Below are 83,703 nucleotides of genomic sequence, written 5' to 3' on the forward strand. Positions count from 1 at the left end.
GACCTCCGAGTTCGTGGCGCTCGTCGTGGGCGACGGCGAGGACCGCCCGTGGCTGGAACGCTTCGTCGAGACGAACGGGCTGGGCGATCGCCTCCGCCTGCTCGGTGAGCGTCCCGCCGACGAGATGCCCGCGATCAATGCGGCGTGCGACGTCTTCTTCCTCCCGTCGCAGTGGGAGGGCATCGCGCTCTCGGTGTACGAGGCGATGGCGACTGGGCTGGCGGTGGTGGGCGCGGTGGTCGGCGGGCAGGCGGAGCTGGTCACGCCGGACACGGGCATCCTGATCGAGAAAGGGACCGAGGAACAGGAAGCCGAGCGGTACGCAGATGCGCTGGAACGGCTGGTGCGCGATCCGGCGGTCCGCGCCCGCATGGGAGCGGCGGCGCGCGAGCGGGTCCGCGAACGCTTCCGGCTCGAGGACGCGGGCGACCGCATGGTCGAACTGTTCGAGTTGGCGCGCCGGCGTCAGGCCGAGTCGCCGCGGCCGGCGCCGGACGCCTCGCTGGCGCGGGAACTCGCCACGCAGGCGGTGGAATCGACGCGGGTGGCGCGGCTCGCCGAATGGCTCTGGCGCGAGCGTGAGCGGATGATCGAGGAAGCGTGCCGCGGGTCCGAGTCGCCCGCCGACGCCGGGCAGGCGGAGGAGCGAGCGATCGTCGAGCTCAAGAGCATCGAGTCGTCTCGCGCTTGGCGGCTGGTGCAGGCGGCGAAGCGGACGCTGCCGTACCGCCTCGTCGCGCGCGCACGGTTCGGCGCGGGATGGAGCGCCGCCGATGACGTCGGCACGCCCTCGGAACGCCTCGCTCGCATCAAGTGGAGCCGGAGCTACCGGATGATCGTGGCGGTCAAGCGATCCGCGCCGTACCGGTGGTACACCGCGATCAAGGCGCGGCGCTCGGGTTCCGGCGCGTCCGGGAGTGCGGGGCGCGCTCCGGCGTGCGAGCACGAGGCGCACGCCGCGCCCGCCGAATCCGGCCGGTGAAGCGAGGCCGATCAGGGCCGGGGTTGCGCGCTGGGCGTACCCGGCTGTGCGTCGTCGTTCCGGCGAGCGCACCGGGCGACGGTCGCCATGCCGTACACGGCGACGATGCCCATCAGTCCCGTATAGACCACGCGGTAGCGCTCGATCGCGCCGAGCATGATGAGCGAGACCGCCAGCACGCCCCCGAGCACGATCATCCCGAGCGAGAAGACGCCGTACTCCCGGGAGAAGAACGCCGCGGCCACGCCGACGAGGAAGAACGCGCCGATGAAGGGGCGGAGCAGTCGCCACCCGGTCGCCCATTCGTCGAAATAGCGAGCGGAGGCGCTCGTCCGCAGGTAGGCGATGTCGCGCTGCATCCTCGGCCCGAGGTCGGTCCCGGCCCAGTTGCGGTTGACGCTCGGGTCAGGGATGTTGGAGGCGCCGTGAGGGTGGCCGCGGAAGGGCGCGGTGAAGGTCTCGACGGTGGTGTTCGTTCGTTCGTGTTCCCACTTGGTCCACAGGCCCAGTTGCGTCGTGAGGGCGATCCACACGGCGCGTCCGCGCGCGTAGGGCCGTCGCGCGAAGGACTCCTCGACGATCTCGCCGTGGAGGGCCTCGCGCCGGTTGAGCCAGGTCTGCCCCTCGGCCTTGGGGAAGACGTCGCCGGAGCGGACCTCGTTGGCGAACGTCCACGGGCTCATTTGCCCGGCGTCGATGCGCTTCCGGACGCGCTCCCAGTCGGCGGCGGAGAACACGCCGGTCTGGTTGGCGTCGATCGCACCCGACATCTGCGCCATCTGGAGCCGTGAGAAGTTGTACGAGAGTGCCATCCCGTAGCGTCCGTGCTCTCGCTTGGCGAGCGACATCCAGGGAGAGAGCGCGGCCAGCGCGACCAGGGCAACGACCAGTCCCTGAGCCGCGTGCACCGGGCGAAGGCGCGGCAGGCGCGCGCCGATGAGCATCGCGGGCACGAGCACCAGCAGCGTCTGAAGGGCGGAGCGGGCGTAGATCGCGGCGGCACAGCACAGGCCGAGCAGCACGGCGCGTCCGAGGCCGGCCAGCGAGCCGCGCACGCCCTCCACGGGGCGGCGCACTTCGCGCACGGCGAGCCAGCCGATGAGCGTCACGAGGAACAACGAGAGCGTCTCGGTCAGCACCCACCGTTCGTACGCGATCGCGTCCGGGTCCAGTCCGACGAGCAGCATCGCCACGACCGGCCATGGCCTCGGCAGCACGGGACGGAGCATGAGACGGCACATCCACGCCGTCCCGACGCCCATCGCCGATTGCGCGATCCCGAGCGGCAGGGAGAAGTCATCGAAGAGCCGGATGAAGGGAGCGAGAAAGACGGAGTATCCCACCATGAAGTGAAAATCGGCGAGCACAAACCGCCCCTCCGTGAGCAGCCTGTGCGCGTTGAAGAGATAGTGGGCGGAGTCCGACCACATCATCATGGGCGTAAACCACAGGACCCAGGCGCGCACCCCGACGATCGCGGCCAGTGCGATCGACTCCGGGAGGAGCAGCCAGTTCGGTGCCAGGCGTGCGAGTCGGCGCGCCGCCTGGACCGCTCCGGCCAAGGCCAGCAGCGCGGCGTAGCACGCCGCGACGCCTGCCACGTGGTCTTGCGCGCGGAGCGCCGGGCTTCCCACGACGCCGGCCGCGCTGACCTCGGGCCGACCAGCGAACCGCAGGCTCTCGATGGCAACCGAATCCGGCAGCGGGGCGAGCGATGCTCGGCGGCTCGGAACGCCGAAGAGCAGCGTGCGTTCCATGGCGCGCTCGACGCGCAGATTCCCGACGCGCGGATCGACCCATCGCAGCGCGTAATAGTCGGTGCGATAGTTGGGCGCATCAAACTCGACGGTCCGTGGGGCATCGCCGCCGTCCGGCTCGAAGGCGACCGCGTCGAGCCACGATCCGTTCACGATCCCGTCGCGTGACCGCCGCCACTCGACGGCGTACTCCGCCCGGGCCTCCGGAGCGGGTTCGCTGCCCGCCGCGACCACCAGAACCTCGAGCGTGACCTCGCGCGCCACGAACCACTCTCGGCCGAGCCACCAGGCCGCGCCGGCGAGCAGCAGCAGCGCTGGCAGCAGGACGCGGAGCCTCCAGCACGAGGCGACGAGCGTCGCCGGGTCGAGCCAGCGCGGTGCGGTGTCCGATCCGGCTGCGGGCGTCGAGCCGTTCGTCGTTGGTGGCTTCGTCGTCGGCACGGGTGCTTCGCGTGATCGGTCCTGGATCGAACAAGCCGGAGGCGTCCAGTATACGAACCGCCATGCCCGGCCCACCGTCCGTCCGCTCTCGCGCTTCGGACTTCCTCCCTCGGCCTCCGCCTAAACTCCCGCCCCAGGGAACCACGCCATGCCGTACACGATCCGCCCCGAGCAGGGCTTCACCGTTGACGCCGAGAGCACCGACTATCTGTCGCGCCACGTGGACACGGGCGACCGCTGGGTGCTGAACTTCGGCCCGCAGCACCCGGCCACGCACACCACGCTGCGCCTGGTGCTCGAACTCGACGGCGAGCGGATCGCGCGGTGCACGCCGCACATCGGCTACCTGCACTCCGGGTTCGAGAAACTCGGCGAGCACCTCGACTACAACCAGTACGTCACCATTGTCAGCCGGATGAACTACCTCTCGCCGGTGGCGAACGACATCTGCTGGCACCACGCGGTCGAGACGCTCTTCGGCATCGACATCACGCCCCGGTGCAAGGTTCTGCGCACCATCATGGCGGAGCTGGGCCGCATCCAGGACCACCTGCTGTGCGTCGGCGCGGCCGCCCTCGATCTCGGCGCGTTCACCGGCTTCCTCTACGCCTTCAACCCCAGGGAGAAGATCTACGACCTGTGCGACTTCATCTCCGGCCAGCGCTTCCACCCCGACTGGACCCGCGTCGGCGGCCTGATGCAGGACCTCCCCGACGAGCGCGTCTTCAAGACCATGGTCAAGGACTTCATCCACAATGACCTGCCGCGCGCCGTGGACGACCTCGTCAAGCTCGTTGAGCGCAACCGCATCTTCATCGATCGTACCCGCGGCATCGGCGTGCTGACGAAGGACCAGGCGATCGCGTGGTCGATCTCCGGTCCGGTCGCCCGCGCCAGCGGCGTGCGCCGCGACCTGCGCAAGGACGCTCCTTACCTCTGCTATGCCGACAACTGGGACGGGCAGGGTGCGCCCGCGGTCAAGTTCAGCGTGCCCATCGCCGAGGAGGGCGACGTTTACGCCCGCTTCCTGGTGCGCGTCGAGGAGATCAAGCAGTCGGTCCGGATCATTGACCAGCTCATCGATGACATCCCCGCCGGCCCTGTCAACACCTTCCCCGACGGCAAGCTCGTCAAGCCGCCGAAGGCGGACGTCTACGGCTCGATCGAGGGCCTGATCCAGCACTTCGAACTCATCATGACCAACCGGGGCTGGGAGCCGCCCGTCGCCGAGGCCTACGGAGCGAACGAGACGGCCAACGGGGAACTGGGGTACTACGTCGTCTCCGACGGCTCGCCCCGCGCATGGCGCGCCGCGACGCGCCCGCCGAGTTTCATCAACTACCAGGTCATGGCGATGCTCACCGAGGGCCACATGCTGGCCGACGTTGTGGCGATCCTCGGCTCGCTGAACATCGTCGCGGCGGAACTGGACAGGTAGTCGAAGGCGCCAGCGGCCAGCCCGCATGCTCGCGATACCGCGTGCAGATTGCGCAAGAGCGAGAGAGCGCGAGCGAGGTTTCACGCCGCTCCATTTGCCACTCCATTTCGAACTCCATTTCCCCTGTCCCACTGGAGGAAACCTGCGGACTCCAAGGGGAAACGCCTTGTTTGCTGGCTCTTCCCGTGACCTCCGCCCTCCTTCGTCGCTGGCCCCTTGACGGCAATCCGGTTGCCGCCACGCAGCCACCAGCAACCACGAAGGAGAGACCCGTGAACGCCGCCCGAACGAATCACTCTCTGCCCCGCGGCCCCCTGGCGATGGCCGCGGCCACTGTGCTGGCTGCCGGCTCGGCGGTCGCCCAGGACTTCAACGGCGATGGCATCGCCGACCTGGCCGTTGTCGCCCCGGGCGAGTCCATCGGCGCGGCCGCCGGTGCAGGAGCGGTCACGATCATCTACGGGGCGGGTCCGGGCGTGGGACTGGGCGCCTTCGCCCCGCTCCCAGCGGTGCAGATCACTCAGGCGACATTCGGCCTTGACCCTGTCGAGACAGGCGACACCTTCGGCCTCTCGATGGCCTGGAGCGACTTCAACGGCGACGGCTTCGACGACCTCGCCATCGGCGCGCCCAACGAGGACGTCGGCGGCGCGGCCGACGCCGGCCTCGTGATCGTCCTCTACGGCTCACCGACCGGGCTTGCCCCGCTCGGCCCGCCCGTTCTCATGCAGGGCCTCGGCGGCATGCCCGACACGCCCGAAGCCGGAGACCTTTTCGGCTGGTCGCTCACCACGGGCGATTTCAACGGCGACGGGTTCGATGACCTCGCCATCGGCGCGCCGGGCGAGAGCATCTCGTTCGCCTCGCAGGGCGTCGTGCACCAGGTCTTCGGCTCGCCCGCCGGCCTCATGCCTGCCGGGCCGGGCATTCCCATGTTCGTCCAGAGTGTGCTCGGCGACCCCGACGAAGCGACCGACATGTTCGGCTACTCGCTCGCCGCGGGCGACTTCGACGGCGACGGCTTCGACGACCTCGTCATCGGCGCGCCCTTCGAGACCTTCGCCGGCAAGGGCGCGTGCGGCATGGTCAACGTCGTGTACGCGATGTCCGGCTTCGGCCTCGATCCGGCCGCACCCACAGCGCCCGAGGTCTGGACGCAGAACTCCCCCGGCGTTCCGCAGGTCGCCAACCCCTTCGACAACTTCGGCCTCACGCTCGCCGCCGGCGACTTCGACGGCAACGGCGCGGACGATCTCGCCATCGGCGTCCCATACGAGAGCATCGGGGCAAAGACCAACTGCGGCGCGGTGAACGTGATCTATGGTGTGCCGATGCCGGGCGTCGGGCTCGATGCATTCGCCGCCGTCGCCGCCGAGATATGGCACCAGAACGTCACGGGCATCCCAGAGGTGAACGACGCGCATGACAATTTCGGCTACGCTCTCGCGGTCGGCGACTTCAACGGCGACGGCTTCGACGACCTCGCCGTTGGCGTGCCGTTCGAGGAGGTCAAGGCCATCAACGATTGCGGATACGTCAACGTCATCTACGGCGCCGGCCCGGGTCTCGGGCTTGAGACCGCGGGGACGGTCGTCGCGCAGGGCTGGCACCAGGACTCGCCCGCCGTGCCCAACTCCAACGAGGCTGCCGACTACTTCGGCTTCGCGCTCGCCGTCGGTGACTTTGACGGCAACGGCGCGGATGACCTCGTCATCGGCGCCCGCGGCGAGGATCTCGGCGTCGTCGGCAACTGCGGCGCGGTCTTCGTGACCTACGGCAACCTCGCCGCCGGCGTCGGCCTCGACGGCACGATGCCCGTCGCCAGCCAGATCTGGCACCAGAACTCCCCCGGCATCCCCGACTCCAACGAAAGCGACGACCTGTTCGGCGGCGGACTCGCCGGCGACTGACGCGCTCGAAACACTCCAGAGCGATCCGGGGCGGGGCTTTGAAGGCCACACCCCGTTGTCACTGCTGGCCGCTCCCGCCCAGTTGGTGGCGCACCAGTTGCCGGTAGGTCTCGCATCGTGCGATCAGCTCGCCGTGCGGCCCCTGGTCCACGATGCGGCCGGCGTCCAGCACGACGATGCGATCGGCGTTGAGCACGGTGCTGAGCCGGTGGGCGACGATGAGGCAGGTTCGCCCGCCGTGGAACTCGGCGATCGCCTCGGCGATGCGTGCCTCGCTTTCGGCGTCGATCATGCTCGTGGCTTCGTCGAGGATGAGGATGGCGGGATCGCGGAGGATGGCCCGGGCGATCGCCAGCCGCTGGCGCTGCCCGCCCGAGAGCGACAGGCCCTGCTCGGCGAGTTCGGTGTCGTAGCCGTTGGGGAGTTGGCGGATGAACTCGTCGGCGCGAGCCTTGCGGGCCGCCTCCTCGACGCGCTCGCGCGTCACGCCCTCCGCCCCGTATGCGATGTTCGCGGCGACCGAGCCGCGGAAGAGGACGACCTCCTGTGTGACGACGCCGATGTGCCTGCGCAGGCTGCGCACTCCCACCTCGCGGATGTCGCGCCCGTCGATGAGCACGCGCCCCGCGTCCGGGTCAAACAGGCGAGGCACCAGCGAGAGCAGCGTGGTCTTGCCCGAGCCGTTCGGCCCGACGAACGCCACCCGCTCGCCGAAGGGGATGCGCAGGTCGATGCCGCGCAGGGCGGGCTCGCCCGCGCCGGGGTAGGTGAACGCCACGCCCTCGAACGCGATCGATTCGCGGTGCCTGGGGAGTCGGGGGAGGCGGCTGTCGTGCCCCGGCTCCGGGTCGGCGTCGAGGAGTTCCGCGAGGCGCTGGGCGGCGGGGGCGGAACTCTGGATGTCGTTCACGAGGCCCGTGAGCGGCTTGAGCGACGCGCCCGCCGCTCCCAGCGCGATCAGGGCGGTGATGAAACGCGAGGGGTCGAGTTGGCCGTCGATGATGGCCTTGGCGGCGACGAGCGCAAGGAAGCCGAGCACGACGATCGACACGACCTCGACGAGCGGGCTGGCGAGAGCGCGGGCGGTGCGCACGCGGAGCATCTCGCGCATGACCTGCTTGTTGATGCGGTGGAAGCGTCCGGCCTCGTAGCGTTCGGTGGTGTGGACCTTCACGACGCGCAGCCCCTGCAACGCCTCGCTCGCCGCGCCGTAGAGGCCGGCCTGCGAGCGGAGCGCCTCGCGCGAGGCCCGGCGGATGCGCTTGCCGAGGCGCCGGATGATCGTGTAGAGCAGCGGCGCGACCGCGACCGAGACCAGGCCGAGCCGCCAGTCCGCGATGAAGGCGGCGGTAAGCCCGGCGATCCCCTTCGTGACCTGGGCGACGGCGCGCGAGAGCAGCGCGGTCAGCCCCGCGCCGAGCGCGGCGGTGTCGTTCACGATGCGGCTCACGATGTCGCTCGCCCCCCCCGCCACCACGCGCTTGAGCGGGAGCCGGATGACGCGGTGGAAGGCGTCGCGGCGAACCTTCGTCACGGTTCGCTGCACGACGGCGAGCGAGAAGTAGGCGTGCAGGAAGTTGGCTGTGCCGCCGAGCAGCGTGAGCACGCCCAGCCCGGAGATGATGACGAGCACGGTCTTGAATCGGTCCTGGGTGAGCGAGGCGATGAAGGCGTCGGACATCCGCAGCGCGTCGGGCATCCACGGCGCTTCGTTCACTCTCGCCGCGAGCGTGCGCAGGGTGTGCCCGTCCTGGAGGATGTTCTGGAGGACGGGGATGATGCCGACGAGGCCCGCGCCCAGTCCGCTCGCCGAGAGCACGGCGAAGAGGAGCGCGAGCGCGACCGTGCCGCGGTAGCGCAGGGATTGTCGGGCGAAGCGCCGGAAGTCGCGCATGAGCGTTGAGTATGGCACCCGCGAGGGTTCCCGGCCAGTCCGGGCGTTGGTCGGGGCCTGCGGGTGTGGATAGGCTGGGCGACCCGTGCGGCGACGGCGCGGGCGGAGGCGACCATGGGCGCGCCGAGCGTCACCTTCGTCATCCCGTGCTTCAACCACGGCGCGTTCGTCGCCGACGCCGTCGCCTCGGCCCTCGCCCAGCACGACGCCGACACGCGCGCCGTCGTCGTCAACGACGGGTCCGACGACGGGACGACCCCCGCCGCGTGCGATGCGCTCCTCGGCCGGTTCGGCGCGGACCGCGTCCGCGTCATTCACCAGCCGAACCGCGGCCTGCCCTCGGCGCGCAACGCGGGCGCGCGCGCGGCAGGCACGGACTATCTCGTCTTTCTCGACGCTGACGACTGGGTGGAGCCGGCATTCGTGCGCACGCTCGCCGCCGCGCTCGTCGCGGAGCGTGCCGCCGGGCGCGACGACGCGAGCCACGCCTATTGCCAGGAGAGGCTGGTCGGGCTGGGCGAGGGCATCTGGCGCGTTCCCGAGTGGGATGCGCTGCTGCTGCTCATCACGAACCTGCACCCGGTGACCTGTCTCGTGCGCCGCGAGCGGTTCGAGGCCGTCGGCGGCTTCGACGAGACCATGGTGGGCGGCTACGAGGACTGGGAACTGTGGGTGCGGATGTCGGTGCGCGGGTGGCGGGGCGTGCGGGTCGCCGAGCCGCTCTTCGTGTGGCGGAGGCACTCGCACTCGACCATGATCTTCGACGCGGTGGCGCGGCACGACGAGTTGTACGCGAAGATCATCCAACGCAACCGCGCGCACTACGAGCGGCACATGGAGGCGATCGCGACGCGGGAGAACTCGATGTTGCGGAGATTCGACTGCAACTGGCTCGACGAGTCAGGGATGCCGATCCCCTTGATGCACCTGCGCGAGGCGTGGGCCGCCCTCGGGCCGGCGCAGGCGGCCGCGGCGGAGGCGCGGGCGCGGGTCGTCGCGCTGGAGGCCGAGGCGGCCTGCCTGCACGCCGAACTGCAACAGGCCAGGGAGAAGGTCGGGCGCTTCGAGTCGATGACGACGGTTCGCTTCAGCCGCGCCATGCACCGTGTCATCGACGCGATGCCGGGGCCGATCGCGGGGGGTGCGCGCTGGATGCTGCGCTCCGTCAGAGGGCTGCTGCCGCGACGCGATGAGCCGCGGTCGTAAGAGTACGGTTCGCGCGGGCGGGGCGCACCGGTACCGCTCCCTCACGGTCGCGCCTCGTCGGAGAGAACCTACACTCGGCCGTGGAACCCGGCCTGACCAGCACGCCGCGCGTCGTGCCGCTCGACCGCCCCGTCGCGGTCGAGGCGCGGGCGTTGCGGCCTCGCACGGTCCGCGTCGCGGCGATCGTGCCGTGCTTCGACCGCCCGGCCGATCTCGCGCTGCTGCTCGACGATCTGGCCCGGTGCGAGACGCGGCACGACGGCGAGGCGGGTGTGCGGGCGATCGACCTGCGCGTGCTGGTGGTGGACAACGCCTCGCGCGAACCGCTGGAGCGCGCGGGAGCGCCGGGCGGCCTCCGCGTCGAGTGGGTGCGCCTCGCGGTGAACACGGGCGGGAGCGGCGGGTACAACGCCGGCATGGCGTCCGCGCTCGGAGCGACGGAGAGCGAACCGCCCGACTATCTCTGGCTGGTGGACAGCGACGCGCGCGTCGAGCCGGGCACGCTGGCCGCGCTGCTCGACGCCATGGAGCGCGACGAGGGCCTCGTCGTCGTCGGCGCCGCCATCGCCGACCCGGACACGGGCGGGGTGTTCGAGGTTGGCGGGCGCGTGTGCCGGCGCACCGGTTCGTTCGCGCCTGCGCTCGGCGCACCGCCCGACGATCCCGCGGCGGTTGTGCCGTGCGATTACGTCGCGTCGTGCTGCGCGTTGGTGCGTGCCTCGGTAGCGCGGGCGGGCCTCATGCCGCGCGTGTTCCTGAACGGCGACGACGTCGAATGGTGCGTGCGGCTCTCCCGCGCGACCGGAGGGCGTGTCGCGGCCGTGCCCGCCGCGCGCGCGATGCACCCGCGCTTCGACCGCTTCCCGCTCGTCCAGCGGTACTACTCGGCCCGCAACGCCTTCGGCCCGCTCGCGGCGCTGGGCCTCGGGCCGGTGGTGCGTCTCAGGCGTGCCCTGCTCGAAACGGCCCGGGCGGTCAACCAGGAGCTCATGGCCCGCCCGGACCTGGCGCGGCTTCACCTGGCGGGCCTGCGCGACGCGGCGCGTGGCCGGACGACGGGGCCGATGCCGACGGGCGTGCCCCCCCCCGAGCTGATGCGACCGTGGAGCGACCTTTCCGGCGCGCTGGCGGATGCGGCGCGCGGCGCGAGCGACCGGCGATGCACGATCTCGCTGCCGGCCGACCTGGGTTCGGAGGCCGCTCGCACGGCGATCCGCGAGACCCGTGCCGCGGGATTCACGCCCATTCGGAGCGGCACGCGCCACCAGCGCACCGAGCGTGTCCGCGCCGGCCTGCGGGCGTTCGCGCGGCGTGCGATCGTCGGCGCGCAGGTCGATCTTGCGATTGTGCCGGCGAAGGGTCGGCCGGCGGACTGGCTCGCGGGGCGGATGCTGCTCGCGGTCTCGCCGGGCGGATTCGTGCTTCGACGCGCGCCGCGCGTGCCGGCGCTCGCGCGTGCCGCGCTCACCGGAGTTCGCGGCGTGGCCCTCTCGTCCCGCATCGCGGCGCGTCCCCCGCGACCCGCGGGCCTGCCACCGCCGGACGCGGTCCGTGCTTTTACGCCGTGGCGTTCGCGCGGGCAGGGCCTCTCGATCTCGGTCGTTGTGCTGAGTTACAACCGGCGTGAGGCGTTGCTGGAGACGCTGGGCCGCCTGCGAGCCGGCCGTACCACGCGCGACGCCGAGATCGTCGTGGCCGACAACGCTTCGACGGACGGCACGCCGGACGCGGTGCGCGAGGTCGCGCCGTGGGTGCGGCTCGTTCAACTGCCGACGAACGAGGCGATCGCCGGCTTCAACCGCGGGGCGGCCGAGGCGCGCGGCGACGCGCTCCTCATCCTCGACGACGACGCGCGGCCCGACGATGACGCCCTCTCGCGGGCCATCGCTCTGCTCGCCGAGCGGCCGGACCTCGCGGCCGTGACCTTCCTGCCCGTCCACCCCGCGACGGGCGCGTGCGAGTGGCCGTTCGCCGAGCGGCTCGAAGGCCCGTGCGACGACTGGCCCGTCATGGGCTGCTGCAATCTGGTGCGCTCGGCGGCGTGGCGCGCCCTCGGCGGCTACGACGAGGCGTTCTACCTCTACCGCAACGACGTGGACCTCGCCATGCGGCTGCTCGCCGCGGGGGGGGGCGTCCACGTCAACCCCGCCTGGAAGTGCGAGCACGACTCGCCCGCAGCCGCGCGCAAGAGCGACGGCTGGTTCCGCACCGCCACGCGCAACTGGGTCTGGCTCGCGAGGCGTCACGGACGCGGCCGGTGGAAGGCGCTCGGTCTCGCTCTCGGCTGGGTCTGGGCGCACCGGCTCGCCGGAGCGCGCCCGCGTTCACACGCCGCCGTGGTGCGGGGAGCGATCGAAGGGCTGTCGCAGAGGCCCGCTGCGCTTCCCGCCTGGCTCGCGCCGGACGGCCGCGCGTGGGAGCGGTTCATCCGCCTGCATCTGTCGTCGCGCCGCCCGAGGCCGTGAGCGGCGCGAGGGCGAAGAGCAGGGAACGCCACTCGGCGTAGAGGTACGGGACGCCGTGCCGATCGTGGATCGTCCGCACTTCGCGCAGCATCCGCTCGCTCAGCGCGTGCTGCCATTCCCGGGCCGTCGGGTCGCAGTAGTACACTCGGCAGCCGAGCGGGCGATGCCGGTGGACCTCGCAGAGCGTCGCGGGTTGGAACGGGCACCCTCCCCTCGCGAGCGCATCGGCGACGGCGCGCTCGCCGGGCACGAGCGCGGGGTCGATGGAGACCATCGTGACCGCCGCCTCCAGCCCCGTGGTGTAGAGACGGTGCCCCCAGGCCTCGAATCGGCAGCACCGCCCGGACGATTCACAGGTCGGCCTGCGACGACCGACCTCGCGGGCGACCGCCGCGTAGACGAGTTCCAGTTCGCCCGAGACCTGCGGGTCGCGTGCGGCGCGGAGCCAGGTCTCGGCGTCGGCGCGGTTCGGCGCGGCGGCGCGGAGCCGGGAGAACGGGTCCGTCGGGGGGGTGCTCATCGCGGGTGTCGCTCGCGGATGACCCGCACCTGCTGCGGCGTGTGCAGGCGTCCGGTGTCGATGCCTGGGCAGGTGCGGCGCGCCCGGATCCAGTCGTCCCGGGTTCGCAGCAGTTCGGGCCAGAACGGCCACGATCGGCACTGGGCGGGGCGGTCCTCGTACACCCCGCAGACGGCTCGACCGGGGACACGCTGGCGGTCGAGAAAGACGCAATCGAACCCGCGCGGGCCTTCACGTTCGACGAGCGATCGCCCGCGCGAGGTCACCTCGGTGTAGCGTTTGATGAACTCCGCGCGCCCGAGGCTCAGCCGCGCCGCCAGAGCGTCGCACTCCGCGTCGCTCACGAGGACGTAGCCCGGGGGGCCTGAGCAGCAGTTGCCGCACATGGTGCAGGCGAATCGGAGGCCGACCTCGCCGGTGTCGGGGTCCGGGTTGTCGAACCACTCGTGGGCCATGCGGTTGGCGCCGTGCCGCTCGCTCACACTCTCCCCAGGTAGCGCATCGCCACGAGGGTCTGGTCGTCGTCGCGTGTGCGTGCCCGGGTGTGCTCGTAGAGGGCGGTGTGGACCGACTCGACGACGCACTCGGGGTGGCCGGAGCATCGTTCGAGAGCGGCGTCGAGGCGTTCGACGCCGAACATCTCGCGGTTCGGGCCGAAGGCCTCGGTGATGCCGTCGGTGTAGAGGATGAGCGTGTCGTCGCGTTCGAGCTGCACGGCGTCCTCCTCGCCGTCGAAGTCCGGCGCGAGGCCCAGCGGCAGACCGCCCCCCCCTTCGAGCGGGGTGACGTGCCCGTTCGGCCCGTGCTTGTGGCGCGGGGGGTTGTGCCCGGCGCGCGCGAAGCGGACCTCGCCGGTCGCCGGGTCCACGGCCGCGAAGAAGGCGGTGACGAAGCTCCCCTCCAGCGAGGCCGAGTGCAGGCGGCGATTGGCGTAGCGCATCACCGCAAGGGGAGAGGAGTCCGGCCCCTCGTAGCCGTGGAGGATGGCGTGCAGCATCGCCATCACGGTGGCGGCGGCAGCGCCGTGTCCGGCGACGTCCGCGATCAGCACCCCGAGGCGGCCGTCGGCGAGTCTGAAGAAGTCGTAGTAGTCGCCACCAGCCTCGTCGGAGGTCAGGTAACTGGTGGCGATGAGCAGCCCCGGCACGCTCGGCACGCGCTTGGGCAGCAGCGACTGCTGTACCCGCGCCACCTCCTCAAGCTGTCGCGTCAGCGCGCCGTTCAGCTCGTCCACCCGCGAGGCGTGCAGCAGCGTCCGCGTCGTCGCGCCGACCATGTTGGTGATCAGCACGTGCTCGGCCAGCCCCGCCTTCGTGAACCCTTCGGGGTCGCGCCGGAACGTGAACGTCCAGTTGAGCGGCTCGCCGTGGTCGAAGACCGGGCTGGCAATGCAGCTGCCCATCTCGGCCAGTTCGTCGCCCAGCACCTCGTCGCCGCGCAGGTCCAGGTGCTGGAACAGCTGCGGCTCGGGGCGTTCCAGCACGCGGCCGACGAATCCGCCGGCGTGGGCGGGGATCGTGTCCCACTCGCGCCACGGGTCGGGCGCGCCGGGCGGCTGCCTCGAAGCGGGGATGATCCGGCGCGTGATCTTGTACTGCCCGCGCGGCAGCCCCCGCACCGACACCGACAGCAGGTAGTCGTAGGGCCGGACCTTCCAGAAATGCCGGGCGAACGCGGCGGGCACGTCGTGCGGGCGGGTCGCGCGGCTGACCTCTCGGAGCAGCTCCGTCAGGATCGGCAGCTCCGCCACCCCGGATACGTCTACGGCGGACATGCCCGAGTCTAGGTCGGTTCGGGCGGTGTTCCCCGGCGGGTCAATCTCGGCAGCGGTCCTCGACGCGGCGGGCACGCTCGGTCAGGTCGGCCAGCGTCGTCACGGTGTCGCTCTCGATCTCGTCGCGACGGTCGGTGTCCGCGACGAGCGGCAGATTGATCGAGACGTTCCAGGCCGCCGCCCGTGCCGCCGACGCCGAAAGCGCCGCCGCGATCGCAAGGTCGCTGCGCAGGTTACGGTTCGAGATCGGTTCGACGGCTTCGAGCAGGCGCAGCACGTTCGAGCACGCGGCCATCGCAGCCCTGGGCGCGGCGATCGCCGCTTCGAGCGCATCGGGCAGGTCCGCCTGCCGCTTCGGATCGCTCTCCGGCAGCCTGAGCAGGGGCGCGAGCGCGCCGTAAGCCTCCGCGTCCTCGTCCGCCAGCCGCAGCAACACGACCCGTGCTGCCTCGAAGCGCCGAGCCGCGTCTTCGAGGCGGTCGCGGTTCGGCTCGGCATCCTTGCGGCCGAGCGTGTACGCCACGACCATGCCCGCGAGCGACGCCGCCACCGCTCCGGTGAGGCACGCCGCCGCCCCGCCGCCGGGCGTCGGCGTCCGCGACGCGAGCGCGTCCAGGAACGCGGCGATGGATTGTGCAGCGATCGGGCCGGGCATGGGAGATGGAGTCTACCAGACGGATCGTTTCACGCCTGCGAGTCCAGCACGAGCGTGACCGGGCCGTCGTTCACGAGGCAGACGTGCATATGCGCGCCGAAGACGCCGGTCGAGACCGGCACGCCGCGTGTGCGCAGAGCGTCCGCGAGGGCCTCGAACGCCGCCGCTGCTTCCGGCGGGCGCATCGCCGCGTCGAAGGATGGTCGGCGGCCTTTGCGGGTGTCGCCGGCGACGGTGAAGTTCGGCACCAGCAGCACGCCCCCTCCGGCCTCGACGACCGAGCGGTTCATCTTGCCGGCGTCGTCCTCGAAGACGCGGAGGTGGGCGATCTTGTCGGCCGTCCAGTCCCGGTCGCGGTCGGTGTCGCCCTCGACGACGGCGGCGAGCACGACCAGCCCCGGCCCGATGGCGGCGTGAGCAATCCCGTCCGCGTCCAGCGACGCCTGCGATACTCTCTGGATGACGCACTTCATCGGTCGTCCTCACCCCGGCGTCGGTCGTGCGTGCAGGGCGGGCATCACTTCGAGATACTCCCGGGCCGGCGGGCAGTCCGCGCGCCCGAAGCCCGCGTACGAGCCGTCGTAGCACACCCCACCCTCATGCAGCATGACGACGCGCGGCGCGAGCCGGCGCAGCAGTTCGCGGTCGTGCGTGATGACGATGGTGGTGCGGCGTGCTCCGTCGGCTCTGGGCGTGTGGTGCAGGTTCCAGATGAGTTCGTGGATGCCGCCGGAGACGACGGGGTCGAGGCCGGTCGTCGGCTCGTCGTAGAAGATGACGATGGGGTCGAGGGCGATGGCGCGTGCGATGGCGACGCGCTTGGCCATCCCGCCGGAGAGGTTGTCGCGGTCCTTGTGCAGGACGTCCTCGACGTCGAGCGCGCAGGCCGCAAGCGCGGTGCGTGCCCGCCGCTCGATCTCGTCCTCGCCCATCGACTCGTGCTCGCGGAGCAGGAGGGCGATGTTCTCGTAGACGCTCCCGGAGAAGAGCGCGTTGCGTTGGAAGACGACGGCCCAGTGCCGGCGCACGGCGTCGAACTCGTCGTCGTCCAGGGTCGCGGGGTCGGCGAGCGGCGCTCCCGGGCGGCTGTGGTCGGCCACCAGCACCCGCCCTTCGGTGGGCGTGAGCAGTCCGATGATGAGGTCCAGGAGGACGGTCTTGCCCGAGCCGCTCGCTCCGACTACGGCCACGATCTCGCCGGACGCGATCTCGACGTTCACGTCGCGCAGCACGACGTGGTCGCCGAACGACTTGCCGAGGGCTTCCGTGCGCACTTCGACGGGCGCGTCGCGTTTGGAGTCCGTTCCGGGCGGCATGGGGGCAGGATACGCCCCGCCGGCGGGGGTGGAGTCCTCCCTTGCGGCCTTCCGCGTCCGTCGCGGTTCGGTCGCCGGGGTTCCGCCCGGTAAGATGCTGGCGTGATCTACCTCGACAACAACGCCACCACCCGTCCCAGCCCCGCCGTGGTCGAGGCCGTCTGCCGCGCCCTGACCGACCTGTGGCCGAACCCGTCGAGCATGCACCGCGCCGGGCAGGCGGCGCGACAGGCGGTTGAGATTGCCCGGCGCGAGGTTGCGTCCCTGATCGGCGCGCGCGCCCGCGAGATCACCTTCACCTCCAGCGGCACGGAGTCGATCGACCTCGCGATCCGCGGCGCGCTCGAAGCGAGCGATCGCCGAACGCTCGTCACCACGCGCGTCGAGCACGGCGCGGTCCGCGAACTGGCCCACGATCTCGAGCAGCGCGGCCTGGCCAGCGTCCGCTGGGCGCCGCTCGACCGCCAAGGCGCGGCCGACCCGGACGCATTGGCCGACCTGCTGGACGACTCGGTCGCGCTCGTCAGCGTGCAGTGGGCGAACAACGAGACCGGCGTGGTCCACCCGGTCGCCCGCATCGGCGCGCTCTGCCGCGAGCGCGGCGTTCTCTTCCACTGCGACGGCACGCAATGGGTCGGGAAGATGCCGACCAACGTCGGCAGCGCGGCCCCACTCCCCCGCACCGATCCCGCTTCCAACGGGCACGTCCGATGTACGAGCGGCAGCGGCGTGCCGGCCGTGGAAGCGACGCCGATCGACGTCCTCACCTTCAGCCCCCATAAGTTCCACGGACCCAAGGGGATCGGCGTCGTCTGGACGCGGCGAGGCGTGCGGCTCAGGCCGCAGATCCACGGCACGCAGGAACTCGGGCGGCGCGGCGGCACGGAGAACGTGCCCGGCATCGTCGGCGCGGGCGTCGCCTGCCGCGAGGCCGCCGAGTGGCTCGCCGACCCCGCCAATCTCGAAACCTGCCGCGCGAGGCGAGACCGCTTCGAGCGGACGGTGGTGCAGCGAATCCCGGGGGCGGTGGTGAACGGCCCGAAGTCGCCCGGCGGCCGCGTCTGGAACACCGCCAGCATCGGCTTCCCCCGCTTGGAAGCCGAGGCTCTGCTGCTGCTTCTGAGCGAGCGGGGCTTGTGCGCCTCGGCCGGGTCGGCGTGCGCGTCCGGATCGCTGGAGGCCTCGCCTGTGCTGATCGCCTCGGGCATCGCGCCCGAGGTCGCGCACGGCACGATCCGCTTCAGCATCTGTCGTCACACCACCGACGAGGAGATCGACCGGGCCGTGGACCTGGTCACCGAGTGCGTCGAGGTGCTGTCGCGGTCGATGGCGGCCTCGGGGCGCGGGGCTTAGGCGGGCTTGGGGCTTGAGACCCGGGGCTTGAAGGGGGAGCAGGCGGCACGCTCCGGCCTCGGGTAGGCTTGGGGCCATGAGCCAGTCCGACTTCAACCGGGGATTCTCCGACTTCGGCCCGGGCGATGAGATGGTCGCTCCCGAACGCACCAGCCTGTTGGCCGTCGGATCGCTCATCGTGTCGATCCTCTCGCTGATCGTCTGCTGCGTGCCCGGCCCGGGCGTGCTGGGGGTGGTGCTGGGCGTCGCCGCGATGCCAGGCATCTCTCGCTCGCAGGGTCGCGTCGGCGGCAAGGGGATGGCGATCACCGGGATCGTCATCGGCCTCATTGCCACGCTCCTCTCGCTGTTCATGTGGTTCGGCGGCGCGATGGCGTGGACGCAGGCCGCGTCGCGCTTCGACGGCGCGTTCAGCACGGACCCGTCGGCGACCCGCGCCATGATGGCCCGCGCCTACACCAACGCCTTCACGGACGAGGATCACGCGCGCTTCCTGGCGGAGGTCGAGTCGGAGTGGGGCGCGTTCAAGGGCACCGACCGCGGCCTCGCGTCCGCGCTGGGCCGCTACTTCGGCGAGGGGCAGTCGCTCCAGGCCATCCAGCACGCCCCCCCCTCGTATCACTCTCGCCTGTGGCCGATGCCCGCCGACTTCGACGGCGGCCGCACCTTCATCATCGCCATCATGGTGCAGGGGCAGAACACGCCGGACGGGTTCCCGGCGTTCGAGAACATCGGCGTCGTCTCGCGCGACGGGTCGCGCATCATCTGGCTCATCGACCCCGTGGTCACGCCCGCGACGCCGGCAACCCCCCCCGCGACGCCTACGACTCCGCCCGCCGACATGCCGGCGGACACGGACGAGGGCGGCGGCTGATCCCGCCGTTCCCCCTTCGGCCTCCCTCCTTCCCCCTCCGGCCTCACCCCCGTATATTTCTTGCGTGCCCGAACCGTCTCCCGAGCCGGTGATCTCCTGCCGCGGCGTCAGCAAGCGCTTCGACGGCCGGACGGTCCTCGAGTCCTTCGACCTGGACGTCTACCCGGGCGAGACGATGGTCATCATGGGCGGCTCCGGCTCGGGCAAGAGCACGTCGCTGCGCCTGATGATCGGCTCCTTCCGCCCCGAGGAGGGGAGCATCTGGATGTTCGGGCGCGACGTCGCCACGCTCGACCCCGAGGAGATGAACGAGGTCCGCAAGAAGTTCGGCATCCTGTTCCAATCCGGCGCGCTCTTCAACTCCATGACGATCGCGGAGAACGTCGCCCTGCCGCTGCGCGAGCACACCGACCTCGACCCGGACATCATCGACATCCAGGTGCAGATCAAGCTCGAACTCGTCGGCCTGCGCGAGCACGCGGACAAGTACCCCGCCCAGATCTCCGGGGGCATGAAGAAGCGGGCCGGCCTCGCCCGCGCCCTCGCCCTCGACCCGCGCATCCTCTTCTACGACGAGCCGAGCGCAGGCCTCGACCCCGTCACCAGCGCGCAGATCGACCAGCTGATCGTCGCCCTCTCGAAGCAACTCGGCGTCACCAGCGTCGTCGTCACGCACGAGATGGATTCGGCGTTCACGATTGCCGACCGGATGGCGATGCTGGACAAGGGGCGGATTCTCCGGGTCGAGCGGCGCGAGTGGTTCGAGCGCCTGCGCGAAGTGCCGCGCGAGCAGGCCCGCGACCTCCCCGAGAACGAACGGCTCATCCGCCAGTTCCTGCGGGGTGACCCGGAGGGACCGATCACCAGCCGGCGCGACGAGACGGCGTTCCAGGCCGCCCTGTTCGGAGACGACCTCTGATCGGCGTTCGCGGAGGAGCCGGCCGGACCCCGTCCCGTTCGAGGTGCGAGACAGGAACGGCGGGAGTGAAGCCAGTTATACTCCGCCTCGTGCGGCCCGCGATCCGGCCGGCACGCGACGGTTCGGACCGGGTGCGGCAGGCGCAGGGGGCGTGTCGGGCATGAGTTCACGCAGCAATCCTCGCAACAACCTGATCGCGGGACTGTTCCTGCTCGGGGGCGTCGCGCTCGCGGTGTTCGCCAGCTTCGTGCTCTCGGACGTCAATATCACGCGGACCGAGACGTACGTGCTGCACTTCGACCTTCACGAGGGGGCGACAGGGCTTGACCGGGATGCGGAGGTCCGGCTGGGCGGCCAGCCGGTCGGTAAGGTGACGAAGATCGACTTTGACAAGGAGGCGGGCTACGCGGTCGAGGTCGTCATCAAGATTCGCAAGGACATCCCCCTCTTCGCCGACGCCGTCGTGCGGCTGGAAGTGCCGCTGCTCGGCTCGGCGAGCGTGGTCAACATCGTGAGCCTCGGCACGCCCGGCGCAGGCCCCGCCGAGGGGCCGATCGACGGTCGGATCGCGCCGCCCGCGCTGCTGGCGCAGGCGGGCTATGGCGACGAGCAGCGCGCGCAACTCCAGAGCATCCTCGAGCGCCTCGACAGGGGCACCGAGAAGATGATGAAGTTCGTGGAGGACGCCGACCCGGACCTGACGAAGAACGTCAGCCGGATCGTCGCCGACGTCCGCGACATGATCCGCGACGCCCGCGAGCGCTGGCCCGAGTGGAGCGCTTCCATCACCACGACCATCGAGCGCAGCAACGAGTTCAGCACCAAACTCCGCGACCTCGCCGACCGTGCCGGCCCCATCCTCGACAAGGGCGAGGCCTTCCTCGACTCCGCCAAAGGCGCGATCGACGAGAACCGCCCGCGCATCGACCGCATCGTCGAGAACGTCGAATCCGTGACGGCGAAGGTCAACGACGAGTGGATCCCCCGCGGCACGCACCTGCTCGACAGGACCGCCGCGGGAGTGAACTGCTTCGTCGAGATTGGCGAGGAGGCGCACGCATTCGTCCGCGCCAATCGTCCCACGATCGACGGCATCCTCGCCGACTCGCGCCTCGCGGCGGACCAGATCAAGCTCGCCACGGTCGAGATCCGCTCGCAGCCGTGGCGCCTGCTGCACCGCCCGAGCACGAAGGAACTCGAAACGCAGCTGCTCTACGACTCGGCCCGCTCCTACGCCGCGGCGGTCAGCGACCTGCGTGCCGCGAGCCAGGCGCTCGACGCGCTGCTCGCCTCGACGCAGGCCCGCCCGACGGTCAGCGCCGCGGAGGCCGAGCAGATCGCCGGCTGGCGGGATCAACTCGTGCGGGCCTTCGCCCGGTACGCCGAGGCCGAGCAGCGGTTGTTCGAGCAGATGATGCAGAGGGCGCCGTGACACGCCGTCGTCGTCGCAGGTTTGCGCTGGCCGCGTGCGTGCTCGCGTTCGGCGCGGTGGTCTGGACGGCGGGTCACCAAGCCGATCGTTCACAGCCGGAAGACGCGAGCGAGATCGCCCGCGCCCTGGACGACCTCGACGCGAGGCTCGACGCCCTCCTCGGCGGGCCGGCGCCGCGCCTCACGCCCGACCCCGGCCTGTACCTCGTCGGCGACGGCGGCAAGCTCGAACGCCTGGGCGAGTCGAGCGTAGCCCCCCCCTCCATCGTCGTTCTCGTGCACGGCCTGGACGATCCCGGCGACATCTGGGCCGACCTCCTCCCCGCGCTGCAGGGCGCGGGCCTGCACGCCGCGGTCTTCGAGTATCCCAACGATCAGGGCGTCGCGCGATCCGCGGACTTCCTGCGAGCGCAACTCCGCCTGCTCGGCTGCGCGGGCGCGGGGCGAGTCGATCTCGTCTGCCATTCGATGGGGGGGCTGATCGCGCTCGACGCCCTCACCCGCGCGCCCGAGCACGAGCCGCTCTCCTTGCCCGAAGTCCGGCGGCTCGTCACGGTCGGCACGCCGATGGGCGGCTCGCCGTGGGCGCGGGTTCGCGCGCTCGCCGAGGTGCGCGAGCACGCCCTGCGCTGGCTCGAAGGCCCCGGCTGGGATCCGCGCTCGCTGCTCGGCTCGCTTCGAGACGGGCTCGGCGAGGCCGGAGCGGACCTCATGCCCGGTTCGCCGTTCCTTGAGTCGCTGCGCGCCCGCGCGCTCCCGGAGGGCGTGCACCTCACGGTCATCGCGGGTCGTCTCACGTCCGAGGAGCGCACCGACACCTCGTGGCTCGCCTCATCATGGCTTGCGCGCCGGCTGCTGGGCGCGGACGAAGCGGAGCGACTTGCAGACGAGGCGCGCCGCGCCGTTGAATCGCTCGGAGACGGTGTCGTGCCGCTCGACTCCGCCCTCGGGCTGGGTGCGCCGGACACCGTGCTGCTCGAAGCCTCGCACCGCGGGCTGGTTCGGCGTCTCCCGGGCGAGCAGCGTGTGCGGGCCGCCCTCGAGGGCGCGGCCCAGCCCGAGCCGCCCGCCATCCCGATCATCCTCGACCGCCTGCGCGACTGACCCGCACGCCGCTACCCCGCGCGCTCGAGCGCCATTGCGATCCCCTGCCCGACACCGATGCACATGGTGCACAGGGCGCGGCGCAGGCCGCTGCGCTCCAGTTGGTGCATCGCCGTCGCGACCAGCCGCGCCCCGCTCATGCCCAGCGGGTGCCCGAGGGCGATCGCCCCCCCCTGCGGGTTGACGCGCGGGTCGTCGTCGGCCAGGCCCAGTGCTCGGGTGCACGCCAGCGCCTGGGCGGCGAACGCCTCGTTGAGTTCGATCAGGTCGAAGTCGTCGAGCCGCAGCCCGAGCCGATCCAGCAGCCGGCGCGTGGCGGGGACCGGCCCGATGCCCATCACGCGCGGCTCGACGCCCGCCGACGCCGCCCCGAGGATGCGCGCCCGCGCCCGCAGGCCGTGGCGCGACGCCGCGTATTCCGACGCCACGAGCAGCGCGGCCGCGCCGTCGTTCACGCCCGAGGCGTTGCCGGCGGTGACGGTCCCGCCCGGGCGCACGATCGGTCTCAGTCTCGCCAGCGCATCGGCCGAGGTGCGGCGGGGGTGCTCGTCCGTCGAGACCTCCGTCGCCTCGCCCTTCGGCCCCGGCACGCGCACCGGCACGATCTCCGCCGCGAGCGAACCGCTCGCCTGCGCGGCGGCGGTTTTCTGCTGACTCCGCAGGGCGAAGGCGTCCTGATCCTCGCGCGAGATGGCGTGCATCTCGGCGAGGCGCTCGGCGGTCTCGGGCATCGAGTCCGTGCCGTACGCCTCGCGCATCCGCGGGTTGACGAACCGCCAGCCGATGGTGGTGTCGTGCAGTTCCGCCTCGCGTGCGAAGGGCGACGCGGCCTTGGCGAGGACGAACGGCGCGCGCGACATGCTCTCGACGCCGCCCGCGATGGCCAGGTCCGCCTCGGCGCACGCGATGGCGCGGGCGCAGGCCGCGACGGCCTCCATGCCCGAGCCGCAGAGCCGGTTCACGGTGACGCCGGGGACGCTCGGGGGCAGGCCGGCGAGCAGAAGCGCCATGCGAGCGACGTTGCGGTTGTCCTCGCCGGCCTGGTTGGTGCATCCGAGCACGACGTCGTCGATCGCCGACCGGTCAAGGCCCGGGTTTCGGCGCAGGATCGCATCGAGGGGGATGGCGGCCAGGTCGTCCGTCCGCACGGTCGAGAGCGCGCCGCCGTAGCGGCCGATGGGCGTGCGGACCGCGTCGCACAGGAGTGCCGCGTGCATCGCTCAGCCTCCCCGCGCCGTCGCGTGCGGCGCGTCCAGGAGTGGAGCGACGGCGCGCAGCGCTGGGCGCAGCGCGTCGCACAGCGCGTCGATCTCGCGTTCGGTCATCGGCGTCGAGAGCGTTCCGGTGCAGGTGCCGATGAGCATGATCCCGTCGCGGAAGAGCGCGTTCACCAGCGCGGCGGCGGCCTCGGCCTCGCGGGCCGACGGGTACGCCGCCCGGTAGTCCATCGGCTGCCCGGGCTTCATGTGGATGCGGAACATCGAGCCGCCGCCGGTGACGCACGCCGACACGCCTGCCTCGGTGATCAGCCCTGCGATGCGCTCGCGGGCCAGGTCGCCGAGCCGGTTGAGACGTCCGACCTCGGCGTGGTCGAAGAGGCGCATCGCAGCCAGCCCGGCGCTCATCGACACGGGATTCGCGGAGAAGGTGCCCGAGTGCGGGAAGCGCACGGGCGTGCGCAGCGGGTCGAGGACTTCCATGACCTCGCGCCTGCCGGCGATCGCGCCGATCGGGAATCCGCCGCCGATGATCTTGCCCAGCGCGGTCAGATCCGGGCGGGTCTCGTAGCGCTCCTGCGCCCCGCCGTAGCCGCACCGGAAGGTGATGACCTCGTCGAACACGAGCAGAGCGCCGTTGGCCCGCGTCCAGCGGCGGAGGGGGTCGACGAACGCCTCTGTCGCCGGGACAAGCCCCACGCGGTGGGGCATCGGGTCCAGCAGCACGCACGCGATCCGCTCCGCGTGCCGGTCCAGCAGCGCGACGGCGCGCGAGGGATCGTTGAACGGCAGCACCACGACCTCCGCGAGCGCGGAGGCGGGCGTGCCCGCGCACACCGGCACGCTCGCCGGGCGGTCGGGGTCGCCCCAGTCCGCCGGCGTGGCGGTCTGGCTCACCTCGGCGTAGTCGTACAGCCCGTGGTACGCCCCCTCGACCTTGGCGATCATCGGCCGACCCGTGAACGCGCGGGCCGCCTTGATGCAGCACATGACCGCCTCGGTCCCCGAGTTCACGAACCGGATCATCTCGAAGGCCTTCGAACGTCCGACCATGTGCTCGGCGAACTCGACCTCGACCTCGGTCGCCAGTGTGAAGGCCGTGCCGCGCCGCACCTGTTCTCCGACCGCGCGCACGATCGCGGGGTGCGCGTGCCCGTGGATGAGCGAGGCCATGTTGTTGGCGAAGTCCAGGCGGCGCACGCCCTCCGCGTCCGTCAGGCGGCATCCTTCGCCGAAGGCCGCGTATGCCGGGTGCGGGCGGCGGAGCACCGCGTTGCGGCTTACCCCCCCCGGCAGCACGCGCACCGCGCGCCGGTACAGCGACTCGCTCCGCGTCGGCTCGGTCATGGGTCCGCCTCCCTTTCCCCGCGTCCGTCGATGAGCGGCGCGCCGGTGCACGCGCGCACGGCCTCGATGCTCACGCCCGGCGCGAGCCTTCGCACGACCAGCCCCCGAGCCGCGACATCCACCACCGCGAGATTCGTGTACACGCGGCTCACGACGCCCACGCCCGTGAGCGGGAGCGTGCACCGCTCGACCAGTTTCGGCTCGCCGCGCCGTGTGGTGTGCTCCATCAGCACGAGGACGCGCCCCACGCCCGCGACGAGGTCCATCGCGCCGCCGACCGCGGGGATGGCGCCCGGCTCGCCGGTGGACCAGTTCGCCAGGTCGCCCGTCGCCGAGACCTGCATCGCGCCGAGGACGCACACGCCGATGTGCCCCCCCCTGATCATGGCGAAACTGTCGGCGTGGTGGAAGTACGCCGCGCCGGGGATCGCCGTCACCGGCTTCTTTCCGGCGTTGATGAGGTCGGCGTCCTCCTCGCCCGGCGCGGGGGCGGGACCGACGCCGAGCAGCCCGTTCTCGGTGTGGATCAGCAGTTCGCGCCCCGGGGGCATGCGCTGCGCCACCAGTTCCGGGATGCCGATCCCGAGGTTCACGCACGTGCCGTCCGGGATGTCCAGGGCGACGAGCGAAGCCATCTGCTCGCGGCTCCAACCGATCTGCGCGCTCACGGGTAGCGCCTCCCCTCGCGCACCAGCACGGACTCGTCCGCGGGTTCCCGCACCTCCACCACGCGCTGCACGAAGACGCCCGGGGTCACCACGACCTCAGGGTCGATCTCGCCCGGCTCGACGACGCGGCGCGCCTGCGCGATCGCCACGCGCGACGCCATGCACATGATGGGGCCGAAGTTCCGCGCGGTCTTTCGGTAGACGAGGTTCCCGTAGCGGTCGGCGCGCTCCGCCTTGACCAGCGCGAAGTCGGCCGTCAGCGCGTGCTCGAGCACGCACTCGCCCCCGGCGAAGGTACGCCGTTCCTTCCCCTCGCCCAGGGGCGTGCCGACGCTCACGGGGGTGTAGAAGGCCGGGATGCCCGCCCCCCCCGCGCGAATGCGCTCGGCGAGCGTCCCCTGGGGCACGAGGTCCAGCGCGACCCGGCCTGCGCGGTACATCGAGGCGAAGACCTCCGAGTCTGCGCTGCGCGGGAAAGAGCAGACGACCCGCTCGACGCGGCCGGCCTCGATCAGGGCGGCCAGGCCGACACGCCCGCACCCGGCGTTGTTGCTGATGACCGTCAGCCCACGGACGCCATGGTCGATCAGCGCGTGGATGAGTTCGACGGGGCTGCCCGCGCTGCCGAAGCCTCCGATCATCACCGCCGCCCCGTCGGGGACGCAGGCGACGGCCTCGGGCACCGAACTGCACCGCTTGTCGATCATCCCAGGACCTTCAGCGGCGTCCGGCGTTCGAGCGTCGCCGCCAGCGCCCGCTCGATCTCGCGCAGCTCCGCCTCGAAGAAGAACTCGCCCCCGTCCAGCGGGACGAGCCGGTCCACCCGCGTTTCCTTCTCGTCGTACACGGCGAGGAATACCCGGTCCATCCAGGCCATGTTGCGGGCCTCGTTGAACTTCAGCGCGAGCGCGCGCCGCCCGCCCACCGTCGCCTCGCCCAGCAGCGAGAGCTTGCCCGCAGAGGTCGTCATCGTGATGTACCGCGAGGGGCGGTTCAGCGAACTGAGCGAGCGGAAGACGAGGTTCGAGATCTTCTCGACGTCCGCGAGTGGGGCGGCGAAGTAGTGGTGCTCGCCCGTCGCGCGGGCGCAGTACATCGAGTGGAACCGCACCAGCAGCGTGCCGAGGACGTTCGCCAAGTCGATCCAGTTGCGTGCGGAGCGTTCGACGTCCGTCGTGCCGTCGGCACGCTTGAACAGGCTGATGTGGTTCATGATCGGGCTTTGGCTGCGCACCACCACGCCGTGTGCCTGGAGCCGCCGGACGGCGGCGATCGTGCTCGGGTTCAGCAACTCGCGGGGCGTGGAGAAGTGCGCCATCCACGACAGCTGCACGCCGTTCGCGTGCATCTCGTCGAACAGGCCGAGGGTCCGCTCGTAGCGGCGCGTCAGCAGCATCTCGGGCTGGTAGGTCAGGGCGCGAGAGGCCAGCCGGACCGTCCGCACGTGCAGCAGCGACGGGTCCTCCATGATGGGCCGGACGTACTGCCGCAGCCGCTCGGCGGGGATGTACCCCGCGTCCCCGCCGGTGATGAGCAGATCGGTCACCTCGGGGTGACGGCGCAGGTACTCGTGCACCTGCGCGATGTCCTCCTGGATGAACATGTCGTCGTCGCGGCGGAGCTGCGCGTGCCGGAAGCAGTAGGTGCAGAAGGCGAAGCACGTCTGCGTGGTCTTGTCGAAGATCAGCTGGCACTGCGGGTACTTGTGCTGGCTCCCCTCGACGATCTCGACGCCGCCGTCGTCGCGCTCGATCCACGGCTTGTTGAGCAGCTGGTGCCCGTCGTGCGGGTTTGTTTCTTCCTTGTACGCCTCCGCCACACGCGACCGCGCCGCCGCGTCCGACGCGGCCTCGTACCGCGCCACCACCTCCGGGCGCATCATCCCCGGCTGCGGGAACATCAGGTGGTACATCGAGTCCGTCTCGTACGCGCCCCAGTTGATCGTGTTCAGCGCGTGGCTCGTCGCCTTGAACCGGTACACCTCGACGAACAGCTCGCGCTCGACCATCGCGCCCAGGCGGATGCCGTGCTCCCCCAGGATGCCCGCGACCTGCCGGAACCCGCGCAGCCCCTCGTACTCGCGCCGGGCAGGAAAGAGGAACGGGGCACGCTCCATCAGGCCGCTGTGCTCGGGGTAGGTCCGGTGCAGCCGGCTCAGCAGCCCCAGCGGCAGCAGCCCCTCCGACTCAACGATCGATCGGGTCTCTTCCGGGTACCCGTACCGGTCGAGCAGCGCCTGAAGGTCGGCCTGGGTCATGGCGGGTGGAACCACCGGGGACATCGCCCCCGGTTCGACGGATGAGGCAGACCCAACCACGGCATGGCTCCAGGAAGGCGACGAATGGCTCAACAACGGTATATTAGGATATATTATTCCTGAAATACACCCCGGCAAGGGACCCCGCCGAGACCGTGCTTCCACACACGCCAGGCTGCTCTCGCCAGCCCCGATAACCGCGCACCCACCCCGCCTCACGACCACGCCCCAGTGTCCGCTGTTCCGATGTATCCTCCCCGCGTGGCCCAGCGACGGCACCACTACGAGACAGCCTTCGAGCGGCTGCTGCGCGATCGGCGCATCCCGTACGTTGCGGTTGACGAGGCCCGTAAGGCACTCCTGCCCGACGGCGCGCCGCTGAGGCCGTCTCGCAGCGGCGGGCCGGAGCGTTCGCTCAAGTCCTTCGACTTCGTCCTCTATGGCGAAGGGTCGAACCTGCTCGCCGAGGTGAAGGGCCGGCGCTATGTCTCGCCGCGCGCTCGTCCCGGCCGGCTCGATTCGTGGGTGAACGCCGAGGACGTGGACTCGCTCCTGACTTGGCAGCGGCTGTTCGGGCCGGAGTTCGCGGCGGCGTTCGTCTTCGTCTACTGGTGCGTCGAGCAGCCGCCGGACGGCCTGTTCGAGGACGTTTTCGATCACCGCGAGCGCTGGTACGCCCTGCGCGTCGTCATGGTCGAGGACTACGCCCGCCTGATGCGAGTTCGCAGCCGCCGGTGGGGCACCGTCCATCTTGACGCGGCGTCATTCGACCGCATCGGCCGCCCGTTCGCGTCCGGGGCGTGGCCGTGGTCGCCACCCGTCGCGCCCGCGCTCGAGCCGCTCGGCGTCGTCGCGTAGGCCCCGGGCTTTACTCGTCCATCCCCCTCCGGTACGATGCCCGCGTGAAGCAGGTCGCCCTGATCGTTGCCCTCGCGGTGTGTCTCCTGGCGGTTTCGGCGGCCCTCGGCCAGCCGAGCGGCCCGCAGCCACCCACGCCCACCAAGGCCGACACGCCGCCCGTGGTGATGAACTACCTGTGCCTGATCGTCATCGTTGCGGCGGCGGTCGGGGCGAACCTGATCCCGAGCAAGCGCGGGCACCAGGACTGACCCCCCTCGTGGGCCTTGGAGGGACGCACCCCATGCGCAGGAACACGCGCGGTACACTCATCGCCGTCAACGCGGGATTGGCCGCCCTGCTCCTGATGCTCACGCTCGCGCCGGACGGGGCGATCGGCCAGCCCGCTCAGCGCGCCCGGGGCGAGTACATCGTCGTCGGGGGCAAGATCCGCGGCGGGCCTTCCAACGCCATCTGGGTCGTCGATTCCGCCAACCAGGAACTCGTCGCCCTCCGCTGGAACGATGCGCGAGGTCAACTCGAAGGCATCGACTATCGCGACCTGAACGCCGACGCCAAGGAGCAGCCGGGACGATGAGCACGAAGATGACAAGGGATCACGGGCTCGAGGGAGCGAGGGGTCAAGGGCTCGGTGTTCCCTCCCTTCGGCCTTCCACCCCCGGCCTCCGGTCTCAAGACCCAGGGCTCGGGACACAGGCCGCCCCCCGTTCCGTCCGCTGGCTGCGGGCGAGCGCGCTGGTGCTGCTGGGCCTCGTGATCGCCACGGCCGCGCCGCTCCTCGGCGGCGAGGCCCGGGCCGACATGGTCGCGCGCAGCGGGTCGTACATCGTGATGACGACCGACGGCGGGAACGAGGAAGTCCTCGTCGTGATCGACGAACGTGCCGAGACCATCTCCGTCTACAAGGTCGTGAACCAGCAGAACGTCCAGCTCTTCCAGCGCGCGGACCTGCGCGAGATCTTCACCGCCGCCCGGGCCAAGCGACACGGCCGCGGCTGACACCCGGCCCCGCGCCGTCGCGGGGCGACGCACCAGAACCGTCCGCGCCCGCCGGGCGCGCGGGCGGGCCGAACCCCACGCCCGGCGACAACTCCCCCTTCGAACGCGACCGGCTCGTCGTGCGCCGGCGCGGCCCGTGCGTCCGCCCGTTCGGCCCGGAGGTGCCATGCCCATCCTGCCCCTGCCACAGTTCGAGGAGGATCTCCGCGCCTGGGAGGAGGACCGGAAGGCGTACGAGCGTCTGAACGCGCCCAAGAGCATTGTCGTCCGCTTCGGCGTGATGAAGCTCATCGGCGAGTACCCCTACGACGGCGACGCCAAACCGGGCTGCGGGAGCAGGCTCGTCGTCCGCACGCACCGCGGAGTCGAACTCGGCGAGATGCTCACCAGCACCTGCCCGAACTCGGGGTGCTCCAAGAGCGTCTCGCGCCAGGACATGCTCGCCTACATCGAGAACTCCGGCGGACGCGACTACCCGTTCTTCGACCAGGGGCGGGTGCTGCGCGTCGCCACCCGCGAGGATCTCGACCGCCAGGCGGCGATCGAGCAGCGAGCCAATGAGCTGCGCGTCGAGGCCAGGGCGGAGGCGGAACGGCTCAACCTCCCGATGAAGATCGTGCAGGTCGAGCCGATCCTCGGCGGGGAGCGGATCACGGTCTACGGCATGTCCGAGGAGCGGGTCGACTTCCGCGAGTTCGTCCACCGCGTCTCCGACCGGTGGCGCACCCGCGTGGACGTGCGGCAGGTCGGGGCGCGCGACGAGGCCCGCCTGGTCGCCGACTACGAACGCTGCGGCCAGTACTGCTGCTGCAAGAACTTCCTGAAGGTGCTCAAGCCCATCTCGATGCGCTCGGCCAAGACGCAGAAGGCCACGCTCGAACCGCTCAAGATATCCGGGCGGTGCGGGCGGCTCATGTGCTGCCTGCGCTACGAGGACGAGACCTACGAGGACCTCAAGAAGCGACTCCCTCACCGCAAGAGCAGGGTTGGCACACCCGAGGGCGACGGCATCGTCATCGACGCGCAGATTCTCACGCAACTCGTGCTCGTGCGCCTCGACGCGGACGGGCGCGACATCGCCGTCCCGGTCGAGGAACTCGTGCCCGTCGGCACCCCCGCGACGCGCGAGCCGTCCACCCCCGCCCCGCGTCCCGGACGACCGGCTCGACCCGAACGCCGCGCTCCAGGCCCCGCGCCCGCGCACGTGCGCGACCGCGAGCGTGCCCGCGATACGGCGCGGGAGCCGACGCCAGCGAGCGAGGAACGCACCCCAGAACCCGCCGCGTCCGTTGAGGGCGAGCAGCGCAAGAAGAAACGCCGCCGGAAGAAGCGCAGGCCCGGCGCTGGCGGCACCCCCCAGTCGAGCGGAGCGCCGGGCGCTCCGGGAGCGTCCGGTTCGTCCTCGCCCCCCCCTGCCGCGAGGCCGGAGGGCGCGCGCCCGCAGGATGCCGACGGTGCCCACCCCCGCAAGCGTCGTCGCCGGCGCAAGCGCCCCGGTGGTGGTCAGGCGCCGACACCGTGAACACCTCGACGGATCACCGACACCCGTGCCACCAGCGTCGGCTGCCGGGAGCCGAAGGTGGTGCCTCGCCTCACGGCCACCCGTCCGACAACGCCCCGCTACCCTTCCGCCATGCCCGACGCACCCGCTCCGGATCGGCCGCCCTCGTCCTTCAAGGAGACCGCGATCTCCGTCGTGATCGCGTTCGTGCTCGCGTTCGTCTTCCGCGGCTTCGTGGTCGAGGCCTTTGTCATCCCGACCGGCTCGATGGCCCCGACGCTTCTCGGGGCGCACACCCGCTTCCACAGCCCGGAGTCCGGGGCGGTCTGGACCGTCAACCCGCGCGACGTGGGGCAGGCACGCTCGGGTGAGACGCTCCCGCTGCCCATCCAGGGCGAGAACCGGCCGCTGCGGGTCACCGACCCGATGACCGGCGCCCGCATCGGCGAGCAGCTGCCCGAGAGCCTCGGGCGCAACAAGCGGCTGCTCGGCGGCGACCGCATCTTTGTCCTCAAGTATCTCTACTCGGTCTACGACCCGTCGCGCTTCGACGCCGCGGTCTTCAAATATCCAGGCCGGCCGCAGGAGAACTACATCAAGCGGCTCGTCGGCCTGCCGGGCGAGGAGGTCGCCCTCGTCGACGGGGACGTGTTCGTGCGCCCCGCCGCGGCCCGCGCCGCCGGCGCGACGCAGAGCGACTGGACCGCCAACGACTGGACCATCGCCCGCAAACCCGAGCGCGTGCAGCGTGCCCTCTGGATGCCCGTCTACGACAGCCGGTACGCGCCGCTCCGCCCCGAGCGAGACCTGCGCCGGTGGTTCCGCGCCCCGTGGCTCGGCACGACGGGCGCGGGCGAGACCGACCCTGCCTGGCAGATCGAGGACCGGCACGACTACGTCTACTCCGGCGAGGGACCGACCGTGCTGCGCTGGGACCACGAGAACTGGCCCGTCACCGACCGCTACCCCTACAACGAGATCGACCCGCTCGGTCCCAACCCCTTCGGCGGACGCTTCGACGTGAACCAGGGCATGGCGATCTTCCCGGTCTGCGATGTGCGCGTCGCGTTCGGCGTGCGGCCCATGCGCGCCGGGCCGAGCATCGCCGCCGTGCTGAGCGCGCGCGGGCACGAGTTCCGGGCCGAGCTCGAGGGCGACCGCGTTACGGTGCGCATGCGCCCCGTGTCCGAAGGGATCGCGAGCGAGGCTGAGTCGTGGCGCGAGATCGGCACGGGCCGGCTGCCGCGCGCCCTGCCCGCCGGCGAGGTCACCAACCTCGAGTTCTGGTTCGTCGATCAGAGCGTGCAGGTCTGGCACGAGGGCAGGCGCGTCGTGCTGGCCGAGTACGCCTGGTCGCCCGCCCTGCGCGTCGCGCACGCGACGGGTCGGCCGTTCGCCGAGGTCATGCGCCAGCAGCGCAGCGGCAACGTGCTCGCCGACTACCGGCTCTTCACCCCTCCCCGCGTGCGAGTCGAGTTCTCCGGCTCCCCGGTGACGCTCTCGCGCGTGCGGCTCGACCGCGACGTGCACTACCAGGCATCCGCCTACGACCGTCGGCACGGGGCGCGCGGCACCCACGTCCGCGACGGCCAGCCCGCTCTCGCCACCCACCCCGCGCAGCCGTGCGTCCTCGGGCCGCACCAGTTCTTCGCCTGCGGCGACAACGCCGCCTCCAGCCTCGACGGCCGCCTCTGGGACACGCCCGACCCGTGGGTCGCGGCGGAGTTCGACCCGACGCCAGGCGTCGTGCCGCGCGACCTGCTGATCGGCAAGGCGTTCTTCGTCTACTTCCCCGCCGTCAGCTGGGAGAAGCGAGCGCCCGTGCCGGACTTTGGAAGGATGCGGTTCGTGTGGTAGAAGAAAGGACGCGCTGACTACTTCAAGCGCCAGGGATTCCTTCCAATCGACGCGTCATCTAACCTCTCCTCTTGGCGCGTAAACTCTCTTCCGGCATACTGGCGGCGTGGGCGCCTTGTGCCCGGTTCGCCGTCGCGGCGGGCCGGGTTGGTGAACGCACACCGGACATCGGGAGACCGACCATGACAGCGACCGGCACGACTGGCTTCGTGATGGGACTTCTTTCGACAATCCGTTCGGGGGGGGGTGAGGGCAGGGTTGGCCCTGGCTGTCGCCTGCGGCCTCGCTGTGCCCGGTGTGGTGTCGGCCCAGGCCGTCTACCCGCCGCTTCGGATCAACCCGCGCCCGCCGGGTGACACGACGCCGTACTACGGCGGCGCGATCGACGGCGCGCTCTTCCCCCGCTCCGAAGTCGTCGCGGCCACCACGAAGGGCGGCTCCCCAACGGAGGTGCTCTACGCCATCATCTTCAACCTCGGGGCTGACTTTCCATACACCGGCACACTGACGGTCCCGCCCAATAGCGACAACCCGGCCTTGGCCCACCCCGCCGTGCGGTTCACACAGAGCGCGGGCATCCGGCAGTTCTGGCTCGGTGCGAGCGGCGTCAAGCCCGACGCGACGACGGGCGTCTACGTGGCAAAGCGCGACCTCGACACGTTCGAGTTCGAGGACGCCGTGACGGCTGTCGAACATTCCGCCGCGCTGCCGGCCGTCAGCAGGCCGGTCTTCCCCGCGTTCCCCTTCGACGCCGACCTGTACGTCTCCTACGTCGAGAGCCTCGGCGGGTGCTGCTCCGGGTGCCCCGCCGAGCCGCCCTCGGCCTTCGGGCGGCGCTCGCCCGACTTCGGCCAGAACTGGTCCGGCTTCCAGGTCAAGCCGCCCGTCCCGCCCACGCCCTGCGACTACCGCGGGCGCGGCCCGGCCGTCGTCACCGGCACGGGCAACGCGCTGATCGTCGCCGCCGCGGATGTGGACGTGCGCGCCCTCGGCGCGCCCGACCCCGACTGGCTCAACAACGAGGGAAGGCCGTTCGTCACGCGATCCACCGATCAGGGCGCTTCGTGGACACAGCAGCCCATCACGATTGGCGAGGGCTTCGGCATCGCTCCACCCCAGCCCGGAGACGCCATCGCCATCGACGGCGGCGAGTTCCTGCCCTACATCGCCATCCGCCGGCGCAACAACGCGCCAGACATCGTCCACGTCCTCTTCGCGGCCCGCGAGACGCCCGAGTCCGGCGATCTCGACCTCTACCTCGCCACGAGCTTCGACGCCGGCGCGACCTTCGAGAACCAGGACATCCTCCACCTCACCGACATCAAACTGCACGGCATCGACGCCCTTCCCGAGGGGCCGGACCAGATCCCGGCCGGCCTCGCCGTTGACTCCTGCGGCGGCGTCCACATCCTCTGGTACGACACCTTCGGCACCTCCCCAACGCCGCCCGAGGTGGACCTGCACGTCTACTGGGCCTTCATCGACGAGACGCAGATCGGCCTGCCCGACCCGCAGATCGTCGTCGAGCGCCTGACGACCCAGGCATTCACGGCCGGCACGATGGCAAGCCCCGTCTTCCTCGGCGAGCGCCAGGGCCTCGCCACGGTCCAGCGCGGCTTCGGCGGCCTGTGGGTCTACGCCTGCTACGCCATGGTCGAGGAAGGCCTCGTGAACACCTACGTCTCCCGCGTTCACTGGGGCAACGTCTGCACGACGGGCGGCATGATCACGGCTTCCGCCGACTTCAACGCCGACGGCCAGGTCTCCGGCGACGATGCCGCCTTCTACACCGCCGCGTGGGCAGCGGGCGATCCCGCCGCGGCCGACATGACCGACGACGGCGAGGTCGGCGCGGACGACCTGCTCATCTACTTCGACATCTACGAGCAGGCCACCAGCGGCAACGAGTGATGCCACACTCCAAGCCGGCGTCGCTCAACGGCGACGCCGGCGATTCGACACCAGCCCAATTCCCGCGAGCAACACCCACGCCGTGCCCGGTGTGGGAATCGTGCCGATCCACAGCCACGCCTCGCTGGGACCTCGCGTTGCAAACCCCGTAACATAAAGCGTGTCACCGTCCTGATAGACCCCGGTTGCACTTGATCCGAAGAACTGCGGCGGCAACAGCGCGTGAAGGTTGACGAAACTGGCCGGGTCATCGCTCAGCCAGACACCCGCCTGTACCAGACCGCCGAACGATGCCGATCCCGCATGAACCGTGCCGGTCGTGCCGTACATGTCCGAGGCGATTGATCCCGGAGGGCTGAAATCCACGAAACTCTCCTTGCTGCCGCGCCACAGCGCCGCACGCGGGTTCTCGCCTAGGTTCTGCACCAGACCGACCTGTACCCCTGGCGCCATTCCGAACACCTTCGCCTCGTCAACGCCCGGCGGCGTCAGGTCCACCACGCTCTCCGCGGTCCCCGCCCAGATCACCGCCTCCGCTCTCGCGCCGCCCGGGAGTGTCGCCCACCCGCCCTGCAGCACGCCGTCCGTCGCCAAGGCGTGCGACTGCTCCGCGCCAGCGGGGTGAAGATCGACGAATGACGCAGCAGTCCCTTGCCACAACGCGGCGTGCGACCTGCCTGTAGCCGTGTGCGAGGCGCGTCCGACCTGCATGTTCCCGACAACGGCCTTGGCATCCGACGCCCAGTACCCTCCCCCTGGGTGCAGGTTCACCGCACTCTCGGGCGTGCTGCGCCAGAGGGCGGCGTGGAATGTGCCGTATGTCGGGCTGACCTGCCCGACCTGGCTCGACCCGTCCATGCCGTTGATTCGGCCCACCACCGCCCACGACGGCGTCAGGTCGAGCCAACTCTCCGCAGAGCCTTCCCAAACCGCCGCACGCCCGGGCCCGCCGGGGTCGGAAGTGGTCACGAGCCCGCCCTGTCGAGTCCCATAAGCCGCGAACGCCTTGGATTGCGACTCCTCCTGTGGATGGAGCGGCACCGCCTGCCACTGGTACTGAGCGGCCGTCGCGGAACCCACCACCAGAGCCAGCCCCGTCCCGATCGCATTCGAAAAGCGCACTGCAACCTCCCGACTGTGCGTCGCCGTCGGCAATGCTGCCACAGGAACCCGCTAAGACCAGCGCCTTCCCCACCCGATTCGCACCGTTCCGCCCCCTACCATCCTCCCCAACCCCGTCCCCGCCGCCCCGCGGCCGCGCAGGAGTCCCCCGTGGGCAAGACGAAGTACGACGGCACACTCCGACACATCCTCTGCCGGCGCATCCCCACGCCGCCCTTCGGGCGCTTCGAGGACCGCCACGTCGTCCGCTACGACGAGTACGTCCGCACCGGCGGCTACGAGGCCCTCCGCAAGGCACTCGCCATGAAGCCCGAGGCCGTCACCGACGAGGTCAAGAAGTCCATGCTCCGCGGCCGCGGCGGCGCGGGCTTCCCGACCGGCCTCAAGTGGACCTTCCTCCCCAAGGTCGAGCCGGGCACGGACCCCGGCCCACGCTACCTGGCGGTGAACGCCGACGAGAGCGAGCCGGGCACCTTCAAGGACCGCCTCTTGATGGACTACGACCCGCACCTCATGCTCGAGGGCATCGCCATCTGCTGCTACGCCTGCCACCTCAGCACCGCCTACATCTTCATCCGCGGCGAGTACCACCACCAGGCCATGGTCGTCGAGGAGGCCATCCGCGAGGCCTACGCCAACGGCATCTTCGGCGACAAGGGACTCATCAACTCCCCGGCCAACACCGGCGGCGAACGCTTCGTCGTCGACTGCCATCTCCACCGCGGCGCGGGCGCGTACATCTGCGGCGAAGAGACCGGCCTGCTCGAAGCCATCGAGGGCAAACGCGGCTGGCCGCGGATCAAGCCGCCCTTCCCGGCCGTCAAGGGCCTCTTCGGCCGACCCACCATCATCAACAACGTCGAGACCCTCGCCCACCTGCCCTTCATCCTCGCCGAGGGTGCGCACGCCTTCATGGCCCAGGGTGTCGAGAGCACCGTCGGCGGGCCGCCCAGCTACGGCACCAAGCTCATGGGCGTCAGCGGCCACGTCAACCGGCCCGGCTGCTACGAGTTCGAACTCGGCATCCCCCTGCGCACGCTCGTCGAGGAGCACTGCGGCGGCATCCGCAACGGCAAGAAGTACAAGGCCGCCATTCCCGGCGGCGTCAGCATGGGCATCCTCGACTCAGACCAGTACGACGCCGAACTCGACTTCGACATCGGACGAAAGCACAACGTCCTCGGCCTCGGCACCGCCTGCCCCACCGTCTTCGACGAGGACACCGACATGGTCGCCGTCGCACGCAACATCGCACGCTTCTTCAAGCACGAGTCCTGCGGCCAGTGCACGCCCTGCCGCGAGGGCAGCGGCTGGCTCTACCAACTCCTCTGCCGAATCGAGGAGGGACACGCCAAGACCCGCGACCTCGACCTCGCCCTCGAAATCGCCACCAGCATGGGCACCATGCCCGGCACGACCATCTGCGGCCTGGCGGACGGCAACAACTGGGCCGTCCGCACCATCATGAACAAGTTCCGCGACGAGTTCGAACGCCGCGTCGAACGCACCGCCGTCCCCGTCAAGATGACCATCGGCGCGGGGGCGAAGGGGTAGGGAGCCGGCGGCGGATAGGGTCTTGACAGGGATATTTTGTTTGGTATATGATCGGTCTGTGGCGAACCAGCGGATCAAACCGGGCGGAAAGGTCTTTAGAGACCCCATCCACCAGTTGATCCGGATCGACCAGGACGACGAGTTCATTCTCGACATGATTGACACCCCCGAGTTTCAGCGGCTCCGGAGGATCCGCCAACTCGGCGTGAGCTGGATCACCTACCCCGGGGCTGAACACTCAAGCCCGCGCCGAGCGCAACGCTTGGCGGCACTCCCTCGCCGAACACACCCGCACCCTCGACCTCATCGACCGCCTCGCCCGGCTCGGGGAATAAGGGCCGGTTTACTCCCCCGATCCCCTGTCTTCGCGAACATCTATCAGTTTGTGTCAAACTGATAGTTCATGCGGATCATCGGTCGCCGGTTTGAGTTCAGGCCGACGCGTAAACTGCTCCGGCTCGCCTGAGCAACCCCCGGAACTCGCCAGGAGCCGCGACGCATGCCCCCTCCCGCCTGCCCAGCCTGCGGCATCCAGCTCCAGACCGGCGCGGCCATCAACCCCGGCGTGGAAGCGAACCTCGCCGTGCTGCTGTTCGCCGCGCCCGTGCCATGAAGCATCCGTACCCGCTCGCGGACCCAAGCCGGCGCCCCTGCACACACCCGAACCGACGATGCGCGGGTGCTCGACAATGCGGCGCGCGCCACGCGTGGACCCAAAGAAAAACCGCCGCGGGCGTGTTCGGCCCGCGGCGGCGTGAGATCAGGACACGTCAGGCATCAGCGACGACGACGCGCCGCAACCAGCCCGCCCAGGCCCATCAGCGCCAGCGCGCCGGGGGCCGGGACCATGTGAACCGCGAACGCCATCTGCGGCGTCAGGTTCTGCCCGTCGAAGAACATCCCGGCCGGGTCGTTGGAGTACCAGAAGGTGCCGTTGTCGTTGTAGACCGAGTTCTGCGTGTGGCCGCCCGTCTGGTACCCGCCGCCGCCGCCCTCGCTCACCACCGTGGCGATGAACCAGTAGCGGTTCCCGGGCACGAGGTTCGCGCTGAACGCCGCCGGAGCCTCGTGGTAGTCCAGGTTCGGCGTCACCGCCGGATGGATCGAGCCGGTGCTCGCCAGCACGTCGTTCGGGTTCGGCCCGAAGCCGCCCGTGTCGCCCCACACCTCGAAGCGGATGTTCTGCGTGCCGCCCCAGATCAGGCTCAGCCACGTCCCCATCCGATCGACCTTCGTGTCCGTCCCCGTCAGCACGAAGTCGCTGGCGTAGACGTACGTGCCGAAGTCGCCATCGATCGGGTGCCACCACGGCCCGATGTCCGGGGGCTTCACGATGCTGGTGGCCGCCGCGCTGGTCGCGAGACCAGCGAGCGCTGCAAGAGCGATCATCTTCTTCATAGGACTGTCTCCCTCTATTGCCTCGAACACGGACTATGACGCCGTGACCAAGGGGTTGACGACGGACACCCGTCGCCGAGGCCACTCGGTTCCCCCGCGACCGGCCTCTGTTGGCCGCGGTTCGGCACGACACGCGTGCTTAACGCCCCTTCCGGGACGAACACATGACCTGTCGCTGAAGTGCTGTCACTCTCTCCAACCCGACCGGTGTTCCGTCAGCCCGTCTTCCCCATCTCCACCTTGCCTCACACCCACGATCGTACTGCACCCGGCCGGCCCCACGAAACCGAATCCGGCCAGCCCGAGCAAAACGGGGGAAACCGTTCCTCGGATTGCCCCTCACCCCGACCGAGGACCGCGTCCAAAAATGCCGAACAAAACGCAACCACCGCGCGATCAACCCTTCGGCTTGCGCTCGCCGGATTTCACAACCACCACCCACTTTGACTTCCAGACACGGGTCTTCCCCCGGCGACGACCCGTCGGCCACTTCACTTTCCGGCGAACTGGTTCGCTCATCCTGATCCTCCTGACCCCAGCTTTCTGTTCGGGGGGTTCGGAATCATCCGCCCACACGACGCACATGTCCACCTGCACCGCCCGCCCCGACCCGCCCCGGCATCGGCGACCCCGGATTGGCATGGCGGTATACACGGGGTCTTCGACCTCCCGTCCCAAACCCGGCCTTCCCTCCTCTCCTTGGCGGGAGCGCGTGCATAAATTGGGTTCCCCGGCTTTGGGAGGCACGGGGGACGGACGATGCAGTTGATCGGCGGCCGGATGCAACGCATCCCCCCGCGGAGACCGTGCCATGCGACAGGTTGCCTCGATCTTCCTTGTTCTCACCCTGACCGGCGCGACCGGACTCGCCCAGGTTGCTCCCCCTCCGCCGACCCAGCCGGAGGAGCGACCCGCTGTCGAGCCGCCCGCCCCGCCGGTCCGCAGCCATCCCGTCGAAGAACGCCCGCCTCGCCCCACCGTCACCCGCGCGCCGAGCGTGGACTTCGACCCGATCGCCGTGCCCGGACCCGACGGCCGCATCATCCGCATCGATGAGCCGCTCGAATACGCCGCGCTCGCCCACAACCCGCTCATCGGCTTCGCGTCCCTCGCGCGCATGGCCCCCGCGCTCTACGAGAGACGGCTGAACGTCGAGAACCTCGTGATCGACAAGCTCGACATGCTCGAACAACTCGAGCCCGGCGGCCTGATCGACACCGTCAGGCTCGGCGGCGACCAGATCGAAGCCGCCGGCACGCTCACCAAGGTGATGACCGCCATCCAGACGATCAACAGCGACGGCCTGCTCGTCCAGTACCTCGAGCGCAGGGGCATGATGGGACGACAGGCCGTCGCCCTCAACCAGCGCATCCAGAACGACTACCAGTCCAAGGTCATCGCCGAAATCCAGGCCACCCCACCCGTCGACGGCGCGGCCGAGCCGATGGACCTGCTCACGCGCCAGGCGCTCTACGACTCCGTCTCCGAGGTCATGTACTGGCGCAAGCGCCTCTTCCTCGAGGCCGCCGACAACCTCGACACCGCCCTCGCCGGCATCGACCTCTCGGCGGACGTCCGCGCTCAGATCGAGACGCTCAGCGCCTCCCTCGACGCCGAGAACGACACCGACAAGCGCGTCGAACTCATGAAGCGCATCCTCGTGCTCCTCGCGCCCGAGCAGCGCAAGGCCGCCCTCCGAGCCGTCGTCGCGGCCCGCCCGCCCGTTGACACCGCCCACCTCGTCGCCGCGCCGGGGCCGACCGACGCCATGATGCCCCTCACCACCGAGGTCCGCCACGAGATCGTGTGGTCCATCCTCGAAGGACAGCCCTACGACATCTCGCCGTTCATCGAGAACGTCCCCGAGAACGCGCCCCGACGCAGAGTGAACTGAACGCCGCCACCCTCACCCGCACCCCGCCCCACCCTCGGGGCGCATGAACGGGAACAGCAGCACGTCACGGATCGAACGCTGGTCCGTCAGCAGCATCACCAGCCGGTCGATCCCCAGCCCCATCCCCCCGGCCGGCGGCATCCCCACCTTCAACGCACGCACGAAGTCCTCGTCGAACGTCCTGAACGTGGACTCCTCCTCGTCCAGCCCCGCCAGCTGCGCTCGGAACTTCTCCGCCTGCACGTCCGGGTCGTTCAACTCCGTGTACATCGGCGCGATCTCCATGTGACCGATGAACAGGTCCGCACGGTCCGCCAGCGCGGGGTTCGAAGGCTTCGGGCGCGTCAACGGCGAGATCGCCGCGGGGTAGTCCGTGATGAACGTCGGACGCCCGGGGTCCAGCGTCGGTTCCGCGAACGCCTCGAAAAGCTCGTTCACCACCAGCGCGTCGTCCACCCGCCCGCGCAGCCTGCCGCCCGCCGGCGCACGCCCCTCCTCCGCAAGATGCCGAGCGTACTTCGCCGTCACGCCGCGCGACTCCGCCTCGCGCCATACGCGGTCGAGGTCCGTCGGCCCGAACCCCAGCGCCCGCTCGAACAGGTCCGCGTACGCAACCCGCTCGAACGGACTCCCGTAGTCGATGTCCGTCTCGCCGAAGGGAAGCCGCAGACCGTGCGGCATCCCCCGCTCCCCCGCCACGAGCCGCGCGGACTCACGCACCAGCCGCTCCGTCAGGTCCATCATCGTCGTCACGTCGCCGAAGGCCTCGTACGCCTCCAGCATCGTGAACTCGGGGTTGTGCTGCCGGTCCAGCCCCTCGTTGCGGAAGTTGCGGTTGATCTCGTACACCCGCGAGAACCCGCCCACCAGCAGCCGCTTCAGGTACAGCTCCGGCGCGATCCGCAGGAAGACATCGATCCCCAGCGCGTTGAGCCGCGTGCGGAACGGGCGCGCCGCCGCTCCACCCGCCAGCGCCTGCAGCATCGGCGTTTCCACCTCCAGGAACCCCAGCCCGTCCATGATCTCCCGGATGCGCGACACGATCCGAGAACGCAGCGTGAACACCCCCTTCGTCTCGGGGTTCGCCCACAGGTCAACGTACCGCTGCCGGTAGCGCAGTTCCGTGTCGATCAGCCCCTCGTGCTTCGAGGGGGGGGGCACGAGGCTCTTCGACGCCGGACGCAGCGACGACGCCCACACCGTCACCTCGCCCGTCCGAGTCCGCATCAGCGGCCCCTCGACCACCACCACGTCGCCAAGATCCGTCAGTTTCGCCGCCTCGAAGCCACGCTCCTCGCAGTCCTTCCGGCTCACCGCCGCCTGAAGGTCGCCCGTCTCGTCGCGAAGGTTCATCCACACCAGCCTGCCCGTGTCCCGCAGCAGCACCACGCGACCCGCCACCCTCACCCGCGGCCGGCCGTCCGCACCGCCCGCCTGGTGCGCCGCGTCCGCCCTCTCGTCGTACCTCGCCCGCGCCTCACGCAGCGGCACAATCCCCGGTGTGCACACCCCGTACGGATCAAGCCCCAGCGCGCGAACCTGCTCTCGCTTCGCGCGTCGGGCCAACTCCTGCTCGTGCAGGCTCGCGGCGTTCGTGGGCGGGGGACGGTCAGACACGCGGGGATGCTACGCCGACGCCCCTCATCGGCGAGCGGGCGCGGAAATGCGCAGGCTCGTTCCCGTGTCGCACAGCGGACGCTGCGCCACGTTCGAGTCGCTCACCACGTCCTGCAGCGTCACCCCGCCGTATATCTTGATCAGCGCCTCCGCCGCCGCGTCGATGCGCCGGTGCAGCGGGCACAGGTTCGGCCCGTGCGTCTCCAGACCCAGCGGGCAGGTACGGATACGCTCCACCCGGCTGATCGCGTTGATCACGTCCAGCAGCCGGATCGACGCCGGCGACCTCGCCAGCCGGTACCCCCCGCCCACCCCGCGCCGACCGACAATCAGGTCCGCGCTCGCCAGCTCCTGCAGCACCTTCGCCAGGTAGTTCGGCGGCACCTTCGTCAGCCTCGCCAACTCCGTCGTCGGCACCATCGACTCCGGCTGGTACGCCAGACACGCCATCGCCCGCAGTGCATACTCCGTCGTCTGGTTGAACATCGGGGAAGGCTCCGGGGCCGTGATTGGGGATTATAGCATCTACAAGCGGTTTATACGGGTTCGGGTCGGTGTGCGCCCCTCCCACGCCTCGGTTTTCGCTGGTGAACGCCCACACCCGCCGGTACGCTGACCCTCGCGGGGGAGGAGGTGCGTCGTGCGCCGGATCGCGACCGCAATCACACTTGTGCTCGGTTCGGGCATCGCGGCGGCACAGCCTCTCGCCACCGGCCCCGTCGCCCGCATCGACGGACACAAAGTCGTGCGCCTGGACATCCGCGGCCCGGCCGACCTGCGCTTCATGGAGGCCATCGGCGCGGACCAGTGGTCCCACGGCATCCGCCCCGGCGTGCCCACCGACTTCATGGTCTCACCCGATGCCCTCGCCGCCATCGACCAGGCAGGTCTGCGCTACCGCGTCGTCGTCCACGACGTCCAGTCGCTCATCGACGCCGAGAACGAGCGCCTGCGCCGCGGCGGTGAGGGGGGCAAACGCGCCTGGTTCGACGACTTCCGAACCCTCGCCGAGATCGACGCCTACATGGGCGCACTCGCCGCCCAGCGGCCCGACATCGCCTCCGTCTTCAACGTCGGCCTCTCCATCGAAGGACGCACCATCCGCGCCCTGCGCATCGCCAACGACGCCTTCGGCGATCTCGCCTGCAAGCCCACCATCCTCTTCAACGCCTGCCAGCACTCGCGCGAGTGGATCAGCCCGATGGTCGCCATGTACGCCGCCGACAGGCTCGTCGCCGCCCACGGCGCCGACCCCGACCTCACCGCCCTCATCGACCGCGCCGAGATCATCTTCATCCCCGTCGTGAACCCCGACGGATACCACTACACCTGGACCACCAACCGCCTCTGGCGCAAGAACCGGCGCAACAACGGCAACGGCACCTTCGGCGTGGACCTCAACCGCAACTGGGGCGTCGGCTGGGGGCTGAACAGCGGCTCGTCGGGGAGCGGGTCGAGCGAGACCTACCGCGGCACCGCCCCGTTCTCCGAGCCGGAGACCGACGTGGTGCGCGCGCTCGCCGAGTCGCGCCCGAGGCTGGCCGCGCATGTGGACCTGCACTCCTACGGCCAGCTGCTGCTCGCGCCGTGGGGCTACACCGCCGACCTGCCGCCGGGGCACGCGACGTTCCAGATGCTCGGCGCGGAGATGCAGCAGATCATCAAGAGCGTCCACAACCGCACGTACGTCCACGGCCCGACCTACACCGTGCTGTACCCCATCTCCGGCGGCGCGACCGACTGGTTCTGGGGCGACCGCGACGCCCACAGCTTCCTCTTCGAACTCCGCGGCAGCGGCTTCATCCTGCCCCCGGAGGAGATCATCCCCAACGGCGAGGAGATCCTGCCCGCGCTCGTGCATCTTGCCGCGTGGGCGCGCGAGGGCGCGAGGCCGCCCGCCGACTTCAACGACGACGCGAGCGTGAACACGCTGGACGTGCTCGCGTTCCTCAACGCCTGGGTGGCGCAGGACGATTCGGCGGACATGAACGGCGACGGCACGATCGACTCGCTGGACGTTCTGGCGTTTCTCAACGCCTGGGCGGGAGGGTGCTGACCTTCCTCCGCACCTGCTGACCGGCACCCTGTACGCCTTGGGAGTTCACGCCACCCCCGGGGGGAGTGGCGCGCGGGGGCCGTCTGCCCGAGAATCTGTGTGCAATCCGGCTCGGACGTGCAAGAAGACCGGGGCGTGCGCCAAGTCCCGGGTGTCCGGCCCGTCGTCGCGTGGATGGCGGGAGGCGGAGACCCCACGCGGGATTGGCCCGCTCGTGCGCGCACAGTCAAGGCAGGAGAAGCATCATGCTGAGCAAGACGTTCGGGATCGCGGTCGCATCGGCCCTCGGCGCGTTCGGCGCGGCGGCCGTCGGACAGACGATGACGTTCTATTGGAGTCCGAACCGCATCACCATCAGTCCGGCGAACCCGTCCGGCACCTCCTGGCTCCTGGCGACGTGGAACACGAACGGTCCGCCCGAGGTCGGCTTCGCCCAGGACCTTCTGGATGTTCTCGCCACGAACTTCGACGGCACGACCGACTCCGTCGTCTGGACGCCGAACCCTACGATCAGTGCGTACACCAACGGCTTCGGCTCTCCGCAGCCTAACGGCGACGTCATCGACATCGACCTGTTCCAGTTGCCTCCGTTCTATAACCCGTACTTCGATGCAACCCACCCGCTCGTCCTCGGCGCGTTGACGTTCAGCACCGTCGGCTTCACGCCTCGGACGATCATGTTCAAGGACCAGAACCATCGGAATACGGCTGTCTATGCCGACGACTTCGGCACGCTCCTCTACCTCGTGCCCATCGACCCCGGCGTGGATTTCATCGTCGTGCCCACGCCCGGCACGCTTGCCACTCTCGGTCTGGCCCTCGGCGTCGCGGCACGCAGGCGACGCTGACGTGAGAATGAGACGAGCCGCTCACGCCGGCTCGCGGAGCCGTATAGGCGACCTGCCGCGTCGGCAATCTGATGCCCAGAGTGAACGTCTGCTCACGGCTGCTGCTCGTGCGCGACGCTTCTCACACGGGCGCCTTGTTGGTATACTCTGTTGTGCTTCCTCCGCGCTCGCAACGGCGCCCGCCCAAGGTCTTCGGTGAGTAACGCCATGCGAAGACGGTCGCTCATCTTCCATGCCGGCGCGCTCTGCCTCGCCGCCGCGTCGGCGTCCGGGCAATCAGCGCCCGACGCGCGCCCCCTCGCGGAGAACCCGACACCCGCCGTCGGGATTGCGCGGTTCGCGCGGGGGGGGTTGGACACCTCCGGCCCCGCGAGCAAGCACGAGTTCCTCGCGCAGCACATCGGCGAGTGGACCGGCACGCTGCGCACATGGCCAAGGCCCGGCTCGCCGCCCGTCGAGAGCGAGTGCACGATGACCGTCTCGTCGATGCTCGAAGGCCGCTTCATCCGCGTGGAGACCTCGGCCGAAATCCCCGGCGTCGGTCCCTTCTTCGGCCTCGGTGTCCACGGCTTCGACAACTCCACGCAACGTTTCCAGGGGTCGTGGATCGACTCGCTCCATGCCGGCGTGCTCTCGGGGACCGGCGAACTCGACGCCGACGCGGGCACGCTCGCCTGGACGATCACTTTCCTCTCCCCGCTGACGAAGCAGCCGACGACGCTCCGCAGGATCGAACGGCGCACCGGCAAGGACGCCATGTCCATCGAGTTCATCGAGACGGACCCCGCGAGCGGCGCGGAGCGGCGGTCCATCGAGATGACGCTCACACGCGAGCCGATGAAAGGCCCCGCCGGACGATGCGCCGTGGTCCCGACAGCCGTCCGCGCGCCGAAAGAACAGCCCGCGCTGCCGGACTGATATGGAGTGTGTGAAGTCCCTGCGCGTTGAGGAGGAGGGGGAGGGGCGAAGCCGCCGCAGAGGGGCCGGGATGGCAGCTGCGGCGAGTAAGAGTGGTGTTTGTTTGGTCTCTAGAACAGCATACGGGATGGGAGAGGAAGTCAAAGAGGGAATGTGAAGAGGGCGGGGCATTGGCGTACGGGGATGGGAGATGGTGAAGAAAAGGTGAACAGTGCGAACGGGGTGGGGAAAGCGTGTCAGGGGGAAAGCGTGTCAGGAAGGTTGAGTGGTCCGTCAGAAGCCAGTACACTCCACGGGATGGTGGGGAATCGTTGTCTAGTCAGGAAGCGGCGGGGCCGCTTGGCCGACCCCTTTGACATCGTTAAGGCCCTCGATGCCGTGCCGTTGTGTCGGGTTGCTTGCGCGCTGATCGCGGGTCTTGTGTGGTCTTGTTCTTCGACACTTGCGGCCCCATTGCAGCCGCTTGGCTCCGATCTTCAGACCTGGATTGTTCGTGCTGTCGAAGATGCACGTCAGTTTCCTGCGTTCGAGTCAAACGGGATTGTGTTCGATGAGATATTTCACGCGACCATGACGCCCGAAGAGGCAGACCTCGCTGAGGCGGCGATCCGCGACTACCCTGATCACCCGAGGCGGATGGAGCTCGCGGTCGAACGGCGCCGGATCGCGTCTGGAGGAGACGTGCGTCGGTGGACAATCTGGTCCCTCGACGAGCGAACGTGGCGCATCTGTCAGGAAACCCCGTTTCTTTCCGGAACGCCCTACATCGATCATGGGGCGCGATCAGGAATCGCGTGGCAACTGACCAATCGCGACCTCTCAATCGTCGATTTGTCCCAGGCCCCCTCAGGACGCGCATATGGGGACAACACTGGTTCCATCCGCATGCACCTTGGCCACCTCTTGCACGGCGGCCTGCACTTTCGGCCGAGAAGCGTACCGCCTGTCGGCGATATCAAGACCGACGGAGTGCGTTGGACTGCGGTGATGAGCGACGTTACTCAGAGCGGAGCACCGATCGTCGCCGCGTTCGACGGATACTGGGACGCAGTCCACAGACGGGGCTTCGTCGAACGGCGAGTGATCGTGGAGTCGCCTTCGAGCCAGGAGGTTGGCAAGAGCACTCGGTATTCCGACTGGACTTTCGTGCCTGAAGTCAACCTGTGGATCGCCTGCCGTGTCGATCACGCCCGACCCGACGGTGTGGTGGTGGAGTCCCTGGTCTATCGCGGGGTTGTTGCTTCGACGCCCGGTGAGATCGTGCGGCTGACACAACCGCCGGACCCGCTCGGGGCCGATCCTGTTCGCGGACCCTTGGCCTTGGCGACCTTCAGTGACTACCGATCGGACGCTATGCAGGTGACGCGGTTCCAGGACGGCGACTCGACGGTCACCCCGATCCAGGCTTCGATCGCGGATGAGCGATCTCGCTACCGGCGCATCGGTTGGTCGATTGCCGCCGCACTGGCGGCATTACTGGTGCTGGTCAAGATCCGAAGGCGTACGGCGGCATCCTGACTCCTTGACCGCCGAGAAATGAAGATTCCGGTGCTTACTTCGAAACACATATCCCTCGCTAAGCTCGTCGCCGGAACATTGGCGATGGGAACACTCGTGATCATCCTGAGCGAGAGCCGTTCGGCAGGACAGGGAGGTGGCACGCCAGTCCCCCTTCCGTGCTGGGTCGAGTACGACGATTGCACTGTCTGTTGGCAGGCCGGGGCCAGAATCCTCTGCGGCAGCGGCTGGATTCTCTGTCCCGACCAGGTCATTGGCACTGATCCGCCCTTCAGGTCCGTTCGCGAGGCGGGTCCGAATGAGCCTGGCGAGCGGAAGAAGCGATCTGAGAATTACGGGAGTTGCACCTGGCAGCCCAGGCAGTGGTCTGAGGCCGAACAGGAGTGCGTTGATAACGGCCCTCAGATGCAGGTGGAAAACGTCATGGGCGAGGAAACGCACAGGAATGAGTGCACAGGAGAAGTTGTCGAGGAGTGAACAGGAATGGAACAACAGCGCCCCGTCGTGACTCCGTGTGTTTCACAGAGAAGTGGAACTCGCATCGAATCGGCGCGGTCATCCGCGCGGGTGTGTCGCTTGTTATGCTTACGACGGGCGTTCTCAAACTTGCTGACTTGCCCACGTTTATTGCCGCGCTGGAGACATGGAGGCTTTTCTCACCTGCCCTTGCGTTTCCCGTCGCGGTCGGCGTGTCAGGAACGGAAGTGCTTCTCGGTGGACTCTGGCTCATCGGCCTGAATCGCAGGGCTCTCGACTTCGCATGTGTCGGGTTTCTCGCTGTTGTATCCGCCTCATATGCACTCGAGTCGCGGCTTGGGGCTGCTCCGGGCTGCGGCTGCCTTGGCTTGCTCGCGAGATATGAGTGGGGGCGGGAGGCTGGGCGGCGCGTTCTGACGCGGAATGGCGCTGTTGGCGGCATCCTTGTTGTGGGTATGATCCTATCGATGCGCGAAAAACCGGACGCGAGACGTGGGGGGTCGTATGCACCATAGCCGGTCCAGGAACCGGAAAGCAGTGCATTCCCGTTCTTCGATGCGCGGATGTGTGGCTGCATTCACGCTGCTCGAAGCGCTCCTGGTCTCGTTCATAGTCGGTGTTCTGTTGTCACTGCTCTTTCCTTATCTCGCCGATCTAAAGCTGATGACCCGCAGCATTCGCTCAAATGCGAATATGCGATCGCACGCGACTGTCTTTGCCTCTTACAATCTGGACCATGATGATTGTATGCCATACGTCACCGATCCTTCGGCGAAGTTCTCGATCCTGCGCGCGGGCGAATATACATATTTCGCGGTCTATTTCGAGGCTGTCAACAAGTGGAACATCGGCTTGGCGGACATGTACTACGAGAGCATGTACCGGGGCGATTTCTTCGGGTTTCCAGGCGAACCTCTTTCCGTCTGGACTCACTACAACTACTCACAGGTGTTCCTCGCCGACCCGGCATACTGGCGGCGCGAGAGTCGCATTGGTCCGTCGCAATGGCGCGCGACACGGGCCTTCGAAGTTGTCTTCCCATCCTCGAAGGCGTTGCTGATCGATTCCCAGTCGGAGTTGCTGCGGAGAAGGTCGCCTGGCTCGGCTGGGGGCACGCCCGTCGGGGCTGCAATTGCAGACGGCGCGGTTCATAATGTGCCGTACGACGCATTTCTTCGTGGCTATCCCAAAGGAACTGGCTGGGAGTGGCATGGGTGTTTCAACCGTGTGCTACGGCTTGGTATGCACACAACTGACGGGGTTCGGGGACGCGACCTTGCGAGCGGCTGGAATGAGTAGGGGGGGTGGCGCTGGTGTTTCTTGCCTCGCAAGAAGCACGGCCTACCGCATCACCCTGTCCATCTGGCGCCTCTCCTCCGCCGAGGCCCCCTCGACCGGGATCGCGTCCAAGAGGCTGTCGATGATGGCGTCGGTCGTCACCTGGTCGGCTTCGGCGTTGAAGTTGGTGAGGATGCGGTGCCGCAGCACGGGGCGGGCGATGGAGCGGACGTGGTCCGGCGTCGCGTGCGTCGAGCCTGACAGGATCGCCTTCGCCTTGGCCGCGAGGACGAGGTACTCGCTGGCGCGCGGGCCGGCCCCCCAGGCGACGTACTCGGCGACCATCTCCGGCCGCGGCAGCCCCCCGTCCATCGGCTCGTTCACACGCGTCGCCCGAACCAGCCGCAACGCATACCTGATCACGTGGTCGGCCACAGGCGTGCGGCGAACCAGGTCCTGCACGCGGCGTATCTCGTCGTTGTTGAGGACGGCGTCCACCTGCGTCTCCCCCTTGTGGGCCGAGCGCCGCACGATCTCAAACTCCTCGTCAGCGCCGGGGTAGTCGATGAGGATCTGGAACATGAAGCGGTCGAGTTGGGCCTCGGGGAGGGGGTAGGTGCCCTCCTGCTCGATGGGGTTCTGGGTGGCGAGGACGAAGAACGGCTCGGGGAGGGGGTGCTGCACGCCGCCCACGGTCACCTGCCGCTCCTGCATCGCTTCGAGCAGCGCGGCCTGGGTCTTCGGCGGCGTACGGTTGATCTCATCGGCGAGAATCACGTTGGCGAAAACCGGCCCCTTCACGAAGCGGAGTTCTCGCGCGCCCGTCGCCTTGTCCTCTTCGATCACCTCCGTACCCGTGATGTCGGACGGCATCAGGTCCGGCGTGAACTGGATGCGGCTGAACCCGAGCGACAGCGTCCGGGCGATCGTCGAAATGAGCAGCGTCTTCGCCAGGCCCGGCACGCCCACCACGACGGCATGCCCCCGGCAGAAGATCGCCATCAGGGCCTGCTCGACGACCTCGTCCTGACCGACGATGACCTTGCGAATCTCCGCTTTGAGCCGGTCGAACGCCTCGCGCACCTCGGCGAGCGCGTCCTCGGTGTTGCGCGGCGGCTGGTTGGCGGGGTGCGGCGTGCCGGCGAGTGGGTCGGGCATGGGGAGGCTCCGGAGGCTGGGTAGGGGAGGGTAGCAGTCGAGCAACGGGCCAAGTTACCAAATGGCCAAAGGGCCAAATCGGAGGGGGGAGGAGGGGGAAGACGAAAACGGCCGTCGGGGGTTAGCCCGATCGGCCGTGTCGCGGTGTCGTCGGCCCGCGCGGGGCAGGGGGGCGCCCCTCAGGCGTGCCTTCGACGGTGCATCAGCGGTTGCGTTCCCGGTCGCGCTCCAGCGCGTTCACGAGCCGGTCGATGCTGCGTTCGAGCCTGTCGAGACGCTCCTCGATGCGGGCCATCCGGTCCTGCATCCCGTGGTCCGGTGCGGCCGGGGATGCTGAAGGCGGGGTCGGTTGGACGAAGAGGCGACCGCCCTCCGCCGGAGGCGCGATGCGTTCTCCCCAGCGGTACAAGAAGTTCTCTTCGTTGAGCCTGCGGCGGAGTTGGCCGCCTTCGTCCGTCAGCCTGCGGACGAGTTCCTCCACCTCGCGCCGGATCTCGGGCGTGAACTCCGCGCCGATATCTCCGAGGTGCTCGCGGAGTTTCATCGCCAACTCTCGCACCTGGTTGGTATCCCCGAAGCGCTCGACCCACACGCCGGGAGCCGTCGGCGCACCGGGCACCGCAGGGACCGAAGGAACGGCCATCGCGCCCACGCCCAGGCGGGTCGCGTCATACGGAGCGAGCACAACCTTCACTTCCTTCTTCTGCCCGGACTGCAGGACCGTCAGGTTGAGCGTGTCGCCGGGCTTGCGCGAGCGGAGAATCTCTCGCAGACGCGCCTGCGTCGCGGGCTTCTCGTTGTCGATCAGGATGATGATGTCGTGCGGCTTGAGGCCCGCCTCCGCGGCGGGTGTGCCCTCGGAAACCGATGCGATCAGGATGCCCTCGCCCTCGGCGAGGTTGAAGTGTTCACGGATGGACTCGCCCGGCTCGGCCATGGTGATGCCGACCATGACCGGGGGAGGAGACGCGATCTCGGGCTGCATCTGAGTGCGCCCCGTCGCGCCGTTCGGGGGCAGGAAGAAGGTTCCTCCACCGCCCTGCATGTCGATCTTCGGCACCAAGTGCACGATCGCGCCGTCGTCGCCGAACATGAACGCATTCGCGTCGCCGACGGTGACGGCCGTAACGACGTTACCCTTCTCGTCCAGCAGTTCGATCACGCCCCCGTCCTTGCGGCGGATGCGCTCCTCCGGCACAGGCTTGCCGTCGATCGTGGCCGTGGTCCGACCGTCCCGGACCTCGACCGTGACCTCGCGGCCGTTCTCGACCTGACGGACGATCACATGCTGACGGACCTTCGCCGCATCGGTGGTCGCCTGACCCTCGAAGCGGATTCGGCCTTCCTGCTCCGCGGTGCGGCTCTGCGCGAACACCGTGCCGGAGAGCGCGGCGAGGCAGGCGGCCGCGCCGATGACGATCCTTCGCGTGTCGGTCATGGTCGTTGTCCTCCATCGTGTGCGGGCGAGGCCCGCCATGGTGTGGGATCGGGAGCAGAGATGCGCGGTACACAAGGTCCCGTCAGCATCAGTCCGCGCGGGTCGGACGCGGCGTCGGCTCGAAGCGGACGGGGACAGGTTGGCCGGCCTCGTCATACCCGAGGCGGTAGAAGTCATCGGCGCGGAGACGTTCCACGATCTGACGCACGTAGATGACCTCCAGGCCGTTCTCGACGGGGGTCGTCTGCAGAACGATGCGTTCCGGGAGTTCGCCGAGCACCGTGCCGTCGGCCTGGCCCCGGTTGTAGTAGGCGTCGAGGGCGTCCTGCGGCGTGTTGATCCGCACAAGTCCCGGGACGAGGCTCGCGTTCTGCCCGTCCGTCCCGTGCCGCGCCTGCCGCGGCCCGATGAAGGCGGCCAGCGCGAGGCCCGCCGCGAGCGCCCAGCCGCCCCACGCGGCCACGGTGCGGATGCGGAACGTCAGGCGCTCGCTCAGGTGCTCCTCGATCGGCGCGCTCACGTCGTCGGCGACGGCGACCGCGTGCGCAACGGCGGCGGCGAGTTCCGCACGGTCCTGCTGCGCCTCCGCCAGCTCACGCCAGATCGCGGGGTCGCGGTCCGCCATCGCGCGGAACGCGGACCAGTCCTCCGGCGTCGCTTCACCGTCAAGGGCGCGGCTGATGAGAATGTCCCGGTCTGCGCCGCTCATGATGTGGCTCCTTCGGTGGCGGGTGTCGGGCCGATGGCGTGCCGTGCGGCGAGTTCACGCAGCATCCGCCGACCCCTGGCGATGCGGGTCTCGACCGTCGTCTCCGGCAGGCCCACCACCAGGCCGATCTCGCGGTACGACATCCCGTGAAGGCACCGGAGCAGCAGCGGCTCGCGGTACGACTCCGGAAGTTCGAGCGCGAGATTCAGCACCCGGGTCGCGTCCTCGCGGCGGGCAGCGAGCACATCCGGTGTCTCCCCATTCACCGGCTGCGGCACGTGCTCCACGGACGACCGACGCGCGGGCACAACGTCGGGACGCGACCGGGCCTTCCGCGCCGCAAGACGCGCCGCGTTGATGGCGACCGAACGCAGCCAAGGCCGCAACGAGGCGGGGTCGCGGAGGCCTCCCAGTCTGCGAACGAAGGTCATGGCGACATCCTGCAGCAGGTCTTCAAGGTCCGCGTGGCGGGGCTTGTACGCGAGCAGCACGCCGGCAACCCACCGGCGGTGACGCTGCCAGAGCGCACGCACCGCGTCGGGGTCGCCCCCGAGGGCCGCGGCGAGCGTCGGGTCGTGCGAGTCCTCAAGCCCCTCGGCTTGCGGCTCGGGTTCGTGGGCCATCGTCATGCTCCGCGATGCACGCAGGGATGCGCCCCACCCGCGCTCCCGTCAGGACCGCCGCGGCTTCGGGCTATCCTCCTTCTTCGGGCTGGGGGCCTGTCGCGTTCGCGCAGGGGAGGCCCGGGCTGCCGCGAACGCATGGCGACGAACCGCACAACCCGCCCGTCATCCGAACAGGCCGTGATGCCCTTCGGAGATCACCTCGAAGAACTCCGTCGGCGACTCATCCTCGCGCTCCTCGGGCTGGCTCCCATCTTCGTTCTCTCCATGTCCTTCGGGCGGCCGATGCTGGACTTCCTCACCCGGCCCGTCACCCGCCAACTGCGGGCCTCGGGCCTGCCGCCCGAGATGCTGGCGACCAACTTCCTCGAAACCTTCGGCACCTACGTCTTTCTCTCGCTCGTGGTGACGGTGCTGGCCGGCAGCCCCTGGGTGCTCTACCAGTTGTGGAAGTTCGTCGCACCGGGCCTGTACGAGACCGAGCGGCGCTTCGTCTACATCCTGCTCCCGTTGAGTTTCTCGCTCACCGTCACGAGCGCCGTCTTCCTCTACGCCGTCATCATGCCAGTCGTGCTCTCGTTCTTCATCGAGTTCGGGTCGGCCGTCGGGCGGACCGACCCCCACGTCGCTCCTCTGCCAGAGGGGATCGTGCTCCCGGCGTTCCCGCGGCTGGAGGCGGATCCGCCGCGGCCGGAGGTCGGGGCGGCCTGGATCAACACGGAACTCATGCAACTGCGCGTCTGCGTGGGCTACGAGGGCAGCAAGGCCGTGGTTCGCGGGTCGAACCTTACCCAGGGCAGCGGGATCGTCCAGCAGTACCGCATCAGCGAGTACACCAAGACCTTCCTCACGATGGCGATGGCTTTCGCGCTCGGGTTCCAGACGCCGGTTGTCGTGCTGCTGCTCGGGTGGGCAGGGCTGGTGAAGCCCGCCATGCTGAAGAAGTACCGCAAGCACGTCATCATGGGGTGCTGCATCGCCGCCGCGCTGCTCACGCCCGCAGACCCGATCTCGATGGCCCTCCTCGCCGCGCCGCTCTGGGCGCTCTTCGAACTCGGAAGCGTGCTGCTGCGCCTGCTGCCCGCCGAGCGCGTAGCGCGCATGGGCCGTCGCGGCCAGGCGGATCGGGACGGTGAGGCGTGAGAGGGGGGGTGTTCTATTCCCGTCTCGGCCCCCTGCCGCGACCGCGACCTGCGGGCGAACCGACCGCGGCCGACGACGCGATGATGACGCGCGCCCTCGCCCTCGCCGGTGCCGCCGCCGCCATCGGGGAGGTGCCTGTCGGCGCGGTCGTCTATGAAACCGCCTCCGCCCGCGTGCTCGGCGAAGGTTTCAACCGACGCGAGGCGGATCACGACCCGGCCGCACACGCCGAGCTCCTGGCCGTGCGCGCGGCATCGCAAACGATCGGCGACTGGCGGCTGAACCACTGCACGCTGGTGGTCACGCTCGAACCCTGTGCCATGTGCGCCGGGCTGGTCGTGAACGCGAGGGTCGGACGCCTCGTCTACGGAGCGAACGACCCGAAGGCAGGTGCGTGCGAAAGCCTCTACGCCATCCCGTCCGACAGCCGGCTGAACCACAGGCCGCAAATCGTGCACGGCGTACGAGCCGAGGCGTGCGGCGACCTGCTGCGCACGTTCTTCCGGCAACTCCGCCGCGGAGAAGCCTGATGCCCGAACTCCCCGAAGTCGAGACCGTGCGCCGAGGCCTCGCACGCGCCATCATGGGGCGCCGCGTCGAGTTCGCGCGTCTGCTCCGGCGCGACGTGCTCCGCACCCGGCAACCTCCCGGAGCCACCGCCCTGCTCGTCGGCGGCACAGTCCGCGACCTGCTCCGATATGGCAAGCACCTCGCCGTTGTGGTCGATGACGGCCGCTCCCTCGGCGTCCACCTCGGCATGACAGGGCAGTTGCTGGCTACGCGGCTCGGCGAGCCGACAACGACTCGCAACCACGCCCATGCGCGATGGGTCTTCGACGACGGCACCACCCTCGTGTTCCGCGACCCGCGCCGCTTCGGAGGACTGTGGAGCTACTCCACGCTCGACGCGCTGCGAGCCGAGCGATGGGCAGCTCTTGGTCCGGATGCGCTGCGCGTCACCACGCGGCATCTCGCATCTGCACTCGCGGCCGCTCGGCGACCCGTGAAGGCGGCGCTGCTCGACCAGACCATCCTCGCCGGCGTCGGCAATATCTACGCGGACGAGGCCTTGTTCCGCGCGAACATCCATCCGGCACGCTCAGCAGCCTCGCTCTCAACAACCGAAGTTGAACGGCTGACGGAGTCCATCCGGGCAGTGCTCCGCGAGGCGGTGCGCGCCGGGGGTTCAACGATCAGGGATTACGCCGGGTCTGACGGCAGCCCCGGCCGCCAGCAGGAACGGCACCTCGTCTACGGACGGGGGGGGCAGCCCTGCGTGCGCTGCGGCACGCCGCTGACGACCTCGCTCGTGGCCCAAAGAACGACGGTCGCCTGCCGAACATGCCAACGTCTTCCGAAGAGTTATCCACATCGGAGCGCGACCTGTTTACCGTCCGCCAAGGTGCATCGGGCTGCCCCAAAAGCCTGAGAACTCCTCTCCCTGAAAGAAGAGAACTCTTCAGAGTTGAGTAGCAGTATGCCCCGTCGAGAAGTGGACAATCGGGAGAGTTCGCCGCAAGTCCCCGTAGACCAGGCACTTGGTGCTACCCGGCGGTGTGCGTATGCCGACGACAGCCTGTCGTCTGCTGATGACGAAAGACGATCCCGTCGGTCTGGTCGGTCAACACGACTGGAGTGATCCTGATCTGGTTCGCCCACTCCGGCGCTGATCGCGTGGTCGTGCACAAGTTGTTCACACGCCGGCCGACAGCCCGCTATCCCGAACATTGGCCGACCGGCGAGGGCAGTTCGACTGTTTTCGGTTGATCGAGAGAGTTCTCTTGGCAGAATGGGTCTGTGAGCCGTCGCAACGCTGTCGGCCTTGGCATTCTCGTCGCATCGCTCGCCTGGTCGTCCCTCGCCGTGGGTCAGGGTGAGCGAGTCAGCGCCCAGGATGCGGCCCCCGGCGACGCTTTCGGCTTCAGCGTGACCGTGTTGGACCACCTGTTCGTGGTCGGATCGCCGACCAACGACGCCGCAGGGAATGACAGCGGTGTGATCTATCTCTTCGAGCGCGGTACAGGCGGTTGGGTCCAGGGGGCGAAGCTGACGGCCACGGAAGCCCGGCCAGGTGACTGGCTCGGGCATTCGGTCGCACTCGCGGGGGACGTCGTCGTTGCGGGTGCACCCTTGGCGGACCCGGCCGGTTCGGAAAGCGGCGCGGCCTTTCTCTTCGAGAAATCGGCAGGTGAGTGGGTCCAGGTGCAGCGGCTGGTGGCGTCGGACGCGGCCGCGGGCGCGCGATTCGGCTTCGCGGTCGCCGCGGCAGAGGGCCTCGTGATCGTCGGCGCGTACCAGGCCGACGGTGGACGCGGCGCGGCGTACATCTTCGAGAAGAACGCCGGCGTCTGGGAGCAGACGGCACGGCTCGCTTCCCCGAGCGCGAGCGTGGGAAGCTACTTCGCCCAGTCACTGGCCGTCGGCGACGGCGTCATCGCGATCGGATCCATGGGCGACGACAGCGCGGGCATGGACGCCGGAGCCGTGCATCTCTATACCCGCGACGGCAACGGCGTGTGGGAGTTCGCCACCACGATCACGGCCGCGGACGCCACGCCAGGCGCGCTCTTCGGCGCGGGCATCGGGCTGTACGATCGCGCGATGGTGGTCGGCGCGCTCGCAGGCGATTCGGGGCCGTTCACAGGCGCGGCGTACGTGTTTCGCAACACGGACACGGGTTGGACGCAGGAGGCGAGACTCGCACCGCCGGTGCCTGCGCCGAGCCTGTACTTCGGCCGCGCCGTGGCGATTCACGGCTCAACGGCCGTTGTCGGCTCATACCGCGACGACACTGGTGCAACCGACGCCGGCGCTGTGTTTGTCTACGAGGAAAGCGACGGGGCATGGCCCCGCACCGCGACGCTCCTGGCGACCGACCCGGATCAGGGTGACTGGCTCGGCTATTCCGTGGCGATCGCGGAGAGCGTGATCGCCGCGGGCGCGCACGGCGACGACGACAACGGCCCGTTCAGCGGCGCGACATGGGTCTTCGAACGCTGCCGCGCCGACTTCAACGGCGACGGTTCCGTGAACACGCTCGACGTGCTCGCCTTCCTCAACGCCTTCACCTCCGGCGATCAGCGCGCCGACTTCAACGGCGACGGCGTCATCAACACGCTGGACTTTCTGGCGTTTCTGAACGCCTGGGCCATCGGGTGCCGGTAACCTCGCGGCGGCGGGCACTGCTTGCCAGCCCGGCGACGGCCTCACGAATGCCGCACCGGACATTTTTTGAGTAGACCCTTCCAGTCGGGCTGGGGAATCCATTAGCATGGGAGCCAGTGGGGCCGGAGGGCGGTGCGATGTCGCTGCGCACGAGCGTGTTGAGGCTGTCGATGGGGCTCACGGTTCTCGGAATGACGGGTTCAGTTCGAGCGAGTGATGAGCCGGTGGCGCCGGGGGATGCGCTTCAGACACGGGCGATCGCAGTGGATGCCGGTGTGTACTCGAACGCCGTTGTCGGCGGGGCGATCTCGCTCCCGCTGTTCGATGATCTGTCTTTCGGGCTGCTGGTTGAGCGCGTGGACAGGCGAGCGGACGGTGTCACGGTTCGGGGGAAGGTGGCGGGGTACGAGGCCGCGTCGTTCGTGGTGACGGTAGAGCACGGGCTGGTCAGTGTGGGCGTGTGGACGCCACACGGCGCATTCGGCGTGCAACCGACGGGTGTCGTGCTGCCGGACGGCCGGATCGAGTGTGTGGCAGTGGAATGGTCGCCGCACGCGGTGGTACGGTGCGCGGCGGCGGAGATCGGTCACGGCACTACGCCGCAGGCGAAGCACGTTGCAGGCTCGGTGCGCGGAACCGAGGCCGTGGAACCCTCCGGCGCGGCTCGACAGTCCGGCGAGGGGCGCTCGTGCTGCTCGTGCGACGACGATGTCTCACGCGCGGATGTGCTCGTCATCTACACGACCAAGGCAAAGACCGCGGCGGGCGGCGCAGCGGCACTGCAGACGCGCGTGCAGAACGTGATCGACACGACGAACCTGACGATCGCCAACAGCCTTGTGAGCGGGCTGGAGATGGCGATGGTCGGCTTCATGGAAGTGGCGTATGACGAGGTCTCGCCGGACTGGCTCGACCACCTGATTCGCGTGACCGAGTCCGGCGACGGGTACATGGACGAGGTGCACGGCTGGCGCGACGCAGCCGCGGCGGATTGCGTGCTGCTGATCGTGGACGACACACGGTTTCTGGGCGGGGCGGGGTGGTGGGCGATCTGGGACGACGGGGCGGCGTTCACCTGCCTGAACTGGCGGTCAGCGGGCGGCGGCATCCTGACCGGGGCGCACGAGTTCGGGCACAACTTCGGGTGCGCGCACGACCATGAGAACGACCCGTCCGCGCCGTTCTCGTATGCATGGGGTCACTACTACACACACGCCGGGACGAACTACGGCGACGTGATGTCGTACCCGGTGGACGTGTACGTGCCGATCTACTCGCACCCCGGCGTCCTGGGGCCGGGCGGGAAGCCGATGGGCGTGCCGATCGGCGAAACCCGGGCGGCGTACAACGCGTTCGTCGTGGAACAGACCCGTCACACGCTCGCGAACTACCGCAAGAGCGGGCGGATGCGCGACTGCAACGGCAACGGCATCGACGACGCGATCGACATCACCGACGCGACCAGCAGCGACACGAACGGCAACGGCATCCCCGACGAGTGCGAGCGGCGCATCCACGTCGATATGCACTCTGAGAGTCAAGGGCAGGGCGCGGCGTGGGGCGATGCGCTGCGCGACTTGGCGGAAGTAACTGCGGCGGCGAACCTGCGCTGCTCGCACACGCGCGAGGTCTGGGTCGCAGACGGGACGTACTTGCCGGACAGCGGGCAAGGCGATCCTTGGCGGCGGTTCTCGCTCAGGTCAGGCCTTGCGCTCTACGGCGGGTTCCAGGGGCAATCGCACCCCGGCGGCGGCGAAACGTCGATCCATCAGCGCGTGCCGGGGGCGTTCGAGTCGGTTCTGAGCGGCGACATCGGCATACCGGGCGATGACTCGGACAACTCATACGCACTGCTCGAAGCCTTGGACTCGGACGCGAATGCCGTGCTCGACGGGTTCGTTGTCGAGGGCGGGCGCTCGTTCGGCAGCGGGGGAGGGATGCTCGCCGTGCGATCGTCAGCCGTCGTGCGCGACTGCGTGTTCCGCGACAACCGGGCAAGCGGCAGCGGCGGGGCGTCGATCGTCATCGAACCATGCTCGATGCGGTTCGAGCGGTGCTCCTTCGAGGGCAACGCGGCGGGGTACGCGGGCGGCGCGGTCTCCCTGTACGACGGGGCATCGGCGCTCTTCCATGAGTGCAGGTTCGAGGCGAACTCGGGCGAGTACGCGGGAGCAATCGCGGGATACACGGGGGTCAACGTCGCGTTCGTCGGGTGCGAGTTCACGGAGAACACCGCGTCATGGGGCGGCGCCGCGGTCGAGTTGTACGACTCGGCGACCGGTTCGTTCATGGTCTGCTGGTTCGAGGGCAACGAGGCGACGAACGGCTACGGCGGCGCGATCGCGGTCGGCTGGCAGAGCGAAGCGAGCGTTGCGCTGTGCGAGTTCACGGACAACTCGTCGGGGGGTGTCGGCGGCGCGATCTCGCTCGGCGACTCGACGCTGCGCGCGGACGCGAACCTCTTCCGTCAGAACGTCGCGCAGACATACGGCGGCGCGATCGACGCGTGGAACAGCCAGATCACGCTTGTCAGCAACGTCCTGCGCGCCAACACCGCGGGTGTCGGTGGTGGAGCGTTCGCGGCGGGCGGAGGGACGCAGGCGGCAGTCGTCGGCTGCACGCTTCACGCGAACCACGCCGCCGATCGCGGCGGTGGGATGGCGATGAGCGGCTCGCACCTTGCGCTCACAGGGTCGATCTTGTGGGCGAACACAGACCCCAACTCGGCGACGCAGGAGAAGCAGGTGTTCCTCTACAGCGGGACGGCCGCAGTGAACCGGTCGTGCGTGCAGGGGTGGACCGGCTCGTTCGGCGGCGTGGGGAACATCGGCGCCGACCCGAAGTTCGTGAACGCAGGAGCGGGCGTGTTGCTGCTGTCGGCCGGGTCGCCGTGCATCGACGCGGGGGACAACACGGCCGTGCCAGCGGACGGAATGGACATCGACGAAGACGCCAACACGACCGAGGCCGTACCAGTGGACTTCTCCGGCGATCCGCGGTTCCACAACGACATGGGCACGACGGACACGGGCGTGCCGGGCAACGGGCACACGGCGGTGATCGACATGGGAGCGTTCGAGTTCCAGGGGAACTCGTGCAAGGCCGACTTCAACAACGACGGCGTCGTCAACACGCTGGACTTCATCGCCTTCCTCAACGCCTTCACCTCCGGCGATCAGCGCGCCGACTTCAACGGCGACGGCGTCATCAACACGCTGGACTTCATCGCCTTCCTCAACGCCTTCACCGCCGGGTGCTCATAAGGTCCGAGGGCATATGACGGCGGTGGTGGGAAGTCCGTGAACGGGGCGTGACGCTACGATCGTGCTCGGCTCCGCGCGGGGCGGGGCGAGAGGGGTCGGGCGCGTGTCGATCGCGTGGATCATCGGCGGCGTGGGGCTGTTCCTGCTCGGGATGTCGCTGATGACCGACGGGCTGAAGAGCCTGGCCGGAGATCGGCTCCGCCTGGTGCTCTCGGGCATGACCGGCCGCCCGGTGCGGGCCTTCGTGTCCGGCGCGGGGCTGACCGTCGCCGTGCAGTCGTCGAGCGCGACCTCGCTGGCGACGATCGGCATGGTGAGCGCGGGCCTGCTCTCCTTCCCGCAGGCGGTCGGCGTCATCATCGGCGCCGCCGTCGGCACGACGAGCACCGGATGGATCGTCTCTCTCCTCGGGCTGAAGTTCAGCATCGCCTCGGTGGCCATGCCGATGGTCGGCATCGGGGTGCTTGTGAAGCTGTTCACGCGCGACCGCCGCGCCGCCGTCGGCATGGCCATCGCCGGCTTCGGGCTGATCTTCGTCGGCATCGACACGCTCAAAACGGCGATGGAATCGGCCTCGGCTCACGTCAACCCCGCCTCGCTCCCCGGCGGCACCGCCTGGGGAGACGTCGCCCTCGTCGGCATCGGTGTAGCCATGACGGTGGTCATGCAGTCCTCCAGCGCGGCCGTCGCCATGACCATGGCCGCCCTCCACGCGGGAACGATCACGCTCGAACAGGGCGTGTCGTTGGTCGTGGGCGCGAATGTCGGCACCACCGTCACGCCGATCATCGCCGCGATCGGCGCAACCACCGCCGCCAAACGCACCGCCGCCGCACACGTGGTCTTCAACACCGCGAGCAGCGCGATCGGGCTGGCGGCGATCCCGGCATTCCTCTGGGTCGTGGGCACACTGACGCTGGACGCCGATCGGTCGGTGCTCAGTCTGGCCGCCTTCCACACCGGGTTCACGCTCGCCAGCGCGGCGGTCTTCCTCCCGTTCGTTCGGCAGTACGCGGGGCTGATCGCTCGCCTGGTGCGCGAGCGCGACGGCGCGCTCACCCTCCACCTCGACGAGACCGTCGCTTCCGTGCCCGCCGTCGCGGTGGACGCCGCCCGACGCGCCGTGATGGACGCAGGCGCGATCCTCGCCGAAGCGGTGCGCGAAACGGCCGCCATCGGCACGGTGTCGGCCGAGAGCCGGCGCGGCGTCGAGGAAGTCGACGGCGCGCTCGACCGGGTACGGTCGTTCCTCGGACGCGTGCGCACCGATCCGAACGCCCCAGAGCACGTCGCCCACGTCGGAGTCCTCCACGCGATCGACCATTTCGAGCGCCTCATCGAAGGACTTGCGGAGCGCGAACTGGCGGCCCGCGTGCGACGCGCAGGCGCAGAACTCGGCGACCCCGCGGCGCGCCTCGCCGACGTCGCAGCCCGCGTTCGCGACGCCATGCGCCGCGGCCCGGCCGACGCCGACGCACAGGCCGCCAGCGACGCGGGCGAGGCGTCATCGACCATCGCCTCCTATCGCCGCGCGCAGCGCGTGCGCGTGCTCCAACGCACGGCCTCCGGCGATGTGCCACCCGACGACGCGCTCGACGTGCTCGAAGCAGCGCGGTGGCTCGACCGGCTGGCCTATCACCTCTGGCGAGGCACGGTCCACCTGCTCGCGCCGGCGCAGGCGGGCGGCGCGCCGGAACGGCACCGTGTCTTCGCCGAGCCGGAACGACACCCGGGGGAAAGCGGACAGTTGACGGCAGACAGCAGACTTGCGGAACGAGCCGAAGGTCGACATCAGTGACGCACGACCGATAGAGGGTAGGGATTTGATGGGGCCTTGCTTCGGACTTCGCGGGAACCGGCACTGTTTGAAGATCGCATAGCCTGAGTGCGTCGGCCCGATGGCCGATGGCGGTGTCGTTGTCGCCGGGTTTCCCGGCATCTCGGTCTTGAGATTCAGAATCAGGAGGGGGTCCGGCGATGGCTTCCGTTCGCAGTTTCGGCGAGGCGTGTGTTCTCCTGGGTATCGGGTTCGCGGCCTCGCTGAACGGCGCGGCATCGGGCCAGGAGTTGCGACCGGGTTTCGGCGCGCTCGTCTCGCCCGACGGTGTCTGGGTGCATGTTGAGCGCCTGCCGCAAGAGCAGTGGAACAAGGACGCTTGGATTCGCCCGAACCGCTTCGAGGCCTACGCGATCGACATGGCGTCCGCCTGGCGCGTGCTGACGGCCGCGCCGATGGAGTTCACGCCCGAGGCCTCGCTCCGTCCGGTCGTGTTCTATGTGCCGACCCCGGAGGGCGGGTTCGCGCCCTTCGCGTGCTTCGAGTCGCCGATCATGGAACCCGCCCTGGCCGCGAAGTTCCCCGAGATCCGCACCTTCGCGGGGCAGGGCATCGATGATCCTGCCGCGTGCGTACGCCTGGACCTCACGCCGCAAGGCTTCCACGCCCAAGTGCTCTCGCCCGAAGGCGCGTGGTGGGTCGATCCGTTCAGCCGCGGCGACACGGGGTTCTACACGGCCTATCGCAAGGCCGACCTCACGCCGCCCGAGGGGTGGACCTGCGAAACAGTCGGTGCTGACGACCTCGGGTGGATCGCCCCGGCCGAGTACGGCGGCGTCCGATTCGGCGAGCAGCTGCGCACCTACCGCCTCGCCAACGCCGCCACAGGCGAGTACACGCAGTACCACGGGGGGACCAAGACCGCAGGCATGGCCGCCATCACGACCGCGATCAACCGCGTCAACCAGGTCTACGAGGTCGAGGTCGCCATCCGCATGATCCTCGTAGGCAACAACGACCTCATCGTCTACACCAACCCCGCCACCGACCCCTACACGAACAACAACGGCGGCACCATGCTCGGCCAGAACCAGTCCACCTGCGACAGCATCATCGGGAGTGCGAACTACGACATCGGGCACGTCTTCTCCACCGGCGGCGGGGGCGTCGCCTACCTCGCGTGCGTCTGCAAGTCCAACCAGAAAGCACGCGGCGTCACCGGCCTGCCCGCTCCGACCGGCGACGGGTTCTACATCGACTACGTCGCCCACGAGATGGGACACCAGTTCGGCGCAAACCACTGCTTCAACAGCAGCACCAGCGGATGCAACGGGAACCGCAACGGATCGACCGCCTACGAGCCGGGCAGCGCCTCCACCATCATGGGCTACGCGGGACTCTGCGGCGCGGACAACATCCAGAACTTCAGCGACCCCTACTTCACCTCCGTCAGTTTCGACGAAATCCGCAACTACACCGTCAACAGCACAGGCAACGGCTGCGCCCAGAAGGTCAACACCGGAAACCTGCCCCCCACGGTCAGCGCGGGCCAGGCATACGCCATCCCGGTCAAGACGCCCTTCACCCTCACGGCCAGTGGCTCCGACCCCGACGGCGACGCCGTCACCTTCTGCTGGGAGCAGCGCGACCTCGGCCCGACCGCCACCCTCACCACGCCCGACGACGGGAAGTTTCCCCTCGTGCGCTCGCGAAACCCCACCTCCTCTCCCTCGCGGACTTTCCCGATCCTCTCCACGATCCTGGCGAACCAGAGCGACAAGAAGGAACGGCTCCCGGACGTCGCCCGCCAGATGAAGATGCGCGTCACGGCACGCGACAACCGCGCCGCCGGCGGCGGGATCACGACCTCCGAAGTCACCCTCAACGTCATCGGCACGGCGGGACCGTTCGACGTCATTCAGCCCGCGGCAGGCGCCACCTGGAGCGGCGAAGGCACCGTGACCTGGAACGTCGCGAACACGACCGCAGCCCCGATCAACTGCTCCCAGGTCCGCATCTCGCTTTCGACCGACGGCGGGCAGACGTTCCCCTACGTCCTCGCCGCATCGACACCGAACGACGGGTCGGAGACGGTCGCGCTGCCCCAGGTCTCGTCCTCGCAGGCCCGCATCAAGGTCGAGGCGGTCGGCAACGTCTTCTTCGACATCAGCCCCGGCAACTTCACCGTGCAGGCCAACGCCCTGGTCATCTCGATCCCCGGCGGGCCGCCCAGCGTCCTCGCGCCCGGCGTCGAAACGCCCTTCGACGTCTCCATCGAGAACGGAACGCACACGCTCGACCCGGCGACGCCCACGCTCTGGATGAGTGTCGACGGCGGACAGACCTACACGCCGCGCGCGATGAACCCCCAGGGCGGCAGCCTCTGGCTGGCGACCTTCAGTGAGCCGGCGTGCCAGGACGACGTCCGCTACTACCTCAGCGCCAAGACCACCACCGGCCTGACAGTGACCCACCCGGCGTTCGCGCCCGCGTTCCACTTCACCGCGGTCGTCGGCGAGAACGCGCCCTTCTTCACCGACAACTTCGAGACAAACCTCGGATGGACCGTCAGCGGAACCGCCACGAGCGGGCACTGGGTTCGCGCCGTCCCCGGCAACTTCGGATTCGGCGACCCGCCCTCCGACAGCGACGGCTCCGGGATGTGCTACGTCACCGGCAACGCGGCGTTCAACGACGTCAACGCGGGTTCCACCATCCTCACCTCGCCCGTCTGGAACATGGCCGACGGCGGCGCAATCTCGTACGACTTCTGGCTCTCCGGATTCCCGGGCGTGCCCTTCGGCGCGGAGGACGGACTCGCGGTCGAGGTGGCGACGGATGCCGGCGGCTCGAACTGGACGCGCGTCCGCGAGTACAACGACGCCGCCCAGATATGGCGCAGCGACGCCGTACTGATCGGCGTCGATGCACCGGCGAGCACGACCGTCCGCGTCCGTTTCGTCGCGACGGACGACGCCCCGGGTCACGTCGTCGAGGCCGGCATCGACCGCGTCGTCGCCTCGGCGATCGTCTGCGAAGACCCGGACGACTGCCCCGCCGACTTCAACGGCGACACCGTCGTGAACACCCTCGACGTCCTCGCCTTCCTCAACGCCTACACCGCCGGCGATCCCAATGCGGATTTCAACGGCGATACGGTCATCAACACCCTCGACGTCCTCGCCTTCCTCAACGCCTACACGGCCGGATGCCCCTGATCCTTCGGAAAAACGGCTTGTTCGGGGCGGTCGGCCCCGGTATGTTGCACGGCGGAGGGCGTCGTCCCGGAGGGGGACACCGCCGACCGCCCCATCGGAGGTCCGATATGACTCGCCTGTTCTTCGGTCGCGTTCTCGGCGTGCTTGGCCTGGTCGCGGCGTCGTGCTTCGGGCAGGAAGCCGGCGGACCTCGCTCCATCCCGCACGATCAGCCCATCCTCGTGGACGGGCAGCTCGTCTTCCCCGACGGCGCGGAGATCCCACGCTTTCTGACAGAGGCGGAACGCCGCTACCTGGCGACCAACCCCCTGGCGCCCGAGCGCGGCACGCGCGGCGCGCCCGTCGGCAACATCTACTGCGTCCCCGAGTACGACCCCATGGAGTCCATCCTCATCTCCTGGGAAGGCTCCTCGGCACAGAAGACCATCCTTGCCGAGATGGCCAAGCACATCACCACCACCGGCGACGCCGACCTCCACGTCGCGATCGACACCTCCGGCGCGATCCCCGCCGCACAGGCGACCCTCTCGGCCGCCGGCACGGACATGAGCCGTGTCAGGTTCTTCGTGCGCACCATGGACACGATCTGGATCCGCGACTACGGCCCGCGCTACGTCTACCGCAACGGCGTTCGCGCCATCATCGACCATACCTACAACCGCCCCAGGCCGAACGACAACGCCTTCAACGGCTTCTACGCACAGCAACGCGGGCACGAGTACTACATCATCCCCCTCGTCCACGGCGGCGGGAACTACCACCTCTCCGCGCTCGGCGACTCCTACGCCACGAAACTCATCGAGAACGAGAACCCCACCCTCTCGAAGGCACAGATCGTCGGCTACTGGCAGGACTACCAGAACGTGCTCACGGAGATCACCCCCGCCTTCCCCACCAACGTCGACCTCACCCAGCACATCGACATGTGGCTGATCGTCATCGGCGACCGCGAGGTCATCATCAGCGACTGGCCGCTCGCCCCGGGGAGCACCCAGGACGTCATCTGCGACAACCAGGCCGCCTCGATGGCGGCGGCCGGCTACACCGTTCACCGCATCCCCGCGGTGACCTCCGGCGGCGTCCACTACACCTTCACGAACTCCGTCATCTGCAACGACCTCGTCCTCGTCCCCACCTACACCAACGCCACCGCCGCGCAGTACAACGCCGACGCTCTCGCGGTCTGGCAGGCCGCAATGCCCGACAAGACCGTCGTGCAGGTCAACTGCCAGGGCATCGTCAACCTCGCCGGCGTCATGCACTGCATCGTCATGCACGTCCCCCCCTCGCTCGGCGGCGAGAACCCCGTCGCGAGCATCGATGAGCCGAACGGCGGCGAGGCCTACGCCAAGGGACAGCAGGCCGAAGTCCGCTGGGCCTCCGACGACAACGACCTCACCTACTACGTGCAGATTCACCTCTCGACCGACGGCGGGCAGACCTTCAACACCGTGCTGACCAACTTCCACCCCGACACCGGCACCTTCACCTGGACCGTTCCCAACGTGGACACGGCCAAGGCCCGCATCCGCGTCATCGTCCACGACTTCGACGGCAACACCGGGCAGGCGATCTCGGAGGCCGACTTCACCATCGGCGACCCCACCTGCCCCGCCGACTTCAACGGCGACACCGTCGTGAACACGCTCGACTTCGTCGCCTTCCTCAACGCCTTCGCGAGCAGCGATCCGAAGGCCGACTTCAACGGCGACACCGTCGTGAACTCGCTCGACTTCGTCGCCTTCCTCAACGCCTTCGTGGCCGGCTGCCCGTAACCCGACATCGAAACCCAGGAACCGCGAGAAACACCGGGGCGAAGCCGCCAAGGCTCCGCCCCGTTTTCATACATGCCGCCCAGACCCCTGAGATTGCCCAGTTTGACGCGGAGTCGCGGGTTTCATGCCGGGTGTGCTTGCGTCGATCGGTGATCTTCCGCTAGGTTGACCCCGCCGCGCATGTGAGTGGCGCGGTGGGCCTGGAACCAGGTCCGGGTTCCATGCAGCCGCACTCGTGGGGAGCAGCGAGGGAGTTCATGCGAAGCACGATGTGTTGGTCGGCCGCGCTCGTTCTGTGCGCGAGCGTCGGTGTGGCAAGCGGGCAGGCCCAACTCGACCTGCCGCGAGGCGAGTTCGTCGAAGTGGCGCTCGAAAGCGGCGCCCTCGACAACCCCGGCGACAACTGGGCCGCGATCGAACTCGGCGTCGTCTCCGTCGAGGGCGCGGCGTGGCTGCGCCTGCACTTCGACGAACTCACCCTGATCGGCGGCAGCCGCCTCAGGGTCACCTCCTCGCTCGACGGCCAGATCCAGACCCACGATGCCGTGTCCGCCTCCGACTGGAACCGCACCACCGCCTACTTCAACGGCGACCGGGTCACCATCGAAGCCATCCTCGCGCCGCGAACCGCCGGAACCCGCGTCACGCTCCGCCGCGTCTCCGCCGAGCGTGAGGCGCCCGCATGGCCGAGCGCGCTCTGCGGCATCTGCGTCCCCGACACGCGCGAGCCGACGATGGGTCTCGCGTTCGGGCGGCTCATGCCCGTCGGGTGCAGCGGCGTCGTGTCCTGCACCAAGAGCGTCGTCCTCTCCGCGGGGCACTGCGTGACAGGCGACCTCGTCGTCCAGTTCAACGTGCCCACGTCGGGTGCGGACTGCAAGCCAGCCCACCCACCCGTCGAGGACCAGTTCCCCGTCACCTGGGCGCAGTTCGAGAAAGGGGGGGTCGGCAACGACTGGGCCGTGCTGACCACCGGCGCCAACAGCGAGGGGCAGACGATCTTCGAGAAGTACAAGGCGATGGCCCCGGTGTCCGAGACCGTCGCCGCTCTCGGCCAGGCCGTGGACGCCTTCGGCTACGGCGCGGTCGAGGCCCCGGACTGCGAGAAGACCCAGACCCAGCAGCGGAGCGACGGCGTCATCACCCTGGTCAAGGGGAGCCACTACAAGTTCGACAACGACGTCACCTACGGCAACTCCGGCTCCCCGCTCATGCTCAACGGCGAGATCATCGGCATCGTCACGCACTGCGGCACCGTCTGCGGCAACAACATCGCCACCCGGGTGGACAGGCCGGCCTTCCTCGCAGCCCGCGAGGCCGCCTCGGACTGCGCCCGCACCTGGTGCCTCGCCGACTTCAACCTCGACGGCGTCGTCAACTCCATGGACATGCTCGCCTTCCTCTACGCCTACGCGCAGGGAGAACTCTCCGCCGACCTCGACGGCGACGGCCGGCTCACCACCCTCGACGTGCTCGTCTTCATGAACGCCTGGGCGGCAGGCTGCCCGTAGGACCGTGGACACGAGGAGGCGCGCCCGACTGGGGAGCGCCCCTGCCGACACGGCGTGCCGGATCAGGCGACCTGGAGGAGTCGCATGGCGGCGGCGACGATGTCCTGGGCCGTCAACCCGCACTGCGCGAGAATCTGCTCGGGCGTGCGAGCGCTCCGGGGGATGCGCCGGACGTGCAGCTGTTCGAGCGTGAAGGCGTCGCCCGAGGACACGAGGGCGTCCGCCACGGCCGACCCGATCCCCCCCCCGTAGTTGTCCTCGAGCGTGATGACGTAGCCGTTGTTCGCCCCGATGATGTCCAGCAGCTTGTCCGCGTCGAACGGCAGGCTGTAGAGGTCAACGAGCGTGGCGTTCACGCCCGCCTTGTCGAGCAGGTCGATCGCCTTGTTCGCCTCGTGGACCATGTAGCCCGCTGCACAGAGAACGACGTCCCGTCCCTCGTTCAGCACCTCGAAGCCCCCGAGGTTGAACACCTGATCGTCGGAGTAGATGAACTCCGTGTCGGCCCGGAGCGTGCGCATGTAGCACGCGCCCTCGTACTCGGCCATCACGCCCGTGAGCGCATAGGCCGCGTAGGCGTCCGCGGGCTGGAGGACGTAGCAGCCCGGGTTGCCCCGGTGGTCGCGCATGGTCGTCCACGCCCGGAACCACGCGACGTCGGGCAACGCCATCTGGCTCGGGCCGTCCGCCGCGAGGGTGATGCCCGCGTGCGAGCCGACGATCTTCAGGTTTGCCCCCGAGTTGATCGCCATCTCGACCTGGTCGTACGCGCGGGTGACGAACTTGGCGAACGTCGAGCAGAACGGAATCCTGCCCGCCGCCGCCAGCCCCGCCGCGACGGACATCATGTTCTGCTCCGCGATCCGGCACTCGATGAAACGGTCGGCGAGTTCGGACGACTTCCCGAACGTCTCGGCGTAGGTCGAGTTGCTCACGTCCGCGTCGAGCACCACGACGCGATCGTTCACGCGCCCCAGCGCCCGCAGCGCGATGCCGTAGGCCTTCCGCGTCGCCAACCGCCCCGCGTGCAGCACGCTCTCCATGTCCATGCTGCGCATCGCCTCGGCGAACGAGGGGAGCTCGCCGAAGCCCTGCTCACGCGGCGCGGCCTGCGCGGGCGGCTCGATCGTGAACGCGTCGGACGCGGTGAGCGCGCTCGTCAACTCGACACGCCTCTCGTCCAGTTCCGCAAGGGCCTTCTGCAGCGCGTCCCCCGTCGCCGGCTTCCCGTGCCAGCCGCCACCCTGCACGCTCGGCGCGCCCCACCCCTTGACCGTCTTCGCCACCAACGCCATCGGCGCGGCGCCAGGCTGACCGGTCCGTGCGATGAACTCGTCGAACGCCGCCTTGATCTCCTTCGGCGAGTGGCCGTCGATCGTCTTCGCGTGGAACCCGGCGGCCTCGAGCTTCGCCGCCAGACGCTCCGGCGACTGCTGCTCCGCCACGCGCCCAGCCTGCCCGTAGCCGTTGCAGTTGAAGATCGCCAGCACGTTCGTCAGCCCGCGCTCCGCGATGAAGTCCAGCGCCTCGGCGACCTGCCCTTCGCGCGACTCGCCGTCACCGATGATGCAGTAGATGCGACGGTCGATGCCGTCGAGACGCGCCGCCTCCGCCAGCCCGGCCGCGACGCTCAGGCCCTGGCCCAGCGAGCCGGTCGCCGCATCGAAGAACGGGAACCCCTCCATCGGGTTCGGGTGCCCGTCCAGCGGCGAGCCGTCCATCCGCAGCGAACTCAGGTCCGCGACCGTCAGCCGCCTGCGCGAACCCGGGTCACGCCCAACCATCACGCCCAGCTTCGCGGCGGCCGCATAGACCGCGGGCACCGCGTGGCCCTCGCTCAGAACCAGACGGTCGCTGGTCGGGTAGTCCGGGTAGTCGGGGCTCCACCGCATCGTGTGGAACATCAGCATGGCGACCAGGTGCCCGATGCTCATCGCCGACGACGGGTGCCCGCTCCCAGCCTCGGCCGTCATGGTCAGAGAGAGTCGGTCCAACTCGATGGCCTGGGCGTGCATCGCGGCTTCGAACGACATGCGGAGTCCTCCCGCGCCCGGGGCGCATCGGCCACCACCTCACCCGGGGCAGACCCCCGGCGCGGCCCCGGGGACCGGACCCGTCCGACCGTCGGCTGTACCGGTCGCCCCGCGGCCGCCATGAGCGGCAGAGTCTGAGTATCCCCGCCCCCGGACGCCTTGACAACCCCGCAAGGCGATTCGGCCCGAGATTTGCTGGCGGACGACGCCAAGCCCGTCTTCGGGGCACTCCCGCCGCTTCTGCGCGGTACACTCTGGCCCAACACGGAGGAGCCGACCCCATGAAGGTCACCTGCGATCGCGGAGCGTTGCTGGAAGCGATCAACTTGGCGTCGAGCGTGGTCGCCACCCGCTCGCCTCGACCCCAACTGACCTGCATCAAGCTGACCGCCGAGCGCAAGGGCAAGGCGGGCACGCTCACCCTCGCCGCGACCGACGGCGAAATCTCCATCCGCCTCTCCGTGGCGCAGGTGGACGTGCAGACCCCCGGCGAGGCCCTGCTCCCCGCCGACAAGCTCCGCCAGATCGTCTCCGCCGAGGACAACGAGCCGACACTCTCGCTCGAAACGGACGAGAACCTCGTCTGCCACATCCGCGGCAACGACGCGCACTTCAAACTCATCGGCCAGCCCGCGGGCGAGTTCCCGCCCATCACCGAGTTCCGCGCAGCCGTGGCCGGCTCCGGCGGCCGACCCCCCGCCAAGGCCGTCTTTACCCACGACGCCCGATCGCTCGGCGAACTCATCTCGCGCACACTCTTCGCCACCGCCCGCGAAACCTCGCGCTACGCGATCAACGGCGTGCTCATGGTGCGCGAGGGCAAGCGCCTCCAGATGGTGGCGACCGACGGCCGCCGCCTCGCCCTCTCCAGGGCGACGCTCTCCGGCGGAGAAAAGGACGCGCCACCCGTCCGCTGCATCGTCCCGAGCAAGGGACTCTCCACGCTCCAGAAACTCCTGGGCGGATCGGACGAGACGGTCCAGATCGCCGTCACCGACAACCAGGTCTACTTCAACGTCGGCGCGCCCGACGCCAAGGACCACGCCGACGGCCGCGCCGTCCTCTCCTCGAACCTCGTCGAGGGCGCGTTCCCCCCCTACGAGGACGTGATCCCCAAGGACCAGGACAAGACGATCGTCGTGGACCGCGATGCGCTCACCTCCGCCGTTCACCGCGCCGCGCTGCTCACCAACGAGGAGTCCCGCGGCGTGCGCATGGCGTTCGACTCCAAGGGCCGGCAGGCCCACCTCTCCGCCCACGCGAGCGAGGTCGGCGAGGCGAACGTCGAACTCTCGCTCGCCGAGTACAAGGGCGACGACATCGAGATCGGCTTCAACCCCGCCTTCATCACCGACGCCCTCAAGGTGATCGCCGACCCGCAGGTCGTCATCGAGCTGAAGGCGTCGAACAAGCCGGGCCTCATCAAGTCGGGACAGGACTTTACCTACGTCGTCATGCCCGTGAACCTGTCCTGAACCGGCACACCGCGTTCAGCCCGGCGGCCGCCCGCTCTGCACGTCCTGCCCGCGCAGGTACCGTGTCAGGTCGCGCATGAAGACGGTGATGCGCTCGCGCTGGTGCGCCGTGGCGTGCTCCTCGATGCGCTGGCTCATGAACGTGACCATGCCGCCGGCGTCCTGCGCCGAAACCTGCCCAGAGCGCATGATGCGCTCGTTCCGCCGCGCGTCGCGCTGCCCGCGCGCCACGAGCTCCTCGTCCGATCGGCGCTCGATCGAGCCGTCGAACGGCGCGGTGAGCCGGGCCATGCGCACGTAGGCGTCAGCGAGGTACTTCTCGCGCTGCTCGGCGGGGACGTTGGTGTAGTCCTTGGCGGCCAGGTCCACCACGTCGAGCATCAGCCGGCTCGCGTTGCGCTCGATCTGCTCCCGCGCCGCCCCGGAGATGCCCGCGAAGAACGCCGCCATCTCCGCAGAATCCGACGCGCTCAGCGACCGCATCCGCTCGTACAACTGGCCGATCAGCCGGATGCGCTCCTCCACCGGCAGCCGGTTGAACTCCTCCGTGAGCAGGGTGAAATCGAACACCGCCGCGATGCTGTCCGCGCGGTAGTCCGGCACGGGCTTCGGGCGGATCATCAGCCAGGTGCCCACGCCGCCGGAAGCCACGAGCACCAGGAACCCTGCGCCGAGCGCGTTGCGCGCCGCCGGCGAGCGCCACAGGGCGCGGGCGAGCGAGCGGAAGCGAGCGTCGATGGCGTTCAGCCCGGCACGAGCGGAACGACGACCGCTCGGCGCGCTGAAGTCCACGCCCTCGAGGAGCGAGCCGAAACCGGGAGTGTTCCGCGTGTCTTCGCTCATGGCTGCGTCTGCTCCTTGGTCCTCATCCCGGGAAGCCGGAAAGCTTGAGGATCATGGCGAGGATCTGCTCGAGGACCGCGGCGGACGGGTCGCCCGGGTAGACGTCCGCGCTCCCGTCGAGGTAGACGGCGTTCCGCCCCTCTTTGCCGCGCTTGGTGTGCCAGTGGTCGCCGTCGATCATCACCGCGAGCTTCTCGCCCTTGCTCGAGAAGACCTCGTAGGTGCGCGAGATCGCGGTCATCGCCGACCAGCGCGAACCACGGTCGTCCGGGTTCAACACCCCGAAGAGTTCAAGCAGGACATACCCGTCCGCAGGAGGGAAGCGGTACGACAGGCCGTAGGTCCGCCACCACGGATCGGGGTTGTCCGCGTCCTCGCCCCCGCGGTCGCTGGGGCAGAGGTAGGGGTCGCTCACGATCCAGTTGTTGCTTGTGACGTCGTCCGGGTTCTCGCGGCGCGGGCGGGCGGCGTCGACGTACTGCTCCAGCACGTCGAAGAGCGCAACGTCGTTCTTGTTGTCGTCCGCCCCGGCGATCGGCCGAACGAACGGGAACCGGTGGTCGGAGTCGCCGAAGTAGTTCTGCATGCCCGTGCCGAGCGAACGGAGATTCGTCAGGCACTTGAGCTTGCGCGCCTCGTCGCGCGCCTTGCCCAGCGCGGGCAGCAGCAGCCCGATCAGCAGCGCGATGATCGAGATCACGACGAGCAACTCGATGAGCGTGAACGCCCGCCGGGGGGACTCCGCGGCCCGACCCCTCACACCGGGAGCCGGAGCATCAGCCCCTCGCGCGTCGCCTCGTCCACCACGCGCTTCGCGGTCGGCGTCTGCGTGGCGCGGAAGGTGTCGGCGTGTCGCCTGAAGCATGACCTGAACTCCTCGTCCTCACGCATCGCCGCGCCGATGCCGCGCGCCACCGACGCCAGCCCAGCCTTTAACCGCCAGGCCCGTGCCGCCGCACCCAACGCGCCAAGCGCGAGCAGCGCGGGGAGACGCGCCGGCCCGGGCATCCACGCCGACACCGCCTGACCGACCGGGTCCGACGGATTGTTGGATTCGGCGATCGCCCGCTCCAGGCTGGAGAGAGCCGCCCGGACCGCCGCCGCACCCGCCTCCGACGCGGCCTGCCGCGACACCGCGGACTCCCGCAGCGGGTCGCCCTCGGGGAGCGATTCGGCCAGCCGACCCCACTCGGCCGCGTCCGCTTCCAGCGATCGCTGCAGCGAGGCGGCCTCGGCCCGAACCCGCTCCACCTCCTCGGCAGCAACGCACCCCGAGAACACGAGCGCGGTCCCGACCACGGCTCCCACGAGGGCCGTTGCCAACACGAATCGGCGTGCAGCGCCTTGCAGCCACCCAGACCTCCGACTCGACCCCGAACCTCCGACCAGACCGGCCATGACAGCCCCCTTTCCTACCCGGAGAAGCCCACCGGGCTGCATCGGGGCGTCCGGAAGCCGCCCCGGCCCGGGGGAGAGGGGGATTCGTGCGCTCCCCCGATTGTCGCACAGCCGGGGCGGGAACGGAAGCGCAACGCGACGGATGACCGCCAGACAGCGCGCGCCGAGTGCCGGTGGGGGTCAAAGTGCAGCGTCGAGGATCGCTCCCGTCAGGCGGTGGGTCAGCGCATGGCCCGACCGCTCCGCCCGCACGCGGGCGAGCAGGGGTCGGCCCAGCAGCGCGAGATCGCCGACGAGGTCGAGCAACTTGTGGCGCGCCGGCTCGTCGGGAAAGCGGAGCGTGTTGTCGATGGGGCCGGCGGTGTCGAGCACGAGCATGTCGCGCGGCGTCAGGTGCGCGAACAGCCCCGCCGCCCGCATCGCCTCCGCCTCGGCGCGCAGACAGAAGGTGCGAGCGGGCGCGATCTCCACGGCATAGGCCGAGGGATCGCCGGACCACTCGGCGCGCTGCGCCGGCACCGGCGAGCCTGGGCCGTAGTCGAGCGAGTACGAGGCGGAGAACGCGTCGGCGGGTTCGGCGGCGATCGTCGCGCCGCAGGCCTCGACAACGACGGGTGCGCGGAGCCGGATCGGCGCCGAGGGGGGGGCAATCTCGTGCAGGCCGGCGTCCAGGATCGCGCCGACGAACGGCGCCGCCGAGCCGTCGAGGATCGGGAGTTCCGGGCCGGAGACCTCGACGAGGGCGTCGGTTACGCCCAGGCCCGCGAGGGCGGACAGGACGTGCTCGACCGTCGAGACGCCGGCGTGCGCGGGGCCGAGCGTCGTGCAGCGAGGATCGATGGCGCGAAAGGCCGGATGGACGGGGCGATCGGAGAGCGACGCGCGCGCCGCGGGAAAGGGGGGGGCACCCGGAACGTCGGACCGCCGGAGGAGGACGCCCGTGCCCGGACCGGACGGGCGGATGGTGCATCGCGCCGCGGCGGCGGTGAACAGTCCGACGCCCTCGACGCGTGCGCCGCGGGCGAGGGTTCGTCGTGGCGTGCCCGGGACGATCACGGTCGGTCTGTGTGTTCGGATTCGAGAGCCTTGATTCGTGCCTTGATCTCGTCCAACCTGCCCGCGAGCCGCCGGAGAAGCGCGATGTTCCTCATCGCCTCGTGCGCGTTGAGCGCGGGCGTTGCGAACCAGGACTCACCCGCGGGGACGTTGTCCATCACCCCGGACTGCGCGCCGACCTTCGCGCGCGCGCCGACGCGGAGGTTGTCGCCCACGCCGACCTGGCCGCCGAGCATCGCGCCGTCCTCCACGACAACGGAGCCGGCGAGACCGACCTGGCCGCAGAGAACGCAGCATCGGCCGACTCGGCAGGAGTGGCCGACCTGCACGAGATTGTCGATCTTGGTTCCCGCGCCGATGACGGTGTCGTCGAGCTTGCCGCGGTCGATGGTCGAGTTCGCGCCGATCTCGACGGCCGGCTCGACGAGGACCGCGCCCAGGTGCGGGATCTTGACGAGGCCGGAGCCGTCCGGCGCGGGCCGGTAGCCGAACCCGTCCGCGCCGATGACCGTGCCGGCGTGGATGATGCAGTGGTCGCAGATGCGGCAGTTGTGGTAGACGGTGACGCCGGGGTGGAGCGTGCAGCGCTTGCCGATGGACGCTCCGCGCCCGACAAACACGCGCGCCACGAGCACGGAGCCTTCGCCCACCGACGCGCCCGCCTCGACGACGCACCCCGGGCCGACCGTGGCCGACGCGGCGACGGCGGCCGCCGGATCAACGACCGCGCTCGGATGGACGCCCGGAGGGGGGGGCGGGGGCGCGGCCCGCGCCGCGAAGAGCTCGAGCGTGCGGATGAGCGCGATGTCCGCGTCGTCAACCAGCAGAAGCGTGCGCGCCTCGGGGTTGTGCCCCGGCACGCGCAGCGCGCGGGAAACGATGGCCGCCGCCGCCGCAGAGCCGGGCCACAGCCGCGCGTACTCGTCCGTGCGGATGAACGTCAGCGAGCGCGGGCCGGCACGCTCGATCGGCGCGACCGCGTCGATCGGCAGGTCCGCCCGCCCGATCAGATCCGCGCCCAGCGCGTCGGCGATCGTTCCTGTGGTGGTCTCGACGGCCATGCGGTCGGTCAGTTGCGAGCGCCCGCGCTGTGCAGGTTGTTCATGTACGTCAGCACCTGGTCGCTGATGTCGATCGCGCTCGACGCATAGATCACCTGACGCGCCTGGATCGCCGCGTTCACGTTCCGGTCCGGCATCCCCTCGGGAATCGTCATGCCCTGGTCGTCGAACAGCACCAGGTCGTAGCCCGCCTTCGCCGCCACGTCGCGCGTCGCCTCCACCATCTTCAGGTACATCGCGCGGATCGCCTCGCCCTTCTCGATGTTCAGCAGCGTCTGCAGCACCTCCTGCCGGGCCTTCGCCTGCGCCTCGAGCTCGAACAGCTCGGCACGCACCGAACGACGCTGCGCCACCGCCGACTTCTGGAGCTCGTCCAGCTCCGCGGCCTTGCCCTCGATCTGCACCTTCAGACGGTCCAGGGACTTCTGCAGCTCGTCCACACGCGCCTGCAGCCGCGTGTTGAACTCCGTCAACTCGTTCAGACCGTTCAGCACACGTTCCACGTTCAGCACGCACACAGCGGTCGGCGCGGCGGCCGGCTTCGGCGCGGCGTTCGCCCCGGCACGCCACGACAGCGAGGCGACGAGAACCACCGCGAGCACGGCGACGGCCAGAGCGTGCGGCGAGAATCGACCCGTGGTCATCTTTGTGTCTCCCTTGAGAGGCCCGCGTGCGAGTGGGGCGCCGCTGCGGCGCGTCTGCGGGCAGACAATCATACCGGCCACGCTCGCCGCGGTCGCGTCGACGATCCCGCCCAAGAGCGGCGTTCGGGCATCAGAAGGGCACGTCCAGCGAGAACGTGAACAGGCGGTCGCGGTCGCCCGGCTGGTCCACGATCGGGAACCCGAAGTCGAACGCGAGCGGCACCGGGCTGAGCTGGGGGACATACACGCGCACCCCCAGGCCGACCGATACGCGGTAGTCGTCGAAGCCCGGGTCGTTGGTCACGGTGCCCGTGTCGATGAACCCGACGACGCTCACCATGTCCTCCCACACCGGCTGCTGGATTTCCGTGCCGAAGAAGAACTGCCACGTGCCGCCGACGGCGTCGTCGCCCAGCTCGCCCGTGTCGTTGCGGATGCCCTTCGGGCTGACGGTGCGGTAGGCGAAACCGCGGAAGTTCGCGCCGCCGAGGTAGAAACGCTCGTAGATCGGCGTGTCCCCCTCCCCCTGCGGGATGTAGCCGACAAGTCCCTTGAACGAGAGCACGGTGCGCCGCCCCATGAAGTCCTCGGAGATCGGGACGTAGATGGTCTGCTCGGCGGTGAGCTTGGTGAAGTCGAAGTCCCCGCCGAGCAGGCCGACCTGCTCGACGCCGAGTTCCGTGCGAGACCCCTTGGTCGGGCGGTACGGGTCGTCGAGCACGCCGCGCGTCATCGTGAACCCGACGCCGGTGATCACGTTCTGGTCCGCGACTTCGAACACGTCCACGGGCCGGTCCTCCGCGATGTTCTGCAGCTGGACCGCCTCGACACGGACGATCATGTTGCCGGTCCATCGCGTGCCGAAGCGGCGCCCCAGGCCGAAGCGCGCGCCGAAACGCTGCTCGTCGAACTCGCGGTAGTCGCGGTCGCGGTAGAAGGCCGCGACCGAACCGGTGTAGTCCGTGCCGAGGAGATACGGGTCCGAGAGGGCGACCTGGTACGTCTCCACACGGTCGCCGGGGAGCGCCTCGATGCGGAACGTCTGACCCGCGCCCCGGAAGGCGCGCCCGGAGAAGAAATCACCGAAGGAGTCGGGCGTGTCGTACAGGTCAAAGTTGCGCTGAACCAGGCTGATGCGACCCACCACGCCCGCGTCCGAACTCACCGCCGCCCCGAGATTGAACTCGCCCGTGTTCGTCTCCGCGACCTCCACGAGCACGTCCCGGTACTCGGGTTCGTCCGGGTCCGGCGGCTGGAGCGTGATCTTCGGCGGCGTGTGCTGAAGCTCGAACAGGCGCGTGTTCCGCAGCCGGCGCTGGGCCTCGTCAACCGCCGTCCGGTCGAGCGGGCGATCCGGCCGGACACCCGCCGCCTGGACCTCGCGGCGCACCACGTCCTGGCGGGTGATGCTGTTGCCCGCGATGACGACCTCACCCGTCATGTACGCCGCACCCTGCGTCACCTGCAGCAGCAGGTCCACCATCGGCGCGTGCTCGTCGCGCAGTTCCAGCCGGCGGACCGTCACGTCCGTGTAGCCGAGCTTGTGGTAGGCGGCGCGCACCTGCTCGATGCTCCGGCGCAGCCGGTTGATCGAGTACACGTCGCCCGGCTTGAGGTCCATCTGGCCCGAGAGCTGGTCGGCGGTGAAGACCGGCTCGCCGTCCAGCGTCTCCACACGCAGCGATCGATACGTGTACAGCGGCCCTTCCTCCACGAAGAAGGTCACGATGGCCTCGCGGTTGTTCGGCGCGGGCTGGATCCGCTTGTCCACACGCACGTCCAAGTGCCCGCGGTCGCGGTAGAAGGCGTAGATCGCCGCAACGTCCTGCTCCAGGATGTCGTCCTCCAGCGGCGCCTTGCCGAGCAGCCACGCCTCCCGCGTCCGGATCTGCCGCTTCAGTTCCCGATCGGCGAACGAGTCGTTCCCGACGAACCGCAGCCCGGTCACTTTCAGCCGCTCGCCCTCGCGGATTCGGAAGAGGACGATCCCCGAGCGTTCGAGCTCCTCGTCGTCCCAGTCGACGTTGACGAGGTAGTAGCCCTTCTTGCGGTAGAGGTCCTCGATGCGACGTGCCGCGCGGTCCAGCTGGAAGCGGTCCACCGGCGTGCCCACCAGCACGTCCACCTGCTCCGCGATCTCCTGGTCCGTGATGCGCCGGTTCCCAACCGCCTGCACGTCCTGCACAATCGGCTGCTCGGTCAGCACGAAGGTCAGCACCACCGTGCCGTCGGCGAGCGTCTCCAACTCAGTCTCCACTGCCGAGAAGTGACCCGTCCGGTTCAGCCTCGTCAGGTCGTCGGCCACCGTGCGCCGCCGGAACGGCTCGCCCCCGACCGAACGCAACTGGTTGCGCACGAACTGGGCCGTCGTCGCGGAGACAGGCTCCAGAACCCGCCTCCCATCCACCAGCACCGGCTTCATCAGGTCGATCCGCCGGATCGTCCGGCCCTCGACGTCCTCGGGCTGGGCGTGGCAGCGAGCGACCAACCCCGGAGCGAACACCGGCAGGCCCCACGCGCACCCCGCGGCCAAAACGACGGCACACGCTCGGGCGAGCGCGGGTCGGCTCCGGTGGTGGGGGGGAGGCCGGTTCACGGAGGGGGACAATACCGCTCGCCGGGCCGGGCCACAATCCACGCCGTTGCGACCCCCGAAAACGGCGTGTAGCATCCGCCCCCCGGGTTGGGCCGGGGTTGTGGAGGGACTCGACGCCATGAGCCGCCTCATCCGCGTCGCCCGCCGCGCCGGCGTCGTCACGATCACCGCGTGTTCGGTGCTGGCGGGCCTTGGGCTGGTCTTTCACCTCGTGAAGCCGGATGTCCTGCCGCGCGTGGACACGACGAGCCTCGCGGGCGTGCTGGCGATGCTGGTGCTGCCGTGCGCGACACTGGGCGCGCTGGGGATCGACCGCGCGGCGGTGAAGCGGGAGCGGGGGGAGTCCTGACAGTCGGGGACGCTCTCGTGGGAAACCACTCCCTTACGGTCGTGGCTCGTCGGGGGCATGGCGAGCGTTGAAGGCGAGGGCGGTTTCGAGTTCGTGGGCGATGCGCAGCAGACGGGTCTCGCCGAAGGCGGGGGCGATGAGTTGCACGCCGACGGGGAGCGTGCGCCCGTCGAGCGTGGCGACGCCGGCGGGCAGGGCGATCGCGGGCAGGCCCGCGAGGTTGACGCTGACGGTGTAGACGTCCTCGAGGTAGAGCGCGAGGGGGTCGTCGGTCTTTTCGCCGAGACGGAAGGGGGGGGCCGGGCTTGTGGGCATGAGGACCGCACTCGCGCCGGCCTCGAAGGCGCGGTCGAAATCATCCTTGATCCGCCGCCTCGCCCTGAGCGCGGTGAGGTAGTACTTGTCCTGGTAGCCGCTGGAGAGGACGTGCGTGCCGAGCAGGATGCGCCGACGGACCTCCTCGCCGAAGCCCTCGGTGCGCGAACGCCGGTAGAGGTCTTCGAGGCCCTCGCTCTCGCGCACCGCGGCCCGACGCCCGTAGCGCACCCCGTCGAAGCGGGCGAGGTTGGAACTCGCCTCCGCTGCGGCGACGATGTAGTACGCCGCGACGGCGTGCTCGGCATGGGGCAGATCGACCTCGACAATCTCCGCGCCGCGCTCGCCGAGCGCGCCCGCCGCCGCGTCCAGCGCGGCATCCACCGCCGCGTGGTTGCCCCCCCCCCTCGCCTGACGGGGAACGCCGATGCGCAGCGGACGCACCGGCTCCCCGATCCTCCCCGCGAAGTCCTCGGGCGGGCGGGTGCACGACGTCGCGTCCAGCGGGTCGTGCCCGGCCATCACGGACAGCGCGAGGGCGCAATCGCCGACCGTGCGCCCCAAGGGGCCGACCTGGTCGAGGCTGGAAGCGAACGCCACCAGCCCCCAGCGGCTGATGCGCCCGTAGGTCGGCTTCATCCCCACCACGCCGCAGAACCCCGCCGGCTGACGGATCGACCCGCCCGTGTCCGAGCCGAGCGCGAGCGGGACGATCCCAGCCGCTACGGCCGCCGCGCTCCCCCCGGACGAGCCGCCGGGAACGCGCGACTCGTCCCACGGGTTGCGCGTCGGCCCGAAGACGGAGAACTCGCACGAGGAGCCCATGGCGAACTCGTCGAGGTTGGTCTTGCCGACGACGATCGCGCCGGCATCGATGAGCCGCTGCACCGCGGTGGCGGTGAACGGCGACTCGTAGGCTTCGAGCATCCGGCTGGCGCAGGTGGTGCGCCCGTGCGCGAGGCAGAGGTTGTCCTTCACGGCGACGGGGACGCCGGTGAGCGGGCCGACCCGTTCGCCCGCCTGCACGCGAGCGTCGATGGCGCGAGCGTCGTCGATGGCGCGATCGGCGAAGACCTGCACGAAGGCGTTGAGCCGCGGGTTGAGGGCGTCGATGCGGTCCAGCGCGCCGCGCACCGACCGCTCGGCCGTTGCACGTCCCTCGCGCACCGCCGCCGCGAGCTCGACGGCCGACGGCGCGCCCTTCACGCTCCACCACCCTCGCCCATTACCTTCGGCACACGGATGAACGGGCCGAACGACTCCGGCGCGAGCCTGGCGACCGCCTCCGCCGGCAGCGTCGGGCCGGGCGCGTCCTCATCCAGCCGGTTCACCTCGCCCCCCACGTGCGTGAGCGGCTCGACCCCTTCGAGGTCGAGCGCGGCCAGCCGCTCGACGTAGCCGAGAACAGCGTCGAGGCGCTCGGCGGCGCGGGCGACCTGGTCGTCCGGCACATCGAGCCGTGCGAGACGCGCGACCTTGCGGACAGCGTCGGGGCTGAGACGCGGAACATCGACCATGCGGGCAGTCTACGCGACGGCACGCGCAACGGGATGCGCGGATACAACCACCGTGCGGAAGCAGGGGTGTGGAGAGGCAAAGGTCACGCCGCGGGCGAGGGAGGGGCGCCCCTGCCGCCATCGCCGTTGCCGTCCGTCGCGTTGCCGTTCTTCGCCACGCGCTTCACCGCCTGGTTGGCGATGTGCCCGATGACGGCGATCACCGCGACCGCCAGCACGATCCCGCTCACGATCATCCACACGGGGCGCGTCTCCTCGCGGCTCGTCAGGTCCTGCACCTGCGTGGCGACATAGACGGCCGCGGCCGTGCGGGGAGCCATCCCCAGGGCGGTCCCGATCAGGAACGCGCGCTTGCCGACACCGGTCGTGGCCATCACGAAGTTCGTGATCGCGAAGGGAGAGTTCGGCGGGACGCGCAGCAGCGCAACGATCCCCAGCGTGCGCCAGAAGCCGTGGCCGATGAGGGCCTCGCGCACGGCCCGGGCCTTGCGGTTCTCCTCGATGAGGCGCTCGACGCGGTCGCGCGAGGCCGTGCGGGCGACGACGTAGCCGACCGCCGACGCGCCGACGAAGCCCGCGAGCGCGCCCGGGAAGCCCAGCACGAACCCGAACGCCCACCCCGCCAGGATCGCCTGCGAGTACGTCGGCAGCACGCCGAAGCCCGCGCTGAAGATGAAGATCGCGACGTACAAGGCGTAGCCGAGGGCCTGGTGGTGCGTCAGCCAGTCGGCGATCGTGCTGATGTTCGCCAGCAGCAGGAAGCCGCCGAGCGGTGGCAGGATGAGCCACGCGACACCGAGCCACCCCGCCGGCCCCATCCGCCGGAAGAGCTCGCCGGCGCGCAACTTCGGCTCGTGGTCCGTCGTCGTGCTGTCCGCGGGCTTCGCCCCGTCCTCGGGCATATGGGCGAAGCATACCGATCACACCGCGCCCGCATCTCGCTGCTTCACCGCTGGGGCGCGGCGGGGACGGGGGTGCCGATCCAGACGACGGCCTGGGTGCGGGTGAAGGTGGCGCGGCCGGCGACGTAGACACGCCCGGCGCGGATGGCGATGTCGTCGGCGTTGGTCGTGGAAACTGTCGGGATCGTCGCCGAACCAGATGCCGGCGCGCCCGCTGGATCGGCCCACGTGCAGGTCGCCCGTGGTGGCGAACATGTACGAGTTTTTGTTGGGATGGAAGGAGGGGTGCATGTCGATCCAACTCTCGGGCGTGTCGCGCCAGAGGATGGCGTGGTCCCTGAGGGGCTGGAAGAGCAGGGCGCTCCCGACCTGCGCTCCGGGCGCCATGCCGTTGATCTGC

General features: G+C 69.6%; 67 protein-coding genes and 1 pseudogene (1 of these 68 running past the window's edge). 35 read left to right on the forward strand and 33 right to left on the reverse strand.

All coding sequences use genetic code 11. The features are described from left to right. Positions 1–982, forward strand: the 3' end of a protein-coding gene (locus FBT69_11015) for a glycosyltransferase (protein ID MDL1905321.1). The gene continues 1,613 nt to the left of window position 1, outside the view; 982 of the gene's 2,595 nt are visible here — the last part of the coding sequence; its start codon lies beyond the left edge, outside the window; it ends in the stop codon at positions 980–982. Positions 983–993: 11 nt separating this feature from the next. Here FBT69_11015 and FBT69_11020 read toward each other — a convergent pair whose 3' ends face one another. Continuing rightward, positions 994–3,180, reverse strand: a complete 2,187-nt coding sequence (locus tag FBT69_11020) for a hypothetical protein (protein MDL1905322.1) — start codon at positions 3,178–3,180, stop codon at positions 994–996. Positions 3,181–3,328: 148 nt separating this feature from the next. Between FBT69_11020 and FBT69_11025 the strand changes: the two genes are divergently transcribed. Both FBT69_11025 and FBT69_11030 read left to right on the forward strand, forming a co-directional pair. Next, positions 3,329–4,618: an NADH-quinone oxidoreductase subunit D gene (locus tag FBT69_11025; GenBank protein ID MDL1905323.1), complete on the forward strand. Its 1,290-nt coding sequence runs from the start codon at positions 3,329–3,331 to the stop codon at positions 4,616–4,618. Positions 4,619–4,890: 272 nt separating this feature from the next. After that, positions 4,891–6,528, forward strand: a complete 1,638-nt coding sequence (locus FBT69_11030) for a hypothetical protein (protein MDL1905324.1) — start codon at positions 4,891–4,893, stop codon at positions 6,526–6,528. A gap of 58 nt (positions 6,529–6,586) precedes the next feature. Here FBT69_11030 and FBT69_11035 read toward each other — a convergent pair whose 3' ends face one another. Further along, positions 6,587–8,440, reverse strand: a complete 1,854-nt coding sequence (locus FBT69_11035) for an ABC transporter ATP-binding protein (GenBank protein ID MDL1905325.1) — start codon at positions 8,438–8,440, stop codon at positions 6,587–6,589. Positions 8,441–8,536: 96 nt separating this feature from the next. On the opposite strand from FBT69_11035, the gene FBT69_11040 reads away from it, so the two are divergent. Then, the gene (locus FBT69_11040; protein ID MDL1905326.1) at positions 8,537–9,628 is read left to right on the forward strand and encodes a glycosyltransferase family 2 protein; all 1,092 of its coding nucleotides are present in this window, start codon (positions 8,537–8,539) and stop codon (positions 9,626–9,628) included. Positions 9,629–9,708: 80 nt separating this feature from the next. Next, entirely contained in the window at positions 9,709–12,093 is a 2,385-nt protein-coding gene (locus FBT69_11045) for a glycosyltransferase family 2 protein (protein ID MDL1905327.1), read from the forward strand. On the opposite strand, the gene FBT69_11050 is transcribed toward FBT69_11045, so the two are convergent. Genes FBT69_11050 through FBT69_11075 form a run of 6 tightly spaced genes read right to left on the reverse strand, consistent with a single transcriptional unit; the run spans position 12,053 to position 16,358 of the window. Then, a complete protein-coding gene (locus FBT69_11050; protein ID MDL1905328.1) occupies positions 12,053–12,613 on the reverse strand; it encodes a YkgJ family cysteine cluster protein in 561 nt (186 codons plus the stop codon). The genes FBT69_11045 and FBT69_11050 overlap by 41 nt on opposite strands. Continuing rightward, a complete protein-coding gene (locus FBT69_11055; GenBank protein MDL1905329.1) occupies positions 12,610–13,215 on the reverse strand; it encodes a YkgJ family cysteine cluster protein in 606 nt (201 codons plus the stop codon). Before FBT69_11055 ends, FBT69_11050 begins: the two co-directional genes overlap by 4 nt. Next, a complete protein-coding gene (locus tag FBT69_11060) occupies positions 13,092–14,387 on the reverse strand; it encodes a stage II sporulation protein E (GenBank protein MDL1905330.1) in 1,296 nt (431 codons plus the stop codon). The genes FBT69_11055 and FBT69_11060 overlap by 124 nt, the downstream gene beginning before the upstream one ends. A 40-nt stretch (positions 14,388–14,427) precedes the next feature. Further along, complete coding sequence (locus tag FBT69_11065) at positions 14,428–15,042, reverse strand: cyclodeaminase/cyclohydrolase family protein (protein ID MDL1905331.1); 615 nt, start codon at positions 15,040–15,042, stop codon at positions 14,428–14,430. Between the two features lie 29 nt (positions 15,043–15,071). Beyond that, the gene (locus FBT69_11070) at positions 15,072–15,515 is read right to left on the reverse strand and encodes a D-tyrosyl-tRNA(Tyr) deacylase (protein ID MDL1905332.1); all 444 of its coding nucleotides are present in this window, start codon (positions 15,513–15,515) and stop codon (positions 15,072–15,074) included. A gap of 9 nt (positions 15,516–15,524) precedes the next feature. Then, positions 15,525–16,358: an ATP-binding cassette domain-containing protein gene (locus tag FBT69_11075; protein MDL1905333.1), complete on the reverse strand. Its 834-nt coding sequence runs from the start codon at positions 16,356–16,358 to the stop codon at positions 15,525–15,527. 102 nt (positions 16,359–16,460) lie between these two features. Here FBT69_11075 and FBT69_11080 point away from each other — a divergent pair, with 102 nt between their 5' ends. From FBT69_11080 to FBT69_11100, 5 genes are all read left to right on the forward strand, one after another. Continuing rightward, positions 16,461–17,711: a cysteine desulfurase gene (locus FBT69_11080; GenBank protein ID MDL1905334.1), complete on the forward strand. Its 1,251-nt coding sequence runs from the start codon at positions 16,461–16,463 to the stop codon at positions 17,709–17,711. A 76-nt stretch (positions 17,712–17,787) separates the two neighbouring features. After that, positions 17,788–18,585 carry a DUF4190 domain-containing protein gene (locus tag FBT69_11085; GenBank protein ID MDL1905335.1) on the forward strand — a complete coding sequence of 266 codons (798 nt, stop codon included), beginning with the start codon at positions 17,788–17,790 and terminating at the stop codon, positions 18,583–18,585. A 64-nt stretch (positions 18,586–18,649) separates the two neighbouring features. Then, a complete protein-coding gene (locus FBT69_11090; GenBank protein MDL1905336.1) occupies positions 18,650–19,504 on the forward strand; it encodes an ATP-binding cassette domain-containing protein in 855 nt (284 codons plus the stop codon). Between the two features lie 160 nt (positions 19,505–19,664). After that, complete coding sequence (locus tag FBT69_11095; GenBank protein ID MDL1905337.1) at positions 19,665–20,936, forward strand: MCE family protein; 1,272 nt, start codon at positions 19,665–19,667, stop codon at positions 20,934–20,936. Further along, positions 20,267–22,039: an alpha/beta hydrolase gene (locus tag FBT69_11100; GenBank protein ID MDL1905338.1), complete on the forward strand. Its 1,773-nt coding sequence runs from the start codon at positions 20,267–20,269 to the stop codon at positions 22,037–22,039. Before FBT69_11095 ends, FBT69_11100 begins: the two co-directional genes overlap by 670 nt. Positions 22,040–22,050: 11 nt before the next feature. On the opposite strand, the gene pcaF is transcribed toward FBT69_11100, so the two are convergent. The 5 genes from pcaF to FBT69_11125 are packed head-to-tail and all read right to left on the reverse strand — an operon-like array spanning position 22,051 to position 27,528. Beyond that, complete coding sequence (gene pcaF / locus FBT69_11105; protein MDL1905339.1) at positions 22,051–23,256, reverse strand: 3-oxoadipyl-CoA thiolase; 1,206 nt, start codon at positions 23,254–23,256, stop codon at positions 22,051–22,053. Between the two features lie 3 nt (positions 23,257–23,259). Further along, entirely contained in the window at positions 23,260–24,603 is a 1,344-nt protein-coding gene (locus tag FBT69_11110; GenBank protein ID MDL1905340.1) for an aspartate aminotransferase family protein, read from the reverse strand. Then, complete coding sequence (locus FBT69_11115; protein MDL1905341.1) at positions 24,600–25,238, reverse strand: 3-oxoacid CoA-transferase subunit B; 639 nt, start codon at positions 25,236–25,238, stop codon at positions 24,600–24,602. The genes FBT69_11110 and FBT69_11115 overlap by 4 nt, the downstream gene beginning before the upstream one ends. Positions 25,239–25,267: 29 nt before the next feature. After that, entirely contained in the window at positions 25,268–25,978 is a 711-nt protein-coding gene (locus tag FBT69_11120) for a 3-oxoacid CoA-transferase subunit A (GenBank protein MDL1905342.1), read from the reverse strand. Next, positions 25,975–27,528, reverse strand: coding sequence for a hypothetical protein (locus FBT69_11125; protein ID MDL1905343.1), 1,554 nt, complete (start codon positions 27,526–27,528; stop codon positions 25,975–25,977). Before FBT69_11125 ends, FBT69_11120 begins: the two co-directional genes overlap by 4 nt. A 261-nt stretch (positions 27,529–27,789) precedes the next feature. Here FBT69_11125 and FBT69_11130 point away from each other — a divergent pair, with 261 nt between their 5' ends. The 7 genes and pseudogenes from FBT69_11130 (at position 27,790) to FBT69_11160 (ending at position 34,654) form a co-directional block, all read left to right on the forward strand. Continuing rightward, positions 27,790–28,386, forward strand: coding sequence for a hypothetical protein (locus FBT69_11130; GenBank protein ID MDL1905344.1), 597 nt, complete (start codon positions 27,790–27,792; stop codon positions 28,384–28,386). Positions 28,387–28,430: 44 nt separating this feature from the next. Further along, positions 28,431–28,637, forward strand: coding sequence for a hypothetical protein (locus FBT69_11135; GenBank protein MDL1905345.1), 207 nt, complete (start codon positions 28,431–28,433; stop codon positions 28,635–28,637). 32 nt (positions 28,638–28,669) lie between these two features. Beyond that, on the forward strand, positions 28,670–28,963 hold the full coding sequence (locus FBT69_11140) for a hypothetical protein (protein MDL1905346.1): 294 nt from the start codon (positions 28,670–28,672) through the stop codon (positions 28,961–28,963). Positions 28,964–29,124: 161 nt separating this feature from the next. Next, the gene (locus FBT69_11145) at positions 29,125–29,385 is read left to right on the forward strand and encodes a hypothetical protein (GenBank protein ID MDL1905347.1); all 261 of its coding nucleotides are present in this window, start codon (positions 29,125–29,127) and stop codon (positions 29,383–29,385) included. A gap of 166 nt (positions 29,386–29,551) precedes the next feature. Continuing rightward, a complete protein-coding gene (locus tag FBT69_11150; protein MDL1905348.1) occupies positions 29,552–30,907 on the forward strand; it encodes a hypothetical protein in 1,356 nt (451 codons plus the stop codon). A 246-nt stretch (positions 30,908–31,153) separates the two neighbouring features. Then, positions 31,154–31,516: pseudogene (locus tag FBT69_11155) on the forward strand (hypothetical protein). A 1,485-nt stretch (positions 31,517–33,001) separates the two neighbouring features. Beyond that, on the forward strand, positions 33,002–34,654 hold the full coding sequence (locus FBT69_11160; protein ID MDL1905349.1) for a hypothetical protein: 1,653 nt from the start codon (positions 33,002–33,004) through the stop codon (positions 34,652–34,654). 24 nt (positions 34,655–34,678) lie between these two features. On the opposite strand, the gene FBT69_11165 is transcribed toward FBT69_11160, so the two are convergent. Further along, positions 34,679–35,623 (reverse strand): hypothetical protein, encoded by a 945-nt coding sequence (locus tag FBT69_11165; GenBank protein ID MDL1905350.1) that lies wholly within the window; start codon positions 35,621–35,623, stop codon positions 34,679–34,681. Between the two features lie 60 nt (positions 35,624–35,683). Between FBT69_11165 and nuoF the strand changes: the two genes are divergently transcribed. After that, the gene (gene nuoF, locus FBT69_11170; GenBank protein MDL1905351.1) at positions 35,684–37,330 is read left to right on the forward strand and encodes an NADH-quinone oxidoreductase subunit NuoF; all 1,647 of its coding nucleotides are present in this window, start codon (positions 35,684–35,686) and stop codon (positions 37,328–37,330) included. Between the two features lie 777 nt (positions 37,331–38,107). Here nuoF and FBT69_11175 read toward each other — a convergent pair. Beyond that, entirely contained in the window at positions 38,108–38,728 is a 621-nt protein-coding gene (locus tag FBT69_11175) for a PEP-CTERM sorting domain-containing protein (GenBank protein ID MDL1905352.1), read from the reverse strand. Positions 38,729–39,539: 811 nt separating this feature from the next. Here FBT69_11175 and FBT69_11180 point away from each other — a divergent pair. After that, positions 39,540–40,622, forward strand: coding sequence for a hypothetical protein (locus FBT69_11180; protein ID MDL1905353.1), 1,083 nt, complete (start codon positions 39,540–39,542; stop codon positions 40,620–40,622). A 12-nt stretch (positions 40,623–40,634) separates the two neighbouring features. Here the strand turns inward: FBT69_11180 and lysS are convergent, their stop codons facing one another. Continuing rightward, positions 40,635–42,239, reverse strand: coding sequence for a lysine--tRNA ligase (gene lysS / locus FBT69_11185; protein MDL1905354.1), 1,605 nt, complete (start codon positions 42,237–42,239; stop codon positions 40,635–40,637). Between the two features lie 24 nt (positions 42,240–42,263). Beyond that, entirely contained in the window at positions 42,264–42,725 is a 462-nt protein-coding gene (locus FBT69_11190; GenBank protein MDL1905355.1) for an Rrf2 family transcriptional regulator, read from the reverse strand. Positions 42,726–42,879: 154 nt separating this feature from the next. Between FBT69_11190 and FBT69_11195 the strand changes: the two genes are divergently transcribed. The 5 genes from FBT69_11195 (at position 42,880) to FBT69_11215 (ending at position 49,355) form a co-directional block, all read left to right on the forward strand. After that, a complete protein-coding gene (locus tag FBT69_11195; GenBank protein ID MDL1905356.1) occupies positions 42,880–44,295 on the forward strand; it encodes a hypothetical protein in 1,416 nt (471 codons plus the stop codon). A 245-nt stretch (positions 44,296–44,540) separates the two neighbouring features. Then, on the forward strand, positions 44,541–45,143 hold the full coding sequence (locus FBT69_11200) for a hypothetical protein (GenBank protein ID MDL1905357.1): 603 nt from the start codon (positions 44,541–44,543) through the stop codon (positions 45,141–45,143). 207 nt (positions 45,144–45,350) lie between these two features. Beyond that, positions 45,351–46,061, forward strand: a complete 711-nt coding sequence (locus tag FBT69_11205; GenBank protein MDL1905358.1) for a DUF1579 domain-containing protein — start codon at positions 45,351–45,353, stop codon at positions 46,059–46,061. Between the two features lie 339 nt (positions 46,062–46,400). Next, positions 46,401–47,579 carry a hypothetical protein gene (locus FBT69_11210; protein MDL1905359.1) on the forward strand — a complete coding sequence of 393 codons (1,179 nt, stop codon included), beginning with the start codon at positions 46,401–46,403 and terminating at the stop codon, positions 47,577–47,579. A gap of 1,044 nt (positions 47,580–48,623) precedes the next feature. Next, the gene (locus FBT69_11215) at positions 48,624–49,355 is read left to right on the forward strand and encodes a hypothetical protein (GenBank protein MDL1905360.1); all 732 of its coding nucleotides are present in this window, start codon (positions 48,624–48,626) and stop codon (positions 49,353–49,355) included. 42 nt (positions 49,356–49,397) lie between these two features. Here FBT69_11215 and FBT69_11220 read toward each other — a convergent pair whose 3' ends face one another. The 4 genes from FBT69_11220 to FBT69_11235 all read right to left on the reverse strand — a co-directional run bounded on the left by FBT69_11220 (position 49,398) and on the right by FBT69_11235 (position 53,268). Continuing rightward, positions 49,398–50,492, reverse strand: a complete 1,095-nt coding sequence (locus tag FBT69_11220; protein MDL1905361.1) for a MoxR family ATPase — start codon at positions 50,490–50,492, stop codon at positions 49,398–49,400. 202 nt (positions 50,493–50,694) lie between these two features. Next, positions 50,695–52,107: a PDZ domain-containing protein gene (locus FBT69_11225; protein MDL1905362.1), complete on the reverse strand. Its 1,413-nt coding sequence runs from the start codon at positions 52,105–52,107 to the stop codon at positions 50,695–50,697. Then, the gene (locus FBT69_11230) at positions 52,019–52,639 is read right to left on the reverse strand and encodes a hypothetical protein (GenBank protein ID MDL1905363.1); all 621 of its coding nucleotides are present in this window, start codon (positions 52,637–52,639) and stop codon (positions 52,019–52,021) included. The genes FBT69_11225 and FBT69_11230 overlap by 89 nt, the downstream gene beginning before the upstream one ends. After that, a complete protein-coding gene (locus FBT69_11235) occupies positions 52,636–53,268 on the reverse strand; it encodes a sigma-70 family RNA polymerase sigma factor (GenBank protein MDL1905364.1) in 633 nt (210 codons plus the stop codon). Before FBT69_11235 ends, FBT69_11230 begins: the two co-directional genes overlap by 4 nt. 132 nt (positions 53,269–53,400) lie before the next feature. Between FBT69_11235 and FBT69_11240 the strand changes: the two genes are divergently transcribed. The 9 genes from FBT69_11240 to FBT69_11280 all read left to right on the forward strand — a co-directional run bounded on the left by FBT69_11240 (position 53,401) and on the right by FBT69_11280 (position 69,114). Beyond that, a complete protein-coding gene (locus tag FBT69_11240; GenBank protein ID MDL1905365.1) occupies positions 53,401–54,405 on the forward strand; it encodes a preprotein translocase subunit TatC in 1,005 nt (334 codons plus the stop codon). Between the two features lie 83 nt (positions 54,406–54,488). Further along, positions 54,489–54,935: a nucleoside deaminase gene (locus FBT69_11245; GenBank protein MDL1905366.1), complete on the forward strand. Its 447-nt coding sequence runs from the start codon at positions 54,489–54,491 to the stop codon at positions 54,933–54,935. Beyond that, positions 54,935–55,834, forward strand: coding sequence for a bifunctional DNA-formamidopyrimidine glycosylase/DNA-(apurinic or apyrimidinic site) lyase (gene mutM, locus FBT69_11250; protein MDL1905367.1), 900 nt, complete (start codon positions 54,935–54,937; stop codon positions 55,832–55,834). The genes FBT69_11245 and mutM overlap by 1 nt, the downstream gene beginning before the upstream one ends. Positions 55,835–56,202: 368 nt before the next feature. Next, complete coding sequence (locus FBT69_11255; GenBank protein ID MDL1905368.1) at positions 56,203–57,570, forward strand: hypothetical protein; 1,368 nt, start codon at positions 56,203–56,205, stop codon at positions 57,568–57,570. A 137-nt stretch (positions 57,571–57,707) separates the two neighbouring features. Next, complete coding sequence (locus tag FBT69_11260; protein ID MDL1905369.1) at positions 57,708–60,833, forward strand: hypothetical protein; 3,126 nt, start codon at positions 57,708–57,710, stop codon at positions 60,831–60,833. Between the two features lie 103 nt (positions 60,834–60,936). After that, positions 60,937–62,631: a Na/Pi cotransporter family protein gene (locus tag FBT69_11265; GenBank protein ID MDL1905370.1), complete on the forward strand. Its 1,695-nt coding sequence runs from the start codon at positions 60,937–60,939 to the stop codon at positions 62,629–62,631. A 179-nt stretch (positions 62,632–62,810) separates the two neighbouring features. Then, a complete protein-coding gene (locus FBT69_11270) occupies positions 62,811–65,828 on the forward strand; it encodes a hypothetical protein (GenBank protein ID MDL1905371.1) in 3,018 nt (1,005 codons plus the stop codon). Beyond that, on the forward strand, positions 65,819–67,603 hold the full coding sequence (locus FBT69_11275) for a hypothetical protein (GenBank protein MDL1905372.1): 1,785 nt from the start codon (positions 65,819–65,821) through the stop codon (positions 67,601–67,603). Before FBT69_11270 ends, FBT69_11275 begins: the two co-directional genes overlap by 10 nt. Before the next feature lie 221 nt (positions 67,604–67,824). Then, positions 67,825–69,114 (forward strand): trypsin-like serine protease, encoded by a 1,290-nt coding sequence (locus FBT69_11280; protein ID MDL1905373.1) that lies wholly within the window; start codon positions 67,825–67,827, stop codon positions 69,112–69,114. 62 nt (positions 69,115–69,176) lie between these two features. Here FBT69_11280 and FBT69_11285 read toward each other — a convergent pair whose 3' ends face one another. Beyond that, positions 69,177–71,147, reverse strand: a complete 1,971-nt coding sequence (locus tag FBT69_11285; GenBank protein ID MDL1905374.1) for a transketolase — start codon at positions 71,145–71,147, stop codon at positions 69,177–69,179. Positions 71,148–71,428: 281 nt separating this feature from the next. Between FBT69_11285 and dnaN the strand changes: the two genes are divergently transcribed. Next, positions 71,429–72,622, forward strand: a complete 1,194-nt coding sequence (gene dnaN / locus FBT69_11290) for a DNA polymerase III subunit beta (GenBank protein ID MDL1905375.1) — start codon at positions 71,429–71,431, stop codon at positions 72,620–72,622. A 15-nt stretch (positions 72,623–72,637) separates the two neighbouring features. Here dnaN and FBT69_11295 read toward each other — a convergent pair whose 3' ends face one another. From FBT69_11295 to bamA, 7 genes are all read right to left on the reverse strand, one after another. Then, on the reverse strand, positions 72,638–73,465 hold the full coding sequence (locus FBT69_11295) for a hypothetical protein (GenBank protein ID MDL1905376.1): 828 nt from the start codon (positions 73,463–73,465) through the stop codon (positions 72,638–72,640). A 22-nt stretch (positions 73,466–73,487) separates the two neighbouring features. After that, on the reverse strand, positions 73,488–74,330 hold the full coding sequence (locus tag FBT69_11300; GenBank protein ID MDL1905377.1) for a DUF1559 domain-containing protein: 843 nt from the start codon (positions 74,328–74,330) through the stop codon (positions 73,488–73,490). After that, complete coding sequence (locus FBT69_11305) at positions 74,222–74,764, reverse strand: hypothetical protein (GenBank protein ID MDL1905378.1); 543 nt, start codon at positions 74,762–74,764, stop codon at positions 74,222–74,224. Before FBT69_11305 ends, FBT69_11300 begins: the two co-directional genes overlap by 109 nt. A 279-nt stretch (positions 74,765–75,043) precedes the next feature. Further along, complete coding sequence (gene lpxC, locus FBT69_11310) at positions 75,044–76,051, reverse strand: UDP-3-O-[3-hydroxymyristoyl] N-acetylglucosamine deacetylase (protein ID MDL1905379.1); 1,008 nt, start codon at positions 76,049–76,051, stop codon at positions 75,044–75,046. Next, positions 75,916–76,980, reverse strand: a complete 1,065-nt coding sequence (lpxD, locus tag FBT69_11315; GenBank protein MDL1905380.1) for a UDP-3-O-(3-hydroxymyristoyl)glucosamine N-acyltransferase — start codon at positions 76,978–76,980, stop codon at positions 75,916–75,918. The genes lpxC and lpxD overlap by 136 nt, the downstream gene beginning before the upstream one ends. An 8-nt stretch (positions 76,981–76,988) precedes the next feature. Beyond that, the gene (locus tag FBT69_11320) at positions 76,989–77,867 is read right to left on the reverse strand and encodes an OmpH family outer membrane protein (GenBank protein MDL1905381.1); all 879 of its coding nucleotides are present in this window, start codon (positions 77,865–77,867) and stop codon (positions 76,989–76,991) included. Continuing rightward, positions 77,755–80,352 carry an outer membrane protein assembly factor BamA gene (bamA, locus tag FBT69_11325; protein MDL1905382.1) on the reverse strand — a complete coding sequence of 866 codons (2,598 nt, stop codon included), beginning with the start codon at positions 80,350–80,352 and terminating at the stop codon, positions 77,755–77,757. Before bamA ends, FBT69_11320 begins: the two co-directional genes overlap by 113 nt. Between bamA and FBT69_11330 the strand changes: the two genes are divergently transcribed. Continuing rightward, positions 80,339–80,569, forward strand: coding sequence for a hypothetical protein (locus FBT69_11330; GenBank protein MDL1905383.1), 231 nt, complete (start codon positions 80,339–80,341; stop codon positions 80,567–80,569). The two genes, bamA and FBT69_11330, sit on opposite strands and share 14 nt — an antisense overlap. A gap of 33 nt (positions 80,570–80,602) precedes the next feature. Here the strand turns inward: FBT69_11330 and gatA are convergent, their stop codons facing one another. From gatA to FBT69_11350, 4 genes are all read right to left on the reverse strand, one after another. Next, positions 80,603–82,090 carry an Asp-tRNA(Asn)/Glu-tRNA(Gln) amidotransferase subunit GatA gene (gene gatA, locus FBT69_11335; protein MDL1905384.1) on the reverse strand — a complete coding sequence of 496 codons (1,488 nt, stop codon included), beginning with the start codon at positions 82,088–82,090 and terminating at the stop codon, positions 80,603–80,605. Further along, on the reverse strand, positions 82,087–82,401 hold the full coding sequence (gene gatC, locus FBT69_11340) for an Asp-tRNA(Asn)/Glu-tRNA(Gln) amidotransferase subunit GatC (protein MDL1905385.1): 315 nt from the start codon (positions 82,399–82,401) through the stop codon (positions 82,087–82,089). Before gatC ends, gatA begins: the two co-directional genes overlap by 4 nt. An 83-nt stretch (positions 82,402–82,484) precedes the next feature. Then, entirely contained in the window at positions 82,485–83,303 is an 819-nt protein-coding gene (locus tag FBT69_11345; GenBank protein MDL1905386.1) for a TVP38/TMEM64 family protein, read from the reverse strand. 18 nt (positions 83,304–83,321) lie between these two features. After that, positions 83,322–83,690: a hypothetical protein gene (locus FBT69_11350; GenBank protein MDL1905387.1), complete on the reverse strand. Its 369-nt coding sequence runs from the start codon at positions 83,688–83,690 to the stop codon at positions 83,322–83,324. Positions 83,691–83,703: the final 13 nt, after the last annotated feature.

It is taken from the genome of Synechococcales cyanobacterium CNB (assembly GCA_030263455.1).
Taxonomy (GTDB): Bacteria; Planctomycetota; Phycisphaerae; order Phycisphaerales; family UBA1924; genus CAADGN01.

Excerpts from the sequence above, each read along its gene's own strand:
- FBT69_11025 (MDL1905323.1), top strand. The coding sequence starts at position 3,329 with ATGCCGTACACGATCCGCCCCGAGCAGGGCTTCACCGTTGACGCCGAG.
- FBT69_11040 (MDL1905326.1), top strand. The coding sequence starts at position 8,537 with ATGGGCGCGCCGAGCGTCACCTTCGTCATCCCGTGCTTCAACCACGGC.
- FBT69_11050 (MDL1905328.1), bottom strand. The coding sequence starts at position 12,613 with ATGAGCACCCCCCCGACGGACCCGTTCTCCCGGCTCCGCGCCGCCGCG.
- FBT69_11055 (MDL1905329.1), bottom strand. The coding sequence starts at position 13,215 with ATGCTCCGGCCACCCCGAGTGCGTCGTCGAGTCGGTCCACACCGCCCT.
- FBT69_11060 (MDL1905330.1), bottom strand. The coding sequence starts at position 14,387 with ATGTCCGCCGTAGACGTATCCGGGGTGGCGGAGCTGCCGATCCTGACG.
- FBT69_11065 (MDL1905331.1), bottom strand. The coding sequence starts at position 15,042 with ATGCCCGGCCCGATCGCTGCACAATCCATCGCCGCGTTCCTGGACGCG.
- FBT69_11070 (MDL1905332.1), bottom strand. The coding sequence starts at position 15,515 with ATGAAGTGCGTCATCCAGAGAGTATCGCAGGCGTCGCTGGACGCGGAC.
- FBT69_11075 (MDL1905333.1), bottom strand. The coding sequence starts at position 16,358 with ATGCCGCCCGGAACGGACTCCAAACGCGACGCGCCCGTCGAAGTGCGC.
- FBT69_11085 (MDL1905335.1), top strand. The coding sequence starts at position 17,788 with ATGAGCCAGTCCGACTTCAACCGGGGATTCTCCGACTTCGGCCCGGGC.
- FBT69_11095 (MDL1905337.1), top strand. The coding sequence starts at position 19,665 with ATGAGTTCACGCAGCAATCCTCGCAACAACCTGATCGCGGGACTGTTC.
- pcaF (MDL1905339.1), bottom strand. The coding sequence starts at position 23,256 with ATGCACGCGGCACTCCTGTGCGACGCGGTCCGCACGCCCATCGGCCGC.
- FBT69_11110 (MDL1905340.1), bottom strand. The coding sequence starts at position 24,603 with ATGACCGAGCCGACGCGGAGCGAGTCGCTGTACCGGCGCGCGGTGCGC.
- FBT69_11115 (MDL1905341.1), bottom strand. The coding sequence starts at position 25,238 with ATGGCTTCGCTCGTCGCCCTGGACATCCCGGACGGCACGTGCGTGAAC.
- FBT69_11120 (MDL1905342.1), bottom strand. The coding sequence starts at position 25,978 with ATGATCGACAAGCGGTGCAGTTCGGTGCCCGAGGCCGTCGCCTGCGTC.
- FBT69_11125 (MDL1905343.1), bottom strand. The coding sequence starts at position 27,528 with ATGACCCAGGCCGACCTTCAGGCGCTGCTCGACCGGTACGGGTACCCG.
- FBT69_11140 (MDL1905346.1), top strand. The coding sequence starts at position 28,670 with ATGCGCAGGAACACGCGCGGTACACTCATCGCCGTCAACGCGGGATTG.
- FBT69_11150 (MDL1905348.1), top strand. The coding sequence starts at position 29,552 with ATGCCCATCCTGCCCCTGCCACAGTTCGAGGAGGATCTCCGCGCCTGG.
- nuoF (MDL1905351.1), top strand. The coding sequence starts at position 35,684 with ATGGAGCGGCACCGCCTGCCACTGGTACTGAGCGGCCGTCGCGGAACC.
- FBT69_11175 (MDL1905352.1), bottom strand. The coding sequence starts at position 38,728 with ATGAAGAAGATGATCGCTCTTGCAGCGCTCGCTGGTCTCGCGACCAGC.
- FBT69_11180 (MDL1905353.1), top strand. The coding sequence starts at position 39,540 with ATGCGACAGGTTGCCTCGATCTTCCTTGTTCTCACCCTGACCGGCGCG.
- FBT69_11190 (MDL1905355.1), bottom strand. The coding sequence starts at position 42,725 with ATGTTCAACCAGACGACGGAGTATGCACTGCGGGCGATGGCGTGTCTG.
- FBT69_11200 (MDL1905357.1), top strand. The coding sequence starts at position 44,541 with ATGCTGAGCAAGACGTTCGGGATCGCGGTCGCATCGGCCCTCGGCGCG.
- FBT69_11205 (MDL1905358.1), top strand. The coding sequence starts at position 45,351 with ATGCGAAGACGGTCGCTCATCTTCCATGCCGGCGCGCTCTGCCTCGCC.
- FBT69_11220 (MDL1905361.1), bottom strand. The coding sequence starts at position 50,492 with ATGCCCGACCCACTCGCCGGCACGCCGCACCCCGCCAACCAGCCGCCG.
- FBT69_11225 (MDL1905362.1), bottom strand. The coding sequence starts at position 52,107 with ATGACTTCTACCGCCTCGGGTATGACGAGGCCGGCCAACCTGTCCCCG.
- FBT69_11230 (MDL1905363.1), bottom strand. The coding sequence starts at position 52,639 with ATGAGCGGCGCAGACCGGGACATTCTCATCAGCCGCGCCCTTGACGGT.
- FBT69_11235 (MDL1905364.1), bottom strand. The coding sequence starts at position 53,268 with ATGACGATGGCCCACGAACCCGAGCCGCAAGCCGAGGGGCTTGAGGAC.
- FBT69_11240 (MDL1905365.1), top strand. The coding sequence starts at position 53,401 with ATGGCGACGAACCGCACAACCCGCCCGTCATCCGAACAGGCCGTGATG.
- FBT69_11245 (MDL1905366.1), top strand. The coding sequence starts at position 54,489 with ATGACGCGCGCCCTCGCCCTCGCCGGTGCCGCCGCCGCCATCGGGGAG.
- mutM (MDL1905367.1), top strand. The coding sequence starts at position 54,935 with ATGCCCGAACTCCCCGAAGTCGAGACCGTGCGCCGAGGCCTCGCACGC.
- FBT69_11260 (MDL1905369.1), top strand. The coding sequence starts at position 57,708 with ATGTCGCTGCGCACGAGCGTGTTGAGGCTGTCGATGGGGCTCACGGTT.
- FBT69_11270 (MDL1905371.1), top strand. The coding sequence starts at position 62,811 with ATGGCTTCCGTTCGCAGTTTCGGCGAGGCGTGTGTTCTCCTGGGTATC.
- FBT69_11275 (MDL1905372.1), top strand. The coding sequence starts at position 65,819 with ATGCCCCTGATCCTTCGGAAAAACGGCTTGTTCGGGGCGGTCGGCCCC.
- FBT69_11280 (MDL1905373.1), top strand. The coding sequence starts at position 67,825 with ATGCAGCCGCACTCGTGGGGAGCAGCGAGGGAGTTCATGCGAAGCACG.
- FBT69_11285 (MDL1905374.1), bottom strand. The coding sequence starts at position 71,147 with ATGTCGTTCGAAGCCGCGATGCACGCCCAGGCCATCGAGTTGGACCGA.
- dnaN (MDL1905375.1), top strand. The coding sequence starts at position 71,429 with ATGAAGGTCACCTGCGATCGCGGAGCGTTGCTGGAAGCGATCAACTTG.
- FBT69_11295 (MDL1905376.1), bottom strand. The coding sequence starts at position 73,465 with ATGAGCGAAGACACGCGGAACACTCCCGGTTTCGGCTCGCTCCTCGAG.
- FBT69_11300 (MDL1905377.1), bottom strand. The coding sequence starts at position 74,330 with ATGCTTCAGGCGACACGCCGACACCTTCCGCGCCACGCAGACGCCGAC.
- lpxD (MDL1905380.1), bottom strand. The coding sequence starts at position 76,980 with ATGGCCGTCGAGACCACCACAGGAACGATCGCCGACGCGCTGGGCGCG.
- FBT69_11320 (MDL1905381.1), bottom strand. The coding sequence starts at position 77,867 with ATGTCCCCCAGCTCAGCCCGGTGCCGCTCGCGTTCGACTTCGGGTTCC.
- FBT69_11330 (MDL1905383.1), top strand. The coding sequence starts at position 80,339 with ATGAGCCGCCTCATCCGCGTCGCCCGCCGCGCCGGCGTCGTCACGATC.
- bamA (MDL1905382.1), bottom strand. The coding sequence starts at position 80,352 with ATGAGGCGGCTCATGGCGTCGAGTCCCTCCACAACCCCGGCCCAACCC.
- gatC (MDL1905385.1), bottom strand. The coding sequence starts at position 82,401 with ATGGTCGATGTTCCGCGTCTCAGCCCCGACGCTGTCCGCAAGGTCGCG.
- FBT69_11345 (MDL1905386.1), bottom strand. The coding sequence starts at position 83,303 with ATGCCCGAGGACGGGGCGAAGCCCGCGGACAGCACGACGACGGACCAC.
- FBT69_11350 (MDL1905387.1), bottom strand. The coding sequence starts at position 83,690 with ATGGCGCCCGGAGCGCAGGTCGGGAGCGCCCTGCTCTTCCAGCCCCTC.